A 115343-nucleotide genomic window follows, 5' to 3' on the forward strand; every position below is an offset into this window, starting at 1 on the left:
AGTCGCCCAGGACGGTCTCCGGAGCCGTCAGCTTGTGCGGGCCGTCGTCCGCGATGTCCGAGCCGCTGCCGCTCCCACCGAGCACGAAGTACGCGCCGACCGCGATCGCCGCGACGACCGCCACCGCGCCGATGATCAGGCCCGTCTTCTTCTTGCCGCCGCCCGGGGCCGGGGGCTGCGGGACGGCGCCGTAGGGCTGCTGGCCGTAGGGGGCCTGGCCGTACGGGGGCTGCTGCGGCGGCACGCCCTGCGGGGCCTGCTGCGGGTAGCCGTACGCCGGCTGCGGGGCCTGCGGCTGCTGGGGGTAGCCGTAGCCGGGCTGGGGCGCCTGCGGCTGCTGGCCGTAAGGACCCGGCTGACCGTACGGTCCGGGCTGCTGGGGCTGCCCGCCGTACGGGCCCGGCTGGTTGTGACTCATTACTGGGTTCCCCTCCACATGCTTATGCGTACCTGACATCCTGGCCCAGCCACCGGCCCCGCACCGCACCGGGGGTAGCGACCGTTACAGAACAAACGCGTTTCGGGACAGGGTCGTGACGCCTCTAAACTGACCCCCGTGACCGAGAACGCTCAGCAGCAGCCACCAGCGCCCACCACAGAACTGCCGACCCAGTACGCGCCGGCCGATGTAGAGGGGCCGCTGTACGAGCGCTGGGTAGAGCGCGGTTACTTCGAGGCGGACGCCAAGAGCGACAAGCCGCCGTACACCATCGTCATCCCGCCGCCGAACGTCACCGGCAGCCTGCACCTGGGCCACGCCTTCGAGCACACGCTCATCGACGCGCTGACCCGCCGCAAGCGCATGCAGGGCTACGAGACGCTGTGGCAGCCCGGCATGGACCACGCCGGCATCGCCACGCAGAACGTCGTCGAGCGGGAACTGGCCAAGGAGGGCAAGTCCCGCCACGACCTCGGCCGTGAGGCGTTCGTCGAGCGCGTCTGGCAGTGGAAGGCCGAGTCCGGCGGCCAGATCAGCGGCCAGATGCGCCGCCTCGGCGACGGCGTCGCCTGGTCGCGCGAGCGCTTCACCATGGACGAGGGCCTCTCCCAGGCCGTCCAGACCATCTTCAAGCGGCTCTACGACGACGAGCTGATCTACCGCGCCGAGCGCATCATCAACTGGTGCCCGCGCTGTCTGACCGCCATTTCCGACATCGAGGTCGAGTACCAGGACGACGACGGCGAGCTGGTCTCCATCCGCTACGGCGAGGGCGAGGACTCCATCGTCGTCGCCACCACCCGCGCCGAGACGATGCTCGGTGACACCGCCGTCGCCGTCCACCCCGACGACGAGCGCTACAAGCACCTCGTCGGCCGCGAGATCGAGCTGCCGCTCACCGGCCGCCGTATCCCCGTCGTCGCGGACGAGCACGTCGATCCCGAGTTCGGCACCGGCGCCGTCAAGGTCACCCCGGCCCACGACCCGAACGACTTCGAGATCGGCCAGCGCCACGACCTGCCGTCCCTGACGGTCATGGACGAGCACGCCGTCATCACCGCGCACGGCCCCTTCCAGGGCCTGGACCGCCTGGAGGCCCGCTCCGCCATCGTCGCCGCGCTGCGCGCCGACGGCCGGATCGTCGCCGAGAAGCGGCCCTACGTCCACTCCGTCGGCCACTGCTCGCGCTGCAAGACCACCATCGAGCCGCGCCTGTCCATGCAGTGGTGGGTCAAGGTCGGCCCGCTCGCCAAGGCCGCCGGCGACGCCGTCCGCGAGGGCAAGGTCAAGATCCATCCGCAGGAGATGGAGAAGCGCTACTTCGACTGGGTCGACAACCTCCACGACTGGTGCATCTCGCGCCAGCTGTGGTGGGGCCACCGCATCCCGGTCTGGTACGGCCCGAACGGCGAGATCGTCTGCGTCGGCCCCGACGAGGAGGCGCCGAGCGGCGAGGGCTGGCACCAGGACACCGACGTCCTCGACACCTGGTTCTCCTCCGGACTGTGGCCGTTCTCCACGCTCGGCTGGCCCGAACAGACCGAGTCGCTCGCGAAGTTCTACCCGAACTCCGTCCTGGTCACCGGCTACGACATCCTCTTCTTCTGGGTCGCCCGGATGATGATGTTCGGCCTGTACGCGATGGACGGCACCCCGCCGTTCCACACCATCGCCCTGCACGGCATGGTCCGCGACCAGTTCGGCAAGAAGATGTCGAAGTCCTTCGGCAACGCGGTCAACCCGCTGGACTGGATGGACAAGTACGGCTCCGACGCGCTGCGCTTCACCCTCGCGCGCGGCGCCAACCCCGGTGTCGACGTGCCGATCGGCGAGGACTGGGTCCAGGGCTCGCGGAACTTCGCCAACAAGATCTGGAACGCCACCCGCTTCGCGCTGATGAACGGTGCGACGGTGGACGGCCCGCTGCCGGACGCGTCGAAGATGTCCCCGACCGACCGCTGGATCCTCTCCCGCCTGAACTCGGTCGTCGCCGAAGTCGACGCGTACTACGACGACTTCCAGTTCGCCAAGCTCTCCGACGCCCTGTTCCACTTCGCGTGGGACGAGGTCTTCGACTGGTACGTCGAGCTGTCGAAGACCACCTTCCAGGCGGGCGGCGAGGCCGCCGAGGTCTCCAAGCGCGTCCTCGGCGAGGTCCTGGACGTCACCCTGAAGCTGCTGCACCCGGTGGTCCCGTTCGTCACGGAGACGCTGTGGACGACCCTGACCGGCGGCGAGTCGATCGTCATCGCCGAGTGGCCGGCCGACAGCGGCTTCCGCGACGCGGCGGCCGAACGCGAGATCGAGACGCTCCAGTCGGTCATCACCGAGGTCCGCCGCTTCCGCGCCGACCAGGGTCTCCAGCCGGGCCAGCGGGTCCCCGCCCGCCTGACGCTGGACGGCACGGCGCTCGCCCCGCACGAGGCCGCCATCCGCCAGCTGCTGCGCCTGCAGCCGGAGGGCGAGGACTTCACGGCCACCGCGACCCTGCCGGTCGCGGGCGCCGAGGTGGCCCTGGACCTCTCCGGCACCATCGACGTGGCCGCCGAGCGCAAGCGCCTCGCGAAGGACCTGGCCGCCGCCGAGAAGGAGAAGGCCCAGGCCACCGCCAAGCTCGGCAACGAGGCGTTCCTCGCCAAGGCCCCGGACAACGTCGTGGAGAAGATCCGCGGCCGCCTGGCCAAGGCGGAGGAGGACATCACCCGCATCCGGTCCCAGCTGGAGCGCCTGCCGCAGGCGTGAGCGTTCGTACGCGGATGAAGGCCCCCGGAGCTGTGGCAGCTCCGGGGGCCTTCGGCCGTGTCTGTCACCGCCGCTCCGTAGACTGGGCTCCGTGAGCGACATCCCCGGCAACGACCAGCCCGACCCCCTCGACTCCTTCGACGAGATCATCGAAGCGGAGACCACCCGCGACCCCGACCTCGCCGTCATCGAGGCCGGCAGCCGCACCCTGCGCACCCAGGGCGGCCCGCCCGAGGCCGACGTGCCCGGCCGCCCCGAGGACCCCGAGGTCGACAAGGCGCTGCGCGAGGTCGAGGCCGAGCTGGCCACCCGCTGGGGCGAGACCAAGCTGGAGCCCTCCGTCGCCCGGATCGCCGCGCTCATGGACGTCCTGGGCGAGCCGCAGCGGTCGTACCCGTCGATCCACATCACGGGCACGAACGGCAAGACGTCCACCGCCCGCATGATCGAGGCCCTCCTCGGCGCCTTCGAGCTGCGCACCGGGCGGTACACGAGCCCGCACGTGCAGTCGATCACCGAGCGGATCAGCCTGGACGGCGCGCCGGTCTCGGCGGAGCGGTTCATCGAGACGTACCGCGACATCCAGCCGTACGTGGAGATGGTCGACTCCGCGCAGGAGTACCGCCTGTCGTTCTTCGAGGTGCTCACCGGCATGGCGTACGCGGCGTTCGCCGACGCGCCCGTCGACGTGGCCGTCGTCGAGGTCGGCATGGGCGGCTCCTGGGACGCCACCAACGTCATCGACGGGGATGTCGCCGTGGTGACCCCCATCGACCTGGACCACACCGACCGGCTCGGGGACACGACCGCCGCGATCGCCGGCGAGAAGTCCGGGATCATCAAGCAGGACGCGACCGTCATCCTGGCGCAGCAGCCGGTGGACGCCGCCCAGGTGCTGCTGAAGAAGGCCGTCGAGGTCGACGCCACGGTGGCCCGCGAGGGCCTGGAGTTCGGTGTCGTCGCCCGGCAGGTCGCCGTCGGCGGGCAGATGCTCACGCTGCGCGGCCTCGGCGGCGAGTACACCGAGGTGTACCTGCCGCTGCACGGCGCCCACCAGGCGCACAACGCGGCCGTGGCACTCGCCGCCGTCGAGGCGTTCTTCGGCGTGGGCGCCCAGCGCGCCGAGCCCCTGGACATCGACACGGTCCGCAAGGCGTTCGCGGCCGTCTCCTCGCCGGGCCGTCTGGAGGTCGTACGCCGCTCGCCGACCGTCGTGCTGGACGCCGCGCACAACCCGGCGGGCGCGCGGGTGACGGCCGAGGCGATCGGGGAGGCGTTCCAGTTCAGCCGGCTCGTCGGCGTGGTGGGCGCGAGCGGCGACAAGAACGTGCGGGGTCTGCTGGAGGCCTTCGAGCCGGTCTTCGCCGAGGTCGTCGTCACACAGAACTCCAGCCACCGCGCGATGGACGCCGACGAGCTGGCCGCGATCGCCGTCGAGGTGTTCGGCGAGGACCGCGTCCAGGTCGAGCCGCGGCTGCCGGACGCGCTGGAGGCCGCGATCACCCTCGCGGAGGAGGAGGGCGAGTTCGCGGGCGGCGGCGTGCTCGTCACCGGCTCCGTCATCACGGTGGGCGAGGCCCGCCTGCTCCTCGGGAAGGGCTGAGGTCACCCGTGCGTACGCTCTGTTCCTCGACGCTGATCGGCGAGTTCTTCCTCATCGGGTTCGCCGCGCTGGTCGCGATGAAGGACCCCGACCTGTCCACGACCACGGTGTGGACGGTCAGCGGCATCGCGATGCTGCTGTGCCTGCTGCTGTGCGGCATGGTCACCCGGCCGGGCGGTGTCGCGCTCGGCTGGGCGCTGCAGATCGCGCTGGTCGCGTCCGGGTTCTTCGTGCCGCTGATGTTCTTCATGGGCGTGGTGTTCGCGGCGCTGTGGTGGGCGTCGGTGCACTTCGGGCGGAAGGTCGACGAGGCGAAGGCGAGATTCGCCGCGCAGAGCGCCGCCGCCCCGTCCGGCGGCGGCTCCTCTACACCTGACGCTGTGTGACAGCGGGCACGACACGCCCTGTAACCTCGTCCCACCGCACACCGGCAGTAAGAAGGAGTCCTCCCGTGAGCCAGCGCACCCTCGTCCTCCTCAAGCCCGACGCCGTCCGTCGCGGCCTGACCGGCGAGATCATCAGCCGTATCGAGCGCAAGGCCGGCTGGCAGATCACCGCGCTGGAGCTGCGCTCGCTGGACCAGGACACGCTGGAGCAGCACTACGGCGAGCACAAGGGCAAGCCCTTCTACGAGCCGCTGGTGCAGTTCATGTCGTCCGGCCCGGTCGTCGCGATGATCGTCGAGGGGGAGCGGGTCATCGAGGGCGTGCGCCAGCTGGCCGGCCCGACCGACCCGATCGCCGCCGCGCCCGGCTCGATCCGCGGGGACTACGGCGTGATCGTCCGCGAGAACCTGATCCACGCCTCCGACTCCGAGGAGTCCGCCGAGCGCGAGGTGAAGATCTTCTTCCCGGGCCGCGCCTGAGACGCCACGCGAAGGTTCCGGGAATTTTTCTGAGGCACCGTCACCTCGGCCCGGATCCGGGCACTGGGACGGCCGTACGTTTTCGGCCGTCCCATTGGCATATGCGGTGCCGATCGGGGGAACGCGTGCCCCCGATGGGTCGTCTCCACAAGCGAGGGGGCCCGCCATCTGCTGACAATGGCGGAGACCCTCGCGCCGTGTTCGCGCAGGCGCCACTACGATGGAAGCCTGCACGTCACAGCACCCACCTCGCCGACCTGAAAAGCTCTCAAAAGCTCGTGGGAAGGCCAGACGAATCCTGATGGGGAACTCAATGTCGTTCATCGGCCGTGACATGGCTGTCGACCTCGGGACCGCCAACACGCTGGTGTACGTCAGGGGTCGCGGGATCGTACTCAACGAGCCGTCCGTCGTCGCGATCAACACCAACACCGGTGGCATTCTCGCGGTGGGCGCCGAAGCGAAGAAGATGATCGGGCGCACGCCCGGCAACATCGTTGCCGTGCGTCCGCTGAAGGACGGCGTGATCGCCGACTTCGAGATCACCGAGCGGATGCTCCGCTACTTCATTCTGAAGATCCACAAGCGGCGGTATCTCGCCCGGCCGCGTGTCGTCGTGTGCGTGCCCTCCGGTATCACCGGGGTGGAGCGCCGTGCCGTCATCGAGGCGTCGACCCAGGCCGGCGCCCGCCAGGTGCACATCATCGAGGAGCCCATGGCCGCGGCCATCGGCTCCGGCCTGCCGGTCCACGAGGCCACGGGCAACATGGTGGTGGACATCGGCGGCGGCACCACGGAGGTCGCGGTCATCTCCCTCGGCGGCATCGTCACCGCCCAGTCCATCCGCGTCGCGGGCGACGAGCTGGACAACGCGATCATCCAGCACATCAAGAAGGAGTACTCGCTCCTGCTGGGTGAGCGGACGGCCGAACAGATCAAGATCACGATCGGTTCGGCGTACGACCTCGACACCGACGAGCACACCGAAATCCGCGGCCGGGACCTCGTCTCCGGGCTGCCCAAGACGGTCGTCATCTCCGCGGCGGAGGTCCGCAAGGCGATCGAGGAGCCCGTCAACGCCATCGTCGACGCCGTGAAGACGACGCTCGACAAGTGTCCGCCGGAGCTGTCCGGCGACATCATGGACCGCGGAATCGTTCTGACCGGCGGCGGTGCGCTGCTGCGCGGTCTGGACGAGCGGCTGCGGCGGGAGACCGGCATGCCGATCCACATCGCGGAGGACCCGCTGGACAGCGTGGCGCTCGGCTCCGGCAAGTGCGTCGAGGAGTTCGAGGCGCTCCAGCAGGTGCTGGACGCCGCGCCGCGCAGATGACGTAACTCTTCGGTTCCGCCGTACGAGATGATCTCCTCTCGTGCGGCGGATCGTTGATATAGAGGCATAAGCTCCCAAAGCGAGGCCCCTGGGGGATGTCCTGGGGCCGTCGCATTCCTTGACCCGAATTCCTATGAGGAAGGGCACGGCCGCCGCACGTGAGGGACACACGAGAGAGCCGGCTGCTCCTGGTGCTGCTGATCGCCATCGCGTTCGCGCTGATCACGGTGGACATCCGCGGCGGTGAGGACTCCCCGGTCGACGGTGCCCGGCAGGCCGCGGCAGCGGTCTTCGGTCCGATCGAGAACGGCGTGTCGTCGGCGGTGAACCCGGTCGGCAACGCCGTCGAGGCGGTCCGCGACTCCGGCGACCGGCACGACCGGCTCGCCCGGCTGGAGAAGGAGAACGCGGCCCTCAAGGCGAAGCTCGGCAGCGACGACCGCAACCGCAGCCGCCTCAAGCAGCTCGACAAGATGCTGAAGATCGCCGGTGAGGGTCAGTACGGCATCAAGGGCGCCGAGGTCATCGCCATAGGAGCGGCCCAGGGCTTCTCCTGGACGATCACCATCGACATCGGCGCGAACGACGGCATCACCCGCGACATGACCGTCCTCAACGGCGACGGGCTCGTCGGCCGCGTCACCACCGTCGGCCCGAACACCTCCACCGTGCTCCTGGCCAACGACCCCGACTTCACCGTCGGCACCCGGATGGAGGGCAGCGACGAGCTGGGCTTCGCCTCCGGGCAGGGCGACCGTCCGCTGCGCGTGGAACTGCTGAACGGCAAGGCCGACGTCAAGAAGGGCGACCGGCTGGTCACCTTCGGCTCGCAGGCCGACAAGCCGTTCGTGCCCGGCGTCCCGGTCGGTGTCGTCTCCCGCGTCGACCCCTCCGGCGGCGACCTCACCCGCACGCTCTACGTCACGCCGTACGTCGCCTTCACCAAGCTCGACCTCGTCGGTGTCGTCGTCGAGGCGCCGAAGAAGGACCCGCGCGACACCGTCCTCCCGCCCAAGCCCAGGCCGACCCCGACGCCCACGGTCACCGTCACGGTCACGCCGGGCGCGACCGCGCCGGCCGACGGACAGCAGCAGGGCGACCAGTCGGCGGACGGACAGCAGCAGGGGCAGAACGACCCGTCCGTCCAGGGCGTGCAGCCCGGTGCGACCCAGCCGCCCAGCGGCGGCGACCAGCAGCAAGACGGCCAGCAAGAGCTGCAGTAGGAGCTGACTTCTTCCATGCGTGTCAACCGGATCCTGCTCTCCACGGCCCTGGTCGTCGTCGCCCTGGTGGTCCAGGTGAGCGTCCTCGCCCGCCTCCATCTGCCCGGCGCCGTCCCCGACCTGCTGCTGCTCACCGTTCTCGGCCTGGCCATGGTCTACGGCCACGTCGGCGGCGCCCTCATCGGCTTCGGCGCCGGACTCCTCGCCGACCTGGCCCCGCCCGCCGACCACGCGGCCGGCCGCTACGCGCTCGTGCTGTGTGTCATCGGCTACCTCGCCGGGCTGATCAAGCCGGAGACCGGCCAGGTCAGGTCGGCCACCGGGCCCATGGTCACGGTGGTCGCCGCCGCGATCGGCTCCACCCTGCTGTACGCCGGGGTCGGCGCCCTCGTCGGCGACACCGCCGCCCGCCATGTCGGCCTGCCCAGCCTGCTGTTCACGGCCGCCCTGTACGACCTGCTGCTCGCGCCCTTCGTGGTCCCCGGGATCATGGCGCTGGCCCGGCGCGCGGACAACGACCCGCTGGCCGAGACGAACTCCTCCGCCAAGGCCGCGGACATCTCCTCCGGGTGGGTGTCGGGCGGCACCGGCCTGAAGATCGGCGGGCAGCGCGGCGGGCTGCGGGTGAAGGTGGCCCGCGCGCGCAGCGCCCGTGCCGGGCGCATCAAGGGGGTGAAGCGGCTGTGACAGCGGTCCTTCAAGTGGTGGTGGGCCCGCGGAAGTTCACCGGAACGGGTGAGCGGGCGCGGAACCGGGCCGCGCGGCCCGGACGTTCACGACTCGAACGCTCACGACACCGCCGCGCACCTGAGTCCGCACCGCCGTCCGCGCACTGAAAGGGGGAGGCAGCCGCAGTGACCAACATCCCGGAGACCGGCCGGACGCCACGCGTCCAGATCCGGCTCGTCGTCATCCAGATCCTCGTCCTCTCCCTCCTCGGTACCCTCGGCGGGCGCCTGTGGTACCTCCAGATCCGCGAGGGCGCGGAGTACGCCAAGGAGGCGTCCGGCAACCACGTCCAGCAGGTCGTCGAGCCCGCCGTGCGCGGCTCGATCCTGGACGCGCGGGGCGTACCCCTCGCGGACAACGAGACGCGGCTCGTGGTCTCCGCCTCCCGCACCGACCTGCTGAAGCAGAAGGACGACGGCAAGGCGGTCCTCACCAAGCTCGCGGGCGTCCTCGGCATGGACCCGAAGGAGGTCATGCTGAAGGTCCGCCTGTGCGACGCGGAGACCCCCCAGCCCTGCTGGAACGGCTCGCCGTACCAGCCGATCCCCATCACCGACGAGGCCACCCCCAAGCAGGCCCTGCAGATCCGCGAGCGCTCCGAGGACTTCCCCGGCATCACCGCCGAGCCGGAGGCCGTGCGCCGCTACGCGAGCCCGGGCAAGTCCAACACCGCCCAGGTTCTCGGCTACCTCTCCCCGGTCACCGACGAGGAGATCCAGCAGGCCAAGGACACCGACTCGCCCTACCTGCGCTCCGACCAGGTCGGCCGCTCCGGCCTGGAGCGGCAGTACGACAAGCAGCTGCGCGGCAAGGCCGGCGTCACCCGCTACGAGGTGGACAACCTCGGACGGGTCATCGGCCAGGCCGAGGCCGACCCGGCCCAGCCCGGCGCCAACCTCGTCACCAGCATCGACGCCCGCGTGCAGCGCGTCGCGGAGTACGAGCTGAACCAGGCCATGAAGAAGGCCCGCGAGCAGTTCGACAAGATCACCGGCACCAACTACAAGGCCGACTCCGGCGCGGTCGTGGTGATGGAGGCCAGGACCGGCCGCATCGTCGCGATGGCCTCCGCCCCGACCTACGACCCGAACGTGTGGGTGGGCGGCATCTCCGCCAAGGACTACGCCAAGCTGACCGGCAAGGATTCCGACTACCCGCTGCTCAACAGGGCCATACAGGGTCAGGCGGCGCCCGGTTCGACGTTCAAGGTGGTCTCCACGGCCGCCGCGGTGGAAGCCGGGTACGACTTCGACGGCCGGTACCCCTGCACCAGCTCCTACTCGGTCGGCGGCCAGGTCTTCAACAACTTCGAGGGCGAGAGCTTCGGCCCGATCCCGCTCGGCCGGGCCCTGGAGGTCTCCTGCGACACCGTCTTCTACGGCCTCGCGCACAACGAGTGGAAGAAGGACGGCGGCATCAACCCGAAGAAGGGCCAGCCCAAGGACTTCTTCTTCAAGGCGGCCCACCAGTTCGGCCTCGGCAGGGAGACCGGCGTCGACCTGCCCAACGAGGTCACCGGCCGGGTTCCCGACCGCCAGTGGAAGGAGGACTACTGGAAGGCGAACAAGGACGCCTGGTGCCGCACGGGCAAGAAGGACGGCGACTACGTCGAGAAGATCGCCTACGAGAACTGCCTCGAAGGCAACAAGATGCGCGCCGGTGACGAGATCAACTACTCCATCGGCCAGGGCGACACCCTCGTCACGCCGATCCAGGAGGCCGTGATCTACGGCGCCCTCGCCAACGGCGGCACGATGCACGCGCCGACCGTCGGCAAGGCGGTCATCAGCGCCGACGGCAAGCACATCACCGAGATCAAGCCGAAGGTCACCGGCAGGCTGCCGATCAGCCAGGCCACCCTCAAGGGCATGGACGAGGCCCTGGCCGGCGTGGTCACCCGCGGTACGGCGGCCTGGAAGTTCCAGGGCTGGCCGCAGGACCAGATCGAGCTGCATGCCAAGACCGGTACGGCGGAGGTCTACGGCAAGCAGACCACGTCCTGGCTCGCCACGTACTCCAAGGACTACACGGTGATCATGACGATCGCCCAGGCCGGTACGGGTTCCGGAGCCTCCGGTGAGGCCGTGCGCAACATCTACAGCGCGATGTACGGCGTGCAGCCCGACGGCTCCATCGACACCAGGAAGGCGCTGCTGCCCACGCCGCAGAAGGGCCTGCCCAAGGTCCGCCCGGACGGCACCGTCGCCTCCCCGAAGATCTCCAAGGACCCCGCGAAGGACCTGCTGGAGATGCAGAAGGCGGCCGAGGACGGCGCGACCGCGTCGCCCGACGGGACGCAGCCCGGCGCCACCACGCCCACGCCCACCGCGGGCAACCGCGACACCCGCAGGCGACCGCGCAGGCGGGGAAGCCGGAGGACGCCCCGATGACCGGTGTGAACAGCTTCTCCGTCTCCGGGTACGGACCCGAGCGGGCCGGCTGGACCAGGCTCTTCGCCCGTGACTCGCTCACCCGGCGGCTGGACTGGCCGATCCTGCTGGCCTCCCTGGCCCTGTCCCTGATGGGCTCGCTGCTGGTGTACTCGGCGACCCGCAACCGCACCGAGCTGAACCAGGGCGACCCGTACTTCTTCCTGCTGCGGCACCTGATGAACCTCGGCATCGGGGTCGCCCTGATGATCGGCACGCTCTGCCTCGGCCACCGCGCCCTGCGCAACATCGTGCCGGTTCTCTACGGGCTGTCCGTGCTGCTGGCGCTGGTGGTGCTCACACCGCTCGGCGCCACGATCAACGGCCAGCGCAACTGGCTCGTCATCGGCGGCTTCTCCATCCAGCCCGCCGAGTTCCTCAAGGTCACGATCATCCTGGGCATGGCCATGATGCTGGCCGCACGGGTGGACGCCGGTGACAAGCTCTACCCCGACCACCGGACCGTCGCCCAGTCCCTGGGCCTGGCCGCCGTGCCCTGCCTGATCCTGCTGCTCATGCCCGACCTCGGCTCCATGCTGGCCATGGTCGCCATCGTCCTCGGCGTGCTGCTCGCCTCCGGCGCCTCCAACCGCTGGGTCTTCGGTCTGCTGGTCGCCGGCGCGGTCGGCTGCCTCGCCATCTGGCAGCTGCACATCCTGGACGAGTACCAGCTCAACCGGTTCGCCGCGTTCGCCAACCCCGACCTGGACCCGGCGGGCGTCGGCTACAACACCAACCAGGCCCGTATCGCGATCGGCTCCGGCGGCCTGATGGGCGCGGGCCTGTTCCACGGCTCGCAGACCACGGGCCAGTTCGTGCCCGAGCAGCAGACGGACTTCGTCTTCACCGTCGCCGGCGAGGAACTGGGCTTCGTCGGCGCGGGGCTGATCATCTTCCTGCTCGGCGTGGTGCTGTGGCGCGCCTGCCGCATCGCCCGCGACTCCACCGAGCTGTACGGCACGATCGTCGCCGCGGGCATCGTCGCCTGGTTCGCGTTCCAGTCGTTCGAGAACATCGGGATGACCCTCGGCATCATGCCGGTCACCGGTCTGCCGCTGCCGTTCGTGTCCTACGGCGGCTCGTCGATGTTCGCGGTGTGGATGGCGGTGGGACTGCTGCAGTCGATCAGAGTGCAGCGGCCGATGTCCGCGTGACCCCGGGAATCCGACCTGAGGAGGCATCATGCCGGGGACTGCTACCGAGGTCGTGGAGGCGGCGTTCCGTGCCTACTGGGGGCAGGACCGCGATGCCGCCCTCCCCCTGTACGCCGACGACTTCACCTTCACCAGCCCGAACGACGACCACATCGGCAAGGCGGACTTCTTCGAGCGTTGCTTCCCGACCGCCGACCGGTTCGTTCAGCAGCGGCTGCTGCACGTCATGCCGGCCGACGACGAGCTGGTCCTGGTGCTGTACGAGTACGAACTGACGACGGGCGGCCGGTACCGCAACATGGAGGCGATCACCGTGCGGGACGGGCTCATCCGCGAGGTGCAGGTCTTCTTCGGCGGACGGGTCTGACCCCGCGCACGGAGCGCGATCCGTGCCGCTCGGCGGACTCCGGCGGACTCTCGGAGGACGGCCGGCGCTGCCGCGGCCGGGCCGCTGCCGTTAGATTCGGCGCATGGCGCACACGCAACGCGAGATCGAGCGCAAGTACGAGGCGGGCGACGGCGGGCTGCCCGACCTGACCGGTGCCGCCGGGATCGCGACCGTACGCGACGAGGGCATCTCCGACCTGGACGCCACCTACTACGACACCGTCGACCGACGCCTCGCCGAGGCCTCGATCACCCTGCGCTGCCGCACCGGCGGCTCGGACGCCGGCTGGCACCTGAAGTTCCCGGTCGCCCCCGGCGTACGCGACGAGATCCGGGCACCCCTGAGCGAGGGCGTCCCCGCCGACCTCGCCGCCCTCGTCCGCTCCCGGGTCCGGGGCGCCGAGCTGGTGCCCCTGGTCCGGCTGCGCTCCCGGCGCGCGGTGTGCCACCTGCTCGACGCGGACGGCGGGCTGCTCGCCGAGGCGAGCGTGGACGCCGTCCGAGCCGAACGGCTCACCGGCGAGGGCGGCCGCGCCGAGTGGAGCGAGATCGAGATCGAGCTGGCCGAAGGCGGCGACCCCGCCTTCCTGGACCGCGTGGAGAAGCGGCTGCGCAAGGCCGGCGTACGGCCCTCCGCGTCCGCGTCCAAGCTCGCCCGTGCGCTGCAGGAGACGGCGCCCGCGGCGGAGGCGGCGCCGGGGGAGAAGCACGGGCAGCGGTCGGCCGGGCCGCCGGTGACCGCCGGGGACCACGTGCTGGCGTACCTGCGCACCCAGCGGGACGCCGTCGTCGCCTTCGACCCGGCCGTACGGCGGGACCTGCCCGACGCCGTGCACGACCTGCGCGTCGCCACCCGACGCCTGCGCGGCGTCCTGCGCAGCAGTGCCAAGGTCCTCGACCGCACGGTCACCGACCCGCTCCGCGCGGAGCTGAAGTGGCTCGCGGGCGAGCTGGGCGCCGACCGCGACCGTGAGGTCCTCACCGAACGCCTCACCGCCGCGGTCGCCGACCTCCCCGACAGCCTGGTGGTCGGCCCCGTCGGCACCCGCCTGGACACCTGGGACCGCTCCGCCCGCGCCGGCACCCGCCACGGTGTCCTCGCCGCTCTGGACAGCGATCGGTACCTCGCCCTGCTCGACGCCCTGGACGCGCTGCTCGCCGACCCGCCCCTGCGGCCGGCCGCCGCCCGCAAACCCGGGAAGGTGATCGCCAAGGCCGTACGCAAGGACTTCAAGAAGCTGTCGGCTCTCGTCGGGCAGGCCCTCGACCTGCCGCCCGGCCAGGAGCGCGACGGCGTTCTGCACGAGGCCCGCAAGAAGGCCAAGCGCACCCGGTACGCGGCCGAGGCCGCCGCCCCCGCCGTGGGGAAGCGGGCCGAGTACCTGGCCCGTGCGCTGAAGTCCCTGCAAGGCCTGCTCGGCGACCACCAGGACAGCGTCATGGCCCGCGACACCCTGCGCGACCTGGCCGACCAGGCCCACGCGGCGGGCGAGAGCGCCTTCACCTACGGGCTGCTGTACGGCAGGGAGGAACGCCGGGCGGAACGGGCGGAGGACGCCCTGCCGAAGCTGTGGGCGTCGATCGCGCGCGCGACCGCCCTGTGAGAGCCGCGGGCGTCCGGCCGGACGTACGGGGCGGTGCTTCGACCGGGTTACGCTAGATGGTCACCCCTGTCAGCTCACGAAGGTTCGTCGAGATGCCTGCCGAAACGCCCGCGGCCGCCGAGTCTGTGTTTCCGCAGCTCGAAGCTCTGCTCCCGCACGTGCAGAAGCCGATCCAGTACGTCGGCGGAGAGCTCAACTCCACGGTCAAGCCGTGGGAGTCCTGCGACGTCCGCTGGGCGCTGATGTACCCGGACGCGTACGAGGTCGGTCTGCCCAACCAGGGCGTCATGATCCTCTACGAGGTGCTCAACGAGCAGGAGGGCGTCCTCGCCGAGCGCACCTACAGCGTGTGGCCGGACCTGGAGGCGCTGATGCGGGAGCACGGCGTCCCGCAGTTCACCGTCGACAGCCACCGCCCGGTGAAGGCCTTCGACGTGCTCGGCCTCAGCTTCTCCACCGAGCTGGGCTACACCAACATGCTCACCGCCCTGGACCTCGCCGGCATCCCGCTGGAGGCGAAGGACCGCGGCCTGGACGACCCGATCGTCCTGGCCGGCGGGCACGCCGCGTTCAACCCGGAGCCGATCGCCGACTTCATCGACGCGGCCGTCATCGGCGACGGCGAGCAGGCCGTCCTCGACATGACGAAGATCATCCGCGAGTGGAAGGCGGAGGGCCGCCCCGGCGGCCGCGAGGAGGTGCTGCTGCGCCTGGCGAAGACGGGCGGGGTGTACATCCCGCGCTTCTACGACGTGGAGTACCTGCCGGACGGCCGGATCAGCCGGGTCGTACCGAACCGTTCGGGCGTGCCGTGGCGGGTGTCCAAGCACACCGTCATGGACCTGGACGAGTGGCCCTACCCGAAGCAGCCCCTCGTCCCGCTCGCCGAGACCGTGCACGAGCGGATGTCGGTGGAGATCTTCCGCGGCTGCACCCGCGGCTGCCGCTTCTGCCAGGCCGGCATGATCACCCGCCCGGTGCGCGAGCGCTCCATCACCGGCATCGGCGACATGGTCGAGAAGGGCCTGAAGGCGACGGGCTTCGAGGAGGTCGGCCTCCTGTCCCTGTCCTCCGCGGACCACTCGGAGATCGGCGACATCGCCAAGGGCCTCGCCGACCGCTACGAGGAAGACAAGATCGGCCTGTCCCTGCCCTCCACCCGCGTGGACGCCTTCAACGTCGACCTGGCGAACGAGCTGACCCGCAACGGCCGCCGCTCCGGTCTGACCTTCGCCCCCGAGGGCGGCTCCGAGCGCATGCGCAAGGTCATCAACAAGATGGTCTCGGAGGAGGACCTGATCCGCACGGTCGCGACGGCCTACGGCAACGGCTGGCGCCAGGTGAAGCTGTACTTCATGTGCGGCCTGCCCACCGAGACCGACGAGGACGTCCTCCAGATCGCCGACATGGCGACCCGCGTGATCCAGAAGGGCCGCGAGGTCTCCGGCTCCAACGACATCCGCTGCACGGTCTCCATCGGCGGCTTCGTCCCCAAGCCGCACACGCCCTTCCAGTGGGCGCCGCAGCTCTCGGCCGAGGAGACGGACGAGCGCCTGGCGAAGCTCCGCGACAAGATCCGCGGCGACAAGAAGTACGGCCGCTCGATCGGCTTCCGCTACCACGACGGCAAGCCCGGCATCGTCGAGGGCCTGCTCTCCCGCGGCGACCGCCGCATCGGCGCCGTGATCCGCGCGGTCTACGAGGACGGCGGCCGCTTCGACGGCTGGCGCGAGCACTTCTCGTACGACCGCTGGATGAACTGCGCCGAGAAGGCGCTGGCGCCGTACGGCGTCGACGTCGACTGGTACACCACCCGCGAGCGCACCTACGAGGAGGTCCTGCCCTGGGACCACCTCGACTCCGGCCTCGACAAGGACTGGCTGTGGGAGGACTGGCAGGACGCCCTCGACGAGACGGAGGTCGAGGACTGCCGCTGGACCCCGTGCTTCGACTGTGGCGTGTGCCCGGCGATGGACACCCAGATCCAGATCGGCCCGACGGGCAAGAAGCTCCTGCCCCTGACGGTGAAGAACGCGGCCCCGACACCCGCGGCCCAGGGTCACAGCCACTGACGGGTACACCGGCCTGACGCACCGAGCCCCCTTTCCCCGCCGGGAAGGGGGGTTCGTCGTTCCCGCTGTCGTCTCCCGGATGGCCGCGAGCCGCCGGGCGATCTAGCGTCGAACCATGCGCTCGCTCCACGGCGAGCCGGCCGTGGACACGGTGCCCGGCCTGACCGCCGGGCCGGTGGCACTGGCCTGGCTGACCCAGTTCCTGGTGGGCACCGACCTGTTCGTCGTCGCTCCGCTCCTCCCGCACATCGCCGCCTCCTTCGGCATCTCCCCGGCCGGGACGGGCCTGCTGGTCACCGCGTTCTCGGTCGCGTACGTGGTGGCCTCGCCGTTCGCCGGCTGGATCTCCGACCGCAGGGACCGCGCGACGGTCCTGGTCGTGGCGCTCGTCCTGTTCTCCGCGGCCAACGCCGGCACCGCCCTGGCACCGGGGCTGGGACTCCTCGTGGTGGCCCGGGTGGTGGCGGGGGCCGCCGCCGCGGCGACGGGACCCACCGTGTACGCCCTGGTCAGCACGCGTGCCCGGCCCCGGGCCCGGGCGCAGACGCTGGCCGTGGTGGGGTCGGGCCTGCTGACCGCCCTGTGGGTGGGCGCGCCGGCCGGGTCGCTGCTCGGACGGTACGCGGGCTGGCAGACCGCCTTCGTCATCCTGGCGGCGGGGACGCTGCTGCTGGCGGTCCCGCACGCCGTCGTCTGGCGCCGCCTGCCGGTCCCGGCGACCGCCGCACCGCCCCGCGAGCCGCGGCCGGGCCGTCCGCCCGGGACGGGCGTCGCGGTCGCCGCGGTCACGGTGACGACCCTGTGGGCCTTCTCGGTGTACAGCCTCTACACCTTCCTGGCGGTGGCCCTGCACGCCGACGGCAGGGCCACCGCCGTGACCTGGCTGCTGGTCGTCTACGGCGTCGGCGCCGTCCTCGGCGGTCAACTGGGCGGCCGGTTCGCAGACCGGGGCGACCCCGTGCGCGTCACCCGGACGGCGCTTGCTCTCACCGCGGCACTGGAAGCCGTCGTGGCCCTGGTGTTCTCCGCCACCTGGGCTCTGGCCTGCGCCCTCGGACTGTTCGCGGTGGCCGCCTACGCGTTCTTCCCCGCCCAGCAGCGCCATCTCGTCGACCTGTTCCCCGGGCGGGCGACCGCCCTGCTGTCGTGGAACAACAGCGCGCTCTTCGTCGGCCTGTCCCTGGCCGGCGCGGCGGGCGGGCCCGTCGTGCACGCCCTCGGCTATCCGGCGCTGCTGTACCTCGGGGCCGCCGTGGCGGTACCGGCGTGCCTCGTCGCCCGCGGCCGACCGCCGCGCACCCCCGGCAAGGAGGAACCACCATGACGCAGGCATCGGCTTCCGGGACGGCCGACGGCCCTCCCGGCCGCTACGGACAGGCCCTCTTCGACCCCGGCCACGCGCGCGAGGGGCAGCGCATCGACGACGCCGCCGTGGTCTACGACCCCGTCACCACCCGCAGGCTGCGGGACCTGGGAGCCGGACCGGGCCTGCGCTGCCTGGAGGTCGGGGCCGGCACCGGAACCGTGGCGGCCTGGCTGCTGCGGGAGGCCGGCGTCGCCGAGGTGGTCGCGCTGGACCGGGACACGGGCGCGCTCGCCGGGCTCACGCACCCCCGGCTGCGCGTCGTCACCGCCGACCTCACGGACGACGACCTGGACCTCGGCGCGTTCGACCTGATCCACGCCCGGTTCGTGCTGATGCACCTGCCCGAGCGGCGCCGCCTCGTCACCCGGCTCGCCGGCCTGCTCAACCCCGGGGGCCGCCTGCTGCTCGGCGACGCCGTCGAACTGCCCGACGGCCTCGACGCCTCCTCCGCCTACCGCCGGACCATGGACGCCATGTGGGAGGCGCTGCGCACCACGATCGGCACCGATCTGTCGACCGTGCCGGCCTACCCGCACTTCCTGCGGGAGGAGGGCCTGGTGGACGTCGCCGCGGAGCTGCACTGCCCGCCCCTCGTGCCGGGCGGCTCACTGGCGCGTTTCTGGGCGGGGACCTGGCAGCGGATGCGGTCCGCGCTGGAGGCCACCGGCCGGGTGGACGCCGCTGTCGTCGAGGAGGCGCTGGCGTATCTGTCCTCGCCCCGGCTCGCCGAACTCGCTCCGGGCATGCTGCTGGCCTGGGGACGACGGCGTACCGCGGACACCGCCGTCGACAAGCCGTGACGGCATCGCAATCCGTGCGGTGAATCCGGCGCGGCGGCGCCCGCGTCCTGACAGGTATGGAACCGCGGAAGACCCTGCCCCCGGACCGGCGGCCGGAAGGCTGCCTCGTCGTCGCTCTTCGGCTGCCCGTGCGGATCGTGGTCCTCGTGCTCGTCGTTCCGGTGCGCATGGTGTGGGACGCGCTCGTCGTCGCCGGGCGGGTCGTGCGGGACACCGTGCTGCGGCCGGTCGGGCGGGGGCTGCTGTGGCTCGGGCGGGCGGTGTTCGTGTGGCCGTTCGTGGCGCTGTGGCGGTGGGTCGTGGTGCCGGTCGGCAAGGCGCTCGGGTGGCTCGGGTACGTGCTGCTCGTCGTGCCGGCGGTCTGGCTGTACCGGTACGTCCTCACGCCGCTCGGGCACGCGGCCGCCTGGGTGTGCCGGGGGATCGGGGCGTCCTTCGTGTGGCTGTACGCGCGCGTGCTGACGCCGGTCGGGCATGCCGTGCTGTGGGCGCTCAAGGGGATCGGGGCGGTGTTCGCCGTCCTCGGGGGCGGGGCGTGGGCCGCCGTCACCTGGCTTGTGCGGTATCTCGTCGTCGTCCCCGCGCGGTGGGTGTACACCTGGCTGCTGCTGCCCGTGGCACGAGGGGTGGCCTGGGCGGTCCGGATGCTGGTGACCGGGGTCGGCGCCGTTCTGTACTGGACGGCACGGGTGCTGTTCGTGCTGCCCGCGCTCGCCCTGTGGCGCTGGGTGCTCGTGCCCGTCGGGCGGGTGCTCGCCGTCGTCGCGCGCGAGGTCGGGGAGGCGCTCGGGCACGCCTGGCGCGTCGCCGGACGGATCTCGCGCGCCGTCGGCCGGTTCCTCGGCACCCTCTTCCGGTGGATCTTCGTCGAGCCGGTCCGGTGGGTGTACCGCAGCGTGCTCACCCCCGTCGGACACGCCCTGCGCGCCGCCGTCCTCAGGCCCGCCGCCCAGGCCGCGCGCAGCGTCGGACGGGCCGTGCGGCAGACCCTGGCCGCGGCCCGGGACACCGCCCGGCAGACCCGCGCGGAACTGCGGCGCGCGCTGTTCGGCGCGCCCCGTGAGGTGGAACCGGCGGCCCGGCGGGAACCCGTCGGCCGCGACACACGTACTCTTGGTAGCAGTACGACCGCTCTCACGAAGGACTAGGACACTGGGCAAGCGACAGCCCGAAGGCCCGCCGCCCGCACCCGCGGTGCAGCGCATCCGACTGCGCTACACCAAGCGCGGCCGCCTCCGGTTCACCAGCCACCGTGACTTCCAGCGCGCCTTCGAGCGCGCGCTGCGCCGCGCCGAGGTGCCCATGGCGTACTCGGCGGGGTTCACGCCGCACCCGAAGGTGTCGTACGCCAATGCCGCACCCACCGGCACGGGCAGCGAGGCGGAGTACCTGGAGATCGCCCTCACACAGCACCGCGACCCGGAGACGCTCCGGATCCTCCTCGACGAGTCGCTGCCCGCCGGGCTCGACATCGTCGAGGCGGTCGAGGCCCGCACCTCCGGGCTCGCCGACCGGCTCACCGCCTCCGTCTGGGAGCTGCGGCTGGACGGCGTCGAGCCGGCGGACGCCGAGCGCGCGGTGGCGGCCTTCAACGCGGCCGGGACCGTCGAGGTCCAGCGCCTGACCAAGAACGGCATGCGCACCTTCGACGCCCGCCCCGCGGTCGTGAGCCTCGCGACAACCGCATCACCGGAAACACAGAGTTCGCAGGCTGATAGGCCGAGCGACCAGCCCTGTGCGATACTGCGGCTGGTTGTTCGGCACGTGACGCCTGCCGTACGACCCGACGACGTCCTGTCCGGTCTCCGCGCCGTGGCCGACCTGGCGCCGCCGGTCCCCGTAGCGGTGACCAGGCTGGCGCAGGGGCTGTTCGATGAAGAGACCGGCACGGTGACCGACCCGCTCGCGCCCGACCGCGAGGCAGCGGAGGCCCTTACGACGGCCGCCCCGGCTGCCGCCGCGACGGCGCCGGTGCCGGAAGGTTCCGCGTAGGGACGGACGTCGTAGCGCCGCCCTCGTACTCGGGAGCCACCTGGGTCGGGCAGCGCACCGACCAGAAGACTTTCGCCAGGCCGTACCGACAAGGCGTACGGAACCGGCGAGACAGGACACAGAGAGCTCCCGTGCGGCGCCCGCGCCCCGGACGGCGGCACACGCGCACAGCGCGAGCCGCGGACGTCACCGGCGGTCGATCCTCAGGATCGACGCCGGACCAGGTGCGGCGCCCGGGAGCCTGACGGGAGAAACGCCCGCATGCTCGAGCCGACCGAACCCACAGAGTCCTCCACGGGCTCCGAACTCAACACCCCCAGCGACACGCTGCCGCCGCGCCGGCGGCGCCGTGCCGCTTCCCGCCCGGCCGGTCCTCCGGCCGTGAGCACCTCCGACGCCCCCGTCGAGACGGTCGAGCCGGCCATACCGGCCGCTGCCGCCGACGAGATCGCGGAAGCCGTCGAGACGGAGGAGGCGCAGGCGGCCGAGGCCGCAGCGGCCGCCGCCGAGGCCGCGCCCGCCGGCCGGCCGCGCCGCCGGGCCACGCGCCGCGCCTCCTCGCCTGCCGGATCCCCGGCGGGCGCCGAGCCCGCGGAGACCGTCGTACCGGCCGCCGCCCCCGCCGCCCCGGCGGAGGAGCAGGCCGCCGAGGACACCGCGGTCACGGAGGAGCCCGCTCCGCGCCGCACCCGCCGCCGCGCCACGCGCCGCGTCACCTCGCCCACCGAGGCGCCCGCCGCCGAGGTCGTCGAGACCGCCGGGAGCAGCGCCGGCACGCCGGCCGCCGAGCCCGCCGCGCAGCCGGCCGCCGAGGTCGCCGACACCGCCGCGCTGCCCGCCGAGGCCGCTCCGGCCGAGGAGGCCCCCGCTCGCCGTACCCGCCGCCGGGCCACGCGCCGCGTGTCCGCGCCGGCCGGGGCGCCCACCGGGGCCGAAGAGGCCGCGGAGACCGCGGAAGCCACGGAGACCCCCGAGGCCGAGACCGAGCCCGAGATCGTGACGCCGGCCGCCGCCGAGGCGACCCCCGCCGCCGAGCCGGAGGCCGCCGAGGCCGAGGCCGCCCCCCGCCGTCGCCGCCGCGTCGTGCGCCGGGCCGCCGCTGCCGCCGGGGCACCCGCCACCGCCGAGCAGGCCGAGACCACTGAAGCCGCCGAGGCCTCGCGTGCCGTCGAGGCCACCGCCACCCCGGTGACCGCCGAGACGCCCGTCTCCGCCGGCGTCGAGACCGAGACCGCCGCCGTCACCGGCATCGCCGCCCCCGCCGAGCAGGCCCCCGCCGCCGAGGAGGGCGGCCCGCGCCGCCGTCGCCGGGTCTCCCGCAAGGCCGCGACCGGCTTCGCCGAGCCCGCGCGGCCGGCCGCCGAGGAGGCCGACGCGCCGCGCAAGCCCGCGCGTCCCGCAGTGGCCGTGTTCCAGGCGCCGGTGTTCACCGAGCCGAAGTTCCAGACGCCGGAGCGTGCCGCCGCGGAGGCCGCGGCCGAGGCCGAGGCATCCGTGACCGAGGAGCTGCCGGAGGAGCAGGCCGGCGGCCGCCGGCGCCGTCGCCGCCGGGGCGCCGGGTTCGGCGAGGAGCCCGAGACCGCCGCCGCCCAGCAGACCACCGCAGCCCCCGAGACCCCGGAGGCGGCCGAGCCCGTCGAGAGCGAGGAGGCCGAGGAGGCCACCGGTCTCGCCGAGGGCGAGGACGCCGAGGACGGCGAGGAGACCGGCTCGCGCCGTCGCCGCCGCCGGGGCGGCCGTCGCCGTCGCCGCGGCGAGGCCGCCGACAGCGAGGGCGGGGACACCGACGCCGAGGAGCTCGCCGCCGAGCAGGCCGAGCAGGACGCCGAGGACACCGCCGAGCAGGTCGAGGAAGACGCCGAGGACGGCGCGGAGGACTCCGCCCACGACTCCGACGAGGGCCGTGACGACCGTGACGAGCAGGGCGCCGGCGGCTCCGCCAGCAGCCGCCGCCGTCGCCGGCGCCGTCGCCGCGCCGGGGACGGCGCGGCCGAGGCCGAGCCGTCCGCCGACGACCCCGAGCGCACGGTCGTCAAGGTCCGCGAGCCGCGCCCGAAGAGCGAGCCGTCCGACGAGGTGCAGTCCATCAAGGGCTCCACGCGTCTGGAGGCGAAGAAGCAGCGCCGCCGCGAGGGCCGTGAGCAGGGCCGCCGCCGCGTGCCGATCATCACCGAGGCCGAGTTCCTGGCCCGCCGCGAGGCCGTCGAGCGCGTGATGGTGGTCCGCCAGCACGGCGACCGCACGCAGATCGGCGTCCTGGAGGACGGGGTGCTCGTCGAGCACTACGTCAACAAGGAGCAGGCCGTCTCGTACGTCGGCAACGTGTACCTGGGCAAGGTGCAGAACGTGCTGCCGTCGATGGAGGCCGCCTTCATCGACATCGGCAAGGGCCGCAACGCCGTCCTGTACGCCGGCGAGGTCAACTTCGAGGCCCTCGGCATGGGCAACGGCCCGCGCCGCATCGAGTCCGCCCTGAAGTCCGGCCAGTCCGTGCTCGTCCAGGTCACCAAGGACCCGATCGGGCACAAGGGCGCGCGTCTGACCAGCCAGGTCTCCCTCCCGGGCCGCTACCTCGTGTACGTCCCCGAGGGCTCCATGACCGGCATCAGCCGCAAGCTGCCCGACACCGAGCGGGCCCGGCTGAAGACCATCCTCAAGAAGATCGTCCCCGAGGACGCGGGCGTCATCGTGCGCACCGCCGCCGAGGGCGCGAGCGAGGACGAGCTGCGCCGGGACGTCGAGCGTCTGCAGGGGCAGTGGGAGGAGATCCAGAAGAAGGCGAAGAACGGCAGCAACGCGCCGACGCTGCTGTACGGCGAGCCGGACATGACCGTCCGTGTCGTCCGCGACATCTTCAACGAGGACTTCTCCAAGGTCATCGTCAGCGGTGACGACGCCTGGCAGACGATCCACGGCTACGTCTCCCACGTGGCGCCCGACCTCGCCGACCGCCTGCAGCGGTGGACGAGCGACGTCGACGTCTTCGCCACGTACCGGATCGACGAGCAGCTCGCCAAGGCGCTGGACCGCAAGGTCTGGCTGCCCAGCGGCGGTTCGCTGGTGATCGACCGGACCGAGGCGATGGTCGTCATCGACGTCAACACCGGCAAGTTCACCGGCCAGGGCGGCAACCTCGAGGAGACCGTCACCAGGAACAACCTGGAGGCGGCCGAGGAGATCGTCCGCCAGCTGCGGCTGCGCGACCTCGGCGGCATCATCGTCATCGACTTCATCGACATGGTCCTGGAGTCCAACCGCGATCTGGTGCTGCGGCGCCTGCTGGAGTGCCTGGGCCGCGACCGTACGAAGCACCAGGTGGCCGAGGTGACCTCGCTGGGCCTCGTGCAGATGACCCGCAAGCGGGTCGGCCAGGGCCTGCTGGAGTCGTTCTCGGAGACCTGCGTCCACTGCAACGGCCGCGGTGTCATCGTCCACATGGACCAGCCCAGCGCCCAGGGCGGTGGCGGCAAGCGCAAGAAGCGCGCCCGTGCCGGTGCCGGCGAGCACGAGCACGAGCACGAGGCCGCCGCGGCCGTGGAGCCGGCCGAGACCGCCGAGCAGGAGGCGGAGACCGAGGCCGAGGTCGTCGCGGAGGTGGCCGAGCCGGTCGCCCTGCCCGCGCCCGACTTCGCCCCGGACGAGGAGCTGTACAGCAGCGTCGCCGAGGCGGAGGCGGCCGCCGGCCGCCGTGGCCGCCGCCGGGCGGGCCGCCGGGCCTCCGCGCCCGCCGGTGCCCCGCGGGCCGAGGCACCGACCGCGCAGCGGGTGACCGCGCGGGAGGAGGCCGAGCGTCCGGTGCGGCGGGAGAGCGCCGAGGAGGCGCTCGCCGAGCCGGCCGCCGTCGAGGACGCCGTGGTCGCCGCACCCGAGGCTCCGGCCGCCGAGGCCCCCGCTGCCGAGGAAGCCGCGCCGAAGGGCCGTACCCGCCGTCGCGCCACCCGCAAGGTGACCGCGCCGGCCGGTTCGCCCGCCGGGGCGGAGGCGGCCGTGGTGACCGTCGCGGAGACGGCTCCCGTCGCCGAGGCGCCCGCCGAGGCGGCTTCCGTGGAGCAGGCCGAACCCGAGGCCCAGGCCGTCGCCGAGCCCGCCGCTCCGGCCCGTCCGCGGCGCCGCGCGGTCCGCAAGGCCACCGCGCCGACCGCGCCGGAGGAGGCCGCCGTCGTGGTCCTCCCGGCCGAGCCGAAGGCCGAGGCCCAGGAGGCCTCGGTCGCGGAGCAGGCCGCCAAGGAGGCCGAGCAGGCCCTCGTGGAGGCCAAGGAGGCCGCCGCCGAGGAGGCTGCCGGGGCCGAGGGCGCCGAGGCCGAGGGCGCCGAGGCTCCGGCCAAGAAGACGGCCGCCCGCAAGACGGCCAAGAAGGCCACGGCGAAGAAGGCCGCCACCAAGAAGACGGCGGCCAAGAAGACCGTGGCGAAGAAGGCGACGGCCAAGAAGGCGGCGAAGACCGCCAAGACGGCCACGGCCAAGAAGACGGCGAAGAAGACCGTCCCGGCCTCCGCCGACGAGAGCTGAGCCGTCAGGCTCACGGCACGAGGTGCGGCCGGTCTCCCCGAGACCGGCCGCACACCGCGTCACCGCCCGCGGGGCCCGGTTTGACCGTCTCGGCCGGGGCCCCGTACCCTAGACCGTCGGCGTGTCCACTGCACACGCCGTGCATCCCCGTAAACCTCTTCCTCCCGGTCACAGGGTTGGCCGGGAGAGGTCGCCCGTGTGTCACGGGCGGCTGGCCTGCGGGGGTCCGGTTCCCGAGCGAGAGAGTGAGATCCGCGTGTACGCCATCGTGCGCAGCGGTGGTCGCCAGCACAAGGTTGCTGTCGGCGACATCGTTGAGGTTGACAAGATTTCCACTGCCAAGGTTGGCGACACGGTCGAGCTCTCGACCCTGCTCGTTGTCGACGGCGACGCTGTGACCAGCGACCCGTGGGTGCTGGCCGGCATCAAGGTCCAGGCCGAGGTCGTGGACCACCACAAGGGCCAGAAGATCGACATTCTGCGCTACAAGAACAAGACCGGCTACCGCCGTCGTCAGGGCCACCGCCAGCAGTACACGGCGATCAAGGTCACGGCGATCCCCACGGCTGCGAAGTAAGGACTGAGGAGAGATGGCACACAAGAAGGGCGCATCGTCCACCCGGAACGGTCGCGACTCCAACGCCCAGCGGCTCGGCGTGAAGCGCTTCGGCGGTCAGGTCGTGAACGCCGGTGAGATCCTGGTCCGTCAGCGCGGCACCCACTTCCACCCGGGTGCGGGCGTGGGCCGTGGCGGCGACGACACGCTGTTCGCCCTGCAGGCCGGCGCGGTGCAGTTCGGCACCCACCGTGGCCGCAAGGTCGTGAACATCGTCCCGGTCGCCTGATCGGACACTTTCGCGAGGCGGACCTCACTTCCCGGTCGGGAAGGCGGGTCCGCCTTTCGCGTGTTACGTAAGAGACATTCCCGTACGTTTCTGGAGGCACTGAACCATGACCACCTTCGTGGACCGCGTCGAACTGCATGTCGCCGCGGGTAACGGAGGTCACGGCTGTGCCTCCGTCCACCGTGAGAAGTTCAAGCCGCTCGGCGGCCCGGACGGTGGCAACGGCGGGCGCGGCGGTGACGTCATCCTCACCGTCGACCAGTCCGTGACCACGCTGCTCGACTACCACCACTCGCCGCACCGCAAGGCCACCAACGGCAAGCCCGGCGAGGGCGGCAACCGCTCCGGCAAGGACGGCCAGGACCTGGTCCTGCCGGTGCCGGACGGCACGGTCGTGCTCGACAAGGCGGGCAACGTCCTCGCCGACCTGGTCGGCCACGGCACCTCGTACATCGCCGCCCAGGGCGGCCGGGGCGGCCTCGGCAACGCGGCTCTCGCCTCCGCCCGCCGCAAGGCGCCCGGCTTCGCGCTGCTGGGCGAGCCGGGGGACGTGCAGGACATCGTCCTGGAGCTGAAGACCGTCGCCGACGTGGCGCTGGTCGGCTACCCGAGCGCGGGCAAGTCCTCCCTCATCTCGGTGCTCTCCGCGGCCCGCCCGAAGATCGCCGACTACCCGTTCACCACGCTCGTGCCCAACCTGGGCGTGGTCACCAGCGGCTCCACCGTCTACACCGTCGCCGACGTGCCCGGCCTCATCCCGGGCGCCAGCGAGGGCAGGGGCCTGGGCCTGGAGTTCCTGCGGCACGTGGAGCGCTGCAGCGTCCTCGTGCACGTGCTGGACACGGCCACCCTGGAGTCGGAGCGCGACCCGGTCACCGACCTCGACGTCATCGAGGAGGAGCTGCGGCAGTACGGCGGCCTCGACAACCGTCCGCGTATCGTCGTCCTCAACAAGATCGACGTACCCGACGGGCGGGACCTCGCCGAGATGGTGCGGCCGGACCTGGAGGCGCGCGGCTACCGCGTCTTCGAGGTGTCCGCGGTGGCGCACACCGGCCTGAAGGAGCTGACGTACGCCCTCGGTGAGCTGGTGGCGAAGGCGCGGGCCGCGAAGCCCAAGGAGGAGGCCACCCGGATCGTCATCCGGCCGAAGGCCGTGGACGACGCGGGCTTCACCGTTACCCGCGAGGACGTGGGCGGCGAGCCGCTGTTCCGGGTTCGCGGCGAGAAGCCCGAGCGCTGGGTGCGGCAGACCGACTTCAACAACGACGAGGCCGTCGGCTATCTCGCCGACCGGCTCAACCGCCTCGGTGTCGAGGACGAGTTGATGAAGGCGGGCGCCCGCTCCGGCGACGGCGTGGCGATCGGTCCCGAGGAGAACGCGGTCGTCTTCGACTGGGAGCCGTCGGTGACGGCCGGTGCGGAGATGCTGGGCCGTCGCGGTGAGGACCACCGGTTCGAGGCGCCGCGTCCTGCGGTGCAGCGCCGCCGGGACCGGCAGGCCGAACGGGACGAGCTTGAGCAGGAGTTCGACGGCTTCGAGCCGTTCTGACACCCACGCTGACATGAGTGAGGGCCGGCCCCCGACGGGGGACCGGCCCTCACTCACATCCGGGTGCTCAGCGCTCCAGGAACGCGAACAGTTCCTCCCAGCGGTCGGTGATCGCCTGCGGCGAGAAGCGCTGCACGTTCTCCCGGGCCAGGTCGCCCATGCGGTCGCGCAGTTCCGCGTCGTCCATCAACCGGCCGAGCTGGCGGGCCAGTTCGGTGGTGTTGCCGAGGCGGGCGAGCAGGCCGTCCTCCTCGTCGTTGATGATCTCGCGGACGCCGGGCGCGCAGTCGAACGCCGCGCACGGCACGCCGGTGGCCATCGCCTCCAGCAGCGCCAGCGGGAATCCCTCACCACGCGAGGACTGCACGAAGACCGACGCGCCGTGCAGGGCGCCCACCACGTCGTCGGTCTGGCCCATCCACTCCACGGAGCCGTCCAGGCCGAGGCGGGTGCACTGGGCCTTGAGCATGGCCTCGTCGGGGCCGCCGCCGTAGATCCGCAGCCGCCAGCCCGGGTGCTTCGGCGCGACCTCGGCCCAGGTGTCCAGGAGCATGTCGATGCCCTTCTGGTGGCCGAGGCGGCCGATGCTGGCGACGACCTTCTCCGTCCGCGGGGACGCGGTCTCGGGCATCATCGGCAGCGGGTTCGGCATGAAGCCGACGTTGTTCAGGCCGCGGCCCACCCACAGGTCGGCGTCCTCCTGCGTGAGCAGCAGCAGGCGGTCGACGTCCTTGTAGTACTTCTGGACGCGCCCGAAGCGGGAGGAGCCCTTGGAGTACTCGTACGACTCGTGGCTCATGCCGATGACCGGGTGGCCGGCCGTGTCGGCGACGGCCACCCACTCCATGGCCCACACCTGCGTCACGATGATCATCGCGCCGGGGCGGGCGGCCCGGAAGATCGTCGACAGGCGCTCGGCCGCGGCCTTCATGCCCTCCTCGCGGGCCGCCTCACGGCGGCGGGCGGCGAGGTTGGCGCGGTCGCGCAGGGAGCGCGGCTGCCAGCGGCCGGGCGGGCGCTCGTCGTAGAGCGTCACGGTGTCGAACGGCGGGTTCTCGCCCAGGTCCATCGGGACCTCCGGCGGCGCGATGCCCACGATGGTCACCCGGTGCCCGCGCTCCGCGAAGAGCTCGGCCATCAGGGCCTGCCAGCGAGCAACACCGCCCAGCTCGTTGACCTCGTTGGCCACGAAGATGATGTCGCGCTGTGTCATCGGGCTTCTCCCTGGTCGCCGAAGAAGCGGTCGACGATCCGGGCGGCGGCATCGCCCCGGTCGTACTCACCGTACTGGGTCATGAATTCCTTGAGCCGCCCCTCGTGACCGGTCGCGAGGGCGTTGAGGTCCGACAGGGCCTCGAACAGCTCCTCCGCCGTGTCGACGACCGGGCCCGGCGCCTGCTCGCGCAGGTCGAAGTAGGTGCCGCGGCTGTTGTTGACGTAGTCGTCCCAGTCGTAGGTGAAGAACACCATCGGACGCTGCAGGAGCGAGTAGTCGAACATCACCGACGAGTAGTCCGTGATCATCACGTCCGACAGCAGCAGCACCGGGGTGATGTCGGGCTCGTTGCTGACGTTGACGACCCGGCCGGCCACCGACGGCGGCAGGGTGACGCTGTTGAGGTAGTGGGTGCGGATCAACAGCGTGAACCGGTCGCCGAAGCGCTCCGCGAACTCCTCCACGTCGAAGGGGAACTCGAAGTTGCGCACGCCACCGCCGGTCTTCGCGCGGAACGTCGGCGCGTACAGCACCACCGGCTTGTCGCGGCGGATGCCGAGCCGCTCGGCCAGCTCCTCGGCCGCCGGGTCGAGCGTCGCCGACTCACGCGCCCGCACCAGGGCGTCGTTGCGCGGGTAGCCGGTGCGCAGCAGCTTCTCCTCGGGCAGGCGGTAGGCCCGCGCGAGGGTCTTCTCGTCGTGCTCGCCGCGCACCACGAAGTGGTCGAAGCGGTCGATGGCCTTCTGGTAGGCCTGCTGCTCGTGCTCGGGCATGACCCGGTAGAACGGCTCGTCGAAGCCCATGCGCTTGAGCGCGGACCCGTGCCAGGTCTGGATGTACGTCGTCTCCGGACGCTTGGCGAGCTTCAGCGGGAAGCCCTGGTTGTCGACCCAGAACTCGGCCTGTGCCAGCGCCCTGAGGTACGGCCACGACCAGCGGCGCACCAGCTCGACGTCCTTGGGGAAGCCGGTCGGCTTCGCCCCGGCGTACGACCAGATCGCCTTGACCGGGATGCCCCGGCGCTTGATCTCCTCGTAGATCGCGCGCGGGCTGTCGCTGTACTGCTTGCCGAGGTGGCTCTCGAAGACCACCGTGCCCTTGCGGACCGGCAGCAGCTTGATCATCCGGTGGTAGGCGTCGATCTTCGTCGGGCCGGAGTTGAGGTCCTTGCGGACCGCGACTGCCTTGCGCAGCATCTTCTTCGCCGCCTCGGCGGGCGCGCTGTGCATGTTGTTCTGCACGAGCGCCGAGGTGCGCTGGGCCAGCTTGCCGTGCTGGGTGAGCCGGAAGGCGAGGTGGCCGTTGGCGGTGGCGTGCGGCTGGATGCGGTCGGCCATCATGCGGCCGAGCCGCGGCCGGATGCGGATCTCGCCGGCGCCCTCCAGGTCGGTCTGCCCGACGGTGAGCTTGCTGATGGTGGTCTCGCCGTCGACCTTCAGGTGCAGACGGACGTCCCACACGTCGTCGATGATGCCGACGGGACGCAGCTTCTGCGCCAGCGGGGCGACCGTCTCCCAGGTGATGGACTCGCCCTCGTGCCGGATCACCCGCACGGGGAAGCGGAACGACTGCAGGCTCTTGCGGCGGGCCCGGAACTCCAGCTCGCCCTCCAGCCGGGCGTCCGGCGCGACCACCCCGAGCGGGTTGACCAGCGCGCCCGCGAGGGCGACACCGGCCGGGTTCTCCGCGTACCGGGTGACCGCGTTGCGCAGGCTGAGCTTGTGCACCGGGCGGTCGTGGTAGCCGAGGTCGGTGACGTCGAGCACGGCGCGGCCCAGCGGGTCGTCCAGGTGCTGCTCGCACCAGAAGATCCGGCCGTCCTTCTGCACCAGCGGGCTGGAGACCTTGTGCTTGTTGGTGAGCGTGTCGATCGCCGGCATCAGGTGCTCCCAGTCCTCCCGCAGGAGGAGGTAGGCGCACAGCCGGTGGATCGGGGTCAGCTCCTCGTAGGCCTCCTCCGGGAAGTCCGCGATGTAGCCGCGGGCCATCTCGGCGAAGCGGTGCCGGTAGTCGTCGTCGAGGAACGGCAGGTCACGCAGGTACAGCACGAGGTCGTGCTTGAGGAACTTGCGGTCCTTGTGCAGCTTGAGGGCGTCGTGGCCCTCCGCGGCGAGGATCCGGTCGATCCGGCGGTGGATCTCCAGCCGGTCGGCGAAGTTGCGGATCTCGTTGCGCCGGTTGCTGATCGACTTCTCGGCGGCCTTCTCCACCACGTTCCAGTGGTAGACCGTGTTCGGGATCAGCGTGATCTTCGACGCGGCCAGGTAGGCCTGCGCGGAGAACAGCAGGTCCTCGTAGTGGATGCCGCGCGGGAACGTCAGGTTGTTCTCGAGCAGGAACTCACGGCGGTAGCACTTGTTGGTCGACAGGGTGTCGAAGACCATCAGGTCGGGGATCTCCGCCACCGAGTCGAAGGTGCGGGTCTCCTTGTACAGCCAGTGGTACCACTTCTGGGTCTTGCCGGTCCGGCTGTCGATGTGGACGCGGACGCACAGGCCGGACACCAGGTCGGCGCCGGTGCGCTCGGCCGCCTCCAGCATGTTGCGGCAGGCGTTGGGCTCCAGCGTGTCGTCGCTGTCGAGGAACATCACGTACCGGCCGCGGGCGACCTGGATGCCCTGGTTGCGGGGTTCGCCGCAGCCGCCGCTGTTCTCCGGCAGCTGGATCGCCCGTACCCGGTCCGAGGCGGCGGCCAGCCGCTGTGCGACGTCGAAGGAGCCGTCGGTGGAGTGGTCGTCGGCGACGATGACCTCGACGTTGTGAAGAGTCTGGTCGAGGACCGACTGCACCGCCGTCGGAAGACGTTCGGCGTCGTTGTAGACGATGACGACGACGCTGATGTCGGGCGTACTGTCGTGGTGCTGGGACACTGCAGCGGCTACCTCTGGTCAGTGGACGGTTATCGGGTCGGGCGCGGCCGGTATCGGCCCCGGGGGAGGTGCGGGGGTCCGCTCCTCCAGCGGTATGACGGGAGGCAGGTCCTCGGGGCTTTCTCCGAGGAAGACGCGCCGGACCACCCTCTCGGCTGCGTGTCCGTCGTCGAAATCACAGAAACGCTTCCTGAAGGCGGCCCGTGCCGCGGCGGCCTTGTCGTCGCGCCACGCCCCGGAGCCGAGCAGGCCGATCAGCTCGTCCTGCGTCGTGGCGACGGCACCCGGCGCCTCCTTCAGGATGTCGAAGTACGTGCCGCGCACGACCGAGTAGGTCTCCCAGTCGTCCGCGAAGATCACGATCGGGCGGTCGAGGTTGGCGTAGTCGAACATCGCGGAGGAGTAGTCCGTGATGAGACCGTCCGCGGCGAGATACAGCTGTTCGACCTCCGGGTGCCCGGAGACGTCGACGATCCGGCCGGCGGACTGCATGTCCGCGAGGCGCGGGGAGCTCTTGTAGAAGTAGTGGCCACGCACCAGCAGCGTCACGTCCGGACCGAGCCGCTCGGCGACCTTCGCCAGGTCCAGGCGCGGCACGAAGCTGTGCTGGTACTCGCGGTGCGTCGGCAGGTAGAGGAAGGCCGTGGTGCCCTCGGCCAGACCGAGGTCGGCACGGGCGCGGCGGACGTCCTCGGCGGTCGCCCGCAGCAGGATGTCGTTGCGCGGGTAGCCCGTCTCCAGGCTGGTGTACGCACACGGGTACACCCGCTCCCAGACGGCGGTGGAGAACCGGTTGGAGCTGATGCTGTAGTCCCAGCGGTCGCAGCGGCGCAGCAGCTTGTCGAAGTCCATGTCGGTGGAGGCCGGGTACTTCTGCTGGTCCAGGCCCATCGACTTCAGCGGCGTGCCGTGGTGCGTCTGCACATGGATCTGGCCCTCGCGCTTGACCACCGCGTCGGCCCAGTTCACGTTGTTGACGAGGTACTTGGCGCGGGCGAGCGCCGCCCAGTACTCGCGCGAGCCCACCGTCACGTAGTCCACGCCGGCCGGGACCTTGTCCACCGCGTCCGCGCGCACCGCCCACACCCGGCGGATGTGCGGGGCGAGCCGGCCCACCTCGGCGGCGATGGCCGCCGGGTTGCAGGTGACGCTGCGGTTCCAGTAGGCCGCGAACAGGGCGAGGTTGTCGTCCAGGGGCAGCCGCAGCTGGGAGTGGTAGAAGACGCCGAGCGCGCCGCGCCGGGAGCGGCTGATCGCGGCGGCGGCGCGGGTGCGGACCTTGCGGCGGACCGCGTTGGCGCGCAGCGCGCTGGACATCGCCATGTACGAACCCCGGTGCAGCAGCGCGTACTTGTGGCCCCACGGGCCGGCGGGCCGCTGGAAGTCCCCGGACAGCCGCTTGCGGTAGTCGGCAGAGGCCCGTTCGTAGAACTCGGCGCGCGCGGAGGCCGGCAGGCGGTCGGGGCGCTCCAGCAGGGTCAGGTAGTGGTTGGCCATCTTGCGGAACAACGGCTCGTGCCACTGGGCGAATTCGGGGTGTTCGTCCACGAACGCGAAGACACGGTCGTACTGCTCGAAGATGTCGAAGTGCTTGCGGCTGGTGGTCCGGAGGATGTTGCCGCCCTCCCGCCGCTGGCGGTAGTGCACGACCACCCGGTCGAGCACGGCGATGCGCTCGGCGCTGATCAGCGTGGAGAACGTCCAGGGGGCGTCCTCGTAGTAGCCGGGCGGGAAGGTGAAGCCCCAGCGCTCGACGAACTCGCGGCGGTAGGCCTTGTTCCAGACGATCTGCAGCAGCTCCAGCAGCCGCGGGCGGTCGGCCAGCCGGAAGACGTCCGGGCCCTCCTGCTTGAGCAGCTCGGCGCGGTTGTTGGGCTGGACGCGGCCGTCCCAGTAGGTGCGCGCGTAGTCGTAGACGAGGACGTCGGGGTCCCCGGTGGCCTCCAGGCGGGCCGCGATCGCCGACAGCGCCCCCTCGCTCAGCGTGTCGTCGCTGTCGAGGAACAGGACGTAGTCCCCGCGTGCCTGTTCCAGACCCGCGTTGCGCGCCGGGCCCAGCCCCACGTTCTCCGTGAGGTGGATCACACGAACGCGGGAGTCCCTGCGTGCGTACTCGTCGAAGATGGCCCCGGAGCCGTCCGGCGAGCAGTCGTTCACCCCGATCAGCTCGAAGTCCGAGAAGTCCTGCCCGAGGACGGAGTCAAGACACTCGGCGAGGTAGCCCTGCACCTTGTACGCAGGGACGATGAGGGAGAGTCGAGGCATCCTTACAACCTGTTCCGGGGGCTGGCCACGGGAGCGCGTGCGGGGTCACGGTCGCCCGCCGGCGGCCTGAGGGGGGCGCCGCAGTCCTCAGCGTAAAGGATTCACGTGGTGTTTCCGTGGGCGAGGTGGCGGGCCGGCCCGACGGCCGTGCGACAGTGCGGTTCCCCTTGTGAACGCGCGGTTCCTGTTCCGGGACACGGAATTCCTGGCGCATTGTTGCTTTATGTTCGTATCGCCCGATTCGATTTTCGCGCGGTGAGCGACGAGTCTGCATGCGTCGACCCCTCACAAAGGAGGCAACAGGATGAGCTGGCTGGTCACGGGCGGGGCCGGATACATCGGCGCGCATGTGGTGCGCGCCATGGTCGAGGGCGGTCAGTCCGTCGTCGTCTACGACGACCTGTCGACCGGCAGCGCCGACCGCGTGCCCTCCGGTGTGCCGCTGGTCGTCGGCAGCGTGCTGGACGCGGAGCCGCTGGAGCGGGCGATCCGTGACCACGGTGTCACCGGGGTCGTGCACATCGCGGCCAAGAAGCAGGTGGGGGAGTCGGTGGAGCGGCCGCTCCACTACTACCGGGAGAACGTCACCGGCCTGCAGACCCTGCTGGAGGTCATGGCCGCCACCGGGGTCGACCGGCTCGTCTTCTCCTCCTCCGCCGCCGTCTACGGCATGCCCGACGTGGACCTCGTCACGGAGGAGACCCCCTGTCTCCCGATGAGCCCCTACGGCGAGACCAAGCTGGTCGGCGAGTGGCTGATCAACGCCGCCGCCCGGGCCCACGGCCTGCGCGCCGCCTCCCTGCGCTACTTCAACGTCGCCGGCGCGGCCGCCCCCGAGCTCGCCGACACCGGCGTCTTCAACCTCGTGCCCATGGTCTTCGAGCGGCTGGAGGCCGGCGAGGCGCCACGCATCTTCGGCGACGACTACGCCACCCCCGACGGCACCTGCGTCCGTGACTACATCCACGTCCAGGACATCGCCTCCGCGCACCTCGCGGCGGCCGTCCGCCTGACCGACGCCGAGCCCGGCACCGCGCTGACCCTCAACGTCGGCCGGGGCGAGGGCAGCTCGGTCCGCGAGATGGTCGACCGCATCCTCAAGGTCACCGGCCGCGAGGACCTCGCCCCGGCCGTCACCGACCGCCGTCCCGGCGACCCGGCCCGCGTCGTCGCCTCCGCGGACCGCATCCGCGAGGAACTGGGCTGGTCGGCCCGGTACGACCTGGACGCGATGATCGACTCCGCCTGGCAGGGGTGGCGGCTGCGGCACGGCTGAGTGCCGCGCGGGGCTGTGGTCCGCGTACATCCGAGTGCCGCGCGGGGCTGTGGTCCGCGTACATCCGAGTGCCGGGCAGGGCTGTGATCCGCGTACGCCTGTGATCCGCGTCGCCTGACGAGGGGCCGCTCCGCTCGCCGAGCGGCCCGCCGTCCGCCGATCGGACCGTTCGGCGTGGGGTGGGTGTCTTCGCGTAGATTTCGGGGCAGGGCAGCCGGACCGGAGTGAGGGGACACGACCAAGGTGGCAGGGGCAAGGCAGGCCGTACGCGAGGCCCGCAGGATCGTCGTCAAGGTGGGCTCCTCCTCACTGACCACCGCGTCGGGCGGACTGGACGCCGACCGAGTCGACGCGCTCGTCGACGTCCTGGCCAAGAGCCGCAGCGGCGGGGAACACGAGATCGTCCTGGTCTCCTCCGGCGCCATCGCCGCCGGCCTGGCCCCGCTGGGCCTGCGCCGCCGCCCCAAGGACCTCGCCCGCCAGCAGGCCGCCGCCAGTGTCGGCCAGGGCCTGCTCGTCGCCCGCTACACCGCCTCCTTCGCCCGCTACGGCGTCCGCGTCGGCCAGATCCTGCTGACCAGCGACGACATGAGCCGGCGGGCCCACCACCGCAACGCCCAGCGCACCCTCGACCAGCTGCTCACCATGGGCGCGCTGCCGATCGTCAACGAGAACGACACCGTCGCCACCGACGAGATCCGCTTCGGCGACAACGACCGTCTCGCCGCCCTCGTCGCCCACCTCGTCCGCGCCGACCTGCTCGTCCTCCTCTCCGACGTGGACGGCGTCTACGACGGCGACCCCAGCAGGCCCGGCACCTCCCGGATAGCGGAGGTGCGCGGCCCGGAGGACCTCGCGCACGTCGAGATCGGCAGCGCGGGCAAGGCCGGTGTCGGCACCGGCGGCATGGTCACCAAGGTCGAGGCCGCCTCCATCGCCGCCGCGGCCGGCATCCCCGTGGTGCTGACCAGCGCCGTCCACGCGGCCGAGGCCCTGTCCGGCGGCGATACCGGCACCTTCTTCCATCCCACCGGCAAGCGTTCCGCCGACCGCCTGCTCTGGCTCCAGCACGCCTCCACCCCGCAGGGCGCCCTCACCCTGGACGACGGCGCCGTCCGCGCGGTGGTCGAGCGGCGCAAGTCGCTGCTGCCCGCCGGCATCGCCGCCGTCGAGGGCGAGTTCAGCGCGGGCGACCCGGTGGAGCTGCGGGACACCACGGGGCGCGCGGTGGCCCGCGGGCTCGTCAACTTCGACGCCAAGGAGATCCCCCGGCTGATCGGCCGCTCGACGCACGAACTGGCACGCGAACTCGGCCCGGAGTACGAACGCGAGGTCGTACACAGGGACGACCTCGTCCTCCTCCACCCGTAAACGGTGTCGAAACCTCCGCTCCCGGTGGGGGACGTTCCGTAAAACCGCCCCGCGAACCGGTACGGCCTGCTCAACTGTGTTCCAGGGGATGTGTTTCAGGCACGCATCCCGTACGGGCACTGGGAGAAGGAGGCCGTCGTGGCCGTCGTGAGACGAGTACGCCCTGGGGCTGCGGCGTCCCGCGCCGGCACGAGCGGGGCGTCCGGCGGCGGCGCGGACCGGGGCGCGCAGGGCGCGCGGGGCGCCCGCGCGGACGGTGAGGAGCGCGTCCTGAGCAGCGTGCCCGCCCCCGACGCCGGGTCCGGCGGCCACGGCACCCCCGAGGACCTGCCGCGTCTGTGGCACGTCACCCTCAGCGTCTCCGGCCGGGAGGTCCCGCTGACGGAGGTGCGGCGCGGCCTGGAGCAGCTCGCGCACGACCACCCGTTCCTGCTGACCAGCCGCTACGCGGGCGACCACGCCGAGATCCGCTACTGGGAGGAGGCCCGCGACCTGCACGACGCCGCCGCCGTCGCGCTGCGCCTGTGGGGCGAGCACCGCCGCACCGCCGGCCTGCCGCCGTGGGAGATCGTCGGCCTGGAGGTCATCGACCGCGAGACCTACCACCAGCGGGTCGCGGAGGGCTACGGCCCGCCACCGGCGGCACCGGTGGGCATCCAGCCCTTCTAGGCCCCTCCTGGTTGTCACAGGTCCGTGCGCGGGTGCCGGGCTTGTCACCCTTTGGGCCGTCTGTCTCGGGGTGTGGGACGAGCGCTGGACGCTCCTGTCCGGCGCACTACCCTTCCCTCATGACCACGCTCTCGCCGTACGACGCCATGTCCCCGGTCACCCAGGCCGCCTACCGTGCCAAGGCCGCCGCCGCGACGCTCGCGCCGGTGCCGCGGGCCGAGAAGGACGACGCGCTGCTCGCCATCGCGGACGCGCTGGAGGTCCGCACGAGCGAGATCGTCGAGGCCAACGCCCTGGACCTGGCCAAGGCCCGCGAGGGCGGCATGAGCGACGGCATGATCGACCGCCTCACGCTCACCCCGGAGCGGGTCCGCGCCATCGCCTCCGACGTGCGCGACGTCGCCGCCCTGCCCGACCCGGTCGGCGCGGTCGTCCGCGGCTCGACCCTGCCCAACGGCATCGACCTGCGCCAGATCCGCGTCCCGCTCGGCGTCGTCGGCATCATCTACGAGGGCCGCCCCAACGTCACCGTCGACGCCGCCGCCCTCTGCCTGAAGTCCGGCAACGCCGTCCTGCTCCGCGGCTCCTCCTCCGCGTACCAGTCGAACACCGCCCTGGTGCGCGTCCTGCGGGACGCCGTCGGCGGCGCCGGGCTGCCCGCCGACGCCATCCAGCTCGTCCCCGGCGAGAGCCGGGACAGCGTCCGCGAGCTGATGCGCGCCCGCGGCCTGGTCGACGTGCTGATCCCGCGCGGCGGCGCCTCGCTGATCAACACCGTCGTCCAGGAGTCCACCGTCCCGGTCATCGAGACCGGCACCGGCAACTGCCACGTCTACGTCGACGCGCAGGCCGACCTCGACATGGCCGTCGACATCCTGATCAACTCCAAGGCCCAGCGGGTCGGCGTCTGCAACGCCGCCGAGACCCTCCTCGTCCACCAGGACATCGCCGCCGAGTTCCTGCCCCGTGCGCTCGACGCCCTCGCCGACGCCGGCGTCACCGTGCACGCCGACGAGCGGGTGATGGCGTACGCCAAGGACTCCCGGGCCACCGTGGTCGAGGCCACGCCCGAGGACTGGGAGACGGAGTACCTGTCGTACGACATCGCCGCCGCCGTCGTCGACTCCCTGGACAAGGCCGTCGAGCACATCCGGCTGTGGACCTCCGGCCACACCGAGGCCATCGTCACCACCTCGCAGCAGGCCGCCCGCCGCTTCACCCAGCTGGTCGACTCGACCACGGTCGCGGTGAACGCCTCCACCCGCTTCACCGACGGCGGCCAGTTCGGCTTCGGCGCGGAGATCGGCATCTCCACGCAGAAGCTGCACGCCCGCGGCCCCATGGGCCTGCCGGAGCTGACCAGCACGAAGTACATCGTCACGGGCGACGGGCACGTACGCCGCTGAAACCATCCGCCCTACCGGCCGGTAGGGCGGATGAATTTCCATACCGTCTGCCCAAATTGACCCCCCAGGTCTACTCTGGATCCGTGCCGGAGGACGTGGGGGGTACGCCGTTCCCTGACGGCTGGGAGCCCGACGACGACCACGACCGCGGGGTGTCGGACGAAGAGTTCGCCTCCGTGGTCTTCGACGAGGCCTTCGTACGCGCGGCCACGGTCCACGAGCCCACCGCCGTCGAACGCCTCCTGGCAGCCGCCCAGGCCAGAGCGGAGGCCTCCGAGGCAGAGGCGGCCCGCCGCACCCGCGCCCGCGGCGAGCGCTACGACGACGGCTACGGCCCCGGCGGTTTCGGCCCGGACCCCGGCTACGACGACTTCGACGACGAGGACGCCGACGACGGCTACCCCTTCGACCGCCGCCACGGCTTCCTGGGCGCGTACGGCCGGCAGACCCGCTGGCACCGGCCCGTCGCCTGGATGCTCGCCCTCGTGATGGGCGTCGGCATGGTCGCGCTCGCCTTCGCCGCCGTCTACCGGGGCGCCTCCGGCGGCAGCCGCGACCGCGTCCCGCCGCCCGCCTCGACCGGGCTGGAACAGGGCACCCCGGCGGCTCCCTCCGCCTCCGCCGACTACTCCCCGCCGGCGGTCTCAGCGGTCCCTCGCACCCCCTGACCCGCCCGCGCCCGGCTGGTGAGAACCTGTCAGAAGTTGTCGTGTACCACGGCGTTTACCGGGGCTCCCCGAGACCTACCCTGAAGGTATGGGCGCGCCTGGAGAGCCACCTGAGGGGACACCCGAGGGAGCCCCCGGTGGTGGTGAGGACGAATACCGATCCGTCGTCTTCGACGAGTCGTTCGTCCGTGCTGCCCGCCTCCAGGAGTACTCCGCCGTGGAGCGGATGGCCGAGCACGCCCCCGCCGTCCGCCGCCGCCCGCCCCTGCACCGGGGTCTGTCCCGGCAGGCACTGGTCCTGGTGCTGCTGATCGCCGTCGCCTTCGGCACCGCGATCTACATGGGCGTACGGCACCCGTACTCCTCGCCGGCGGCCCGGCAGCCCGTCGAGCCCCTGCGCATGACCGTCATCCCGCTCGCCCCCGAGGTCAGGGTGCCCGGCGCCGCCGACGCCGAGTACCTGTTCGCGCACAGTCCGGCCGCCCAGTTCCGCATCGGCGCCGAGGGCATTCCGCTGCCCGCCTCACGGCGCACCGCGCACTTCTCCGACAGCCAGGTCGTCACCGCCCTGACCACCGCCAAGGACTACCTCGTGCGCTCCTCGCTCTACCCCGAGGTGCTCACCGGACAGCAGGTCCGCCCCGTGCGCGTGCTGCTCGACCCGGACCAACTCGACCAGTTCGACGAGAGCTTCACCCACCCGGCCGCCGACGGCCGGCACGCCCCCACCGGCTGGCTGGTCCGCTTCGACCCCGCCCGGGCCGAGCTGGCCGACCGCAAGATCCGCGTCCAGGGCACCCTGCAGGCCGCCGAGACCGACTCCGCCACCCTCGAGGTCACCGCCGACCACACCTTCGTCTACGCCCTGCGCCCGGCCGGCTCCGACGGCACGGACCGCGTCTCCCTGTTCACCGTCCGCCGCGAGCTGCAGTTCCGCTTCGACCGGGAGGACCTGCGCCTGCACCAGGCCCAGCTGGTCGTCTCCTACGTCCAGGCCGGGCCGCTGTCCTGCGCCGAGGACGCCACCAACCACCTGCGCCCGCTGCTCGCCGGCCAGACCGCGAAGAACGGCGGCCCGGCCGGGACCGACCCCTACGCCACGGGCAGCGCGACGGCCCTGTGCGGCACCCTGGCGACGAGCGCGCAGCCGAGGGTGTGAGCGGCGGCGCCACCTGGGCCCGCGCCCGGTGAGCGAGGGCGGTGCCCGGACCGGCGCCCGGTGCCGTAGGTCCTCGTCGTGTCAGTCCTCGTCGCTCGGCCGGTCCGTCGGCGGCCGGTCCGCCGGGGGCTCGTCCGCAGGGCGGTCCTTCGTCGTCGTACCGCCCGAGCCCGCCTGCCCCGCGGACCCCGCGAACCCGGCGAAGCCGCGCCGGACGCGGCCGCCCAGGTCGCCGGCCCCGCCCGCCAGGTCGGTGACCAGCTTCATCAGCGGGTCCTTCGACGTCTTGACGTGGGTGGCGTAGTGCGAGGCCGACTCACGGAAGGAGTCGGAGACCGAGGTGTCCTTGTCCTCGCTGCGCCGCGGGTAGTGGCCGTCCATGATCCGCTGGTAGTCCCGCGACTCCGACCACTTCTTCAGCTCGGCCGCCCGCACCGTGGTGAAGGGGTGCGAGCGCGGCATCACGTTCAGGATCTTCAGCACCGAGTCGCGCAGGTCGCCGCCCGCCTCGTACTCCTCGGCCTGCGCCAGGAACGCGTCCACGTTCATCTCGTGCAGATGGTTGCCGCCCGCGATCTTCATCAGGCCGCGCATCGACGCCCGGAGGTCCTGGCCCACCAGCAGCCCCGCCCGGTCGGCGGACAGCTCAGACTTGCGGAACCACTCCCGCAGCGCCGTCACGATCGCCATGACCGCCAGATTGCCCAGCGGGATCCACGCCACCCGGATGGCGAGGTTCGTCAGGAACAGCAGAACCGTCCGGTACACCGAGTGGCCCGACAGGGCGTGGCCCACCTCGTGCCCGATGACCGCCCGCATCTCCTCCTCGTCGAGCAGCTCGACGAGCCCCGTGGTGACCACGATGATCGGCTCGTCCAGGCCGATGCACATCGCGTTCGGCTGCGGGTCCTGGTTGACGTACATCGGCGGGACCTTCTCCAGGTCCAGGATGTAACAGGCGTCCCGCAGCATGTCGTTGAGGTGCGCGAACTGCTGGTCCGACACCCGCACCGAGTCGGACAGGAACAGCAGCCTGAGGCTCCGCTCGGGCAGCAGCCCGCTCAGCGCCTTGAACACCGTGTCGAACCCGCTCAGCTTGCGCAGCGCCACCAGGGCCGAGCGGTCCGCCGGATGCTCGTACGCACGCGAGGAGATCCCCGGGAAGCGCCTGCGCTGCCTGCTCGGCACCTGCGCGTGCCCGTTGTGCTCGTGGCCGTCGTCGGACATGTGGTCCCCCATGTGCGTCGGTGTGGCCGTCCTGCGGCCCTGTGCGCCCCCGAAGCCGGTCCCAGCCTAGGCGGAGTTACCGTGGACGGGCACCACACCGAAGGAGTCCCGTGCCATGGAGTACAACCCCGCAGCCGCCTGGCTCACCGAGGCCGCGAGCGCTGCCCAGCAACAGGGGTCGGGGTATCTGCTCCGGGTCGTCCTGATCGTGATGGTCGTCGGGTGCGTCCTGACCGCGTGGGTCCTGCTGCGGGGCTACAAGCGGAAGGACGACTGAGCCCCCGGGAAGGTTCCCCGTTGGCGGAGTCGGCGTGATCGCCGACGAGGCGCCCGCTTACGATGGGCCGACGTCTTTATCCCGCCCACACCGGATAGGTCCTGCCGAAGATGAGCTTCCACAGCGCCGCAGCCCAGTTGGTCACCCTTGCCGCCGAGGGCGAGGAGCACGGCGGCAACCACGAGAGCCTCAGCCCCTACGTCACCGGCGGCAGCGCGTTCCTCATCCTGCTGCTCCTGCTGTGGATCACCACCCGCTTCAACCGGGACCGCTGAGCCCGCCCCGGCGGCCCGTCCCGGCCGGTGCCGGGGAACTGGCGGCGAAGGCCCCCAGGCCGGGCCGGTAGGGTCTGCACGCATGGGAGAGCAGGACATGCCTACCGGTCCGGCGCACGACACGGAACAGAGCCCGGCCGCCCCGCCGTACCGCACGGCCGGCGCGGCGGGCCCGCACCACGTCCGGCGGCCGGTGTACGGCCCGGGCAGCGGCCCGTCCGGCGCGGGCAAGCGCCGCCTCGGCGTCATGGGCGGCACCTTCGACCCGATCCACCACGGGCACCTGGTGGCGGCCAGTGAGGTCGCCGCCCAGTTCCACCTGGACGAGGTCGTCTTCGTGCCGACCGGCGAGCCGTGGCAGAAGAGCCACCGCACGGTGTCCCCGGCCGAGGACCGCTACCTGATGACGGTCATCGCGACCGCCGAGAACCCGCAGTTCTCCGTGAGCCGCATCGACATCGACCGCGGCGGCCCCACGTACACCGTCGACACCCTGCGCGACCTGCGCGCCCTCAACCCCGACACCGACCTGTTCTTCATCACCGGAGCCGACGCGCTCGGCCAGATCCTGACCTGGCGGGACACCGAGGAACTCTTCTCCCTCGCGCACTTCATCGGGGTCACCCGGCCCGGACACCACCTCGACGACCCCGGCCTCCCGGAGGGCGGCGTCTCCCTCGTCGAGGTCCCCGCGCTCGCCATCTCCTCCACCGACTGCCGAGCGCGAGTCGCCAAGGGCGACCCCATCTGGTATCTGGTGCCGGACGGAGTCGTGCGCTACATCGACAAGCGCGAGCTGTACCGCGGCGAGTGAGCCGAGAGGGGCTACCGGTGAACGACCGATACGACGCGGGGGCCGCGGGGTACGGGGCCGACCAGTACGAGCTCGTCGGCTACGACGAGTACGGGCAGCCGGTCTACCGGCAGATCCCGGCCCAGCAGGCGCCGCAGCAGCAGCCGTACGACCCTTACGCACAGCAGGGCTACGGCTACGACCCGTACGCGACCGGCCGGCAGCAGCCGGTGCCCCCCTACGACCCCTACGCCACCGGCCACCAGCAGCCCGCCGGCTACGACCCCTACGGCGCCGCCCCCCAGCAGACCGGGTACGACCCCTACGGGCAGGCCGCGACCAGCGGGCAGCAGCCCCGGGTCGCCGAGCAGACGGCCTACATCCCGCAGCAGGCCGGCCCGGCCGGGGAGGACACGTCCGCGGCGCCCGCCGGGGCGGACGAACCGGAGTACCACACCGAGCAGTTCGCCTTCGTCGAGGAGCCCGACCAGGACTCCGAGGACGTCATCGACTGGCTGAAGTTCACCGAGAACCGCACCGAGCGCCGCGAGGAGGCCCGCCGCCGCGCCCGCAGCCGGATCATCGCCCTGCTCGTCGTCCTGGCCCTGGTCGCCGTCGGCGGGGTCGGCTACCTCTGGTACGCCGGGAAGCTGCCGGGCCTGTCCGACTCCGGCACCGACTCCGGCGGCAAGGCCGCCGTCGGCGCCCAGAAACGCGACGTGGTCGTCGTCCACCTGCACGACACCAAGCAGGGCGGCACCTCCACCGCGCTGCTCGTCGACAACACCACCACCAAGCAGGGCACCACCGTCCTGCTGCCCAACGCCCTCGCCCTCACCTCCGACGACGGCACCACCACGACCCTCGCCAAGTCCGTCGAGGACGACGGCTCCGGCGGCACCCGGGACGCGCTGAACTCCGTCCTCGGCACCGACATCCAGGGCACCTGGCGGCTGGACACCCCGTTCCTGCAGAACCTCGTCGACCTCGTCGGCAACATCGAGATCGACACCGACGCCGACGTGCCCGACCCCGACGCCAAGAAGAAGGGCGCCGCCCCCCTCGTCCACAAGGGCGCCGACCAGACCCTCAGCGGCAAGATGGCCGTCGCCTACGCCACCTACCGCGCCTCCGGCGAGTCGCAGAACGCCCAGCTGGAGCGGTTCGGCCAGGTCATGCAGGGCGTGCTGCGCAAGCTGTCCTCCGACCCGCAGGGCGCGACGGTCACCGTGCAGACGCTCGGGCAGATCCTCGACCCGTCCCTGTCCGACAAGGACCTCGGCGCCTTCCTCGCCAAGCTCGCCGACCTCGCCAAGGGCGGCGACTACAAGACCGCCCTGCTGCCCGTGCAGAACGACGGCACCCTGACCGCGCAGGCCAGTGACAGTGTCGTCAAGGACGTCCTCGGCGGCACCGCCAAGAGCCCCGACCAGAGCAGCGCCGTACGCGTCTCCGTGCAGAACGCCAGCGGTGTGCGCGACAACACCGAGAAGGCCCGCGTCGTCCTCCTCAACGGCGGCTTCACCTTCCTGGAGGCAGGCACCGGCACCGCCCGAGGCAGCTCCGAGGTCGTCTACACGGACCCCGCCGACCAGGAGAACGCCACCGAGGTCGCCAAGACCCTGGGCCTGCCCGCCGGCGCCGTCAAGAAGGGCAAGGTCTCCGGGAACGCCGACGTCACCGTGGTCCTCGGCCAGGACTACAAGCCGTCCTCGTCCTAGCCGGGCCGCGTGATCCGTTTATCGCGTGGGGGGTGCACGGCGGTCCGTGAGACCCTGGAGGACAAACGACCGCCGACGGAAAGCCTTGCAGTGACCGCAACCGACCGTTCCCTCGAGCTGATCAACACCGCCGCCCAGGCGGCCGCCGACAAGCTCGCGCACGACATCATCGCCTACGACGTCAGCGACGTGCTGTCGATCACGGACGCCTTCCTGCTGGCCTCCGCACCCAACGACCGCCAGGTCAAGGCCATCGTCGACGAGATCGAGGAGCGCCTGCTGAAGGAGCGCGGCGCCAAGCCGGTGCGCCGCGAAGGCGACCGCGAGGCCCGCTGGGTGCTGCTCGACTACGTCGACATCGTCGTCCACGTCCAGCACAGCGAGGAGCGCGTCTTCTACGCCCTGGAGCGGCTGTGGAAGGACTGCCCCGAGCTGGACCTGCCCGAGGACGCCAAGGCCACCCGCGGCAAGGCCGAGGAGCACGCCAAGCTGCAGGCCGCCGAGGAGGCGGCGGACCTGGGCGGTGAGTGGCGGTGAGCGCCACCGGTGAGGTGAGCACCGGCAAGGCGGGCCGGGGCCGCCGGATCATCCTGTGGCGCCACGGCCAGACCTCCTGGAACGTGGAGCGCCGCTTCCAGGGCACGACCGACGTCGAGCTCACCGAGACGGGCCTCGCCCAGGCCCGGCGCGCCGCCCGGCTGCTCGCCTCGCTGGGGCCCGACGCGATCGTCTCCTCCGACCTGCAGCGGGCCGCGCGCACCGCCGCCGAGCTGGCCTCCCTCACCGGGCTGGACGTCGCCCACGACGAGGCGCTGCGCGAGACGTACGCGGGCGTGTGGCAGGGCCTCACCCACGAGGAGATCGTCGAGCGCTACGGCGAGGAGTACGCCGCCTGGAAGCGGGGCGAGCCGGTGCGCCGCGGCGGCGGCGAACTGGAGAGCGAGGTCGCCGACCGCGCCGCCCCCGTCGTGCTGCGGCACGCCGAGAAGCTGCCCGACGACGGCACCCTCGTCGTCGTCAGCCACGGCGGCACCATCCGCACGACCATCGGCCGTCTCCTCGGCCTGGAGGGCCGGCACTGGGAGAGCCTCGGCGGCCTCTCCAACTGCTGCTGGTCCGTCCTCGGCGAGGGCGCCCGTGGCTGGCGCCTGCTGGAGCACAACGCCGGCACCCTGCCGGAACCGGTGCTCGGCGACGACGACTGACCGTCCCGCGGGCGGCCCGGACCCCGGATTTCACTTTCCGGCAGGTCGCAGGCTAAAGTTCTTCTTGTTCGCCCCGCCGAGCGGGAAGAACGTAAGGGGCTATAGCTCAGTTGGTAGAGCGCCTGCATGGCATGCAGGAGGTCAGGAGTTCAATTCTCCTTAGCTCCACTGATCGACACTCTGTTGAGTTGTCAAAGATCGGTAGTCGATGATCCCGTCCCCTCAGGGGGCGGGATTTTTCGTTGCCCAGACGCTCTCCCTCCGCTCCCGCAGCAGCGCCGTCCGCCGGGCCGTCTCCTCGTCGTCCGGGGTGTAGACCACGATCCGGCACTCCGGCATGCCGTTGACCGACAGCGACAGCGACGTCATCCGCAGCTCCCCGACGTCGACATGCCGGAAGACCTTCACTCGGCGCCCCGGCTGCGCCACATCGCCGCTCGCCCACAGCCGCGCGAACAGCGGGCTGGCCGCCGACAGCCGGCGTATGAAGTCCTCCCAGGCCGGCTCACCGGCATGCAGGCCGTACGCCGCGCGCAGGGTAGCCACCATCACCGGCAGCTCCTGGTCCCGGAAGACCAGCGGGCAGTCCCGCTCGTCCACGGTGAACAGCGTCCACATCGCGTTGCGCGGCAGGCCGGCCGATGGCCGGTCCGGGTAGAACAGCTCCCGGTAGGCGCAGTTGGCGGCCAGGACGTCGTACCGCGAGTTGTAGACCACCGCCGGGCGCGGGTCGAGGGCGTCGATGACGCCCTGGATCTCCGGGCCCACGCTCTGCGCGAGAGCCTCCGGCGCCGGGGAGTAGGGCACCTCGGCCAGGTGGTAGAGATGCTCCCGCTCCGGCGCGTCCAGGCGCAGGGTGCGCGCGACCGCGTCCAGCACCTGCGGCGAGGCGTTGATCGGGCGGCCCTGCTCCAGCCACGTGTACCAGGTCACGCCGACCCCCGAGAGCTGCGCGACCTCCTCCCGGCGCAGGCCCGGTGTCCGGCGTCGCAGTCCGGGCGGCATCCCGACGTCGGCCGGTGTCACCCGGGCGCGCCTGCTGCGCAGAAAGGCGGCCAGCTCCGGTCGGCGCCGCTGGGCCGTCCCCCGTGTAGTCGTCCCCATCGTCACGTCCCCCATCGTCGATGCCCGACTTGTCCCGTGCCAGGTGCTGTCAGTACCAGCATCAGCGGGCACTCGGCACCTGTATCGCGGTGCCGCCAGGCTCGACGGCATGACGGCAACTCCTCAGGCGGAGCCGGGCCTTGCGGCACCCGCTCCCGGACCTGCATCCAGTAAAGACCCCAGCACTGACAATCGCGGCCGACGCCTGCTCGCGCTGGTCCTGGCGGCCCAGTTCATGGCGCTGCTCGACGTCTTCATCGTGAACGTGGCGGCCCCCACGATCGGTTCCGACCTGCACGCCTCCGGCGCCGACCTCCAGCTGGTGATCGCCGGGTACACGATCACCTACTCGGTCCTGATGATCACCGGAGCCCGGCTGGGCGACCGGCTCGGCCACGCCCGGGTCCACCTCGCCGGGCTCGCCCTGTTCACGGCCGCCTCGCTCGCCTGCGGCCTGGCGCAGGGCGCGGACGAACTCATCGTCTTCCGGCTGGTGCAGGGCGCCGGATCGGCGCTGATGATCCCGCAGGTGCTCAGCCTCATCCAGCGCACCTTCACCGGCGAGGGGCGTGCGCGGGCGCTCGGCGTGTACTCGGCGGTCCTCGCCGTGGGCGCCGCGGCCGGGCAGGTGCTCGGCGGGATCCTGGTCGACGCCGACCTGTTCGGCACCGGCTGGCGGCCGGTTTTCCTGGTCAACGTGCCGGTGGGCGTCGTACTGCTGCTGCTCGGGCCGCGGGTCCTGCCGCTCGGCGGCGCGGCGGAGCGCGAGCGGTCGCGCGGGCTCGACGTGCCCGGCCTGCTCCTGCTCGGCGGCGCCGTGTCGCTGCTGACCGTGCCGCTGGTGCTGGGGCAGGAGGAGGACTGGCCGCTGTGGTCCTGGCTGTCGCTGGCCTCGTCCGCCGTCGTCTTCGGGCTGTTCTGCGGCTACGAGTCCCGGCTGGCCCGCCGTGGCGGCGCCCCGCTGATCGCGCCCCGCGTGCTGCGCCACCCCGGCATGGGGCTGTCCGTGCTGCGGATCCTGGCGGCCATGGCCGTCAACGGCGGGTTCCTCTTCGCGCTCACCCTGCACGTCCAGGGCGGCCTCGGCTACAGCGCGCTGCGCGCCGGCCTCACCTTCGCGCCGACCGCGGTCGTCTTCGGCGTGGTCGGCCTGACCTGGCGCCGCTGGCCCGCCTCCTGGCAGCGGGCGCTGATCCCGGCCGGGTTCGTGGTGGCCGCGCTCGGCGTCACGGGCGTCGGGCTGTCCTTCCACGGCGGCGGCGAGGGCGGCGCCGGGCTGTACCTGGCGTTCGCCGGGGTGGGCGTCGGGCTCGCGCTCGGCTTCGGTCCGACGCTCACCCGGGCGCTCGCCACGGTGCGGCCCGAGGACGCGGCCGACGCCAGCGGACTGCTCGCCACGGTCACCCAGCTCGGCCAGCTGATCGGCGTCGCCGCCTTCGGCACACTCTTCCTGAACCGGCTTGAGTCACTCGGGTCCCCGCAGGCGTATACCTCTGCGGAAGCACTTCTCACGTGCACGCTCGCGCTCGCCGCGGCGGCCGCCGTGGGCGCTGTGTCCGGACTGGTACTGAGGCGTCGCTGACCGTATTGGTCCGGCCGTGGCAGAATCAAACGGCCGGAAGGGGGCCGCGACCCGACGGGAGGGAGCAGTGATGCCTGCGAGCATCCTCGAAGAGGTCGGTGACCTCTTCGACGCACGCTGGACACGGGACACGGTGACCCGGCTCAGCTGCCCTTCCTGCGGATCCGCGCATGTCGCCCAGGTCCTCGGTGACAACGGCGGTATCTCCTACGTGTGCACGGCCTGCGGCCACAGCTGGAGCTGAGCGATGGGTGCACACAGGCGGAAGTGCGACTGGTGCGGCAGCGGCACCCCGATCGTGCGGGACATGGAGCCGGTCAACCCCGACTACCAGTACTGGTGCGAGGAATGCGCGCGGGCGCTGATCATAAAGGGCGACCCGATCGAGACGTACCGGGAGCTGGAGGGGGAGCCGATCTACGGCCGGCTCCTGGAGGAGCACTGCACGCTCAAGCGGTTCTACTCGTTCGTGACGGCGTGACGCCCGCCACCGAGAACCGATTTGGTGTTCACCCCCCGGGACCGTGTAATGTTGTCGTCGTCGCCGGGGGAACCGGGCGAAACCGCCGGGGAAACCCGGTGGGGCACAACAAGGGGCTATAGCTCAGTTGGTAGAGCGCCTGCATGGCATGCAGGAGGTCAGGAGTTCAATTCTCCTTAGCTCCACAGAAGTCGAGGGCGGGTCATCCGGACAGGATGGCCCGCCTTCGGCGTTCAGGGATCGTGTACGGCCGGACGGCCCGCCCCGCGCTCGGGGCGGGCCGTCCGGCGTTCCCGCTCAGCGGCCCAGTGCGCGCCGGCCGCGGCCCTGGGAGAGCACCGGCAGGTTGTTGCGTGTCTCGCCCTGCGCGCGCGTGTCCTCCTCGATGCGCAGCGCGAGCGCGGGGCAGCGGCGCACCGCGCGCAGCGCCTTCGCCTCCGCGTACTGGGGCACCTGCGCCTGCGCGACGGTCGGGAAGCCGTCCGCGCCGAGCTGGAAGACCTCGGGAAGGATGTCCGCGCACAGGCCGTGGCCCCGGCACAGCGTCCAGTCGACGTAGATCTTCTGACGGCTGGGGCCGGTCTCCTCGGCCGCTCCGCCGCCCGGAATGCCCGTAGGGGCCCTTCCCCCCTCGAAGAGCGGCAGAACGCCCTCCACGGGCCGTCCGCAGCCGTTTCCGAGGACGTGGGCGGCCAGGTCGTCGGTGAACGCCTTGATGGTCGACTCCAGGAACATCGCGGAGCCGTCCGGGTGCGAGCACGCGCCGCGCCGCTTGACGTTCCTGGCGACCTGCTTGAGCGCCTCCAGCGCGGCCGGACCGCCGCCGTTGAGGATGTCCTCCATGCCGCGCGCGGCGGCCGGCAGACCGAGGTAGCAGGGGCCGCACTGGCCCGCGCTCTCCTCCGCCAGCCACTGCGCCACCCGCAGCGACTCGCCCAGCGGGCAGGTCTCCTGACTGATCGGCAGGATCGCGCCGGCGCCCAGCGAACCGCCCACCGCGTCCAGCGAGTTGCGGGAGACGATCGCCTCGTTCACCGTCGCCGCGTCGATCCACTTGCCGTGGTAGCCGCCGGTCAGCACGCCCTGCGGCACCGGCGGGGCGCCGGCCAGCTGGAGCACGTAGCGCAGCGGCACGCCCGTGGGGACCTCGATCACCATCGGGCGGGCCACCGCGCCGGAGACCGTGAGCATGACGGTGCCGGGTTCGTCGTACAGGCCGGTGTTGCCGTAGCGCTCCGGGCCGATGCGGGCGGCGATCGCCAGCTGGGCGAACGTCTCGGCGTTCGACAGCAGCGTGGGCGCGCCGCCGACGCCGGTGACGGAGGCGCTGATCTTGCGGCCGGGCGGGATGGCCGGGCCGCCGTCGATCGAGCGGATGAGGGAGGCGGCGGCACCGGTGACCATGCGCACCGGATTGCGCTGCACGCGCGCGCGGAGCGCCGATCTGCGTCCGTTGCTCAGGCCGCGTTCGGCGAGCGCGGCCTCCATGGAGCGCTGCGTGGACTCCCGGGTGACCCCCACCACGAGCGTGCGGGCCCCGAGCGCCTCGGCGCACAGCAGGGCGCCGTCCAGGATGAGGTGCGGGGCACGGTTGATGAGGACCGTGTCCTTGCGGCAGGCCGGTTCGTCCTCGCTGCCGTTGACGACGACGACCGGCCGTACGCCGCGGCGGATCGCCGACTCGGCGACCGACCGCAGCTTCTTGTGGAAGGGGAAGCCCGCGCCGCCGCGGCCCCTGAGATTGATGCGCTCGGCGAGCTGCGCGAGCTGCTCGCCGCCCATCGGTTCGAGCGGCCCGTGCACCTTCAGGTGCATGGGCAGATCGAGCCGTTCGACAAGGTCGAAGCCCGACGTGAGCTGGGGAAGGCCGACCACGCGGACTTCGGGGACGTCGGGCAGGGCCTCGTTCACCTATAGCCTCCGGAAGGCATGTTCCAAGGTTCGCCCGAACCCGGGGCGTCGAAGGACGTGCCGGGGAATGGTTCGGTTGCGGGACCGCTGTTGTACGTGTCGTTCTGGTTGTACGTGCCGTAGCCGGGATTCGTCTCACCGGTGTCGTACAGGTCACGTCCGCCGTAGCCGTCGGCGCCCGGATTGCCGTAGGCCGGGATGGTGTATCCCGTGTCGGTCAGCGGGTCGTACGCCGACGGGGGAGCCTCGCCGACCGGCGGCGGGGACGGGATCGGCCAGCTGCCGGAGGCGCCGGCGCCGCTGTCGACGCGCGGGATCGCCTCCGTGGGCTGAAGGTCCAGCGGCACGTCCATGCGCGTGGTGGCGTCGGCGGTGAACTGCTGACCGCCACGCGCGCGTGAGGACACCGCGCGGTATGCGGCGGCGAAACCGGGGGCGGCGGACTGCTCGGGGGCCGGGGTGTCGTACGACGGCGCGGGGGCCTCGGCGTAGGGCGCTGCCGCGAACGGCGCCCCGGGTGCCCCGGCGTAGGGGGCCTCGGTGGGCCGCGGCGGGCGGCGGCCCTCGTAGCCGGGCAGGGCGGAGGCGGTCTCCGCCGTGCGGGACCGGCTCGCGTCGAGGTCGTCGCGGCCCGGCTTCTCCTCGGTTCCGAGGACGGCCATGACCCGGTCGGCGACCCGGCGCTTGACCGGCCGGGGGGCCGCCCGCAGCGCGAGGGCCGCCATGACGCCGAGCAGGGACAGGCCGTACAGGAAGACGAAGATCGGCTTGGCGGCGCGACCCGCGTAGAGTCCGTGGATCAGCGCGGCACACCAGGCCGGGTAGGCCAGCATGTGCATCGCCCGCCAGCGGGCCGCGACGGGCGCCGGGGAGGCGAAGGCGCTGCGCAGCGCCCCGGTCACGCCAACGAAGATCATCAGCAGACCGGCCAGGGAGCCGAGGCCGATCAGCCCGGCGCTGCCGGTGACGCCCAGGGAGAACGGGATCACCGCGGCGATCAGCTGGGTGTGGTCCAGGGCGAGCTTGACGGTGATGTGCAGCAGCAGGAACGCGATGGAGGCGACCGCGGTCGTGCGGTGCACCGCCTGGCCGACGATCCGCTGGCGCGTGTTGAGCAGCAGCCGGTCCTGGGCGACCAGGCCCCAGATCACCGAGCAGCTCAGCGAGACCAGGGAGAGCACGCCCGCGCCGAAGTTCAGGAAGTCGCGGAAGCGGTCACCTCCGACCAGCACGATCACGGGTATGAGCAGCAGAACGACAGCCGACGCCACCCCGTAGGCCGAGCGGCCGGGCCGGGGGAGCGAGCTGGTACTACGACGAGGGTTCATGGGGGCAACTCCGAGCAGTTCGGGTAAGCGGTCCCGCGCCGCACTCTAGGTCGCGCCGTACCGATCAGTACGAGGTTTCAGTTATTGCGTTGTTATCAAAGGACTATGCGGCCGTTGTGTTGTCCCTTAGAGGGTGTTACGCGGAGTAATCCTTGAACTCGGTTCAGCGGTGCGGGTCTGGACGCGTGTGTCGACTAGGCGTACGGAAGTCCTTCGCGGCTTGCTCAAGCGGTGCGGTACTCTGACGCCATGCGTGCCGTACGCCTTCTGCTTAGCGAGCCGCGCTGATCAGTACCGACCACCGGTGAGATGTGGTCGGAATCGGCGCGGCGTCCCCTCCTGTGCGAGGGGATTTTTCGTTTCTTGAGTGAAGCGCAGGCAGAGACGATCGATGGAGCTTTGAGGATCATGAGCGAGACGAACCCCGCTGCCGCTTCGGAGGTGGCCGCGCCGCACCGCTACACGGCCGCCATGGCCGCCGAGATCGAGGCACGCTGGCAGGACTTCTGGGACGCCGAGGGCACCTATGCCGCGCCCAACCCCAAGGGTGACCTGGCGGGCGACGCCGAGCTGGTCGCCAAGCCCAAGAAGTTCATCATGGACATGTTCCCGTACCCCTCGGGCGCGGGCCTCCATGTCGGCCACCCCCTGGGCTACATCGCCACCGACGTCTTCGCCCGCTTCCAGCGGATGACCGGCCACAACGTCCTGCACACCCTGGGCTTCGACGCCTTCGGCCTGCCCGCCGAGCAGTACGCCGTGCAGACCGGCACGCACCCGCGCGTGTCCACCGAGGCCAACATCGAGAACATGAAGGCCCAGCTGCGCCGGCTGGGCCTGGGCCACGACAAGCGCCGGTCCTTCGCCACGATCGACCCGGACTACTACAAGTGGACCCAGTGGATCTTCCTGCAGATCTTCAACTCCTGGTACGACGACGAGGCCGGGAAGGCCCGCCCCATCGCCGAGCTGATCGCCCGGTTCGAGTCCGGTGAGCGCCCCGTCCCGGGCACCACGCGCGCGTGGAGCGAACTGAGCGCCGCCGAGCGCGCCGACGTCCTGGGCGAGTACCGCCTGGCCTACGCCTCCGACGCGCCGGTCAACTGGTGCCCCGGCCTGGGCACCGTGCTGGCCAACGAGGAGGTCACCGCCGACGGCCGCTCCGAGCGCGGCAACTACCCGGTCTTCAAGGCCAAGCTGCGCCAGTGGAACATGCGCATCACCGCCTACGCCGACCGGCTGCTGGAGGACCTGGAGGAGCTGGACTGGCCCGAGGCCATCAAGCTGCAGCAGCGCAACTGGATCGGCCGCTCCGAGGGCGCCCGCGTCGACTTCCCGATCGACGGCGAGAAGATCACCGTCTTCACCACCCGCCCCGACACCCTGTTCGGCGCGACCTACATGGTGCTGGCCCCCGAGCACCCGCTGGTCGACAAGTTCACCCCGGCCGCCTGGCCGGAGGGCACCCACGACGTGTGGACCGGCGGCCACGCCACCCCCGCCGAGGCCGTCGCCGCCTACCGCGCGCAGGCCGCCGCCAAGTCCGACGTCGAGCGGCAGGCCGAGGCCAAGGACAAGACCGGTGTCTTCACCGGCGCGTTCGCCACCAACCCGGTCAACGGCGAGCGCATCCCCGTCTTCATCGCCGACTACGTCCTGATGGGCTACGGCACCGGCGCGATCATGGCCGTCCCCGCCCACGACACCCGCGACTTCGCCTTCGCCCGCGCCTTCGAACTGCCGATCCGCTGCGTGGTCGAGCCGAACGACGACCGCGGCACCGACCCGTCCACCTGGGACGACGCGTTCGCCTCCTACGACGCCAAGATCATCAACTCGGCCGGCGACGGCGTCTCCCTGGACGGCCTGGGCGTCACCGAGGCCAAGGCGCGCATCACCGAGTGGCTGGAGTCCCACGGCATCGGCGAGGGCACCGTCAACTTCCGCCTGCGCGACTGGCTGTTCAGCCGCCAGCGCTACTGGGGCGAGCCCTTCCCCATCGTCTACGACGAGGACGGCATCGCCCACGCGCTGCCCGAGTCGATGCTGCCGCTGGAACTGCCCGAGGTCGAGGACTACAGCCCGCGCACCTTCGACCCGGACGACGCCGACACCCAGCCCGAGACGCCGCTGTCGCGCAACGAGGAGTGGGTCAACGTCACCCTGGACCTGGGCGACGGGCCGAAGAAGTACCGGCGTGAGACCAACACCATGCCCAACTGGGCCGGCTCCTGCTGGTACGAGTTCCGTTACCTGGACCCGCACAACGGCGAGCGGCTGGTCGACCCCGAGATCGAGCAGTACTGGATGGGCCCGCGCGAGGGCCGGCCGCACGGCGGTGTCGACCTGTACGTCGGCGGCGCCGAGCACGCCGTGCTGCACCTGCTGTACGCGCGCTTCTGGTCCAAGGTCCTGTACGACCTGGGGCACGTCTCCTCCGCGGAGCCGTTCCACAAGCTGTTCAACCAGGGCATGATCCAGGCCTACGTCTACCGCGACAGCCGCGGCATCGCCGTGCCCGCCGCCGAGGTCGAGGAGCGCGACGGCGCCTACTGGTACCAGGGCGAGAAGGTCACCCGCCTGCTGGGCAAGATGGGCAAGTCCCTGAAGAACGCGGTGACCCCGGACGAGATCTGCGCCGAGTACGGCGCCGACACGCTGCGCCTGTACGAGATGGCCATGGGCCCGCTGGACGTCTCCCGCCCCTGGGACACGCGCGCGGTGGTCGGCCAGTTCCGGCTGCTGCAGCGGCTGTGGCGCAACATCGTCGACGAGGCCACCGGCGAGGTCACCGTCACCGACGCCGAGCCCGACGAGGACACGCTGCGCGCCCTGCACAAGGCGATCGACGGCGTCCGCGGCGACCTGGAGGGCATGCGGTTCAACACCGCCATCGCCAAGGTCACCGAGCTGAACAACCACCTGACCAAGGCGGGCGGCCCGGTGCCGCGGCCGGTGGCCGAGGCGCTGGTGCTGATGGTCGCGCCGCTGGCCCCGCACATCGCCGAGGAACTGTGGCGCAAGCTGGGGCACACCGACTCCGTCGTCCACCAGGACTTCCCGGTCGCCGACCCGGCGTACGTCGTCGACGAGACCGTGACCTGCGTCGTGCAGATCAAGGGCAAGGTCAAGGCGCGTCTGGAGGTGCCGCCGGCCATCTCCGAGGAGGAGCTGGAGAAGGTGGCGCTGGCCGACGAGAAGGTCGTCGCGGCCCTGGGCGGCGCCGGCATCCGCAAGGTGATCGTGCGGGCGCCGAAGCTGGTCAACATCGTCCCGGCGTAAGGGCCGGCCCGGGCGGCCACGGCACGCGCCGTCCGCCTCCGGGTGATCCCCTACGGGCAGGTTCGGGGTTTTTCTGGAACTCCGGGCCTGCCCGTTGCGTTTACCGTGGAAGAGCGGCGCGGCGTGTGCCGCGGTCCGGAGGAGGAGAGCCGTGGAAGCAGTTGTCGCCGTCTTCGCCCTGCTCTTCGTCCTCTTCCTGGGCCTCGGCGCGTACGCCACGGTCAAGGCGATCGGCGCCGCCAAGCGCGGTGTGGACCGCACCCTGACCCAGGCCCGCCGCACCGTCGAGGACCACACGCTGCGCGCCAAGTCGTTCGCCCAGCCCGGCCCCGTGGGCGAGATCGCCCAGCTCCGGCTCAAGCTGCGCACCTCCATGCGCGCCACCCAGGACGCGCTGCACGCGGGCGTGGCCGGTGACGAGTCCCTGAAGGAGTCCCTGGGCCTGTTCGAGCGGCTCAGTGCGCACGGCCACGAACTCGACGACGAGCTCAAGCGCCTGGAGTCCGAGCCGGACCGCGCGGCGCTCGCCGAGCGGCTGCCCGAGCTGCGCGAGCGCACCGAACGCATCACGCACTCGGCGGACTCGCTGCGCTGGGCGGCCCGTGACCGGGCCCGCCGCTTCGCCGACGACGACCTGGAGGCCCTGAGCGCCCAGATCGACGTGGAGGCCGGCGCCCTGCGCCACTGGACCACGGCCGAGCAGCCACCTCCGTCGTGGCCCGAGGCACCGCCCGCCGACGCGGCCACGGGACACCGCACCAGCTCCGAGGCCACCCGGCCGCACACCGAGGAAACCGCGGGCCGGCCCGCCATCACCCCGCCGACACCGCGGCAGACCTATTCCTGGCAGAAGAAGCCCCGGCCCGAGAGCACGACATGATCGCGCCACAGCCGGCCCGGGTCAGCGGGGTCGGACTGCCGCACACGCGCTACGCCAGGTAACCTCCAGCTCATGTCCCGCCATGTCGCGATCGTCACCGATTCAACGGCCTACCTGCCGCCGCGGACGATGGAGCGCCACGGCATCACAGCGGTGCCCCTGACCGTGGTACTCGGCGACCGGGCACTCGAAGAGGGCACCGAGATCTCGACCCGCTCGCTGGCCCAGGCGCTGCAGAAGCGACGCCCCGTCACCACCTCGCGGCCCAGCCCGCAGCAGTTCGCGGACACCTACCGCAAGGTCGCCGAGTCCGGCGCCACCGGCATCGTCTCCCTGCATCTGTCGGCCGAGCTGTCCGGAACCTACGACGCCGCCGTCGCCGCCGCCCGCGAGGCTCCGGTGCCCGTGCGGGTGGTCGATACCGGGATGATCGCCATGGCCCTCGGCTTCTGCGCGCTCGCCGCCGCCGAGACCGCGGAGACCGGCGGCACGCTCGACGAGGCGGTCACCGCCGCGGAGAAGCGCGCCTCGGGCACCTTCGCCTACTTTTACGTCGACACCCTGGACTATCTGCGCCGCGGCGGCCGGATCGGGGCGGCGCAGGCACTGCTCGGCTCGGCACTCGCGGTGAAACCCCTGCTGCAACTCGAAGGCGGCCGGATCGGGCCGCTGGAGAAGGTCCGTACGGCATCCCGGGCGATCGCCCGCCTGGAGGAGCTGGTGGCCGAGCGGGCCGGCGGCGCCCCCGTCGACATCGCCGTCCACCACCTCGCCGCCCCGGAACGCGCCGCGGCCCTCGCGGACCGGCTGCGGGCGCGGGTGCCGGGGCTGGCCGACCTGCATGTGAGCGAGGTCGGTGCGGTGATCGGGGCGCACACGGGGCCCGGGCTGCTGGGAGTTGTCGTCTCGCCGCGGTGAGACGGTGGCCGGGAGTCGTCCTCTCGCCGCGGTGACACGGACGCCGGTTCACCCGTACGGGTGGCGAAGTTATCCACAACTGGGCGGCTGTCCCCGGGAATTGAGCAAGATCATCGCGGATTGACGAAGTGCCGGATCCTCGTGGCATGGCACTTCGATCACGTTCACGCACAGCAGCGGCCACCAGCGGGCCGGGCCGGTTCCCCGCCTCCGACAGCCGCGTACGCCACCGGCGCCCTCGCATCCGGGCCGGCGCCCGGCAGCGGCAGGCGTCGGCCGAGGAGCTGCGGCGACGCGCGGAGGTGCTCTTCGCGCCGGGGCCGCAGGAGGGCCAACGCAGCGAAAGGTGGCGGGAGTCGGGCGCGGGCCCGCCTCCCGTCGAGCCACGGCCGTCGAGCGAGCCAGGGGCGGAGCCCCAGGTCGGGGCTGCCGGGACGGCTCCGGCCGGCCGCGCGGAGGGTGCCTGGCGGGCACGGGTCGGCCTGGCCGTCCGGGAGCGCATGCCGCTGTGGCTGCAGACCCGGTGCGGGCTGGAGCGACGAAGCGTGGTCGCGCTGACCGTGCTGCTGGTCGTCGCCGTGGGCTTCGCGGTGCAGCACTTCTGGAGCGGACGGACGCAGTCGGTGCAGGCGCCCGATGTGGTGCGGGCGGCGGCGCCCTACGGGGAGGAGGAAGCTGAGGGGTCCGACGGTGCAGGTGGCGCTGGCGGGGCTGGTGGCTCGCGCACCGGCGACGAGGCCGGGGCGGGGGCGGTTGCCGTCGGTGCGGTCGGGGGTGCGGGCGCCCCAGGGGTCGCCGCTTCCGCCGGTGCGGAGATCGTCGTGGACGTCAGCGGCAAGGTACGGCACCCCGGAATCCACCGTCTGCCGGCGGGCTCCCGGGTGGCGGACGCGCTGGAGGCGGCCGGCGGGGTGAAGCCCGGTACGGATGTGACGAGCCTCAACCGGGCCCGCTTCCTGGTGGACGGCGAGCAGGTGGTCGTCGGGGTTCCGGCCGTCGGCGGCGGGGCGGGCGCGCCGGCGGGCGGGGCGATGGCGGGACCGGCGAGCGGTGGCGCGGCGGCCGGGCCCTCGGTGCCCGTGTCCCTCAACACGGCCACCGTGGAGCAGCTCGACACGCTGCCCGGTGTGGGACCGGTGCTGGCACAGCACATCGTCGACTACCGCACCGAGCACGGCGGCTTCCGCTCGGTGGACGAACTGCGCGAGGTCAACGGCATCGGCGACCGCCGCTTCGCCGACCTGCGCAACCTGGTGCGGCCGTGAGCCGGGCCGGGCCCGAGGGGCCGGACCCGGGGCGGGGGACCATGGCACCGCGAAAGGAGGAGGAGCCCTCAGACCTGCACCAGGCGCCGCCGCCTGCCGGGCCGCCTGCTGGGCGGCAGGCCGGGCCGCCTGCCGGGCGGCATGCTGTGCACGCCGCTTCCGGGAAGCGACTGGGCGCGGCGCATCCGCGGCAGGAAGGACCGGCGGACCTGAGGCTCGTGCCGCCAGCGCTCGCGGCCTGGGCGACGGCGGCGTGGGCGCTGGACGCGCCGCCGGGGGCGGTCACGGGCCTGGTGATCACATGCGTTGTAGTGGCAGCCGGGCTGACATTGGTCCGGCGGCGAGGAGCGGGCGACGGCCCGCGGGGGAGTCGGAACGAAAAGGGGTGGACGCGGGCGACGGTCACCGCCGTGCTGCTGTGCACCGCCACGGCAGCCGTCTCGGCCGGGCTGCACGGGGCGGATCTGCGGCAGGGACCCGTGCCGGAGCTGGCCCGGCGGTACGCCACCGTGACCGCTGACGTGCAGGTCACCGCGGATCCACGGCTCACCCGGCCCCGGGTCACGGGCGACCGCGCGGCACCGCAGTCTGTGGTGCTGGAGGCCGAGGTCAGAGCGGTCCAGTCGGCGGGTGGGCAGCGGGTGGCGGTACGGACGCCGGTACTGGTCGTCGTGACGGCCGGGCGGAACGGGCCGCCGGGAGCAGTCGAGGGGCCCGGGCGTTCGCCGTGGCTGGGGCTGCTGCCGTCGACGCGGCTGCGCGTGACCGGCCGGCTCGCGCCGCCCGCGGTGGGCGGCGACCGGATCGCGGCCGTGGTGCGGGTACGCGACCGCGCGGCACCACGGATCGTGGGGGAGCCGTCGGGGGTGCAGCGGTTCGCGGGGCGGCTGAGGGCCGGGCTGCGGGACGCGACCGACGGTCTGCCGGGGGACGCGCGGGCGTTGCTGCCCGGGCTGGTCGTCGGGGATACGGCTCGGATCACGCCGGAGCTGGACGAGGCCTTCAAGGAGACCGATCTGGCGCATGTCCTGGCGGTCTCCGGAAGCAACCTCACCATCATCCTCGCGCTGCTCCTGGGGCCGCCGGGGCTCGCCCAGCGGGCCGAACGCCGGGGTGTCGCGCCCCGCCTCGGTCTCACGCTGCGGACGACGGCCGTGCTGGGCGGGGTGCTCACGCTCGGGTTCGTGCTCGTGTGCCGGCCCGACCCGAGTGTCCTGCGGGCGGCGGCCTGCGGAGGCGTCGCGCTGCTCGCGCTGGCCACGGGTCGACGCAGGTCGCTGCTGCCGGCGCTGGCGACGGCGGTGCTGCTGCTGGTGCTGTACGACCCGTGGCTGGCCCGCAGTTACGGCTTCCTGCTGTCCGTGCTGGCCACGGGAGCGCTGCTCACGCTGGCGCCGCGGTGGAGCGCCGCGCTGCGGCGGCGCCGGGTGCCGGCCCGGCTGGCGGAGGCGCTGGCCGCGGCGGGTGCCGCGCAGGCGGTGTGCGCTCCGGTGGTGGCGGTGCTGTCGGCGCGGGTGAGCCTGGTGGCGGTGCCGTGCAACCTGCTCGCGGAGTTCGCGGTCGCGCCGGCCACGGTGCTCGGGTTCGCGGCGCTGGCCTCCGCGCCGCTGGTGATGCCGGTGGCGAAGGCGCTGGCCTGGTGCGCGAGTTGGCCCGCCGGGTGGGTCGCCGCCATCGCGCGGGCTGGGGCCGGGCTGCCCGGTGGCGGTGTGGACTGGCCGGGCGGCTGGTGGGGGGCGCTGCTGCTCGGCTGCGTCACCGTGGCGGTCGTGCCGGCCGGGCGGAGACTGCTCGGGCATCCGTGGCTGTGCGGTGCCTGCGGACTGCTGCTTCTGCTGGCGGTGGTGCAGCCGCCCCCGCTGACCAGGGTGATCACGGGCTGGCCGCCGCCGGGCTGGCGGATGGTGATGTGCGACGTGGGGCAGGGGGACGCGGTGGTGCTCGCGGCGGGGGCGGGCACGGGCGTGGTGGTGGACGCCGGACCCGAGCCGAGACGGGTCGACCGGTGCCTGCACCGGCTCGGCATCACCCGGATCCCGCTGGTCGTGCTGACCCACTTCCACGCCGACCATGTGGCGGGGCTGCCGGGGGTGCTGCGCGGGCGGCAGGTCGGCGCGATCGAGACCACGGGCTTCGAAGAGCCCCCGGACCAGGTGGAGTTCGTACGGAGGGAGGCCGCGCGACGGAACATCCCCCTTGCCCGGGCCGCGGCAGGGGAGCGGCGACGGGTCGGCGGGGTCGACTGGGAGGTGCTGTGGCCGCCGGGCGGCGCGGCGGCGGCGTTCGCACCGGCACCGGACGGGCCGAACGACGCCAGCGTCACGCTGCTCGTGCGGTCGGGCGGGCTGCGGATGCTGCTGCTCGGCGATCTGGAACCGCCGGCCCAGCGGGCGCTGCTGAGATCACCGGCGGTCGCGTCGCTGGCCGGGGTGGACGTGCTGAAGGTGGCGCATCACGGTTCCGCGTACCAGGAGGCCGACCTGATACGGGTGGTGGCACCCCGGCTCGCGCTGGTGTCCGTGGGCGCGGACAACCCCTACGGCCATCCCGCGCCCGCCACGGTGGCGGCGCTGCGGGCGGTGGGCGCGGCGGTGTTGCGGACGGACCGGGACGGCACGCTTGCGGTCACGGGGGCGGACGGGCGGGTGGGGGTGGCGGCAGACTGAGGCCATGGACTCGGTCATGGACTCCGAACAGGTCGACGCCTATCTCCGCCGCCTGGGGGTCGAACAGACCCCGGCCCGGCCCACCGACGAGGTGTTGCGCGCACTGCATCTGCGCCATCTGTGCACCGTGCCCTTCGAGAACCTCTCGGTCCACCTCGGCGAGGAGATCGTGCTGGACGAGAAGCTGCTGGTGGACAAGGTGGTGGGGGCGCGGAGGGGAGGGTTCTGCTACGAACTGAACGGGGCGTTCGGGGCGTTGCTGGCCGCGCTGGGCTTCGAGGTGTCGCCGCTGGCGGCGCGGGTGTACGGGGAGGGGGAGCGGCTCGGGGTGCCGTACGACCACATGGCGCTGCGGGTGCGGACGGCGGACGGCGGTGACTGGCTGGCCGACGTGGGGTTCGGGGCGCACAGCCACTACCCGCTGCGGTTCGCGGAACGGGGCGAGCAGGAGGATCCGGGTGGTGTGTTCCGGATCGCGGAGGCGGGGCCGGACGCGGCCGGAGCGGGTGGCGGGGGAAGGGGGGAGGGGAGAGAGGGGAGCGACCTGGATGTCCTTCGGGACGGCGGGCGGCAGTACCGGCTGGAGGTGCGGCCCCGGGTGCTCGGTGACTTCGTGACCGGGGCCTGGTGGCACAGCACCTCTCCGCACTCCCACTTCATGCGGTCCCTCGTGTGCTCGCGGGTCACGGAGGACGGGGGGAGGGTGACGCTGAGCGGGCGGCGGCTCACGGTGACGGATCCGGGCGGCGGCCGGGAGGAGCGTGAACTGGGCGGGGACGAGGAGGTGTTGGCGGCGTACCGGGAGCTGTTCGGTATCGAGCTGGAACGGGTGCCGGTCGTGCGGAGCCGGAGCGGTGACGGCTGAGGGCTGCGGACCGAGGGCTGATCCCGCCGGATCGGGCAGGCCGTCCCCCAGGGGCAGGGGGGTTCCGGGCTGCCTGAGAATGGGGGCGTGAGCGATGTGAGACATGTGCTGGTGCTGCCCGACCGCGATGCCGCGGAGGAGGTCGTGGAGGCGCTTGGGGAGCGGTTCGGGGTGCGGGAGGAGCCGCAGGTCGTCCGGGACGCGCTGGCCGGGGAGGACGACGCGGAGGACGCGCAGTGGCTGGTGGTGCTGCGGGACGAGGACGCACGGCTGGACCCGGCGGAGCTGGACGCGTTCGCGGGGGAGTGGGACGGGTGGCGTGAGGAGCCGTGAGTGTGCGGTGCGGGGCGTTGGTGCGGGCCGGGGGTGGGTCGCGCGGCCCGGCGCTTGCGGGGTGCCGCTGCGCCCACCCGTGCCGCCCCAGCGGCACGACTGCCCGCAGCTAAGTCGGTAAGGAGCCCCGCTGCCCGCAGCTAAGTCGGTAACGGGTCTCGACTGCCCTAGCCAAGGCCACCGCCACCCCGTTGTCAGTCCCCCGTGCCATGCTTGTCCCGATGGCCAGGAAGACTGCTAGTGACGACCCTCTTGCTCCCGTGACGTTGGCCGTGGGGCAGGAGGACCTGCTGCTCGATCGTGCCGTGCGGGACGTGGTGGCTGCCGCCCGGGCCGCCGACGCCGACACGGACGTGCGGGAGCTGACCCCCGACCAGTTGCAGCCGGGCACGCTCGCCGAGCTGACCAGTCCTTCGCTGTTCGCCGAGCGCAAGGTCGTCGTCGTGCGCAACGCGCAGGACCTGTCGGCCGACACGATCAAGGACGTGAAGGCGTATCTCTCGGCGCCCGCCGAGGAGATCACGCTGGTGCTGCTGCACGCCGGCGGCGCCAAGGGCAAGGGGCTGCTGGACGCCGCGCGCAAGGCGGGGGCGCGGGAGGTGGCCTGCCCGAAGATGACCAAGCCGGCGGACCGGCTGGCGTTCGTGCGGCAGGAGTTCCGGGCCACCGGCCGCTCCGCCACCCCTGAGGCCTGCCAGGCGCTCGTCGACGCCATCGGCAGCGATCTGCGGGAGCTGGCGTCCGCGGTGTCGCAGCTGGTCGCGGACGTCGAGGGGACCATCGACGAGGCGGTCGTGGGGCGGTACTACACCGGCCGCGCCGAGGCCTCCAGCTTCACCGTCGCCGACCGGGCGGTGGAGGGGCGGGCCGCCGAGGCGCTGGAGGCGCTCAGGTGGTCGCTGGCCACCGGCGTGGCGCCCGTCATGATCACCAGTGCGCTCGCGCAGGGCGTGCGGGCCATCGGGAAGCTGTCCTCCGCGCGCGGCGGCCGGCCGGCCGACCTCGCCCGTGAGCTGGGCATGCCGCCGTGGAAGATCGACCGGGTCCGGCAGCAGATGCGGGGCTGGACGCCGGACGGGGTGGCGGCGGCGCTGCGGGCGGTGGCGGAGGCCGACGCGGGCGTCAAGGGTGGCGGCGACGACCCCGAGTACGCGCTGGAGAAGGCCGTCGTGACCATCGCGCGGGCCGCCCGTTCCAGAGGCCGATAGCGGCGCTGCGGAGGACAATCGGAGGCGCAGCCGTACATCGCCGAGCGACGGAGAGGTGGCGATCGCGATGGCTGAGCATCCGCACGCAGCGCTCGTCCGCAGGGGCTACGAGGCGTTCCAGCGCGGGGACATGGAGACCCTGCGCTCTCTGATGACCGGGGACTGTACGCACCACGTGCCCGGCTCCCACCCGTTGTCGGGCGACCACAAGGGCATCGACTCGATCCTGGACGGCTACTACGGCCGGCTCTACTCGGAGACGGGCGGCTCGTTCCAGGTCGACCTGCGCAACATCCTCGTCGACGGCCGGGGGCACGCGGTGTCCGTGCACCATGTCACGGCCGACCGGGGCGGGAAGCACCTGGACGAGATGGGCGGCATCGTCTTCCGGATCGTCGGCGACAAGATCACGGACCTGGACGAGTGCGTCACCGACATCGACATGAGCAACGACTTCTGGACGTGACACGGGGAGGACGGGACGCGGGAGCCGACCGCGCGGAGGCATGCCCAGGCTCGCGGGGGCAGGCCCAAGGCCAGCGGGGGCAAGCCGAAGACAGCGTGGGCATGCCGAAGGCCCCGGCGACCCGCCCTGGGGAAGGGCAGGGCGCCGGGGCCCGCGGATGAAGCCGATGGAGCCGCGCCCGCGTGGCGAACGCAGGCCGCGCGCGGCTCCGGGGTTGCCGGTCGGGGGCGGATGAGAGAGGGCCCGCCCGGGGTCCTTCCGGCGGTCAGATCAGCAGGTGTCAGCCCTTGAGGGACGCGACCTTCACAGCCAGCGCCGACTTCTTGTTGGCGGCCTGGTTCTTGTGGATGACGCCCTTGGAGACGGCCTTGTCCAGCGCACGCGCGGCAGCGCGCTGCAGCTCGACGGCCTTCTCGACGTCACCGGCGGCAGCGGCCTCGCGAGCCTTGCGGATCGCGGTCTTCAGAGACGACTTGACGGCCTTGTTGCGCAGCCGGGCCTTCTCGTTGGTCTTGATCCGCTTGATCTGGGACTTGATGTTCGCCACGAATGAGCCTTTTCAGGTTCAGGCACGGTCCAGCGGGGTCCCAGGGGATCCCGAGTCCCGTGCCAGGTGATTTCTTGGGGTCGTGCCTCGCGCTGAGAGGGCATGAGACACAGCCACCTACACTACCAGCGGCCCTCCGAGTGGCCCAAACCGGTCGCCGCACCCCGCCCGTGGGACCATGGAGGCTACGTATCGATCCGACCCGAGGCATAAGGCGCCTCAAGAGACAGGACCCTGCGTGCCCGCGACCCCTAACCATGTGCCCGAGCCGAGCCGTACCGACCCGGCTCTGATCCGCAATTTCTGCATCATCGCGCACATCGACCACGGCAAGTCCACGCTCGCCGACCGGATGCTCCAGCTGACCGGCGTGGTCGAGCAGCGGCAGATGCGTGCTCAGTACCTCGACCGGATGGACATCGAGCGCGAGCGCGGCATCACGATCAAGTCCCAGGCCGTGCGCCTGCCCTGGGCTCCGACCCACGACCCGGGCAACACGCACATCCTCAACATGATCGACACCCCGGGGCACGTCGACTTCACCTACGAGGTCTCGCGGTCGCTCGCCGCCTGCGAGGGGACCATCCTCCTCGTCGACGCCGCCCAGGGCATCGAGGCGCAGACCCTCGCCAACCTCTACCTGGCGATGGAGAACGACCTCACGATCATCCCCGTACTGAACAAGATCGACCTGCCGGCCGCGCAGCCCGAGAAGTTCGCCGAGGAGCTGGCCAACCTGGTCGGGTGCGAGCCGGGCGACGTGCTGAAGGTCTCCGCCAAGACGGGCCTCGGCGTCGAGGCGCTGCTGGACAAGGTCGTCCGGGAGATCCCGGCCCCGGTCGGCGTCGCCGACGCCCCGGCGCGCGCCATGATCTTCGACTCGGTCTACGACTCCTACCGCGGTGTCGTGACGTACGTCCGTGTCATCGACGGCCAGCTCAACAAGCGCGAGCGCATCAGGATGATGTCGACGGGCGCCACGCACGAGCTGCTGGAGATCGGGACGAACTCCCCGGAGATGCTCCCGGCCGACGGCCTCGGCGTCGGCGAGGTGGGCTATCTGATCACGGGTGTGAAGGACGTCCGCCAGTCGAAGGTCGGTGACACCGTCACCAGCCAGCAGAAGGGGGCCACGGAGGCGCTCGGGGGGTACAAGGACCCCAAGCCGATGGTGTTCTCCGGGCTGTACCCGCTGGACGGCTCCGACTACCCGGAGCTGCGCGAGGCCCTGGACAAGCTGCAGCTCAACGACGCCGCGCTGGTCTACGAGCCGGAGACCTCCGCCGCGCTCGGCTTCGGTTTCCGCGTGGGCTTCCTCGGCCTGCTGCACCTGGACGTGATCCGGGAGCGGCTGGAGCGCGAGTTCGGCCTCGACCTGATCGCCACCGCGCCGAACGTGGTCTACCGCGTGATCATGGAGGACGGCAGCGAGGTCGTCGTCACCAACCCGAGCGAGTTCCCCGAGGGCAAGATCGCCGAGGTGTACGAGCCGGTGGTGCGGGCGACCATCCTCGCGCCGTCGGAGTTCATCGGCGCGATCATGGAGCTGTGCCAGACCCGGCGCGGCACCATGCTCGGCATGGACTACCTCTCCGAGGACCGCGTGGAGATCCGCTACACGCTGCCCCTCGCGGAGATCGTCTTCGACTTCTTCGACCAGCTGAAGTCCAAGACGCGTGGCTACGCGTCGCTCGACTACGAGCCCACGGGCGAGCAGTCCAGCTCCCTGGTCAAGGTCGACATCCTGCTGCACGGCGACAAGGTGGACGCCTTCTCGGCGATCACCCACCGGGACCAGGCCTACGCCTACGGCGTCCGGCTCGTCGCCAAGCTGAAGGAGCTGATCCCGCGGCAGAACTTCGAGGTGCCCGTCCAGGCGGCCATCGGCTCGCGGGTCATCGCCCGCGAGACCATCCGCGCCATCCGCAAGGACGTCCTCGCCAAGTGCTACGGCGGTGACATCTCCCGTAAGCGGAAGCTGCTGGAGAAGCAGAAGGAAGGCAAGAAGCGGATGAAGATGGTGGGTTCCGTGGAGGTTCCGCAGGAGGCCTTCATCGCCGTCCTCTCCAGCGATGACAGCGCGGGGCCGGCCAAGGGCAAGAAGTAACCGCCGGTTACAGCAGGCCGGCCCGGCAAACCGGGCGCAACGGGGGCCCGTCGTACGAAAGTGCGGCGGGCCCCTCCGCATCTCACATCGGTATCGCGGGGGAAGTGACCGGGCGCGGCCCCTTACGCAGCGGGTGCTTGGCCCTTACCCTGATCCCTGCTCGATAGTTACTCGCGAGTTAAACAAGCTCTCGCGGGTAGGAACCAGCTGCACTGAGCCAGCCGCACTGCCGCGGGCCCCGGAGGATGTCGTGACCGACGCACAGACACTGATCGAGAACCGTCCGCCGTCCGTTGCGGGCCTCTTCCTGGACCGCGTGGCGGCCACCCCGGACGCCGAGGCCTACCGGTATCCGGTGCCGCCCGCCTCCGGCGAGGGCCCCGACGAGTGGAAGTCCCTGAGCTGGGCACAGGCGGCCGAGCGGGTCTACGCGATCGCCGCCGGCCTGATCGAGCTGGGCGTCCAGCCGGAGCAGCGCGTCGCGCTCGCCTCCGCCACCCGTCTGGAGTGGATCCTCGCCGACCTCGGCATCATGTGCGCCGGCGCCGCCACCACCACGGTCTACCCGCAGACCAACGCCGACGAGTCGGCGTACATCCTCTCCGACTCCGAGAGCCGGGTGCTGATCGCGGAGAACGCCGCCCAGCTCGCCAAGGCCGTCGAGAAGCGCGGCGAGCTGCCCGACCTCACCCACGTCGTGGTCGTCGACGCGACCGGCGTCGAGACCGGCGACTGGGTCCTCTCCCTCGCCGAGCTGGAGGAGCGCGGCGCCGCCCGCCTCAAGGAGGACCCCGACCTGGTCCGGGAGCGCGTCGGCAAGATCACCAAGGACCAGCTGGCCACCCTGATCTACACCTCCGGCACCACCGGCCGCCCCAAGGGTGTGCGGCTGCCGCACGACAACTGGTCGTACATGGCGAAGGCGATCGCCGCGACCGGCCTGATCAGCGGCGACGACGTGCAGTACCTGTGGCTGCCGCTCGCGCACGTCTTCGGCAAGGTGCTCACCTCCGGCCAGATCGAGGTCGGCCACGTCACCGCCGTCGACGGCCGCGTCGACAAGATCATCGAGAACCTGCCGGTCGTCCAGCCGACCTACATGGCCGCCGTCCCGCGCATCTTCGAGAAGGTCTACAACGGCGTCGCCGCCAAGGCCAAGGCGGGCGGCGCCGCCAAGTTCAAGATCTTCCAGTGGGCCTCCGAGGTCGCCCGCGAGTACGCCAAGGTCACCCAGGACAACTTCAAGCGCACCGGCAACCGCACCGCGCCCTTCGGCCTCGCCGCCAAGCACAAGGTCGCCGACGCGCTCGTCTTCGCCAAGATCCGCGAGGCCTTCGGCGGCAACCTGCGCGCCTGCGTCTCCGGCTCCGCCGCGCTCGCCCCCGAGATCGGCTACTTCTTCGCCGGCGCCGGCATCCACATCCTGGAGGGCTACGGCCTCACCGAGTCCTCCGCGGCCTCCTTCGTCAACCCCGGCGAGGCCTACCGCACCGGCACCGTCGGCAAGCCGCTGCCCGGCACCGAGGTCCGCATCGCCGACGACGGCGAGATCCTGCTGCGCGGCCCCGGCATCATGGAGGGCTACCACAAGCTGCCCGAGAAGACCGCCGAGGTGCTGGAGAGCGACGGCTGGTTCCACACCGGCGACATCGGCGAGCTATCCCCCGACGGCTACCTGCGCATCACCGACCGCAAGAAGGACCTCATCAAGACGTCCGGCGGCAAGTACATCGCGCCCGCCGAGGTCGAGGGACAGTTCAAGGCGGTGTGCCCCTACGTCTCCAACATCCTCGTGCACGGCGCCGACCGGAACTTCTGCACCGCGCTCATCGCCCTCGACGAGGTCGCCATCCTCGACTGGGCGAAGGAGAACGGGCTGGAGGGCAGGCCGTACGCCGAGGTCGTCGCCGCGCCCGCGACGGTCGCCCTCGTCCAGGGGTACGTCGACCAGCTCAACGAGGGTCTCCAGCGCTGGCAGACCATCAAGAAGTTCCGGCTGCTGCCGCGCGACCTCGACGTCGAGCACGGTGAGATCACGCCCAGCCTGAAGCTGAAGCGGCCGGTCGTGGAGCGGGAGTACAAGCACCTGCTCGACGAGATGTACGCCGGCACGCGCGAGGCGTAGGGGCCGCCCCGGCGCCGCCACGTCGCTTTTCCCCTTGCCCCCGGGTGCTCGAATCGGGTTCGGTTTCTGACCGTCTTCGAGCACCCGTGGTGCACGGTTCACATCCAGGACTGCCCTATTCGGTAACTCCCCGCTTATGAGCCTGGTCGGTCTGTCACCCTGTCGGCAGAAACCGAGACTCATTCGACTGTTCGGGAGCTGCCGATGGGGGTCGTTCCGACGCAACGGGACTCCGCTGCCCGTGCGGGCGACGCGTCCGCGCCCGGCACACGCGAGGCGACCCGGACGTACGCCACCCTGCCCGGCGGCTCCCTCGCCCCCGGCACCGCCCGCGACCTGGTCCGCGGCGCGCTGCGCGAGTGGGCCGAGCTGGGGCCGCCCGGCGCCCGGCACCTGACCGACCGGCTCGTCGAGGACGCGATACTCGTCGTCAGCGAACTCGTCACCAACGCCGTCGTCCACGCCGGCACCGACGTCGGCCTGCTGTGCCGGCTGGAGCCCGCCGGGCACGTCGTCGTCGAGGTCTCCGACCAGCACCCCGCGCACGCCCCGCGCGACGACGAGCCCGCACGGGCCGCGCAGGCCGTCCCGGCGTACGACACCCCCGAGTACGGCCGCGGCCTGCGCCTCGTCGCCACGCTCGCCGAGTCCTGGGGCATCACCTACCGGCGCGGCGCCAAGACGGTGTGGGCCCGGCTGTCCGCCGACGAGACCCGCACCGCCGACGACACCGCCGACGCCGACGCGGCCGTCGACGCCTCCGTCGGCGCCGCCCTGCACGTCGCCCGGGGACTCGCCGCCGAGCCCGGCCCCGGCGGGCGGGACCGGGAGTGGCTGGGGCGCGCCGCGCTGTCCTTCCTCGCCGAGGCCTCCGACCTGCTCGCCGGGCAGCTCGACGAGGACCTGGTCGCCGCGCTGACCGGCCAGCTGATCGTGCCCCGGCTCGCCGACTGGTGCGCCGTGTGGCTGGAGGACGAGATCACCGGCCGCGGGCGCTGGGGCGACGGCACGGGCGGCCTCGGACCGCGGCCGGCCCGGGTCTGGCACACCGACGAACACCTGGTCGAGGACCTGCGGCGGGCCCTGGAGAAGGACCCGCCCGACCCACCGGACGTCCTCAGCCCGGGCCCGGTGCCCTACCCGTGGCCGACGGCGGCCTTCGGACCGGCACCGGGCGACGCGGAGACCTCCCGGACCGACCGCCGCGCCGCCGTGGGGTGGACTGCGGCCGAAGATGCCGACCGTCGCGCCGCAGCCGGGTGGCCGGTGGCAGAGGAAGCCGACCGCCGTGCCGCCCTCGTCTCTGCGGCAGAGGAAGCCGACCGCCGTGGCTCCCTCGTCTCTGCGGCAGAGGAAGCCGACCGCCGCGCCACCCTCGTCTCTGCGGCCGAGGAAGCCGACCGCCGTGGCTCCCTCGTCTCTGCGGCAGAGGAAGCCGACCGCCGTGCCTCCGTCGCCTCGGCGGCAGAGAAAGCCGACCGCCGTGCCCCCTTCGCCTCGGCGGCCGAGGAGGCCGACCGTCGCGCCGCCACCGTCTCCGCCGACGAGGAAGCCGACCCTCACGCCGCGGGACGGCCGGTGCCCGGGGAGCCCGACGAGGGCGGCCGGGGCGTGGCCCGCCATGCCGGTGCCGCCCTCGCGTACCGGCTCGTCGCCGGAGGGCGGCCGCTCGGGACGCTCGTCATCGGACGGGCCGGGGTGCCGGGGTTCCCCGACGAGGTGACCGGGCTGGTGGAGGACCTCAGCCGCCGGGTCGCCCTCGCCATCGGCGCCGCCCGCCAGTACGCCCGGCAGGCCACCATCAGCGCCGTGCTCCAGCGCGGCCTGCTGCCTGGCGCGCTCCCCGAGATCCCCGGGGTGCGCAGCGCCCTCGTCCACGAGCCGTGCGACGTCGGCGGGCCCAGCGGCGACTTCTACGACCTCTTCCCGGCCGGCGACGGCCGCTGGTGCTTCGCCGTCGGCGACGTGCAGGGCAAGGGCCCCGAGGCGGCCGTCGTCATCGGCCTCGCCCGGCCCTGGCTGCGGCTGCTGGCCCGCGAGGGCTACGGCGTCGCCGATGTCCTCGACCGCCTCAACCAGCTCCTCCTCGACGACGCCACCGAGGCCGCCGACGCCGCCGCCCGCGTCCTGGCCGGACCGGCCGTCCCCGGCGACGGCCCGCAGAACCGCTTCCTCTCCCTCCTCTACGGCGAACTCGTGCCCTTCGACGGAGGCGTCCGCTGCACCCTCGCCTCCGCCGGGCACCCGCTGCCGCTGATCCTCGGCCCCGACGGCGGCGTACGGACCGCCGCCCGCCCGCAGACCCTGCTCGGCGTCGTCGAGGACGAGACGTACACCAGCGAGACCGTGGAGCTGCGCTCCGGCGACACCCTGCTCTGCGTCACCGACGGCGTCACCGAGCGGCGCTGCGGCTCCCGCCAGTTCGACGACGCCGACGGACTCGCCGGAGCGCTCGCCGACTGCGCCGGCCTCAGCGCCGAGCTGATCGCGGCGCGCATCCGCCGGCTGGTGCACGAGTTCGGCGGACAGCCCCCCGAGGACGATCTCGCCCTGCTGGTGCTCCAGGCGGAGTGACCGGGCCGCCGCGCCGGTGCTGGACAATGGAAGGCATGCCTTCCGCTCTCCCCGACGGCGAGCCCGTCCCCGCCGACGGCGCGCTGCCCCCGCACGCGCTCGCCGGGGCCGCCGACCGCCCGCTCGGCTTCTACCTGCATGTCCCCTACTGCGCCACCCGCTGCGGCTACTGCGACTTCAACACCTACACCGCCACCGAGCTGCGCGGCACCGGCGGCGTGCTCGCCTCGCGCGACAACTACGCCGACACCCTCACCGACGAGATCCGACTCGCCCGCAAGGTCCTCGGCGACGACCCGCGCCCGGTCCGCACGGTCTTCGTCGGCGGCGGCACCCCCACCCTGCTCGCCGCCGACGACCTCGTCCGCATGCTGGCGGCGATCCGCGACGAGTTCGGGCTGGCCGACGACGCCGAGATCACCACGGAGGCCAACCCGGAGTCCGTCGACCCCGCCTACCTGGCCACCCTGCGCGCCGGCGGCTTCAACCGGATCTCCTTCGGCATGCAGAGCGCCCGGCAGCACGTGCTGCGGATCCTCGACCGCACCCACACCCCCGGCCGCCCCGAGGCGTGCGTCGCCGAGGCCCGCGCGGCCGGCTTCGAGCACGTCAACCTCGACCTGATCTACGGCACCCCGGGGGAGAGCGACGACGACTGGCGGGCCTCGCTGGACGCGGCCGTCGGGGCGGGCCCGGACCACGTCAGCGCGTACGCGCTCATCGTGGAGGAGGGCACGCAGCTGGCCCGCCGCATCCGCCGGGGCGAGATCCCGATGACCGACGACGACGTACACGCCGACCGCTACCTGATCGCCGAGGAGACGCTGTCGGCGGCGGGCTTCGACTGGTACGAGGTCTCCAACTGGGCCACCTCCGAGGCCGGCCGCTGCCTGCACAACGAGCTGTACTGGCGGGGCGCCGACTGGTGGGGCGCGGGACCCGGCGCCCACTCGCACGTGGGCGGCGTGCGCTGGTGGAACGTCAAGCACCCGGGGGCGTACGCGGCGGCGCTGGCGGAGGGCCGCTCACCGGGCGCCGGGCGCGAGGTCCTGACGGACGAGGACCGGCGCGTGGAGCGGATCCTGCTGGAGCTGCGGCTGCGGGAGGGCGTACCGCTGTCGCTGCTGAAGGAGGAGGGCCGCGCGGCCTCCCGCCGCGCCCTGGCGGACGGGCTCCTTCAGGAGGGCCCGTACGAGGAGGGGCGGGCCGTGCTGACCCTGCGGGGGCGGCTGCTGGCGGACGCGGTGGTGCGGGACCTGGTGGACTGACCGACGCGCGAACTGCTGGACCGAGCGGCCACTCCGATCACTCCGCCGGTGCGCCGCCGGTGACGAAATCGATCAGTTCCTCCACCCGGCCCAGCAGCTCCGGCTCCAGGTCCTTGTACGACCGCACCCGCTTCAGGATCGCCTGCCACACCGCGCCCGTGTTCTCCGAAGGCCAGCCCAGCGCCCGGCACACCCCCGTCTTCCAGTCCTGGCCGCGCGGCACCGACGGCCACGCCGGGATGCCCAGCGACGACGGCTTCACCGCCTCCCAGATGTCGATGTACGGGTGGCCGACGACCATCGCGTGCTCGCTCGTCACCGACTCGGCGATCCGCCACTCCTTCGAGCCCGGCACGAGATGGTCCACCAGGACGCCAAGCCGGGCGTCCGGGCCGGGGGCGAAGGACTCCACGATCGCCGGGAGGTCGTCCACGCCCTCCAGGTACTCCACCACCACGCCCTCGATGCGCAGGTCGTCGCCCCACACCTTCTCGACCAGCTCGGCGTCGTGCCGGCCCTCCACGTAGATCCGCCCGGCGCGGGCCACCCGGGCCCGGGCGCCGGGCACGGCCACCGAGCCGGAGGCCGTACGGGACGGCCGTACCGGAGCCGTCGGGGCCGGCCTGACCAGGGTCACCGGCCGGCCCTCCAGCAGGAAGCCGCGCGGCTCCAGGGGGAACACGCGGTGCTTGCCGAAGCGGTCCTCCAGCGTGACCGTGCCCGCCTCGCAGCGGATCACCGCGCCGCAGAAGCCGGTGCCGGCCTCCTCCACCACCAGGCCGGGCTCCGCCGGCACCTCGGCGACCGGCTTCGGCCTCTTCCAGGGCGGGGTCAGATCGGGGGAGTACTGCCGCATTCGCACGACGATAGGAGAAGTCCTCCGCCGTCCCGGTGAGGATCAGCGCGACACGCCGAAGCGGGCCGCCAGCTCGTCGCGCTGCCGGCGCACGAACGCCGCGTCCACCACCGCCCCGTGCCCCGGCACGTACAGCGCGTCCTCGCCGCCCAGCGCCAGCAGCCGGTCCAGCGCGTCCGGCCAGTGGGCCGGTACGGCGTCCGGGCCCGCCTGCGGGTCGCCCGACTCCTCGACCAGGTCGCCGCAGAACACCACCTCCGGGTCGCCCGGCACCAGCACGGCCAGGTCGTGGGCGGTGTGCCCCGGGCCCACGTTCGCCAGCAGCACCTGCCGGCCACCGCCCAGGTCGAGCGTCCACTCACCCGACACCCCGTGCCGTACCGGCGGCAGCGCGTCCGCCGCCTCCTCGGCCGCGCGGGCGTCCAGGCCGTTGCGGACGGCGTCCGCGCGCAGCTCCTCGCGGTCACGCGCGCGGGCCAGCACCGCGTCGACGCCCACCGCGCCGTACACCTCAGCGCCCGCGCACGCCGCCGCCCCGAAGACGTGGTCGAAGTGGGGGTGGGTCAGCGCGAGATGGGTCACACGCCCGCCGCTCAACCGTTCGGCCTGAGTGCGCAGCCGGGCCCCCTCCGCCAGGCTCGACCCCGCGTCGATCAGCAGCGCCGTCCCGCCGCCCGTCACCAGGCCCGCCGTGCAGTCCCACACCGGCAGCCGGCACCGGCCGACCCCCGCCGCCAGCCGCTCCCAGCCCAGCTCTTCCCAAGTCACGCTCATACCGGGACGCTAGCCCTACCCACCGCCGGTACGGGACCGACCTTGCCCGCGGTGTACCCCACCGCCGTACACTGGGCCGGGGAAGTCTGGCACTCGCACGCGCAGAGTGCCAGGCGGGACGCAAGGGGAACGACTTCTGGAGGTGTGCGCGCGATGCTGAGTGAACGCAGGCTTCAGGTACTGCGCGCCATCGTCCAGGACTACGTCGGCACCGAGGAGCCCGTCGGCTCCAAGGCGCTGACGGAGCGGCACAACCTCGGCGTCTCCCCGGCCACGGTCCGCAACGACATGGCGGCCCTGGAGGACGAGGGGTACATCGCCCAGCCGCACACCAGCGCCGGGCGCATCCCCACCGACAAGGGCTACCGGCTGTTCGTCGACAAGCTCGCCGGTGTGAAGCCGATGAGCCCGCCCGAGCGCCGCGCCATCCAGAACTTCCTGGAGGGCGCCGTCGACCTCGACGACGTCGTCGCGCGGACGGTGCGGCTGCTCGCGCAGCTCACGCGGCAGGTCGCCGTGGTGCAGTACCCGTCGCTGACCCGTTCGACGGTGCGGCACGTGGAGCTGCTGTCGCTCGCCCCCGCGCGGGTGATGCTGGTGCTGATCACCGACACCGGCCGGGTCGAGCAGCGGCTGGTGGACTGCCCGGCGCCGTTCGGCGAGGCGTCCCTGGCGGACCTGCGGGCCCGGCTCAACAGCCGTGTCGCGGGCCGTCGCTTCACGGACGTCCCCCAGCTGGTGGAGGACCTGCCCGAGGCCTTCGAGGTCGAGGACCGCGGTACGGTCTCGACGGTGCTCTCCACCCTCCTGGAGACGCTCGTCGAGGAGAACGAGGAGCGGCTGATGATCGGCGGTACCGCCAATCTGACCCGCTTCGGACATGACTTCCCCCTCACGATCCGGCCCGTGCTCGAGGCGCTGGAGGAGCAGGTCGTGCTCCTGAAGCTGCTCGGCGAGGCGAAGGATCCGGGCGTGACCGTCCGTATCGGTCACGAGAACGCCCACGAAGGACTCAACTCCACGTCCGTCGTGTCGGTCGGCTACGGTTCGGGCGGCGAGGCGGTTGCCAAGCTCGGCGTGGTCGGACCGACCCGCATGGACTACCCGGGAACGATGGGAGCGGTACGCGCAGTGGCACGGTACGTCGGACAGATCCTGGCGGAGTCGTAGGTGGCCACGGACTACTACGCCGTACTCGGCGTGCGCCGCGACGCGTCGCAGGAAGAGATCAAGAAGGCCTTCCGGCGGCTCGCGCGCGAGCTGCACCCGGACGTCAACCCCGATCCGAAGACCCAGGAGCGGTTCAAGGAGATCAACGCCGCTTACGAGGTGCTGTCGGACCCGCAGAAGAAGCAGGTCTACGACCTCGGCGGCGACCCGCTGTCGCAGTCCGGCGGCGCCGGCGCGGGCGGCTTCGGGGCCGGCGGCTTCGGCAACTTCTCCGACATCATGGACGCCTTCTTCGGTACGGCGTCGCAGCGCGGGCCGAGGTCGCGGACGCGACGCGGCCAGGACGCGATGATCCGGATCGAGGTCGAGCTGGACGAGGCGGCCTTCGGGACGACCAAGGACATCCAGGTCGACACCGCGATCGTCTGCTCGACCTGCAACGGGGAGGGCGCCGCGCCCGGCACCTCCGCGCAGACCTGTGACATGTGCCGCGGCCGCGGTGAGGTGTCGCAGGTGACGCGGTCCTTCCTGGGGCAGGTCATGACCTCGCGGCCGTGCCCGCAGTGCCAGGGCTTCGGCACCGTCGTGCCGACCCCCTGCCCCGAGTGCGCCGGTGACGGCCGGGTGCGCTCGCGGCGCACGCTGACCGTGAAGATCCCCGCCGGTGTCGACAACGGCACCCGGATCCAGCTCGCCGGTGAGGGCGAGGTGGGGCCGGGTGGCGGTCCCGCCGGTGACCTGTACGTCGAGATCCATGAACTGCCGCACTCCGTGTTCCAGCGGCGCGGCGACGACCTGCACTGCACGGTCACCATCCCGATGACCGCGGCGGCGCTCGGCACCAAGGTGCCGCTGGAGACGCTGGACGGGATGGAGGAGGTCGACATCCGGCCCGGCACCCAGTCCGGGCAGTCGATCCCGCTGCACAACCGCGGCGTCACGCATCTGCGCGGCGGCGGCCGGGGCGACCTCATCGTCCACGTCGAGGTGCAGACGCCGAACAAGCTCGACCCCGAGCAGGAGCGGCTGCTGCGGGAGCTGGCCAAGCTGCGGGGCGAGGAGCGCCCGCAGGGGCAGTTCCAGCCCGGGCAGCAGGGGTTGTTCTCGCGGTTGAAGGACGCGTTCAACGGGCGCTGAGGGGCTTCTGCTTCCTTGGTTCTCACCCGACTTTCCCTTGGCCTATGCCAAGGGGAAGGCCCGATTCGGACTTGTTCGGAGTCCGTGACAACATGCGGTCATGTCCACCGCACTGACCGATCTCTTCCCCCACCCGATCGTGCAGGCGCCCATGGCGGGCGGGGTCTCCGTCCCCCAGCTCGCCGCCGCCGTGTGCGAGGCGGGCGGGCTCGGTTTCCTCGCCGCCGGGTACAAGACCGCCGACGGGATGTACCAGGAGATCAAGCAGCTGCGGAGCCTGACCGCCCGCCCCTTCGGCGTGAACCTCTTCCTGCCGCAGCCCGAGCACGCCGAGTCCGGCGCCGTCGAGCTGTACGCCCAGCAACTGGCCGGCGAGGCCACCTGGTACGACACCGAGCTGGGCGACCCGGAGAGCGGCCGCGACGACGGCTACGACGCCAAGCTCGCCGTGCTGCTGGACAATCCGGTGCCGGTGGTCTCCTTCCACTTCGGCGTGCCGAGCGCAGAGGCGCTCGAGGCGCTGCGGCGGGTCGGCACGTACACCCTCGTCACCGCCACCACCGCGGAGGAGGCCCTCGCCGTGCAGCGCGCCGGGGCCGACGCGGTGATCGCGCAGGGCGTCGAGGCCGGCGGGCACCAGGGCACCCACCGCGACGACCCCGAGACGGACGGCGGCGGGACCGGCCTGCTGTCGCTCGTCGCGCAGGTCCGCGAGACCGTGAGCATTCCGGTCGTCGCCGCCGGCGGCATCATGCGCGGCAGCCAGATCGCCGCGGTGCTGGCGGCCGGGGCCAGTGCCGCGCAGCTCGGTACGGCCTTCCTCGCCACGCCCGAGTCCGGCGCGCACGCGGTGCACAAGCGGGCGCTGGTCGATCCGCTGTTCGCGCGGACGGAGCTGACGCGGGCGTTCTCCGGGCGGCCCGCCCGGGGACTCGTCAACCGCTTCATGCGCGAGCACGGGCCGTACGCGCCCGCCGCGTACCCGGAGGTCCACCACCTGACCTCGCCGCTGCGGAAGGCTGCCGCCAAGGCGGGGGATCCGCAGGGGATGGCCCTGTGGGCCGGGCAGGGGCACCGGATGGCGCGGGAGCTGCCCGCGGGGCGGCTGGTCGAGGTGCTGGTCGGGGAGTTGGAGGCGGCGCGGACAGCGTTGTCGGGTGGACCGGGGCTGGGGTCGGGTGGACCGGGGTTGGGTTCCGGTGGACCGGGGCTGGGTTCCGGTGGATCGGGTCTGGGGTCGGGTGGACCGGGACTGGGGTCGGGTGGGCCAGGGCTGGGTTCCGGTGGGTCGGGGCTGGGGTCGGGTGGACCAGGGCTGGGTTCCGGTGGGTCGGGGCTGGGGTCCGGGTCGGGTCAGGGAGGGGTGCGATGACCGCGCCGGTGTTCGTTGTCGAGGAGTTGCCCGACGGGGCCGGGCGCGGGTTCGTGCTCGACGGGCCCGAGGGGCGGCACGCCGTGTCCGTGAAGCGGCTGCGGGCCGGGGAGGACGTGGTCCTCACCGACGGGGCCGGGCGGTGGGCCGAGGGCGTGGTCGCCGGGGTCGAGGGCAAGGACCGGCTCGTGGTGGACCTGCACGGGGTGCGGGAGGAGCCCGAGGAGGCTCCCCGGATCACCGTCGTGCAGGCCCTGCCCAAGGGCGACCGGGGTGAACTCGCCGTCGAGACCATGACCGAGGTCGGTGTCGACGCGATCGTGCCGTGGGCCGCCTCGCGCTGCATCACCCAGTGGAAGGGCGAGCGCGGGCTGAAGGCGCTCGGCAAGTGGCGGGCCACCGCGCGGGAGGCCGGGAAGCAGTCCCGGCGGGTGCGGTTCCCTTCGGTCGCGGACGCGGCGAGCACGCGACAGGTTGCCTCGCTTCTCGCCAAGGCGGACTTCGCGGCGGTGCTGCACGAGAGCGGCGACCGTCCGCTGGCCGCGGCCGAGCTGCCGGCGGGGGGTGACATCGTGCTCGTCGTCGGACCCGAGGGCGGGGTGTCGCCGGAGGAGCTGGCGGTGTTCGAGGAGGCCGGTGCGGTGGCCTACCGGCTGGGTCGTACGGTGTTGCGTACGTCGACCGCCGGTACGGCCGCGGCTGCGCTGCTGCTGGGGCGTACCGGGCGCTGGTCCTAATCTCTTCCGGGGAGCGTGTGCTGTGGAACTCGCCCAAGTACGGCTGCTGGTCACCGACTTCGCCGCGTGTTACCGGTTCTACGGTGAGGTGCTCGGGCTGAAGCCGCAGTCCGGGGCGAGCGAGGGGCCGTACGAGAAGTTCAGCCCCGCGGTGGGGTCCGCGGGGATCGCTCTGCAGGACCGGGCGATGATGGCGTCGGTGCTGGGGGAGTTGGGGGCGGCGGCTACGGGGTACCGGTCGCTGGTGGTGCTGCGGGTCGACGATCTGGACGCGTACTGCGAGGAGATCGTGGGGCGGGGGGCCGTGCTGGTGCACGGGCCTGCGGCGATGACGGACCGGATGCGGGTGGCTCATCTGAAGGACCCCGAGGGGAACTTGGTCGAGTTGCAGGAGTGGTTGTTGCTGCGGGGGTGACGTCGTTGTCGGGTGCGGGTGGGTGGGTGGTTGCTCGCGCAGTTCCCCGCGGTGTGCCTGCGGCGGCCTGTGCGGGTGGGTGGGTGGTTGCTCGCGCAGTTCCCCGCGCCCCTGAATGCCTGCGGCGGCCCGTTTCTGTGGGTGGGTGGCTGGTGTAGCGCCTACGGCTGGGGGGGTGGGTCGGGGCCGCGCCGGGGGGTATCCGTCCTCGGTGCGCCGCTGGGTACGGTCAAATTCGTGCCGTCTGTTTCCGGCGCCCGCTGCGGGCGGACACCCCCCGACACGTCCCCTCCTCGCCGTACGCGTCTACCGCCCGCCGTGGCTGCGGCAGGCCGCCCCGCTGGGCCGGCGCCCACCCGGCAGCGGCGGGCCGCACGCCGACCTAGCTGCGGGCGGCCGCACACATGGACGCCCCTCCGACGTAGCTGCGGGCAGTCGTGCCGCTGGGGCGGCACGGGTGGGCGCAGCGGCACCCCGCAAGCGCCGGGCTGCGCCGCCGACCCCCGGCCCGCGGCAGCGCGGGGTCACCCGATCGTGCCGATGGCTGTATGCGGCCTAGCCGTGTCGGCGGGGTGGTGGCAGGCTGCCGTGCATGGGGGTATTGAGGCGGATTCGGCGTCGGCCGGGCATCGTGGGTGCGGTCGGGCTCGTTGTCGTGGCCGTCGGTGGGGTCGTGGGATGTGATCCCGCCGGGCTCAGTGCCGTGACCGTGGCGTACACGACCGATCAGACCGCCACCGCGGAGCTGCAGCGGCGGCATGTCGATGTGCAGTGGCTCAACTGCAGGGGGAGTTACGGGAGTCGGGGGGCCACGCCGTCCGCGGGTGAGAACACCGTCGCCACCGTCGACTGTGAGGGGAAGACCCGTGACGGGAAGGACATCACCGTCACCGGGAGGGTGACGAAGGCCGTGTCCGGGTCCTGTGTGCGTGGTGATCTCGTCGCCAAGGTCGGTGGGAAGCAGTGGTTCCGCGTCAGTGGGCTCGGGAAGTGTGACGGGACGCCCTCGCCGGTGAAGCCGCCGGCCGGCGACACGCGGCCCGGACAGCCGACGGTCACCGTGACCGTCACCCGGACCGTGTGGTGCGAGGCCGACCCGCACTGCCGGCCCGTCGAGGGCAAGTGATCCGTTTCGCTGTGCCGGGGCGCCCGCGCTGCATAGGGTGATCGTGTGACACAGTCGCCCGCGTCCTACCTCCGGTTTCCGCATCTGCACGGCGATTCGGTGGCCTTCACCGCCGAGGACGACGTCTGGCTCGCGCCGCTCGACGGCGGCCGGGCCTGGCGGGTCAGCGCCGACAACGTGGCCGTGACCCTGCCGCGCATCTCGCCCGACGGCACCACCCTCGCCTGGACCTCCACCCGGGACGGCGCCCCCGAGGTGCATATCGCTCCCGTGGACGGCGGGCCTGCCAAGAGGCTGACGTATTGGGGTAGTTGGCGTACCCAGGTGCGTGGGTGGACGCCCGACGGGCGGGTGCTGGCCCTGACGACGTACGGCCATGCCAGCCTGCGGCGTACCTGGGCGTACGCCGTGCCGCTCGACGGCGGGCCCGCCGAGCGGTTGCCGTACGGGCCCGTCGGGGATGTCGCGTTCGGTCCGCACACCGTGCTGCTGTCCGCCGGTGGTCGCGACGCTGCGCACTGGAAGCGGTACCGCGGAGGTACGGCGGGCAAGTTGTGGATCGACCGGGGCGGGGAGGGGGAGTTCGTCCGGCTGCACGAGGGGGTCGGGGGGAACATCGAGTACCCCTCGTGGGTGGGGGAGCGGATCGCCTTCCTGTCCGATCACGAGGGGACCGGGGCGCTCTACTCGTCCCTTGCCGACGGGTCCGATCTGCGCCGGCACACTCCGCTGGGGTCCTTCTACGCCCGGCAGGCCTCCTCCGACGGGCGGCGTGTGGTGTACATGGCCGGGGGTGAGGTGTGGGTACTCGACGATCTCGACGGGAGTGAGCCTCGGCGGCTCGATGTGCGGCTCGGTGGGCCCCGCGTCGATCAGCAGCCCTACCCCGTCAACGCCGCTCGGTGGTTCTCCTCCGCCTCGCCCGATCACACCGCCCGTGGCAGTGCCGTGTGCGTGCGGGGCAGTGTCCACTGGGTCACCCATCGGGCCGGGCCCGCCCGGGCGCTGGCCGCCGAGCCGGGGGTGCGGGCGCGCCGGCCGCGCGCCTTCCGCGTCGACGGTGAGGACTGGGTCGTCTGGGTGACCGACGCCGAGGGGGACGACGCGCTGGAGTTCGCCCCGGCCGGCGGCCTCGCGCCCGGCGCCACCCCGCGGCGGATCGCGGCCGGTCAGCTCGGCCGGGTGCTCGACCTGGCGGTGGCGCCCGACGGGAGCCGGGCCGCCGTCGCCAGTCATGACGGGCGGGTTCTGCTCGTGGAGCGGGAGAGCGGGGAGGTACGGGAAGTCGACCGCAGTGAGGACGGGGATGTCTCCGGGCTCACCTTCTCGCCCGACTCCGTGTGGCTCGCCTGGGCCCATCCCGGGCCGCGCCCGCTCAGCCAGCTGAAGCTCGCCAACACCACCGACCTGTCGGTCACCGAGGCGACGCCGCTGCGGTTCCAGGACTACGCCCCCGCCTTCACGCTCGACGGCAAGCACCTGGCCTTCCTGTCCTCGCGGTCCTTCGATCCGATCTACGACGAGCACGTCTTCGATCTCGCGTTCCTGGAGACCTCGCGGCCTTACCTGATCACCCTGGCCGCCACCACTCCCTCGCCCTTCGGGCCGCAGCGGCACGGGCGGCCCTTCGACGCGCCGGAGAAGGACGAGACCCCGGAGGGCGAGAGCGGTCCCGCCACGCGGATCGACCTGGACGGACTCGCCGACCGGATCGTGCCGTTCCCCGTCGAGGCCGCCCGCTACTCCAACCTGCGCGCCGCCAAGGACGGTGTGCTGTGGCTGCGCCACCCGGTGCGGGGCGTGCTCGGCGCGTCCCGGGCGACGCCGGACGATCCCGACCCCAAGACCGAGCTGGAGCGCTACGACCTCGCCCAGCAGCGCCTGGAGCACCTCGCCTCCGACGCCGACCACTTCGAGGTCAGCGGCGACGGCAAGCGGCTGCTGCTGTGGGCCGACGACCGGCTGAGGGTCGTCCCCAGCGACCGGCGCGCCTCCGGCGACGACGACAGCGACAGCAACATCGGCGTGGATCTGTCCCGGGTCCGTCATCTGCTCGACCCCGCCGCCGAGTGGCGGCAGATGTACGAGGAGACCGGGCGGATCATGCGGGACAACTTCTGGCGCGCCGACATGGGCGGCGTCGACTGGGACGCGGTCCTCGACCGGTACCGGCCCGTGCTGGAGCGGGTCGCCACCCACGACGACCTCGTCGACCTGCTGTGGGAGGTGCAGGGCGAGCTGGGCACCTCGCATGCCTATGTGATGCCGCGCGGCAGCGCCGGCCACGGGCCCCGGCAGGGGCTCCTCGGCGCCGACATCTCGCGGCACGAGGACGGCCTGTGGCGCGTCGACCGGATCCTGCCCGCCGAGACCTCCGACCCCGCCGCCCGCTCCCCGCTCGCCGCGCCCGGCGTCGCCGTGCGGGCGGGCGACGCGATCGTCGCCGTCGGCGGACGCCCCGTCGACCCGGTGACCGGGCCCGGACCGCTGCTGGTCGGCACGGCGGGCAAGCCGATCGAGCTGACCGTCTCGCCCTCCGGCGGCGGCGACGTCCGGCACGCCGTCGTCGTCCCGGTCGCCGACGAGGAGCCGCTGCGGTACCACGCCTGGGTCGCCGACCGGCGGGCGTACGTCCACGAGAAGTCCGGCGGCCGGCTCGGCTATCTGCACGTGCCCGACATGCAGGCCCCCGGCTGGGCGCAGATCCACCGCGACCTGCGGGTCGAGGTCGCCCGCGAGGGGCTCGTCGTGGACGTCCGGGAGAACCGGGGCGGGCACACCTCGCAGCTCGTCATCGAGAAGCTGGCCCGGCGGATCGTCGGCTGGGACGTGCCGCGCGGCATGCGGCCCTTCAGCTATCCGCAGGACGCGCCCCGCGGGCCCGTCGTCGCCGTCGCCAACGAGTTCTCCGGCTCCGACGGTGACATCGTCAACGCCGCGATCAAGGCGCTCGGGCTCGGGCCGGTCGTCGGCACGCGCACCTGGGGCGGGGTCATCGGCATCGACAGCCGCTACCGGCTGGTCGACGGCACGCTCGTCACGCAGCCTAAGTACGCCATCTGGCTGGAGGGCGTCGAGTGGAGCGTGGAGAACCACGGCGTCGACCCCGACGTGGAGGTCGTCCAGCGGCCCCAGGACCACGCCGCCGGACGCGACCCGCAGCTCGACGAGGCCGTGCGGATCGCCCTGGAGGCGCTGGCGGAGACCCCGGCGAAGACGCCGCCCGCCCTGCCCTGACCGTCCGGGGGGCGTCGTGGCGCTCGATACGATGCCCCCGTAAGAGATCACCCCTGCGTCAGGAGGCACCGATGGCCGGAGAGCCACAGGACGACTGCCTGTTCTGCAAGATCGTCGCGGGCAGCATCCCGGCGACGATCGTGCGCGAGACGGAGACCACGGTCGCCTTCCGGGACATCAACCCGCAGGCGCCCACCCATGTGCTGGTGATCCCCAAGGCGCACCACACGGACGCCGCGGCCCTCGCCGCCGCCGCTCCCGAGCTCGCCGCCGACGTGCTGCGCGAGACCCAGGCGGTCGCCGACGAGGAGAAGCTCGACAGCTACCGCGTCGTCTTCAACACCGGCAGCGGCGCCGGCCAGACCGTCTGGCACGCGCACGCCCACGTCCTCGGCGGCCGTGGGCTGAACTGGCCCCCCGGGTAGGCGTCGTGTCCGTCCGCGAACTCGTCGTCCTCGGCACCGCGAGCCAGGTCCCCACCCGGCACCGCAACCACAACGGCTACCTGCTGCGCTGGGACGGCGAGGGCATCCTGTTCGACCCCGGCGAGGGCACCCAGCGGCAGATGCTGCGCGCCGGGGTCGCCGCCCACGACATCAACCGGATCTGCGTCACCCACTTCCACGGGGACCACTCGCTGGGCCTCGCGGGCGTGATCCAGCGGATCAACCTGGACAAGGTGCCGCACCAGGTCACCGCCCACTACCCGCGTTCCGGGCAGCGCTTCTTCGACCGGCTGCGGTACGCCACCGCCTACCGCGAGACCGTGGAGATCACCGAGGCGCCGGTCGCCGTGGACGGGGTCCTCGCCGACACCGGCGCCTACACGCTGACCGCCCACCGGCTCTCCCACCCCGTCGAGTCCTACGGCTACCGGCTCACCGAGCCCGACGGCCGCCGCATGCTGCCCGACCGGCTCGCCGCGCACGGCATCAAGGGGCCGGACGTGGGCCGCCTCCAGCGCGAGGGCCGGCTGGACGGCGTGGCGCTGGAGGACGTCAGCGAGGTGCGGCGCGGCCAGCGGTTCGCGTTCGTCATGGACACCCGGCTGTGCGACGGCGTGCACGCGCTGGCCGAGGGCTGCGACATGCTCGTCATCGAGTCGACGTTCCTCGACGAGGACGTCGAACTCGCCGAGGAGTTCGGTCATCTGACGGCCGGCCAGGCGGCGGGTGTGGCGCGGGACGCCGGGGTGCGGCATCTGGTGCTGACCCACTTCAGTCAGCGGTACACCGAGCCGGACGAGTTCGAGCGGCAGGCGCGGGCCGCCGGGTTCGAGGGCGAGCTGACCGTGGCGCAGGATCTGCTGCGGGTGCCGGTTCCGAAACGGCGGTAGAACGGCCGTACGATGCTTTGATGTCCCTCCCGAAAGCTGAACTGCACCTGCACATCGAAGGCACCCTGGAGCCCGAGCTGGCGTTCGAGCTGGCCGCGCGCAACGGGGTGACCCTGCCGTACGCCGACACCGACGCGCTGCGCGAGGCGTACCGGTTCGAGGACCTGCAGTCCTTCCTCGACCTGTACTACGAACTCATGGCCGTCCTGCGCACCGAGCAGGACTTCGCCGACCTCGCCGACGCCTATCTCGCCCGCGCCGCCGCGCAGGGCGTCCGGCACGCCGAGATCTTCTTCGACCCGCAGGCCCACACCAAGCGCGGTCTGGAGATCGGCACCGTCGTCGAGGGGCTGTGGCGGGCGCTGGGGCGCAGCGAGCAGACGCACGGCGTCTCCACCCGGCTGATCATGTGCTTCCTGCGCGACGACTCCGCCGAGTCGGCCCTTCAGACCCTGCGCGCGGCCGAGCCGTACCTCGACCGGATCACCGGCGTCGGGCTGGACTCGGCCGAGGTCGGGCACCCGCCGGCGAAGTTCCGCGAGGTGTACGAGCGTGCCGCCGCGCTCGGGCTGCGCCGCGTCGCGCACGCCGGCGAGGAGGGGCCGCCGGAGTACATCACCGAGGCGCTGGACGTGCTGGGGGTGGAGCGGGTCGACCACGGGCTGCGCTGCCTGGAGGACCCGGCGCTGGTCGAGCGGCTGGTGCGCGAGCGGGTCCCGCTCACCCTGTGCCCGCTGTCCAACGTGCGCCTGCGCGCGGTCGACACCCTCGCCGGCCACCCGCTGCCCGCCATGCTCGACGCGGGCCTGCTGTGCACGGTCAACTCCGACGACCCCGCCTACTTCGGCGGCTACGCGGGCGACAACTTCGACGCCGTACGGGACACCCTGGGCCTCGGCGAGGACCGGCTGCGGGAACTCGCCCGCAACTCCTTCCTCGCCTCCTTCCTGGAGGACGACGAGGAGCGCCGGGCCAGGTACCTCGCGGAGGTCGACGCCTATGTCTTCGCTCGTTCGCGTGAAGAAGACGGGGAACGTCACCCGGGGAGGTGAGAGGGGGACAAGGCGGTGCCGAGCGGGGCATAGGGTGCCGCGGTGACCTCCCAAACCACGACCTCCGAAACTACCGAGACGCGTATCGCGCGCTCCGCTGACCTCGGCTCGATCGCCGTCATGTCCTGGGCCCGTGAGGCCCCCGAGGGGACTGTCCCGTTCCTGCTCGCCTGTCCCCTCGGGGACGGTGACAAGGGCCCGGGGGCCGGGTCGGCCGCGGTCGCGCAGATGCTCGACTCCCTCGACCTCCCCCGGGACGGGCAGCTCGTCGACGGCACCAGCCGGCCCAGCATGCCGGTGACCCTGCTCGTCGTGCCGGGCGGCAGCGCCGTGCTCACCATGCCGTACGTCAACGCGCAGATCACCCCGTCCGAGGCGTGGCAGGACGCGGTCGCCGAGCGCGGCTTCGCGTGCCTCATCTTCACCACGCGCCCGTGGACGGGCGAGGACACCGACGACCCCGAGGCGATCGCCGCCTTCGCCAACGCCGAGGAGACCCTCCAGTCCGCGGCGAAGGTCGTCCTGCCCGTGCGCAGCCTGCGCGGCCACTGACCCGCCGGCGGCCGCCGGGCACCGCCGCCCGGCGGCCGTCAGCGCGCCGACGCCTGGGGGAGCGGGGCCGCGGCGGCCGTGTCGTAGGCGCCCCGGGCGGGCAGCGCGGGCGTCTCCAGCGGGATCTCCACGACCGGGATCTCCACCACCGGCAGGACCACCCGGCCGGCCCGCCGGGCCACCACGGTCATCGGGACGGCGACGACCAGCAGCCCCACCGCGAGCACCGCGCCCATCACCGGGAAACCCGCCCACGCCGACAGCAGACTGCCGGCCAGCGGACCGGCCGCCGTGCCCAGCGACGAGGCCGAGCCGGCGAGCACCGCCCAGCGGCCCCGCGGGTCGAGGGAGGCGGCGAGGCCGATCAGATACGACAGCACGATCGGGTAGCAGAGGTTCCAGGCGATCTCACCGGTAGCGAAGACCGGCAGGTCCGCGGCCGACGCGCTGAGCGCGATGCAGCCCGCGATGAGTACCGTGCCCGCGCCGACCGGCACCGCCCGGCCCAGCCGGGGCCCGATCGCGCCCGCGCCGAGCACGCCCAGCAGCCCGGCGCCGAGCGCCACCGCGAAGACCACGCCGACCGTGGCCTCGCTGAGGTGCGCCTGCCGCAGCCCGATCCGGCCGCTGACGCCCCACAGCGCGTTCTGCGCCAGGGACCAGCAGGGCATGGCCGCGACGAGGATCAGCCCGAGGGTGCGGTGGGGGAGCGGCGGGCGGCCGCCCTCCTGCCGGTGGGCGGCGGGCCCGTCGGCCGTACGGGCCGGCAGACGGCCCGTCAGCGGCCATATGGCCAGCGCCGTGAGGGCGATCGCGGCGAGCGGCTGCCCGTGCCCCGGGCCGAGGTGCGGGACCGTCAGGTACACGGCCCCCGCGAGGGCCGACACCCCGAGCAGGCCCAGCGTGGACGTGCGGTGGGGATCCCTCTGCGCGGCGATGCCGGTCGCGGCGACCGCGGTCACCGTGCCGGAGCCGAAGCCGCCGACCAGTGCGCCGGCGACGACGGCCGGGACGGCGTGGGTGAGCGCGGCGCCGCCGTAGCCGAGGGCGGCGAGGAGGAGCCCGGCGCGGGCGAGGGGCCGGGCGCCGATCCGGTCCACACGGGAGGCCAGCAGGAACCCCGCCGTCGCCGACGCCAGCAGCAGCGCGCTGCCGACCGCGCCCGCCTGAGTGGCGGTCAGCGGCAGGGCGGCGTCCAGGCGGCCGACGGTCGTCGGCAGCAGGTACGGGGCGAGGTAGCCGGCCGTGAACAGGGCGACCAGGGGCCAGGGCAGGGGGGAGCGGGGGGCGGACACGGGCGTTCCCAGGGCATGCGAAAGGAAGGGGGGAGAAGAGAGGGGGCGCAGGCCGTCGACGGACAAGAACGCGCGAGGAATTTGTATCAAGCACGCAGTGTGAGAAAAAGCGGGGCGTGTGTGATCTGAGTCACCCATTGGTTTGGGGCGGGGGAGCCAGGGGTAGGCGCCTCGCTTTTCGCGGCTGTCAGCGCCACTGGACGGTGCCGCCGCCGACGGGCGCCGTCGCCTCGATCCGGGCGCGGATCTCCCGCATCACGGCCACGATCCGCGCCTCGTGCTCCGGCGTCAGCCGGGCCACCGGCACCGAGCAGGACACCGCGTCCCGGGCGGGACGGTCGTAGCGCAGCGCGAAGCCGAAGCCGACGATGCCGGGCACGCCCTCCTCGCGGTCGATCGCATAACCGCGGGCGCGGACCTCGGCCAGATCGGCGGCGAGGGACTCCCGGGTGGTGTGCGTGCGCGGGGTGAGCGCCTCATAGGGGCCCTCGGGCAGCTCGCCGTCGGGGCGTTCGGCGAGCAGCGCCTTGCCCAGGGCGCCGGCGTGCGCGGGCAGCCGGCGGCCGACCCGGCTGATCGTGCGCAGGTACTCGTGCGACTCCCGCGTCGCCAGGTACGCCACGCTCCGGCCGTCCAGCCGGGCCAGGTGGATCGTCTCGCCGAGCGCGTCCGAGGCCTCGTCGAGATACGGCCGCACCAGCCGGACCCGCGGGTCGGAGTCGAGGTAGCCGGTGCCGGTCAGCAGTGCGCGCAGGCCGATGCCGTACAGCGAGCCGGTGAGGTCGGTGCGGACCCAGCCGTGCGCGATCAGGGTCTGCAGCAGCGCGTACATCGAGCTGCGCGGCACATCGAGCGCGTCCGCCAGCTCCTGCAGCCGGGCCGGCCGGTCCCCGCGCTCGGCCAGCAGCTCCAGCAGCTCCACCGTCCGCGCCGCGGACTTCACCTCACGGACGCCCCCTGTCTCGGACATGAGCCGATCGTAGACGGGGGTCCGCTCGCCTCGGCGCCCGCGGGCCATTGACGGTCGCTGTCCGTGTATATAACCTCCGTCTTCATACGTAGATGGCGTCTGTCTGGGGAGATGAGTGGGCGTGAGCCTCGCATCCGGTACGGCCCTTCGGATCGCCGGTGTCCGGCTGACGCCGGTCCTCGTCGCCGATCCGCCGCTGCTGAACACGCAGGGCGTCCACCAGCCGTACACCCCGCGGCTCATCGTGGAGGTGGAGACCGCCGACGGGATCACCGGCGTCGGCGAGACCTACGGCGACACCAAGTACCTGGAACTCGCCCGGCCCCTCGCCGACCGGCTGACGGGACATCAGGTCAGCGACCTGAACGGCCTGTTCCGGCTCGCCGACCAGGTCGCCGTGGACCGGTCCCGGATCTCCGGGCAGGTCGACGTGGGCGGGCTGCGCGGCGTGCAGACCGCCGACAAGCTGCGGCTGTCCGTCGCCTCCGCCTTCGAGGTCGCCTGCCTCGACGCCCTCGGCAAGGCCCTCGGCCTGCCCGTGCACGCCCTGCTCGGCGGCAAGGTGCGCGACGCCGTCGAGTACAGCGCCTACCTGTTCTACAAGTGGGACGGCCACCCGGCGGGCGTCGCCGCCGAGAAGGACGACTGGGGTGCCGCGCTCGACCCGGCCGGCATCGTCGCGCAGGCGCGGACCTTCACCGAGCGGTACGGCTTCACCTCCTTCAAGCTCAAGGGCGGTGTCTTCCCGCCCGAGGAGGAGATCGCCGCGATCCGCGCCCTCGCCGAGGCCTTCCCCGGACATCCGCTGCGGCTCGACCCCAACGGCGCCTGGAGCGTGCCCACCTCGGTGCGGGTGGCGCGGGAACTCGGCGACGTCCTGGAGTACCTGGAGGACCCCGCCCTCGGCACGCCCGCCATGGCCGAGGTGGCCCGGCAGACCGGGGTGCCGCTCGCCACCAACATGTGCGTGACGACCTTCGCCGAGATCCCGGAGGCCTTCACGAAGGGTGCCGTCCAGGTCGTCCTGTCCGACCACCACTACTGGGGCGGCCTGCGCAACACCCAGCAGCTCGCCGCGATCTGCCGCACCTTCGGCGTCGGCGTGTCCATGCACTCCAACACCCATCTGGGCATCTCGCTGGCCGCCATGACCCACGTGGCGTCGACCGTCCCCGACCTCCACCACGCCTGCGACTCCCACTACCCCTGGCAGGCGGAGGACGTCCTCACCGAGCGCCTGGTCTTCGACGGCGGCCGGGTCGCCGTACCGGACGCGCCGGGCCTCGGCGTCGAGCTCGACCAGGACCGGCTGCGCTTCCTGCACCGGCGGTGGCTCGACGACGACGGACGCCTGCGCGACCGCGACGACGCGGCCGCGATGCGCGTCGTCGAGCCGGAGTGGGTGACGCCGGCCGTGCCGCGCTGGTAGGAGGCCGGGCCGCGGGGCGGGCGGGGCGGCGCGGGCGGACCGTTGTCAGTGATGTGGTGCACACTGGCTGGAACCGCACCATGTCAGGGAGCGCACCGTGATCGCGTCCGCCTCGCCCGCCGGAAAGGGACCGGCCGGGACCGGAAGGGCCCCCCTCGGCAAGGGGCCGTCGCCCATCACCGAGGGACCGCAGCAGCAGGCCCAGGTCGACCCGCTCGCCGCCGTGCGCGCGCCCGGCGACCCGCCCTGGGACGTCTACCTCACGGGCACCGTCTTCCTCGACATCATCTTCACCGGGCTCGACTCCGCGCCGGTGCGCGGGACGGAGTCCTGGGCGCGCGGCATGGGGTCCAGCCCGGGCGGCGTGGCCAACATGGCGACGGCGCTGGCCCGGCTCGGCCTGCGGACGTCGCTCGCGGCGGCGTTCGGCGACGACCACTACGGCGAGTACTGCTGGGACGCGCTGGAGCAGGGCGAGGGCATCGACCTGTCCCAGTCGCGCACGGTCCCCGGCTGGCACTCCCCGGTCACCGTCTCCATGGCGTACGAGGGGGAGCGCACGATGGTCTCCCACGGGCACGAGCCGCCCCCCGAGGAGACCGCCCCCGACTGCCCGCCCCACGCGCGGGCCGCGGTCGCCTCGCTGGTGCCGGGGGAGCGGGCGCCGTGGATCGCCCAGGCCGCGGCCAAGGGCACGCGGATCTTCGCGGACGTCGGGTGGGACGACACCGGGGCGTGGGATCTGGCGGGGCTCGCCGATCTGGAGCACTGCGAGGCGTTCCTGCCCAACGCGGCGGAGGCGATGCGGTACACCGGCGCGGACTGCCCGCGTGCGGCGGCGCGGGCGCTGACCGCGTATGTGCCGGTCGCGGTCGTCACCCTCGGGGCGGAGGGGGCGTACGCGGTGGACCGGCGGACGGGGGAGACGGCGGAGGTGCCGGCGATCGCGGTGGAGGCGCTGGATCCGACGGGTGCGGGGGATGTGTTCGTGGCCGGCTTCGTCACCGGTACGCTCGCGGGCTGGCCGCTGGCGGACCGGCTGGCGTTCGCCGGGCTGACGGCGGCGTTGTCCGTGCAGGAGTTCGGGGGGTCGCTGTCGGCGCCGGGGTGGTCGGAGATCGCGGCGTGGTGGGAGAAGGTGCGGTCGGTCGACGGGCAGGAACCGGCTGCGCTGCGGCGGTACGCGTTCCTGTCGGGACTGCTGCCTCGGGGGGCGGTGCGGCCTTGGCCGCGGAGGCGGGCGGTTCCTACGATCGGGTTCGGGCGGTCGGCTTGAGCGGTGCCCTGTGCTGCGGCTGACCCGGGTGCGTTGAGGTGCCGTTGGCTCAGGGGCGCCCGGCGCTGGTGCGGGCGGCGCCGCCGGTCGGCTTGCCGGGTGCCCGGCGCTGGTGCGGGGCGGGGGTGGGTCGCGCGGCCCGGCGCTTACGGGGTGCCGCTGCGCCCACCCGTGCCGCCCCTAGCGGCACGACTGCCCGCAGCTAAGTCGGCGGGCGGCCTGGCGCTGTTGGGTGGGGCAGGGCTCTGGGGCACGACTGCCCGCAGCTAAGTCGGCGTGCGGGCCGCCGCTGCTGGGTGGGCGCCGCCCCAGCCGCACGACTGCCCGCAGCTGGGTGAGAGGGGCGGTCTCGGCCGCCCCTACGTGACCCGGGTCAGAAGCCCAGCTTGCGGAGCTGCTTCGGGTCTCGTTGCCAGTCCTTCGCGACCTTTACGTGCAGGTCCAGGAAGACCGGTGTGCCCAGCAGGGCCTCGATCTGGCGGCGGGACTTGATGCCGACCTCCTTCAGGCGCTTGCCCTTGGGGCCGATGATGATGCCCTTCTGGCTGGGGCGCTCGATGTAGAGGTTGGCGTGGATGTCGAGGAGGGGCTTGTCCGCCGGGCGGTCCTCGCGGGGCAGCATCTCCTCCACCACCACGGCGATGGAGTGCGGCAGCTCGTCCCGCACGCCCTCCAGCGCCGCCTCACGGATCAGCTCCGCGATCATGACCTGCTCGGGCTCGTCGGTGAGGTCGCCCTCGGGGTAGAGGGCGGGGCCCTCGGGCAGCATCGGGATCAGCAGGTCCGCCAGCAGGTCGACCTGCTGGTTGGCGGTCGCGGACACGGGGACGATCTCCGCCCACTCGATGCCCAGCTCCTTGCCCAGCTGGTCGATGGCGATCAGCTGCTCGGCGAGCGCCTTGGAGTCCACGAGGTCCGTCTTGGTGACGATGGCGACCTTCGGGGACTTCTTGATCCCCGCCAGCTCCTTGGCGATGAAGCGGTCGCCGGGGCCGATCTTCTCGTTGGCCGGGAGGCAGAACCCGATGACGTCGACCTCGGCCCAGGTCGTACGGACCACGTCGTTCAGCCGTTCGCCCAGCAGGGTGCGCGGCTTGTGCAGGCCGGGGGTGTCCACCAGGATCAGCTGGGCCTCCGGCCGGTGCACGATGCCGCGCACGGTGTGCCGGGTGGTCTGCGGCTGGTTGGCGGTGATCGCCACCTTCTGCCCGACGAGAGCGTTCGTGAGAGTGGACTTGCCCGCGTTGGGGCGGCCGACGAAACAGGCGAAGCCGGCGCGGTGGGCGGTCTCGGCCGGCTGGTCGGATGACTGGGTGCGAACGCTCATGCCGTTCATTGTCCCTGATCCAACAGACCCCGCCGTACCGAGGACCGTCACACGCCCGCCCGGTGAGCTTCCGGAAACCCGCACGCAACGAAACCTCACGGAAACACACCCGTACGCGACCGGAAACGCGCGCCGGTGACCCTCTGACGAGCCCCCGCACCGTTGGAGACAACCGTGACCCTCGCCGCAGCGCACGCCGACACCGGTGACACCGCCTGGCTGCTCGCCGCCACCGCACTCGTCCTGCTGATGACCCCGGGCCTCGCCCTGTTCTACGGCGGCATGGTCCGCACGAAGAGCGTCCTCAACATGCTGATGATGAGCTTCGTGTCGATCGCCCTGGTCACGGTGGTGTGGCTGGCGGCCGGCTACTCCCTCGCCTTCGGCGACGACACGGCCGCCGGGCTGATCGGCGGCCTGGACCACCTCGGGATGGAGGGCCTCGGCCCGGACAGCGTCCAGGGCACCGTGCCCACCGTCCTGTTCGCCACCTTCCAGCTCACCTTCGCCATCATCACCGCCGCGCTGGTCAGCGGCGCGATCGCGGACCGGGCGAAGTTCAGCGCGTGGCTGGTGTTCGTACCGGTGTGGGCACTGCTCGTATACGTTCCCGTCACGCACTGGGTGTGGGGTCCCGGCGGCTGGATCCTCGACAAGCTGGGCGCGCTGGACTTCGCGGGCGGACTGCCCGTCGAGATCACCTCCGGTGCCTCGGGACTCGCGCTGTGCCTGGTCCTCGGCCCGCGGCTCGGCTTCAAGAAGGACGCGATGCGCCCGCACAACCTGCCGATGGTGGTGCTCGGCGCGGGCCTGCTGTGGTTCGGCTGGTTCGGCTTCAACGCGGGCTCCGCGCTCGGCGCCAACGGCCTGGCCGCCTCCGCGTTCCTCAACACACTCGCCGCGGGCTGCACCGGCCTGCTCGGCTGGCTCTTCGTCGAGCAGAAGCGTGACGGCCACCCCACCACCCTGGGCGCCGCCTCCGGCGCGGTCGCGGGCCTGGTCGCGATCACCCCGTCCTGCGGCTCGGTCTCCCTGCTCGGCGCGCTGGCCGTCGGCCTCGCCGCCGGCGTCGTCTGCTCCTACGCGGTCAGCTGGAAGTTCAAGCTGAACTACGACGACTCCCTGGACGTCGTCGGCGTCCACCTCGTCGGCGGGATCATCGGCACCCTGCTGATCGGCCTGTTCGCGGAGAAGGCCATGACGGGCGGCACCGAGGGGCTGCTCTACGGCGGCGGGCTCACCCAGCTCGGCAAGCAGCTCGTGGCGGTGGTCGCCGTCGCCCTGTACGCCTTCGCCGTCACCTACGGGCTCGGCAAGGTCATCGACAGGACGCTCGGCTTCCGGGCGAGCGAGGAGCAGGAGCACACCGGCCTGGACCTTACGGTGCACGCCGAGACGGCGTACGATCACGGCGTCCTGGGGCACGGTGCCCCGGTCAGCTCCTCCGTCGTCCCCACCGCCCAGAAGGTCAAGAGCCAGGCATGAAGCTCATCACCGCGATCGTCAAGCCGTACCGCCTCGACGAGGTGAAGAACGCGCTCCAGGAGCTGGGCATCCAGGGCCTGACCGTGAGCGAGGCCAGCGGCTACGGCCGGCAGCGCGGCCACACCGAGGTGTACCGGGGCGCCGAGTACCAGGTCGACCTGGTGCCCAAGGTGCGCATCGAGGTCGTGGTGGAGGACGCCACCGCCGACGACGTCATCGACGCCATCGTCAAGGCCGCGCACACCGGCAAGATCGGCGACGGCAAGGTGTGGGCGCTGCCCGTCGACACGGTCGTCCGGGTCCGCACCGGAGAGCGCGGCCCCGACGCGCTGTAGGGGGTGTTCCGGGGCCGCGCCAGGTCAGCCCGCGGTGAGGGTCTGCCGTACCTCGCCGTCCGGACCGGCCACCAGCACCGGCGTGCCCGCCCCGCCCAGGTCGCGTACGGCGGCCAGGTCGTCGGCGGGCAGCGACTCCGCCTCGCTCACCACGGCCGCCGCCTCCAGCGACTTCGCGCCGGAGGCCACCGCCATCGCGACGGCCGTGCGCAGCGCGCTCAGCCGCAGCGACTCCAGCGCCACGGTCCCGGCGACATAGGTGCGTCCGGTGTCGTCGCGTACGGCCGCCCCCTCGGGCACACCGTTGCGGGCGCGGGCCGAGCGGGCCAGGGTGACGATCTTGCGGTCCTCGGGGTCGAGCGCGTTGCTGTCGGTCATGATCCGAGCATACGGACGGCCCGCGGGCGCGAGGCTCAGGGGCGGTCCAGCCGCAGCCGCTCGGCGCGGGGCAGGCCCGCCACCACCAGGTCGTAGGAGTCCTCGACCAGTTCGCGGACGAGCCGGTCGGGCAGGCCGCCGTCGACGGTGACCGTGTTCCAGTGCCGCTTGTTCATGTGCCAGCCCGGCACGATCAGGCCCGCGTGCTCGGAGCGCAGCCGGATCGCGTCCTCCGGGTCGCACTTGAGGTTGACCGTCAGGGGCCGCGCGTCCAGGTTCGCCAGGGCGAACATCTTGCCCAGCACCTTGAAGACCGAGGTCTCCGGGTTGAACGGGAAGTCCTCCACGACCGCGTTGAAGGACAGGCACAGGGCGCGCAGCTCCTTCGGCGTCACTCCGCCTTCGCCTCCTCCTGCGGCTCCCAGGCCGGGCCGACCGGCTCCGCGAGCACCGTGACGATCTTGTTGCGGCGGCCGGCCGCGTCCTCCGCCGTCAGCCGCAGCTCCCGTCCGTCGGGCAGCTCCACCACGGACGACGCGCCCGCGATGGGCACCCGGCCGAGCGCCTTGGCGAGCAGTCCGCCGACGGTCTCCACGTCCTCGTCGTCGTAGGCCTCCAGGCCGTACAGCTCGCCCAGGTCGCCGATGTCGAGGCGGGCGGTGACCCGGTAGCGGTCCTCGCCGAGGTCCTCCACGGGCGGCAGCTCCCGGTCGTACTCGTCGGTGATCTCGCCGACGATCTCCTCCAGGATGTCCTCGATGGTGACGATGCCGGCCGTGCCGCCGTACTCGTCGATGACGACGGCGACGTGGTTGCGCGACTTCTGCATCTCGCGCAGCAGGTCGCCCGCGTTCTTGGTGTCGGGCACGAAGAACGCCGGCCGCATCGCGGTGGAGACCAGCTCCGCCTCGGCGTCCCGGCTGATGTGCGTCTTGCGGGCCAGGTCCTTCAGGTACACGACGCCGACGATGTCGTCCTCGCTCTCGCCGGAGACCGGGATCCGGGAGAAACCGGAGCGCAGAGCGAGGCTCAGGGCCTGCCGGATGGTCTTGAACCGCTCGATGACGACGAGGTCGGTGCGCGGCACCATCACCTCACGGACGAGGGTGTCGCCCAGCTCGAACACCGAGTGCACCATGCGGCGCTCCTCGGCCTCGATCAGCGACTCCTTCTCCGCCAGGTCCACCAGCGCGCGCAGCTCCGCCTCGGAGGCGAACGGGCCGCGCCGGAAGCCCTTGCCGGGGGTGAGCGCGTTGCCGATGAGGATCAGCAGCGACGGGATAGGGCCCATCACGCGGGCCAGCGGCAGCAGCACGTACGCCGCCACCGTCGCCGTGTTGATCGGGTGCTGGCGGCCGATGGTGCGCGGGGAGACCCCCACCGCGACGTACGACACCAGCACCATCACGCCGATGGCGACGAGCAGCGCCTCGGTGGTGCCGTCGAACTCCTGCAGGCAGGCATAGGTGACGAGGGCCGCGGCGGCCATCTCGCAGGCCACGCGGACCAGCAGCGCCACGTTGAGATAGCGGGTGGGGTCGGCGGCCACCTGGGCGAGCTTGTCGCTGCCGCGGCGGCCGGACCGCTGGGCCTCCTCGGCGCGGAAGCTGGAGACCCGCGCCAGGCCCGCCTCCGCGCAGGCGGCGAGCCAGGCGACGACGACCAGGGCGATCGCGCCGAGGACGATCTGCGCACTCATGACCGCTTACGAGACGGTCGGCGCCGGCGACGGACCGGTCAGGCCCCGCTCGGCCCGCCAGCCGTCGACGATGGCCGCCTGCAGGCCGAACATCTCGGCCTTCTCGTCCGGCTCCTCGTGGTCGTACCCCAGCAGGTGCAGCACACCGTGGACGGTGAGCAGCTGCAGCTCCTCGTCCATGGTGTGCTGCGTGGGTGCTTCCTCGCCCTGCTTCTTGGCGACCTCCGGGCACAGCACGATGTCGCCGAGCAGCCCCTGCGGCGGCTCGTCGTCGTCCTTGGACGGCGGACGCAGCTCGTCCATCGGGAAGGACATGACATCCGTCGGCCCGGGCAGGTCCATCCACTGGATGTGCAGCTGCTCCATGGCGTCGGCGTCCACGACGATCACCGACAGTTCGGAGAGCGGGTGGATGCGCATCCGTGCCAGCGCGTAGCGGGCGATGTCGAGGATCGCCTGCTCGTCGACCTCGGTGCCTGACTCGTTGTTGACGTCGATCGACATGGTGCTGTGTGTGTCTACTTCCCCTTGTGCCCGGCCTTGCCCCGGCCGCCCTTGTGCGCGCCGTTCTCCGTGCCGTGCTTGCTGTCGTACTTCTCGTACGCGTCGACGATACGGCCGACCAGCTTGTGCCGGACGACATCGTGGGACGACAGCCGGGAGAAGTGGACGTCCTCGACGCCCTCCAGGATCTCCTGCACCTGCCGCAGACCGGACTTCTGCCCGTCGGGCAGGTCGACCTGCGTCACGTCACCCGTGATCACGATCTTCGAGTCGAAGCCGAGGCGGGTGAGGAACATCTTCATCTGCTCCGGCGAGGTGTTCTGGGCCTCGTCGAGGATGATGAAGGCGTCGTTCAGCGTGCGGCCGCGCATGTACGCCAGCGGCGCGACCTCGATCGTGCCCGCCGCCATCAGCCGCGGGATCGAGTCCGGGTCGAGCATGTCGTGCAGCGCGTCGTACAGCGGGCGCAGGTAGGGGTCGATCTTCTCGTAGAGCGTGCCGGGCAGGAAGCCGAGGCGCTCGCCGGCCTCGACCGCCGGGCGGGTCAGGATGATGCGGTTGACCTGCTTGGACTGCAGCGCCTGCACGGCCTTCGCCATCGCCAGGTAGGTCTTGCCGGTACCGGCCGGGCCGATGCCGAAGACGATCGTGTGCTTGTCGATCGCGTCGACGTACCGCTTCTGGTTCAGGGTCTTGGGGCGGATCGTGCGTCCGCGCGAGGACAGGATGTTCTGCGTGAGCACCTCGGCCGGTGTCTCCGCGGGACCCTTCCCGCCTTCGCTCGCCTTGAGCATGGCGATCGAGCGTTCCACTGCGTCCTCCGTCATCGGCTGCCCGGTGCGGAGCACCAGCATCATCTCTTCGAACACACGCGAGATCAGGGCGACGTCCACCGGGTCGCCGACGACGCTGATCTCATTGCCCCGGACATGGATGTCGGCCCCCGGGAAGGCCTTCTCGATCACACGCAGGAGAGAGTCGCCGGACCCCAGCACGGTCACCATGGGGTGCTGGGCGGGGACGGTGAACTGCGCTCTCGCCTGCCCCTGCGCGGGGGTGTGAGCTGCGGGTGTCTGAGTCATGGGCCGGCGTCGTACGCCTGCGGATCCTCCTCGTCACGGCCGCATAGCTGAGAGCGGCCTCGCACTGTCCAGAGTACGACGGGCCACTGACAAGCCCGTAGGGCTTTTCGGCGCGCGCATGCCGAACGCGCGCGGGCGCCGGCTCACGCCTCGCCGCCCACCCCGCTCGGCGACAGGTCCTGCAGCCCCACCACCCGCAGCAGCTGGAGCCGCTCGTGGGCCTCGGTGCCCGGCCGGGCCGAGTGGATGACCAGCAGCTGGTGGTGCTCGTGGCTGAGCAGCACCTCGCAGTCCAGGTCGAGCAGGCCGACCATCGGGTGCCGGAAGCGCTTGGTGGCCCGGTACCGCTGGGACACCTCGTGCTCGTCCCACAGCGCGGCGAACTCCTCGCTGCGCTCGCGCAGTTCCGCGACCAGCGCGGCCGGCTCCGGGTCGTCGGGGCGGGCCGCGGTCACCGCGCGCAGGGCCGCCACGTGCCCGCGCGCGTGGAAGGGCCGGTCCTCCTCCGGGAACAGCTCGCGGGCGGCCGGGTCCAGGAAGAACAGGCGGGCCAGGTTGCGGTCGCGCGGCGGCCGGGACATCACGTCGCCGACCAGCGCCTTCGCCAGCGCGTTCTGCGCGAGGACCTCGCCGGCGTCGGTCACCACCTGCGCCGGGGTGTCGTACAGCCGGTCCAGCACCAGCAGCAGCCCGGGCCGCACATGCGCCGACGCCGTCTCCCGGCGCGGCGGCTCCTCCCCGGTGAGGTGGAACAGGTGGTCGCGCTCGTCCTGGGTGAGGCGCAGGGCACGGGCCAGCGCGGTGAGCATCTGCCGGGACGGGCGCGGGCCGCGCGACTGCTCCAGGCGCGTGTAGTAGTCCACCGACATCCCGGCCAGCGAGGCCACCTCCTCCCGGCGCAAGCCGGGGGTGCGGCGGCGGGCGCCCGCGGTCAGGCCCACGTCGGACGGCTCCAGACGGGCGCGGCTGCGGCGGAGGAAGTCGGCGAGTTCGGCTCGGTTCACCCCTTAAGCCTGGGGCAGCGCGCCCGGCTTATCCAGGGACTGCCGGTCCCCTGATCGACGGGTCTCTCCCGGTGGCCGCCGCGCCGGCCGAGGCTGGGGTCAGCCAACGGGAGACCGGGAGGAACAGACGATGCTGACTTTGGTGACGGGTACGACGGGACAGGTAGGCCGGCGTTTCGTGCCGCGGCTGCTGGCGCAGGCCGGGCCGGGGGAGCAGGTGCGGGTGCTGGTGCGGGACGCGGCCCGCGGGGAGCGTTTCGCGGAGCTGGGCGCCGAGGTCGTCGTCGGTGACCTGCGGGACGCCGAGGCGCTGGGCAAGGCGGTGGCCGGGGCGGACGCGGTGGTGAACGTGGCCGCGGCCTTCCGCGGGGTGCCCGACGAGGAGGCGTGGGCCGTCAACCGGGACGCCGCAGCGGAGCTGGGCCGGGCCGCGCAGGCCGCCGGCGCGCGGCGGTTCGTGCAGGTCAGCACAGGGCTCGTGTACGGCACCGGGCGGGGCCGCCCGCTGACCGAGGAGGACGAGAGCCGGCCCGGCGGCGCGATGTGGGGCGCGTACCCGGAGTCGAAGGCGGCCGCCGAGCGGGAGCTGCTGGCGCTGGACGGCCTGGACGTGCGCATCGCCCGGCTGCCGTTCGTGTACGGCGAGGGCGATCCGCACCTGGCGCAGTCGCTGATGTGGGCGGCGCACTGGGCGGCGGTCCAGCGGCTGCACATGGGCCACCACGCGGACGTCGCGCAGGGCCTGCTGCGGCTGCTGTACGCGCCGGCGGTCCGCGGGCCGGTCCACAACATCGCCGACGACGCCCCGGTCACCGCGGTCGACCTGCACCAGATCAACGGCGCCGAGGTGCCCGAGGAGCTGTACACGCGCACGGACCCGGACCCGTGGCTGGCGGTCATGTCCACCGACAAGATCCGCCGCGACCTGGGCTACCGCCCGATCTTCCCGACCGTGTGGGCCACCCGGGACGCCGGGGCGCTGTGAGCGGCCGTCACCGCTGCGCGCGCAGCAGCTCCCGCAGCCAGGCGTACGACGCCTTCGGGGTCCGCTCCAGCGTGCCGAAGTCGACGTGCACCAGCCCGAAGCGGCGCGCGTAGCCCTCCGCCCACTCGAAGTTGTCCAGCAGCGACCACACGAAGTAGCCGCGCACGTCCACGCCGGCGGTGATCGCCCGGTGCAGGGCCCTGAGGTGGCCGTCGAGGTAGGCGATGCGGTCCTGGTCGTCGAGCCCGTCGTAGGAGCAGCCGTTCTCGGTGATGACGACGGGCGGCAGCCGGTCGCCGTACCGTTCCCGGAAGCCGGTGAGCAGCTCGGTGAGCGCGTCGGGTACGACGGGCCAGCCGAAGTCGGTCAGCGGGTGGCCCTCGATCTGGCGGAGCGAGAAGGGCAGCCCGTCGGGGACCCGGACACCGCCGAAGTCGGTCGCGGTGCCCTGCGGGGCACCCACCCGGGTCGGGGCGTAGTAGTTCACGCCGTAGAAGTCGAGCGGTTCGCCGATCGCCTCCAGGTCGGCCTGGACGTCCCCCGGCATCAGCTCGCCGAGGCCCTCCGGATAGCTGCCCAGCAGGACCGGGTCGGCGAAGAGGCGGTTCAGCAGCAGGTCGTAGAAGCCGGCCGCCTCCACATCGGCCGGTTCCTCGGAGGCCGGCCAGGTCGGGCCGTGCGAGTTGGCGATGCCGACGTCCCGCGCACCGGCCGCGCGTAGCGCCCGTACGGCGAGACCGTGGGCGAGGAGCTGGTGGTGGGCGGCCGGCAGGGCGTCGAAGAGGAGCCGCCTGCCGGGGGCGTGGACGCCGAGGGCGTGCCCGAGCAGGGTGTGCTCGGCGGGCTCGTTGAGGGTGATCCAGCGGTCGACGCGGTCGCCGAGCCGCCCGGCGACCGTGGCCACGTGGTCGGCGAAGCGGGACGCGGTGTCCCGGTGCAGCCAGTCCAGCTCGGCGGGCAGGTCCCAGTGGAAGAGCGTCGGCACCGGGCGGACGCCGGCCGCGCACAGCTCGTCGACCAGCCGGTCGTAGAAGTCGAGGCCGCCCGGGGAGGCGACCCGCGGCCAGGACACGGAGAAGCGGTACGCGTCCACGCCCAGGCCGGCGAGCAGGGCCACGTCCTCGCGGTAGCGGTGGTAGTGGTCGCAGGCGACCGCGGCCGTGGAGCCGTCCTTGATCCGGCCGGGCTCGGCCGTGAAGAGATCCCACACGGAGGGGGCGCGTTCGTCCGCGGCCCCCTCGATCTGGTGGGCCGAGGTGGACACGCCCCACACGAAGCCGGGCGGGAACGGGGGCATCGGATCCGTCGCCATGCGCGGATCATCCGTACCGGCGGTAACGGAAGTCAACGCCCCCGCACACAAAGGCGAATTACGCGCCTTCCTTCAGCACCCGGGAGATCAGCTCGCGCTGCTCCCCGGTCAGGTGGGGGTCCGCGCAGTACACCGTCTCGTCGTCCACGGTGATCCGGTACGCGAAGCCGTCGGGCACCCCGGCCGGCGGCGCGCCCCGGCCCGCGGCGACCGCCTGCCGGGCCAGGGCCCGCCACTCCCCGTCGTCCGGGCGGCCGGCGGTGTCCACCTCGCCGTACCGCTCGATGCCCGCGAAACCGCCCGTGCGCCTTACCGAAATCCGCATGCCCCCTGTCTAGTACGTGACCTACAGGGTGCGCACCCCCACCTGCTCCCAGGCCTTGCGCACCGCCTCGTGCTCGTCGCCGCCGTCGCCGTAGCGCGCGCGGGCCGCCTTGACGGTGAGGCCGGCGAAGTCGGCGAACAGGGCCTGCGGGCGCAATTCGCCGCCGGTGAGCACGTCGTACCAGATCTGCCCGGCCCGCTCCCAGGCGTGGCCGCCGAGCTGGGTGGCGGCCAGGTAGAAGGCGTGGTTCGGGATGCCGGAGTTGATGTGGACGCCGCCGTTGTCGCGGCCGGTGCGGACGTAGTCGTCCATGGTCGCGGGCTGCGGGTCCTTGCCGAGGACGTCGTCGTCGTAGGCCGAGCCGGGCTCCTTCATCGAGCGCAGGGCGACCCCGGTGACGCGCTCGGCGAGCAGGCCCGCGCCGATCAGCCAGTCGGCCTCGGCGGCGGTCTGGCCGAGCGAGTACTGCTTGATCAGCGAGCCGAACACGTCCGACATGGACTCGTTGAGCGCGCCCGGCTGGCCGTAGTACGTGAGGTTGGCCGTGTACTGGGTGACGCCGTGCGTCAGCTCGTGGCCGATCACGTCGATCGGCAGGGTGAAGTCGAGGAAGATCTCGCCGTCACCGTCGCCGAAGACCATCTGCTCGCCGTTCCAGAAGGCGTTGTTGTAGTCCTCGTCGTAGTGGACCGTGGCGTCCAGCGGGAGGCCGTCGCCGTCGATGGAGTGGCGGCCGTAGGCCTTCAGGAAGAGGTCGAAGGTGGCGCCGAGCCCCGCGTAGGCGCGGTTCACGGTGGCGTCCCGGCCGGGCTCCCCGCCCTCGCGGCGGACCTCGGTGCCGGGCAACGCGGTGCCGTGCCCGGCGTCGTAGATCGTGCGCAGCGGCTGGTCGGAGGGTGCCTTCGCCGCCGGGGCGGGGGCGAGGGCGAACTCGGTCGTCACGCGGCGCCGGCCGCGCAGCTCGCTGTCGCGCACCAGGGTGCGGTGGGCGGGACCGGAGAGAGCGGGGTCGTCGTTGCGCGCCAGCCTGTCGAGGATGTGCGGCGGGACGACGGTGCAGAAGACGGGCTCGAAGCCCCCGTGGGTCGTCATGCCCGGCACCCTTGCACTGCGTGATGCGGCTGTCACTACCTGCCACCATGATTGGTGAAATAGCCGGACAGTCACCGCCACGCACGGTGATGCCGTGGTAGGGCCGTGTGATGCCGCGCACCTTTTGTCCCGTATGGGCGTCGGGTCCCGCATACTGATACGGCCCCCCGCGCCCGGGGACGGCTCGGCTAGCATGCGGAGCATCATGCGTTTCGGGCTGCTTCTCCTTAGCTGCCGCGGCGAGGGCCTGTAGTCGAGGCCGACTCCCTCCCCGCGGAGCTTGGCGTTGCGTCGTCGGCCGTCCACTCGGACACCCCATGAGGAGCCTTCGCACCATGGCCAACCGCCAGCAGCCCAGCCCCATGCCGATCCACAAGTACGGCCGCTACGAGCAGGTCGACATCCCCGACCGCAGCTGGCCGAACCAGCGGATCACCGCAGCCCCGCGCTGGCTGTCGACCGATCTGCGGGACGGCAACCAGGCCCTGATCGACCCCATGTCGCCCGAGCGCAAGCGCCGGATGTTCGACCAGCTGGTCAAGATGGGCTACAAGGAGATCGAGGTCGGCTTCCCCGCCTCCGGCCAGACCGACTTCGACTTCGTGCGCTCCATCATCGAGGAGGAGGGCGCGATCCCCGAGGACGTGACCATCTCCGTCCTCACCCAGGCCCGCGAGGACCTGATCGAGCGGACCGTCGAGTCCCTGAAGGGCGCCCGCCGCGCCACGGTCCACCTGTACAACGCCACCGCCCCGGTCTTCCGCCGGGTCGTCTTCCGCGGCTCCAAGGACGACATCAAGCAGATCGCCGTCGACGGCACCCGCCTGGTGATGGAGTACGCCGAGAAGCTGCTGGGCCCGGAGACCGACTTCGGCTACCAGTACAGCCCGGAGATCTTCACCGACACCGAGCTGGACTTCGCGCTGGAGGTCTGCGAGGCGGTCATGGACGTCTGGCAGCCCGGCCCCGGCCGCGAGATCATCCTGAACCTGCCGGCCACGGTCGAGCGCTCCACGCCCTCCACCCACGCCGACCGCTTCGAGTGGATGCACCGCAACCTCTCCCGCCGCGAGTACGTCTGCCTGTCGGTCCACCCGCACAACGACCGCGGCACCGCCGTCGCCGCCGCCGAGCTGGCCCTGATGGCCGGCGCCGACCGCGTCGAGGGCTGCCTGTTCGGGCAGGGCGAGCGCACCGGCAACGTCGACCTGGTCACCCTGGGCATGAACCTGTTCTCGCAGGGCGTCGACCCGCAGATCGACTTCTCCGACATCGACGAGATCCGTCGTACGTGGGAGTACTGCAACCAGATGGAGGTCCACCCCCGCCACCCGTACGTGGGCGACCTGGTCTACACGTCCTTCTCCGGCTCCCACCAGGACGCCATCAAGAAGGGCTTCGACGCCATGGAGGCCGAGGCCAAGGCCAAGGGCGTCACGGTGGACGACATCGAGTGGGCCGTGCCGTACCTGCCGATCGACCCGAAGGACGTCGGCCGCTCCTACGAGGCGGTCATCCGCGTCAACTCGCAGTCCGGCAAGGGCGGTATCTCCTACGTCCTGAAGAACGACCACAAGCTCGACCTGCCGCGCCGGATGCAGATCGAGTTCTCCCGGCTCATCCAGGCGAAGACGGACGCCGAGGGCGGCGAGATCACGCCGAAGGAGATCTGGGAGGTCTTCCAGGACGAGTACCTGCCGAACCCGGACAACCCGTGGGGCCGCATCCAGGTCCGCACCGGGCAGTCCACCACCGACACCGACGGCGTGGACACGCTGACGGTCGAGGCCACGGTCGACGGCCAGGACACCGTCCTGACCGGTTCGGGCAACGGTCCCATCTCGGCCTTCTTCGACGCGCTGGAGTCCATCGGCATCGACGTACGCCTGCTGGACTACCAGGAGCACACGATGAGCGAGGGCGCCTCCGCGCAGGCCGCCTCGTACATCGAGTGCGCCATCGGGGACAAGGTGCTGTGGGGCATCGGCATCGACGCCAACACGACCCGGGCCTCGCTGAAGGCCGTTGTGTCCGCCGTCAACCGGGCGGCCCGCTGACACCGTGGGACAAGCCCCGCCCGCCGGCCTTCCGGTGGGCGGGGCCCTCTGTTTCCGGCCATTCCACCCCCCAGGTCACGGAAAGGTCTCGTCCTGGGTGCTGACTCGGCCTCACCGATGTGGCTAACATCACGCAAGCGCGGCGATGTTGCCGCCACGTTTCGCGGGAGGTGCGACGTGCTGCCAGGACGGGAACGTAACGGCCGTGCCACCAGGCTTTCGCGCATCCTGGGCACCCGTACCGCCTGGACACCCCTGGGCGACGGCGAGTTCTTCTGCCCGAGCTGCGGCGGCGACCGCAACTACCAGCGGCTCAGCGGACGCCGGCGGTTCACCCTGCTGGGCGTACCCGTGCTGCCGCGCGGCGAGACCGGGCCCGTCGTCGAGTGCGCCTCCTGCTGCCGCCACTTCGGGCCCGACGCCCTCGACCACCCCACCACCACCCGCTTCTCCGCGATGCTCCGCGACGCCGTCCACACCGTCGCCCTCGCCGTCCTGGCCGCGGGCGGCACCTCGTCGCGTACGGCCCTGGAGACGGCCGCGAGCGCCGTGCGCGCCGCGGGCCTCGGGGACTGCACCGAGGACCAGCTGGCCGCGCTCGTCGAGGCGCTGGCCCAGGACACCGGGCGGGTCCTCGGCGGGCCCTGCGGGGCCGGGCTGGCCATAGAGCTGCACGAGGCCCTGGACCCGCTCGCCCCGCACCTCGCGCCCGTCGGACGCGAATCGATTCTCCTGCAGGGCGCCCGGATCGCCCTCGCCGACGGGCCGTACACACCGGCCGAACGGGAGGCCCTCGCCACCGTCGGCGCGGCCCTCACCATCGACACCGACGACGTCACCCGCCTGCTGGCCGCGGCACGCACGCCGTCGTAGCCCGCCCGGCGGCACACACCCGGTGGCGGTACTCCCCGGCGTTACTCCCCAGGGAGTAACGTCGTCCTCCGGCCGCCCGCCGCAGTAGCCCCGAACTCGCCCTTCCGCGCGACGAATCCGCCCCCTCCCGACGGGAGTCTGGAACCGCATCCAGACAACCGTGCCGGAGGGAGGGCCCACTCATGGGGGCCGGACAGAGAACAGGTGGGCGGCGCCGGGCCGTTCCGTGGGTGATGCTCGCGCTGTGGGTGGGGATCCTCGCGTGCGCGTCGCCGTTCGCCTCGAAACTCGCCGACGTGCAGCACGACCGGGTCACCGACTACCTGCCCGCGAGCGCCGACTCCACGCAGGCGGCGAAGCTCCAGGAGAAGCTGCCGGGCGGCCAGACCACCGAACTGGTGCTCGTCTACCACCGGGACGGCGGCCTCACCCCCGCCGACCGCGCCACCGCCGCACGCCAGGTCACCGAGATCGCCGGCGCCCACGCGCTGACCGGCGGCACCCCGCAGGGCATCCCGTCGAAGGACGGCACGACCCTGATGTACCCCGTCGCCAGCAACGAGCCCGGCACCGACGAGAAGAAGCGCGACGCCCTCGTCGACGACGTCCGCGACGTCGCCCGCAGCCAGGACGGGCTGACCGTCGAGGTCGGCGGGCCCGGCGCACTCGCCACCGACGCCTCCAAGATCTACCAGTCCCTCGGCGGCCCCCTGCTCTACACCACGGTCGGCGTCGTCGCCGTCCTGCTCATTCTCATCTACCGCAGCCCCGTGCTGTGGCTGGTGCCGCTGGTCGTCGCCGGGATCGCCGACTACCTGTCGACCGGCGTCGCCTACGGCCTGCACCAGGCGTTCGGCACCACCGTCTCCGGGCAGAGCAGCGGCATCATGACGATCCTCGTCTTCGGCGCCGGCACCGACTACGCCCTGCTGCTGGTCTCCCGCTACCGCGAGGAGCTACGGCGCCACGAACGGCCGTACGACGCCATGCGGGTGGCGCTGCGCGGCTGCGGGCCCGCCGTCCTCGCCTCCTCCGGCACCGTCGCCGCCGGACTGCTGTGCCTGCTCGCCGCCGACCTCAACTCCAACCGGGCGATGGGCCCGCTCGGCACCGTCGGAGTGCTGTGCGCGCTCGCCGCCATGCTCACCCTGCTGCCCGCCCTGCTCGTCCTGTTCGGCCGCCGCGTCTTCTGGCCGCTGGTACCGGCCTACGGCAGCACGCCCAAGGTCCGCCGCTCCCTGTTCGCGGCGATGGGCAGCTCCGCCGGGCGGCGCCCGCGCACCGTCCTGCTCGGCGGTGTCCTCCTCCTCGGCGCGCTCGCCCTGGGCGCGCTCAACCTGCCCGGCGCGGTCAAGCAGCAGGACACCTTCGTCGACAAGCCCGAGTCCGTCGCCGCGCTGGAGACACTCGCCCGCGCCTACCCGGAGCACTCCGCGCAGCCCATCGACGTCCTCACCCCGGCGGGCGGCGCCGACACCGCCCTCACCACGATCCGCGGCGTCGACGGCGTGGACGACGCCCGCATCACGCGCACCGGCGGCGGCTGGACCGAGATCTCCGTCACCGCCTCCGCGCCGCCGCAGACCCCGGCCGAGACCCGCACCATCGAGCGGCTGCGGGACGAGCTGAAGGACTCCTACGTCGGCGGGCCCAGCGCCCAGCAGATCGACCTGAAGGACACCAACGCCCGCGACCGGCTCATCGTCGTCCCCCTCGTGCTGCTGTCGGTGCTGCTCATCCTCGTCGCCCTGCTGCGCTCGCTCGTCGCCCCGCTGATCCTCACCTTCGCCGTGGTCGCCGTGTGGGGCGCGGCACTGGGCCTCGGCGGGCTGGTGTTCGGGCCGCTGTTCGGCTTCGAGGGCACCGATCCGGGACTCGGCCTGCTGTCCTTCGTCTTCCTCGTCGCCCTCGGCGTCGACTACGGCATCTTCCTCATGCACCGGATGCGGGAGGAGTCCCTGCGGGGCGCCGAACCGTCCGCCGCCGCGCTGACCGCGCTGCGCACGACCGGCGGGGTCATCGCCTCCGCCGGGCTGGTGCTCGCGGCCACCTTCGCGGTGCTGATGAACATGGGCCTGGTGCAGCTCGTGGAACTCGGGTTCGTGATCTCCGTCGGAGTGCTGCTGGACACCTTCCTGGTCCGCACCTACCTGGTGACCAGCGCCGCCGTGGCCCTGGGCCGCACGGTGTGGTGGCCGGGACGGCTCTCCCGGGCACCGGAGACCGAAACCCCGCGGGTGCCCGAGCCGGTCTGAGGCAGGATGAGGCGCGGAGAGAGGAAGGGAGGAGCCGTGACCACGGATGGCACCGTCGCCGAACGGGTCCTGCGCGTCGTCCACGGCACACCCGGCACCGGCCGGGCGCCGCGCCCCTCCTCCCTCCGCGCCGACGCCCTGCTCGCCGCGGCCGCCGCCCTCCTCGCCGTCGTCCTCGGACTGCTCATGCACGACGGACGCCGCGAGGACGCGCTCGGCTGGTCCCTGCTGCTCGCCGCCCACGTCCCGCTCGTGTGGCGGCGACGACGGCCGCTGGCCGTCCTCTTCGCGGTGGCCTGCTGCGCCACCCCGTACCACGCCCTCGAATACACCCACAGCGCCGCCACCCCGGCGACCGTGATCGCCCTCTACACGGTCGCGGTGAGCGGCAGCGCCCGCCGCTCCCTGTACACCGGCCTGACGGTCATCGGCCTCACCGTCGTCGTCAACGCCAGTGTGAACCCGCAGCGCATCGGCGAGATCCTGCGGATCTCCGGCTGGATCGCCGCCGTCCTGCTGTTCGGCAGCTACGTCCGCGTCCACCGCGAGTACGTGGCCGCCGCCCTCGAACGCGCCGCACGCGCGGAGCGCACCCGCGAGGAGGAGGCCCGCCGCCGTGTCGCCGAGGAACGCCTGCGCATCGCCCGCGACCTGCACGACCTGCTCGCCCACAGCATCACCCTGATCGGCGTGCAGACCTCGGTCGCCGCGCATGTGCTGAACGCCGACCCCGAGCGGCTGGACCGGGCCGCCGTCGCCAAGGCCCTCGACGAGATCGCCGAGACCTGCCGCAGCGCGCGCGGTGAGCTGCGGACGACGCTGGAGGTGCTGCGCGACCAGGGGACCGGCGAGGTCCGGGGCCCGCTGCCCGGCCTGCACGGGCTGGCCGACCTGGCCGAGGCGGCCCGGGTGGCGGGCGCCGGGGTCGAGCTGGCGGTGACGGCCGGCGAGGTGCCGCCCGCGGTGGGCGCCGCCGCCTACCGCATCGTGCAGGAGGCGCTCACCAACGCCGTACGGCACGGCGGGCGGGACGACCTGACGGTGCGGGTGCGGGTGCACCGCGACGGGGCCGCCCTGCGGGTGCGGGTGACCGACGACGGCGCCGGCACCGGCGCCGGCACCCCGGGCTTCGGCCTCGTCGGCATGCGGGAGCGGGCCCGCAGCGTCGGCGGCACGCTGGAGGCGGGCCCGCTGCCCGGCCGGGGCTTCGAAGTGACCGCCGTACTGCCGCTGGAGGGAGCCGCGTGACCGCCGTACCGCCGCCGCTGGAGGGAGCCGCGTGACCGTCCGTGTCCTGCTCGCCGACGACCAGACCCTGGTCCGGGCCGCGTTCGCCATGCTCGTCGAGTCCGCCCCCGACATGGAGGTGGTGGGGCAGGCGGCGACCGGGCGGGAGGCGGTCGAGCTGGCCCGCCGCGAGCGCGCCGACCTGATCGTGATGGACATCCGCATGCCCGATCTGGACGGCATCGAGGCGACGCGGGTCATCGCCGCGGACGAGGACCTGGCCGGGGTGAAGGTCCTCGTGCTGACGACGTACGACACCGACGAGCACATCGTCGACGCGCTGCGCGCGGGCGCGTCCGGCTTCCTGGTGAAGGACACCCGCCCGGCCGACCTGCTCGACGCGATCCGCACGGTCGCCGCGGGGGAGGCGCTGCTGTCGCCCGGCCCGACGGCCCGTCTGATCGCCCGTTTCCTGCGCAACCCCGCGCCCCTGCCGTCGGCCGGCGGTCCCGAGTGCCTGTCCGACCGCGAGCGCGAGGTGCTGACCCTCGTCGCCCGCGGCCTGAACAACACGGAGATCGCCGAGGCCCTCGGCCTGAGCCCGCTCACCGCGAAGACCCACGTCAGCCGCATCATGGGCAAGGTCGGCGCCCGGGACCGGGCCCAACTGGTCATCGTGGCCTACGAGTCGGGGCTGGTGTCGCCGGGGGCGGTGTGAGGCGGGGTGCTCCGGCCGGGCCCGCGGGCTACTTCGCGGGGCGCCGCAGGAACAGGGCGGCCGTGAGCGCGGTGACCAGGACCAGGGCCGTGTCGACGGCGACGGCGGCGCGGATGCCGTGCAGGATCCCGGTGACGGTGGTGCCGGTCATCGCGCCGGTCGCGACGGCACTCATGACGGGTGTGCCCATGGTGATGCCGATCTGCTGGCTCATGGTGGCCAGGCCGGTCGCCATGCCCTGTTCGTGGTCGGGCAGGCCGCTGGTGGCGGTCACCATGAACCCGACGATGAGGAGCATGTTGCCGACGCCGCCGACGAAGGTCGCGGGCAGCAGCAGGGCCAGGCTGTCACGGTCGGTGCCCAGCCCCAGCAGGGCGGCCGTGGCGGCGGCCTGCACCAGGGCGCCGGTGACCAGGGCGGCGCGGGTGCCGGTACGGGCGATGACCCTGGGGGCGAGGGTGCCGCCCAGGACGGTGCCCAGGCCCAGGACGCCGAAGGACAGCCCGGCCGCGAGCGCGGAGAAGCCCAGGACCTGCTGGAGGTAGAGGGTCAGCAGGAAGACCAGCGAGGTCTCGGTGACGAAGGCGAGGACGCCGGCGATGTTCCCCCAGGCGACGGTGCGCCGGGCCAGCACGGTGACCGGAACGAGGGGGGCGCTGCCGGCCCGCTCGACGAAGTAGAACACCACCAGCAGGACCACACCCGCGGCCAGCACGGTCAGCGCGGCCGGCTCGGACCAGCCGTGCTCGCCGGCCCGGCTGAAGCCGTACACCACCGCCAGCAGGCCCAGGGTGACCGACAGGGCGCCGGGCAGGTCCAGGCGGGGACGGACCCGGGGGCGGGACTCGGCCAGCACCATCGGTGCGACGACCAGGACGGCCGCGGCCACGGGCACGTTGATCAGGAACGACCACCGCCAGGACAGCAGGTCCGTCAGGACGCCGCCGAGGATCGCGCCGGTGGTGAAACCGGCCGACATCAGCGCCCCGTTGAGGCCCAGGGCCCGCTCCCGCAGGGGGCCCACGGGGAAGGACGTGGTCAGCAGGGACAGCCCGGCCGGGGTGACCGCGGCGGTGGCCAGTCCTTGCAGGACGCGGGCGGCGATCAGCACCTCCGGGCCGGTGGCCAGACCGCCCGCCAGGGACGCGGCGCCCAGGACGGCCAGGCCGCCCAGGAACAGCCGGCGGCGGCCGAACAGGTCCGCGACCCGGCCGAACAGCAGGGTGAACCCGGCCGCGCACAGCGCGAACGCGGTCGCGATCCACTGCAGGTCCGCCAGCGAGAAGCCCAGCCCCTCACCGATCACCGGCAACGCCACGTTCAGGATGGAGAAGTCCACCGCCAGCATGAACTGCGCGACCAGCAGCACCACCAGCGTCAGCCGCATCCGCGGCGTCAACCGGTGCGGTGCGGCCTCCTCCCGCGCACCGGCCGGCCCGGCGGCGACCGTTCCCTCCGACACACCGTCCACAACAGACATGAGATTCCCTTCCGAGTCCCGTCGAGAGGCTTCGACGGAAGGAATCCTGCGACCGCCGCGGCGACCTACCCAGTCCCCGAAACGCACCCTTCACCCGCTGACGGGGCGCCGCTTGGGTAGTCAGAACAGGACCACCCGGCGCGGGAAGCAGCGGCCCCCCTGCGCCCGTTGCACCGAAGGCACGGGTACATGTCACCGCAGCACGGGATCACCGGAAGGGCCGCCGCCATGCCTGACTTCTCCGAACTGAGCGACTTCCTGCGCAGCCGCCGGGCCGCCCTGACCCCCGAGGAGATCGGGCTGCCGCAGTTCGCGGAGCGACGCCGGGTGCCGGGGCTGCGCCGCGAGGAGGTGGCGCTGGCGGCAGGACTGAGCGTCACCCACTACACCCGGCTGGAACAGGGCCGGATCAACCACGTCTCCGACTCCGTCCTCGACGCGATCGCCCGCACCCTGCGCCTGACCCCCGACGAGTACGGCCACCTCATGGACCTCGCCCGGCCGGAGACGGTCACCGCCCGCCGGGCCCGGCTCCCGCGCGCCGAGAGCGCCGAGCCGGGGGTGCGCCAGCTCATCGACACGTTCACGGACACCCCCGCCCTGGTCCTGGACCGCCGCAACGACGTCCTCGCCTGGAACGCGATGGGCCATCTGCTGCTGGGCATGCACCTGGACGCCGACGCCCCCGACCACCCCGCGCGCCGCCCCAACCTGACCCGGATGCTCTTCCTGGACGAGCGCACCCGCGCCCTCTACCCGCACTGGCAGGAGGAGGCCACCCTCGCGGTCGCCTCGCTGCGGCTCGTCGCCGGCCGCTACCCGCACGACAAGCAGCTCGCCGAGCTGGTCGGCGAACTCATCATGAACAGCGAGGAGTTCGCCGAACGCTGGGCCCGGCACCCGGTGCGCACCTGTGTCGCCGGCGTCAAGGAGATCGAGCACCCCCTGGTCGGCTCCATGGAGCTGTCCTTCCAGAGCCTGCTGGTCCCCGGCGAGTCCGGCCAGCGCGTGATCGCCTACACCGCCAGGGTCGGCACGGAGTCGGAGGCGGCGTTGCGGCTGCTCGCCTCCACGATCCGCGTGCCGAACACCGACCTGCCCATGTCCGTCGACTGACACAGTCAGAGAGCTGCCGGTCGCGCGGCTTTCAGGTGCCGATCCCCCCGCCGCTCAGGGAAGGGTCTTCTCGTACTCCTTGTCCCGGTCGGAGTCGTAGACGAGCTTGCCCGCCGCGTCGTAGCCCTTGACGTGCGGTGCCTTCGTGACCTGCTGGTGCAGCGTGCCGGACGCCACGAACCAGCCGTGGTCCAGCACCGCCTCGGCACTGCTGTCGCCGTAGGAGACGGTCACCCGGGCCACCGACGGCTGTACCGTGCCGACGATCCCCCAGCGGAAAGGCAGCTTCCAGTTGCCCTTGTCGAGGAAGGACTGCTGGTAGAGCTTGCCGCTGTTGATGTCCGGGTACACCGGGTGGGCCGCGTCCCCGGCCGTGCCGCCGACGCTGGTGTTCAGGCCCGGCTGCCCGTCGCGGATCGTGCAGATCAACCGGGTCTGCTGCGGCCGCTCCTTGACGGCGACGACATGGATGCCGTCACCGGGGGCGTTGGTGTCGCCGGTGCTGCGCATCGCCAGGATGATCCGGTACTCCGAGGCCCGGCCCAGGCCGCCCGTGCTGCGCGAGGGACTGTTCTTCGGCAGCGACTTGATCCTGTCCGCGTCGAAGGCGAGGCACTGCTCCAGCCCCCGCGTGGCCTGCGCGAAGCTGATGCCGTCCAGCAACTGACCCGGTGTGGCGGGCCGTTCCGGTCCGGACGGCGACGGCGCCGCCGGGGAGCCGGTGGACGCCTGGCCGTGCGGTGCGGTCGCCGACGGCCGGGGCGCGGCCGTGTCCGAGCCGCCCCTTCCGTCACCGCCCAGCGCGTACGCCCCCACCGGCAGCGCCGCCAGCACCGCGACCACCGCGCCGGCCGCCGCCGCGCGCCGCCGCCGCTCCAGCACGCCCCGCCGCCGGATCGCCGGATACGGCGCCGGCGACGGCCGGATCGTGTACGCGTCCTCGGCGAGCAGCTCGCGCATGCGCTCCTCGAAGCCGCCCCGCGCGTCCTGCGTGCCGCGCTCGTCCCGTCCGTCCCGTCCGCTGTCGTTCACCTGCCGCCTCCCTGCCCGCCTGCCACGGCCCCGCCCGCCAGCTGGACGAGCCCCGGATACGTACGCAACTTCGCCAGCCCCTTCGAGGCCTGGCTCTTGACCGTCCCCGGCGAGCAGCCGAGCGTGTCGGCCACCTCCGCCTCCGACAGGTCCTCCCAGTACCGCAGCACCACCACCGCGCGCTGCCGCGGCGGCAGTCCCGCCAGCGCCGTCATCAGCGCGCCCCGCTCGTCCGCCCAGGACGCCGCCTCGTCCCGCCCCGCCACCTCCGGGGGCGCCGCGGTCAGCGCCTCCGTGACGCGCCGCTTGCGGAAGCGGTCGCTGTTGCAGCTGACCAGCATCCGGCGCACGTACGCCTCCGGGTTGTCGGCCCGCGCCACCCGCCGCCACGACCGGAACGCCTTCGCCAGCGCCGTCTGTGTCAGATCCTCGGCGTGGTGGGCGTCGCCCGTGAGCAGATAGGCGGTCCGCACCAGGTGCGACCAGCGCGCCCGGACGAATTCCTGGAACCGCTCCTCTAGTTCGGCCTGCATCAAGCACCCTCCTCGCCCTCCAGACCACCGCCCGGCCGGAATCGGTTGCCCGGGAGACGGCATCGGGTTCGAATGGCCGGATGAGTGACGGACTTCTGTGGCGAGAGGGGCAGACCGGCGTGGTGCGGCTGCCGTCCGGGCGCCTGGTGCGGGGGCGGGGCCTGCGCCGCCCGCCCGACCCGGCGGCGCCCGATCCGACGTACGGCGTGTATCTGCTCGGCGGGCACCCCCCGGCAACCTCCTGGGAGTCGCGCTGGATCCGCTGGCCCGACTTCCGGCTGCCCGCGGACCGGGAGGCGGCCCGCGCGATCCTCACCGAGGCGTGGGAGCGGGCCGGCGACGGCCGGGTGGAGATCGCCTGCGGCGGTGGCCGGGGCCGCACCGGGACGGCCCTGGCCTGCCTGGCCGTCCTGGACGGCGTACCGGCCGAGCGGGCGGTGGACTACGTCCGCGCCCACTACCACCGGCGCGCGGTGGAGACACCCTGGCAGCGGCGGTACGTGCGCCGGTTCCGGTGAACCGGTGCCGGGCGGACTGCCCGCTGCCGGCGGCCTCAGCGGCAGAACAGATCTCCGCCGGGCCGCTCCCCGGTGGCCAGGAAGCGGGAGACCGTCCGGTCACCGCAGGCGGTTCCGTTGCCGAGGTAGGCGTCGTGGCCCGTGGAGTCGTTGACCACCATGACGGCCCGGTCGCCGAGCGCGGCGCGCAGCTTGCGGGCGCCGGACAGCGGGGTGGCCACGTCACGGGCGTTCTGTATGAGCAGGATGTTCGACGGGCCGCGGTCGGTGACCCGGAGCGGCGCCTCCCGCGGCGGCCACGGCCACGCGGCGCACACCAT

At 72.5% G+C, this 115343-nt stretch carries 98 protein-coding genes and 2 tRNA genes (2 of these 100 only partly in view); 73 read left to right on the forward strand and 27 right to left on the reverse strand.

The annotated features are described in order from the left end of the window. Positions 1-418, reverse strand: partial view of a hypothetical protein gene (locus tag IE308_RS21265; RefSeq protein ID WP_190219145.1) — the 5' portion only. The gene continues 518 nt to the left of window position 1, outside the view; only the first 418 of its 936 coding nucleotides appear in the window; its start codon is at positions 416-418; its stop codon lies beyond the left edge, outside the window. Positions 419-556: 138 nt separating this feature from the next. On the opposite strand from IE308_RS21265, the gene IE308_RS21270 reads away from it, so the two are divergent. From IE308_RS21270 to obgE, 20 genes are all read left to right on the forward strand, one after another. Next, the gene (locus tag IE308_RS21270; RefSeq protein WP_190219146.1) at positions 557-3181 is read left to right on the forward strand and encodes a valine--tRNA ligase; all 2625 of its coding nucleotides are present in this window, start codon (positions 557-559) and stop codon (positions 3179-3181) included. Positions 3182-3272: 91 nt separating this feature from the next. Then, entirely contained in the window at positions 3273-4784 is a 1512-nt protein-coding gene (folC, locus tag IE308_RS21275; protein ID WP_190219147.1) for a bifunctional tetrahydrofolate synthase/dihydrofolate synthase, read from the forward strand. Positions 4785-4792: 8 nt separating this feature from the next. Beyond that, a complete protein-coding gene (locus IE308_RS21280) occupies positions 4793-5170 on the forward strand; it encodes a DUF4233 domain-containing protein (RefSeq protein WP_190219148.1) in 378 nt (125 codons plus the stop codon). 65 nt (positions 5171-5235) lie between these two features. Continuing rightward, positions 5236-5649 carry a nucleoside-diphosphate kinase gene (gene ndk / locus IE308_RS21285; RefSeq protein ID WP_110628157.1) on the forward strand — a complete coding sequence of 138 codons (414 nt, stop codon included), beginning with the start codon at positions 5236-5238 and terminating at the stop codon, positions 5647-5649. Positions 5650-5962: 313 nt separating this feature from the next. Beyond that, positions 5963-6982 (forward strand): rod shape-determining protein, encoded by a 1020-nt coding sequence (locus tag IE308_RS21290; RefSeq protein ID WP_110628156.1) that lies wholly within the window; start codon positions 5963-5965, stop codon positions 6980-6982. 158 nt (positions 6983-7140) lie between these two features. After that, positions 7141-8205, forward strand: coding sequence for a rod shape-determining protein MreC (gene mreC / locus IE308_RS21295; protein WP_190219149.1), 1065 nt, complete (start codon positions 7141-7143; stop codon positions 8203-8205). Between the two features lie 15 nt (positions 8206-8220). Next, complete coding sequence (mreD, locus tag IE308_RS21300) at positions 8221-8892, forward strand: rod shape-determining protein MreD (RefSeq protein WP_110628154.1); 672 nt, start codon at positions 8221-8223, stop codon at positions 8890-8892. A gap of 167 nt (positions 8893-9059) precedes the next feature. After that, positions 9060-11324, forward strand: coding sequence for a penicillin-binding protein 2 (mrdA, locus tag IE308_RS21305; protein ID WP_190219150.1), 2265 nt, complete (start codon positions 9060-9062; stop codon positions 11322-11324). After that, positions 11321-12517: a rod shape-determining protein RodA gene (rodA, locus tag IE308_RS21310; RefSeq protein WP_190219151.1), complete on the forward strand. Its 1197-nt coding sequence runs from the start codon at positions 11321-11323 to the stop codon at positions 12515-12517. The genes mrdA and rodA overlap by 4 nt, the downstream gene beginning before the upstream one ends. Positions 12518-12545: 28 nt before the next feature. Continuing rightward, on the forward strand, positions 12546-12884 hold the full coding sequence (locus IE308_RS21315) for a nuclear transport factor 2 family protein (RefSeq protein ID WP_190219152.1): 339 nt from the start codon (positions 12546-12548) through the stop codon (positions 12882-12884). A gap of 103 nt (positions 12885-12987) precedes the next feature. Continuing rightward, positions 12988-14508, forward strand: coding sequence for a CYTH and CHAD domain-containing protein (locus tag IE308_RS21320; protein WP_190219153.1), 1521 nt, complete (start codon positions 12988-12990; stop codon positions 14506-14508). Positions 14509-14600: 92 nt separating this feature from the next. Next, entirely contained in the window at positions 14601-16580 is a 1980-nt protein-coding gene (locus IE308_RS21325; RefSeq protein ID WP_110628149.1) for a TIGR03960 family B12-binding radical SAM protein, read from the forward strand. A 115-nt stretch (positions 16581-16695) separates the two neighbouring features. Beyond that, on the forward strand, positions 16696-17904 hold the full coding sequence (locus tag IE308_RS21330; RefSeq protein ID WP_190219154.1) for an MFS transporter: 1209 nt from the start codon (positions 16696-16698) through the stop codon (positions 17902-17904). Further along, positions 17901-18746, forward strand: coding sequence for a class I SAM-dependent methyltransferase (locus IE308_RS21335; protein WP_190219155.1), 846 nt, complete (start codon positions 17901-17903; stop codon positions 18744-18746). The genes IE308_RS21330 and IE308_RS21335 overlap by 4 nt, the downstream gene beginning before the upstream one ends. Before the next feature lie 56 nt (positions 18747-18802). Then, positions 18803-19894 carry a hypothetical protein gene (locus IE308_RS21340; protein ID WP_190219156.1) on the forward strand — a complete coding sequence of 364 codons (1092 nt, stop codon included), beginning with the start codon at positions 18803-18805 and terminating at the stop codon, positions 19892-19894. A gap of 46 nt (positions 19895-19940) precedes the next feature. Then, positions 19941-20738 carry a TIGR03936 family radical SAM-associated protein gene (locus IE308_RS21345; protein ID WP_190219157.1) on the forward strand — a complete coding sequence of 266 codons (798 nt, stop codon included), beginning with the start codon at positions 19941-19943 and terminating at the stop codon, positions 20736-20738. Positions 20739-20999: 261 nt separating this feature from the next. Further along, on the forward strand, positions 21000-25247 hold the full coding sequence (locus IE308_RS21350) for an Rne/Rng family ribonuclease (RefSeq protein ID WP_190219158.1): 4248 nt from the start codon (positions 21000-21002) through the stop codon (positions 25245-25247). Between the two features lie 256 nt (positions 25248-25503). Continuing rightward, the gene (rplU, locus tag IE308_RS21355; protein ID WP_071367434.1) at positions 25504-25824 is read left to right on the forward strand and encodes a 50S ribosomal protein L21; all 321 of its coding nucleotides are present in this window, start codon (positions 25504-25506) and stop codon (positions 25822-25824) included. Positions 25825-25837: 13 nt separating this feature from the next. Then, complete coding sequence (gene rpmA, locus IE308_RS21360) at positions 25838-26092, forward strand: 50S ribosomal protein L27 (RefSeq protein ID WP_110628143.1); 255 nt, start codon at positions 25838-25840, stop codon at positions 26090-26092. A 106-nt stretch (positions 26093-26198) separates the two neighbouring features. Continuing rightward, on the forward strand, positions 26199-27644 hold the full coding sequence (gene obgE, locus IE308_RS21365) for a GTPase ObgE (protein WP_190219159.1): 1446 nt from the start codon (positions 26199-26201) through the stop codon (positions 27642-27644). A 67-nt stretch (positions 27645-27711) separates the two neighbouring features. On the opposite strand, the gene IE308_RS21370 is transcribed toward obgE, so the two are convergent. The 3 genes from IE308_RS21370 to IE308_RS21380 are packed head-to-tail and all read right to left on the reverse strand — an operon-like array spanning position 27712 to position 33995. Then, entirely contained in the window at positions 27712-28857 is a 1146-nt protein-coding gene (locus IE308_RS21370; RefSeq protein ID WP_190219160.1) for a glycosyltransferase family 4 protein, read from the reverse strand. Further along, entirely contained in the window at positions 28854-31730 is a 2877-nt protein-coding gene (locus IE308_RS21375; protein WP_190219161.1) for a bifunctional glycosyltransferase/CDP-glycerol:glycerophosphate glycerophosphotransferase, read from the reverse strand. Before IE308_RS21375 ends, IE308_RS21370 begins: the two co-directional genes overlap by 4 nt. A gap of 18 nt (positions 31731-31748) precedes the next feature. Next, the gene (locus IE308_RS21380) at positions 31749-33995 is read right to left on the reverse strand and encodes a bifunctional glycosyltransferase/CDP-glycerol:glycerophosphate glycerophosphotransferase (RefSeq protein ID WP_190219162.1); all 2247 of its coding nucleotides are present in this window, start codon (positions 33993-33995) and stop codon (positions 31749-31751) included. A gap of 304 nt (positions 33996-34299) precedes the next feature. Between IE308_RS21380 and galE the strand changes: the two genes are divergently transcribed. The 6 genes from galE (at position 34300) to IE308_RS21410 (ending at position 40544) form a co-directional block, all read left to right on the forward strand. Next, complete coding sequence (gene galE / locus IE308_RS21385) at positions 34300-35271, forward strand: UDP-glucose 4-epimerase GalE (protein WP_190219163.1); 972 nt, start codon at positions 34300-34302, stop codon at positions 35269-35271. A 243-nt stretch (positions 35272-35514) separates the two neighbouring features. After that, on the forward strand, positions 35515-36642 hold the full coding sequence (gene proB, locus IE308_RS21390; RefSeq protein WP_190219164.1) for a glutamate 5-kinase: 1128 nt from the start codon (positions 35515-35517) through the stop codon (positions 36640-36642). 147 nt (positions 36643-36789) lie between these two features. Beyond that, positions 36790-37311: a DUF8830 family protein gene (locus IE308_RS21395; protein WP_110636450.1), complete on the forward strand. Its 522-nt coding sequence runs from the start codon at positions 36790-36792 to the stop codon at positions 37309-37311. Positions 37312-37430: 119 nt separating this feature from the next. Continuing rightward, on the forward strand, positions 37431-38717 hold the full coding sequence (locus IE308_RS21400) for a glutamate-5-semialdehyde dehydrogenase (RefSeq protein ID WP_190219165.1): 1287 nt from the start codon (positions 37431-37433) through the stop codon (positions 38715-38717). An 83-nt stretch (positions 38718-38800) separates the two neighbouring features. Continuing rightward, a complete protein-coding gene (locus IE308_RS21405; protein ID WP_162655508.1) occupies positions 38801-39385 on the forward strand; it encodes an SCO2584 family spore wall biosynthesis protein in 585 nt (194 codons plus the stop codon). A gap of 88 nt (positions 39386-39473) precedes the next feature. Further along, a complete protein-coding gene (locus tag IE308_RS21410) occupies positions 39474-40544 on the forward strand; it encodes an SCO2583 family membrane protein (RefSeq protein ID WP_190219166.1) in 1071 nt (356 codons plus the stop codon). A gap of 81 nt (positions 40545-40625) precedes the next feature. Here the strand turns inward: IE308_RS21410 and IE308_RS21415 are convergent, their stop codons facing one another. Then, on the reverse strand, positions 40626-41771 hold the full coding sequence (locus IE308_RS21415) for a M48 family metallopeptidase (protein WP_190219167.1): 1146 nt from the start codon (positions 41769-41771) through the stop codon (positions 40626-40628). Positions 41772-41886: 115 nt separating this feature from the next. Between IE308_RS21415 and IE308_RS21420 the strand changes: the two genes are divergently transcribed. The 7 genes from IE308_RS21420 (at position 41887) to IE308_RS21450 (ending at position 46210) form a co-directional block, all read left to right on the forward strand. Further along, positions 41887-42048, forward strand: a complete 162-nt coding sequence (locus IE308_RS21420) for a hypothetical protein (RefSeq protein WP_110628133.1) — start codon at positions 41887-41889, stop codon at positions 42046-42048. 110 nt (positions 42049-42158) lie between these two features. After that, positions 42159-42323, forward strand: coding sequence for a hypothetical protein (locus IE308_RS21425; protein ID WP_110628132.1), 165 nt, complete (start codon positions 42159-42161; stop codon positions 42321-42323). Between the two features lie 82 nt (positions 42324-42405). Next, a complete protein-coding gene (gene nadD, locus IE308_RS21430; protein ID WP_110628131.1) occupies positions 42406-43137 on the forward strand; it encodes a nicotinate-nucleotide adenylyltransferase in 732 nt (243 codons plus the stop codon). 17 nt (positions 43138-43154) lie between these two features. Continuing rightward, on the forward strand, positions 43155-44837 hold the full coding sequence (locus IE308_RS21435) for an LCP family protein (protein ID WP_190219168.1): 1683 nt from the start codon (positions 43155-43157) through the stop codon (positions 44835-44837). A gap of 90 nt (positions 44838-44927) precedes the next feature. Beyond that, complete coding sequence (gene rsfS / locus IE308_RS21440; RefSeq protein WP_110628129.1) at positions 44928-45374, forward strand: ribosome silencing factor; 447 nt, start codon at positions 44928-44930, stop codon at positions 45372-45374. After that, positions 45365-46042, forward strand: a complete 678-nt coding sequence (locus IE308_RS21445; protein WP_110628128.1) for a histidine phosphatase family protein — start codon at positions 45365-45367, stop codon at positions 46040-46042. Before rsfS ends, IE308_RS21445 begins: the two co-directional genes overlap by 10 nt. A gap of 95 nt (positions 46043-46137) precedes the next feature. Next, positions 46138-46210 (forward strand) — tRNA-Ala (locus IE308_RS21450). 54 nt (positions 46211-46264) lie between these two features. Here the strand turns inward: IE308_RS21450 and IE308_RS21455 are convergent. Further along, positions 46265-47146 carry a helix-turn-helix transcriptional regulator gene (locus tag IE308_RS21455; protein WP_229908983.1) on the reverse strand — a complete coding sequence of 294 codons (882 nt, stop codon included), beginning with the start codon at positions 47144-47146 and terminating at the stop codon, positions 46265-46267. Between the two features lie 109 nt (positions 47147-47255). Between IE308_RS21455 and IE308_RS21460 the strand changes: the two genes are divergently transcribed. The 4 genes from IE308_RS21460 (at position 47256) to IE308_RS21475 (ending at position 49394) form a co-directional block, all read left to right on the forward strand. Beyond that, positions 47256-48728, forward strand: a complete 1473-nt coding sequence (locus tag IE308_RS21460) for an MFS transporter (protein WP_190219169.1) — start codon at positions 47256-47258, stop codon at positions 48726-48728. 70 nt (positions 48729-48798) lie between these two features. Continuing rightward, on the forward strand, positions 48799-48972 hold the full coding sequence (locus IE308_RS21465) for a hypothetical protein (protein ID WP_110628126.1): 174 nt from the start codon (positions 48799-48801) through the stop codon (positions 48970-48972). Between the two features lie 3 nt (positions 48973-48975). Then, a complete protein-coding gene (locus IE308_RS21470; protein ID WP_003976229.1) occupies positions 48976-49209 on the forward strand; it encodes a hypothetical protein in 234 nt (77 codons plus the stop codon). 112 nt (positions 49210-49321) lie between these two features. Continuing rightward, positions 49322-49394, forward strand: a tRNA-Ala gene (locus IE308_RS21475). Between the two features lie 112 nt (positions 49395-49506). Here IE308_RS21475 and IE308_RS21480 read toward each other — a convergent pair. Both IE308_RS21480 and IE308_RS21485 read right to left on the reverse strand, forming a co-directional pair. Further along, the gene (locus IE308_RS21480; protein ID WP_190219170.1) at positions 49507-51120 is read right to left on the reverse strand and encodes an NADH-quinone oxidoreductase subunit NuoF family protein; all 1614 of its coding nucleotides are present in this window, start codon (positions 51118-51120) and stop codon (positions 49507-49509) included. Beyond that, complete coding sequence (locus tag IE308_RS21485; protein WP_190219171.1) at positions 51117-52448, reverse strand: ferric reductase-like transmembrane domain-containing protein; 1332 nt, start codon at positions 52446-52448, stop codon at positions 51117-51119. The genes IE308_RS21480 and IE308_RS21485 overlap by 4 nt, the downstream gene beginning before the upstream one ends. 408 nt (positions 52449-52856) lie before the next feature. Between IE308_RS21485 and leuS the strand changes: the two genes are divergently transcribed. The 9 genes from leuS (at position 52857) to IE308_RS21530 (ending at position 64331) form a co-directional block, all read left to right on the forward strand. After that, positions 52857-55730 carry a leucine--tRNA ligase gene (leuS, locus tag IE308_RS21490; RefSeq protein ID WP_190219172.1) on the forward strand — a complete coding sequence of 958 codons (2874 nt, stop codon included), beginning with the start codon at positions 52857-52859 and terminating at the stop codon, positions 55728-55730. A 151-nt stretch (positions 55731-55881) separates the two neighbouring features. Next, on the forward strand, positions 55882-56610 hold the full coding sequence (locus tag IE308_RS21495; RefSeq protein WP_190219173.1) for a hypothetical protein: 729 nt from the start codon (positions 55882-55884) through the stop codon (positions 56608-56610). A 72-nt stretch (positions 56611-56682) separates the two neighbouring features. After that, positions 56683-57528 carry a DegV family protein gene (locus tag IE308_RS21500; protein WP_110628121.1) on the forward strand — a complete coding sequence of 282 codons (846 nt, stop codon included), beginning with the start codon at positions 56683-56685 and terminating at the stop codon, positions 57526-57528. Between the two features lie 146 nt (positions 57529-57674). Continuing rightward, the gene (locus IE308_RS21505; protein ID WP_190219174.1) at positions 57675-58793 is read left to right on the forward strand and encodes a ComEA family DNA-binding protein; all 1119 of its coding nucleotides are present in this window, start codon (positions 57675-57677) and stop codon (positions 58791-58793) included. A gap of 146 nt (positions 58794-58939) precedes the next feature. Continuing rightward, positions 58940-61459, forward strand: a complete 2520-nt coding sequence (locus IE308_RS21510) for a ComEC/Rec2 family competence protein (RefSeq protein WP_229908984.1) — start codon at positions 58940-58942, stop codon at positions 61457-61459. Between the two features lie 16 nt (positions 61460-61475). Continuing rightward, on the forward strand, positions 61476-62324 hold the full coding sequence (locus tag IE308_RS21515) for an arylamine N-acetyltransferase family protein (protein WP_190219394.1): 849 nt from the start codon (positions 61476-61478) through the stop codon (positions 62322-62324). Between the two features lie 87 nt (positions 62325-62411). Beyond that, the gene (locus IE308_RS21520) at positions 62412-62657 is read left to right on the forward strand and encodes a hypothetical protein (RefSeq protein ID WP_110628101.1); all 246 of its coding nucleotides are present in this window, start codon (positions 62412-62414) and stop codon (positions 62655-62657) included. Positions 62658-62878: 221 nt separating this feature from the next. Further along, positions 62879-63865 carry a DNA polymerase III subunit delta gene (gene holA / locus IE308_RS21525; RefSeq protein WP_190219176.1) on the forward strand — a complete coding sequence of 329 codons (987 nt, stop codon included), beginning with the start codon at positions 62879-62881 and terminating at the stop codon, positions 63863-63865. 67 nt (positions 63866-63932) lie between these two features. Next, a complete protein-coding gene (locus tag IE308_RS21530; RefSeq protein WP_190219177.1) occupies positions 63933-64331 on the forward strand; it encodes a nuclear transport factor 2 family protein in 399 nt (132 codons plus the stop codon). Between the two features lie 280 nt (positions 64332-64611). On the opposite strand, the gene rpsT is transcribed toward IE308_RS21530, so the two are convergent. After that, positions 64612-64878, reverse strand: a complete 267-nt coding sequence (gene rpsT, locus IE308_RS21535; RefSeq protein ID WP_110628098.1) for a 30S ribosomal protein S20 — start codon at positions 64876-64878, stop codon at positions 64612-64614. Between the two features lie 238 nt (positions 64879-65116). On the opposite strand from rpsT, the gene lepA reads away from it, so the two are divergent. From lepA to hemW, 4 genes are all read left to right on the forward strand, one after another. Continuing rightward, entirely contained in the window at positions 65117-66985 is a 1869-nt protein-coding gene (gene lepA / locus IE308_RS21540) for a translation elongation factor 4 (protein ID WP_110628097.1), read from the forward strand. Between the two features lie 250 nt (positions 66986-67235). After that, a complete protein-coding gene (locus IE308_RS21545; protein WP_190219178.1) occupies positions 67236-69110 on the forward strand; it encodes an AMP-dependent synthetase/ligase in 1875 nt (624 codons plus the stop codon). 204 nt (positions 69111-69314) lie between these two features. Continuing rightward, positions 69315-71684 carry a SpoIIE family protein phosphatase gene (locus IE308_RS21550; protein ID WP_190219179.1) on the forward strand — a complete coding sequence of 790 codons (2370 nt, stop codon included), beginning with the start codon at positions 69315-69317 and terminating at the stop codon, positions 71682-71684. Between the two features lie 35 nt (positions 71685-71719). Beyond that, the gene (gene hemW, locus IE308_RS21555) at positions 71720-72952 is read left to right on the forward strand and encodes a radical SAM family heme chaperone HemW (RefSeq protein ID WP_190219180.1); all 1233 of its coding nucleotides are present in this window, start codon (positions 71720-71722) and stop codon (positions 72950-72952) included. Between the two features lie 37 nt (positions 72953-72989). On the opposite strand, the gene IE308_RS21560 is transcribed toward hemW, so the two are convergent. Both IE308_RS21560 and IE308_RS21565 read right to left on the reverse strand, forming a co-directional pair. Continuing rightward, positions 72990-73808 (reverse strand): DUF3097 domain-containing protein, encoded by an 819-nt coding sequence (locus IE308_RS21560; RefSeq protein ID WP_190219181.1) that lies wholly within the window; start codon positions 73806-73808, stop codon positions 72990-72992. A gap of 42 nt (positions 73809-73850) precedes the next feature. After that, positions 73851-74582, reverse strand: a complete 732-nt coding sequence (locus IE308_RS21565) for an MBL fold metallo-hydrolase (RefSeq protein ID WP_190219182.1) — start codon at positions 74580-74582, stop codon at positions 73851-73853. A gap of 153 nt (positions 74583-74735) precedes the next feature. Here IE308_RS21565 and hrcA point away from each other — a divergent pair, with 153 nt between their 5' ends. The 11 genes from hrcA (at position 74736) to IE308_RS21620 (ending at position 86716) form a co-directional block, all read left to right on the forward strand. After that, positions 74736-75752, forward strand: coding sequence for a heat-inducible transcriptional repressor HrcA (gene hrcA / locus IE308_RS21570; RefSeq protein ID WP_110628091.1), 1017 nt, complete (start codon positions 74736-74738; stop codon positions 75750-75752). Then, complete coding sequence (gene dnaJ / locus IE308_RS21575) at positions 75753-76889, forward strand: molecular chaperone DnaJ (protein ID WP_110628090.1); 1137 nt, start codon at positions 75753-75755, stop codon at positions 76887-76889. It abuts the gene before it with no gap. A 100-nt stretch (positions 76890-76989) separates the two neighbouring features. Further along, positions 76990-78261 carry a nitronate monooxygenase gene (locus IE308_RS21580; protein ID WP_190219183.1) on the forward strand — a complete coding sequence of 424 codons (1272 nt, stop codon included), beginning with the start codon at positions 76990-76992 and terminating at the stop codon, positions 78259-78261. Beyond that, complete coding sequence (locus IE308_RS21585; protein WP_110628088.1) at positions 78258-78998, forward strand: 16S rRNA (uracil(1498)-N(3))-methyltransferase; 741 nt, start codon at positions 78258-78260, stop codon at positions 78996-78998. The genes IE308_RS21580 and IE308_RS21585 overlap by 4 nt, the downstream gene beginning before the upstream one ends. Positions 78999-79020: 22 nt before the next feature. After that, positions 79021-79413, forward strand: coding sequence for a VOC family protein (locus tag IE308_RS21590; protein ID WP_190219184.1), 393 nt, complete (start codon positions 79021-79023; stop codon positions 79411-79413). A 592-nt stretch (positions 79414-80005) separates the two neighbouring features. After that, positions 80006-80539 (forward strand): hypothetical protein, encoded by a 534-nt coding sequence (locus IE308_RS21595; RefSeq protein ID WP_190219185.1) that lies wholly within the window; start codon positions 80006-80008, stop codon positions 80537-80539. Positions 80540-80584: 45 nt separating this feature from the next. Then, positions 80585-83776, forward strand: a complete 3192-nt coding sequence (locus tag IE308_RS21600) for a S41 family peptidase (RefSeq protein ID WP_190219186.1) — start codon at positions 80585-80587, stop codon at positions 83774-83776. A 71-nt stretch (positions 83777-83847) separates the two neighbouring features. Beyond that, positions 83848-84201: a histidine triad nucleotide-binding protein gene (locus IE308_RS21605; RefSeq protein WP_110628083.1), complete on the forward strand. Its 354-nt coding sequence runs from the start codon at positions 83848-83850 to the stop codon at positions 84199-84201. A gap of 5 nt (positions 84202-84206) precedes the next feature. Further along, on the forward strand, positions 84207-85112 hold the full coding sequence (locus tag IE308_RS21610) for a ribonuclease Z (protein WP_110628082.1): 906 nt from the start codon (positions 84207-84209) through the stop codon (positions 85110-85112). Positions 85113-85132: 20 nt separating this feature from the next. After that, positions 85133-86164 carry an adenosine deaminase gene (locus IE308_RS21615; RefSeq protein WP_190219187.1) on the forward strand — a complete coding sequence of 344 codons (1032 nt, stop codon included), beginning with the start codon at positions 85133-85135 and terminating at the stop codon, positions 86162-86164. A gap of 42 nt (positions 86165-86206) precedes the next feature. Further along, positions 86207-86716, forward strand: coding sequence for a DUF5949 family protein (locus IE308_RS21620; protein ID WP_110628080.1), 510 nt, complete (start codon positions 86207-86209; stop codon positions 86714-86716). A gap of 38 nt (positions 86717-86754) precedes the next feature. Here the strand turns inward: IE308_RS21620 and IE308_RS21625 are convergent, their stop codons facing one another. Continuing rightward, positions 86755-88011, reverse strand: a complete 1257-nt coding sequence (locus IE308_RS21625) for an MFS transporter (RefSeq protein ID WP_190219188.1) — start codon at positions 88009-88011, stop codon at positions 86755-86757. 187 nt (positions 88012-88198) lie between these two features. After that, positions 88199-88981: an IclR family transcriptional regulator gene (locus tag IE308_RS21630; protein ID WP_190219189.1), complete on the reverse strand. Its 783-nt coding sequence runs from the start codon at positions 88979-88981 to the stop codon at positions 88199-88201. 121 nt (positions 88982-89102) lie between these two features. Between IE308_RS21630 and IE308_RS21635 the strand changes: the two genes are divergently transcribed. Both IE308_RS21635 and IE308_RS21640 read left to right on the forward strand, forming a co-directional pair. Next, positions 89103-90410: a glucarate dehydratase family protein gene (locus IE308_RS21635; protein ID WP_373314548.1), complete on the forward strand. Its 1308-nt coding sequence runs from the start codon at positions 89103-89105 to the stop codon at positions 90408-90410. A gap of 97 nt (positions 90411-90507) precedes the next feature. Beyond that, on the forward strand, positions 90508-91686 hold the full coding sequence (locus IE308_RS21640) for a carbohydrate kinase family protein (RefSeq protein ID WP_110628077.1): 1179 nt from the start codon (positions 90508-90510) through the stop codon (positions 91684-91686). A 373-nt stretch (positions 91687-92059) separates the two neighbouring features. Here IE308_RS21640 and era read toward each other — a convergent pair whose 3' ends face one another. Beyond that, positions 92060-93013, reverse strand: a complete 954-nt coding sequence (era, locus tag IE308_RS21645) for a GTPase Era (RefSeq protein ID WP_110628076.1) — start codon at positions 93011-93013, stop codon at positions 92060-92062. A 174-nt stretch (positions 93014-93187) separates the two neighbouring features. On the opposite strand from era, the gene IE308_RS21650 reads away from it, so the two are divergent. Beyond that, complete coding sequence (locus tag IE308_RS21650) at positions 93188-94498, forward strand: ammonium transporter (protein ID WP_190219190.1); 1311 nt, start codon at positions 93188-93190, stop codon at positions 94496-94498. Continuing rightward, on the forward strand, positions 94495-94833 hold the full coding sequence (locus IE308_RS21655) for a P-II family nitrogen regulator (RefSeq protein ID WP_110628074.1): 339 nt from the start codon (positions 94495-94497) through the stop codon (positions 94831-94833). The genes IE308_RS21650 and IE308_RS21655 overlap by 4 nt, the downstream gene beginning before the upstream one ends. A 24-nt stretch (positions 94834-94857) precedes the next feature. Here IE308_RS21655 and IE308_RS21660 read toward each other — a convergent pair whose 3' ends face one another. The 6 genes from IE308_RS21660 to IE308_RS21685 form a co-directional block, all read right to left on the reverse strand. After that, complete coding sequence (locus IE308_RS21660; RefSeq protein WP_190219191.1) at positions 94858-95211, reverse strand: cytidine deaminase-like protein; 354 nt, start codon at positions 95209-95211, stop codon at positions 94858-94860. Between the two features lie 35 nt (positions 95212-95246). Continuing rightward, on the reverse strand, positions 95247-95606 hold the full coding sequence (locus IE308_RS21665; RefSeq protein ID WP_190219192.1) for an MmcQ/YjbR family DNA-binding protein: 360 nt from the start codon (positions 95604-95606) through the stop codon (positions 95247-95249). Continuing rightward, positions 95603-96910 carry a hemolysin family protein gene (locus IE308_RS21670; protein WP_190219193.1) on the reverse strand — a complete coding sequence of 436 codons (1308 nt, stop codon included), beginning with the start codon at positions 96908-96910 and terminating at the stop codon, positions 95603-95605. Before IE308_RS21670 ends, IE308_RS21665 begins: the two co-directional genes overlap by 4 nt. Positions 96911-96916: 6 nt before the next feature. Then, on the reverse strand, positions 96917-97414 hold the full coding sequence (ybeY, locus tag IE308_RS21675) for an rRNA maturation RNase YbeY (protein ID WP_110628070.1): 498 nt from the start codon (positions 97412-97414) through the stop codon (positions 96917-96919). A gap of 14 nt (positions 97415-97428) precedes the next feature. Continuing rightward, entirely contained in the window at positions 97429-98496 is a 1068-nt protein-coding gene (locus IE308_RS21680) for a PhoH family protein (RefSeq protein ID WP_190219194.1), read from the reverse strand. Positions 98497-98639: 143 nt separating this feature from the next. After that, on the reverse strand, positions 98640-99500 hold the full coding sequence (locus IE308_RS21685; protein WP_190219195.1) for a helix-turn-helix transcriptional regulator: 861 nt from the start codon (positions 99498-99500) through the stop codon (positions 98640-98642). A 130-nt stretch (positions 99501-99630) separates the two neighbouring features. On the opposite strand from IE308_RS21685, the gene IE308_RS21690 reads away from it, so the two are divergent. Further along, positions 99631-100485 (forward strand): NAD-dependent epimerase/dehydratase family protein, encoded by an 855-nt coding sequence (locus IE308_RS21690; protein ID WP_190219196.1) that lies wholly within the window; start codon positions 99631-99633, stop codon positions 100483-100485. A 7-nt stretch (positions 100486-100492) separates the two neighbouring features. Here the strand turns inward: IE308_RS21690 and IE308_RS21695 are convergent, their stop codons facing one another. The 3 genes from IE308_RS21695 to IE308_RS21705 are packed head-to-tail and all read right to left on the reverse strand — an operon-like array spanning position 100493 to position 103214. Further along, positions 100493-101797, reverse strand: coding sequence for a GH1 family beta-glucosidase (locus IE308_RS21695; protein ID WP_190219197.1), 1305 nt, complete (start codon positions 101795-101797; stop codon positions 100493-100495). 58 nt (positions 101798-101855) lie between these two features. Continuing rightward, positions 101856-102122 carry a protealysin inhibitor emfourin gene (locus IE308_RS21700; protein ID WP_110628065.1) on the reverse strand — a complete coding sequence of 89 codons (267 nt, stop codon included), beginning with the start codon at positions 102120-102122 and terminating at the stop codon, positions 101856-101858. A gap of 21 nt (positions 102123-102143) precedes the next feature. Beyond that, entirely contained in the window at positions 102144-103214 is a 1071-nt protein-coding gene (locus IE308_RS21705) for a M4 family metallopeptidase (protein ID WP_190219198.1), read from the reverse strand. A gap of 335 nt (positions 103215-103549) precedes the next feature. Here IE308_RS21705 and leuA point away from each other — a divergent pair, with 335 nt between their 5' ends. The 5 genes from leuA to IE308_RS21730 all read left to right on the forward strand — a co-directional run bounded on the left by leuA (position 103550) and on the right by IE308_RS21730 (position 110344). Then, a complete protein-coding gene (gene leuA / locus IE308_RS21710) occupies positions 103550-105271 on the forward strand; it encodes a 2-isopropylmalate synthase (RefSeq protein ID WP_110628063.1) in 1722 nt (573 codons plus the stop codon). 177 nt (positions 105272-105448) lie between these two features. Continuing rightward, a complete protein-coding gene (locus IE308_RS21715; RefSeq protein WP_110628062.1) occupies positions 105449-106144 on the forward strand; it encodes a tellurite resistance TerB family protein in 696 nt (231 codons plus the stop codon). Positions 106145-106326: 182 nt separating this feature from the next. Further along, entirely contained in the window at positions 106327-108399 is a 2073-nt protein-coding gene (locus IE308_RS21720; RefSeq protein ID WP_190219199.1) for an MMPL family transporter, read from the forward strand. 6 nt (positions 108400-108405) lie between these two features. Further along, entirely contained in the window at positions 108406-109647 is a 1242-nt protein-coding gene (locus tag IE308_RS21725) for a sensor histidine kinase (protein ID WP_190219200.1), read from the forward strand. A gap of 31 nt (positions 109648-109678) precedes the next feature. After that, positions 109679-110344 carry a response regulator gene (locus IE308_RS21730; protein ID WP_110628059.1) on the forward strand — a complete coding sequence of 222 codons (666 nt, stop codon included), beginning with the start codon at positions 109679-109681 and terminating at the stop codon, positions 110342-110344. A 28-nt stretch (positions 110345-110372) separates the two neighbouring features. Here IE308_RS21730 and IE308_RS21735 read toward each other — a convergent pair whose 3' ends face one another. Continuing rightward, positions 110373-111824, reverse strand: coding sequence for an MFS transporter (locus IE308_RS21735; RefSeq protein ID WP_190219201.1), 1452 nt, complete (start codon positions 111822-111824; stop codon positions 110373-110375). A gap of 228 nt (positions 111825-112052) precedes the next feature. Here IE308_RS21735 and IE308_RS21740 point away from each other — a divergent pair, with 228 nt between their 5' ends. After that, positions 112053-112940, forward strand: coding sequence for a helix-turn-helix domain-containing protein (locus tag IE308_RS21740; RefSeq protein WP_190219202.1), 888 nt, complete (start codon positions 112053-112055; stop codon positions 112938-112940). A gap of 54 nt (positions 112941-112994) precedes the next feature. On the opposite strand, the gene IE308_RS21745 is transcribed toward IE308_RS21740, so the two are convergent. Continuing rightward, complete coding sequence (locus IE308_RS21745) at positions 112995-113972, reverse strand: hypothetical protein (RefSeq protein ID WP_308440120.1); 978 nt, start codon at positions 113970-113972, stop codon at positions 112995-112997. Next, entirely contained in the window at positions 113969-114505 is a 537-nt protein-coding gene (locus tag IE308_RS21750) for a SigE family RNA polymerase sigma factor (RefSeq protein WP_110628056.1), read from the reverse strand. The genes IE308_RS21745 and IE308_RS21750 overlap by 4 nt, the downstream gene beginning before the upstream one ends. An 80-nt stretch (positions 114506-114585) precedes the next feature. Between IE308_RS21750 and IE308_RS21755 the strand changes: the two genes are divergently transcribed. Further along, entirely contained in the window at positions 114586-115023 is a 438-nt protein-coding gene (locus tag IE308_RS21755) for a protein-tyrosine phosphatase family protein (RefSeq protein WP_190219203.1), read from the forward strand. A 35-nt stretch (positions 115024-115058) separates the two neighbouring features. Here IE308_RS21755 and IE308_RS21760 read toward each other — a convergent pair whose 3' ends face one another. Continuing rightward, positions 115059-115343: the end of an alpha/beta hydrolase gene (locus IE308_RS21760; RefSeq protein ID WP_373314565.1), read on the reverse strand. The gene runs 1191 nt beyond the window's last position; 285 of the gene's 1476 nt are visible here — the last part of the coding sequence; the start codon falls outside the window, past its right edge — the gene reads right to left on this strand; its stop codon occupies positions 115059-115061.

It is taken from the genome of Streptomyces griseosporeus, from assembly GCF_014656055.1.
GTDB lineage: Bacteria > Actinomycetota > Actinomycetes > Streptomycetales > Streptomycetaceae > Streptomyces > Streptomyces griseosporeus.

Excerpts from the sequence above, each read along its gene's own strand:
- IE308_RS21290 (WP_110628156.1), top strand. The coding sequence starts at position 5,963 with ATGTCGTTCATCGGCCGTGACATGGCTGTCGACCTCGGGACCGCCAAC.
- mreD (WP_110628154.1), top strand. The coding sequence starts at position 8,221 with ATGCGTGTCAACCGGATCCTGCTCTCCACGGCCCTGGTCGTCGTCGCC.
- rodA (WP_190219151.1), top strand. The coding sequence starts at position 11,321 with ATGACCGGTGTGAACAGCTTCTCCGTCTCCGGGTACGGACCCGAGCGG.
- IE308_RS21315 (WP_190219152.1), top strand. The coding sequence starts at position 12,546 with ATGCCGGGGACTGCTACCGAGGTCGTGGAGGCGGCGTTCCGTGCCTAC.
- IE308_RS21320 (WP_190219153.1), top strand. The coding sequence starts at position 12,988 with ATGGCGCACACGCAACGCGAGATCGAGCGCAAGTACGAGGCGGGCGAC.
- IE308_RS21325 (WP_110628149.1), top strand. The coding sequence starts at position 14,601 with ATGCCTGCCGAAACGCCCGCGGCCGCCGAGTCTGTGTTTCCGCAGCTC.
- IE308_RS21330 (WP_190219154.1), top strand. The coding sequence starts at position 16,696 with ATGCGCTCGCTCCACGGCGAGCCGGCCGTGGACACGGTGCCCGGCCTG.
- IE308_RS21335 (WP_190219155.1), top strand. The coding sequence starts at position 17,901 with ATGACGCAGGCATCGGCTTCCGGGACGGCCGACGGCCCTCCCGGCCGC.
- IE308_RS21340 (WP_190219156.1), top strand. The coding sequence starts at position 18,803 with ATGGAACCGCGGAAGACCCTGCCCCCGGACCGGCGGCCGGAAGGCTGC.
- IE308_RS21350 (WP_190219158.1), top strand. The coding sequence starts at position 21,000 with ATGCTCGAGCCGACCGAACCCACAGAGTCCTCCACGGGCTCCGAACTC.
- rpmA (WP_110628143.1), top strand. The coding sequence starts at position 25,838 with ATGGCACACAAGAAGGGCGCATCGTCCACCCGGAACGGTCGCGACTCC.
- obgE (WP_190219159.1), top strand. The coding sequence starts at position 26,199 with ATGACCACCTTCGTGGACCGCGTCGAACTGCATGTCGCCGCGGGTAAC.
- IE308_RS21370 (WP_190219160.1), bottom strand. The coding sequence starts at position 28,857 with ATGACACAGCGCGACATCATCTTCGTGGCCAACGAGGTCAACGAGCTG.
- IE308_RS21380 (WP_190219162.1), bottom strand. The coding sequence starts at position 33,995 with ATGCCTCGACTCTCCCTCATCGTCCCTGCGTACAAGGTGCAGGGCTAC.
- galE (WP_190219163.1), top strand. The coding sequence starts at position 34,300 with ATGAGCTGGCTGGTCACGGGCGGGGCCGGATACATCGGCGCGCATGTG.
- IE308_RS21400 (WP_190219165.1), top strand. The coding sequence starts at position 37,431 with ATGACCACGCTCTCGCCGTACGACGCCATGTCCCCGGTCACCCAGGCC.
- IE308_RS21410 (WP_190219166.1), top strand. The coding sequence starts at position 39,474 with ATGGGCGCGCCTGGAGAGCCACCTGAGGGGACACCCGAGGGAGCCCCC.
- IE308_RS21415 (WP_190219167.1), bottom strand. The coding sequence starts at position 41,771 with ATGTCCGACGACGGCCACGAGCACAACGGGCACGCGCAGGTGCCGAGC.
- IE308_RS21420 (WP_110628133.1), top strand. The coding sequence starts at position 41,887 with ATGGAGTACAACCCCGCAGCCGCCTGGCTCACCGAGGCCGCGAGCGCT.
- IE308_RS21425 (WP_110628132.1), top strand. The coding sequence starts at position 42,159 with ATGAGCTTCCACAGCGCCGCAGCCCAGTTGGTCACCCTTGCCGCCGAG.
- nadD (WP_110628131.1), top strand. The coding sequence starts at position 42,406 with ATGGGAGAGCAGGACATGCCTACCGGTCCGGCGCACGACACGGAACAG.
- IE308_RS21455 (WP_229908983.1), bottom strand. The coding sequence starts at position 47,146 with ATGGGGACGACTACACGGGGGACGGCCCAGCGGCGCCGACCGGAGCTG.
- IE308_RS21460 (WP_190219169.1), top strand. The coding sequence starts at position 47,256 with ATGACGGCAACTCCTCAGGCGGAGCCGGGCCTTGCGGCACCCGCTCCC.
- IE308_RS21465 (WP_110628126.1), top strand. The coding sequence starts at position 48,799 with ATGCCTGCGAGCATCCTCGAAGAGGTCGGTGACCTCTTCGACGCACGC.
- IE308_RS21470 (WP_003976229.1), top strand. The coding sequence starts at position 48,976 with ATGGGTGCACACAGGCGGAAGTGCGACTGGTGCGGCAGCGGCACCCCG.
- IE308_RS21485 (WP_190219171.1), bottom strand. The coding sequence starts at position 52,448 with ATGAACCCTCGTCGTAGTACCAGCTCGCTCCCCCGGCCCGGCCGCTCG.
- leuS (WP_190219172.1), top strand. The coding sequence starts at position 52,857 with ATGAGCGAGACGAACCCCGCTGCCGCTTCGGAGGTGGCCGCGCCGCAC.
- IE308_RS21500 (WP_110628121.1), top strand. The coding sequence starts at position 56,683 with ATGTCCCGCCATGTCGCGATCGTCACCGATTCAACGGCCTACCTGCCG.
- IE308_RS21505 (WP_190219174.1), top strand. The coding sequence starts at position 57,675 with ATGGCACTTCGATCACGTTCACGCACAGCAGCGGCCACCAGCGGGCCG.
- IE308_RS21515 (WP_190219394.1), top strand. The coding sequence starts at position 61,476 with ATGGACTCCGAACAGGTCGACGCCTATCTCCGCCGCCTGGGGGTCGAA.
- holA (WP_190219176.1), top strand. The coding sequence starts at position 62,879 with ATGGCCAGGAAGACTGCTAGTGACGACCCTCTTGCTCCCGTGACGTTG.
- IE308_RS21530 (WP_190219177.1), top strand. The coding sequence starts at position 63,933 with ATGGCTGAGCATCCGCACGCAGCGCTCGTCCGCAGGGGCTACGAGGCG.
- IE308_RS21550 (WP_190219179.1), top strand. The coding sequence starts at position 69,315 with ATGGGGGTCGTTCCGACGCAACGGGACTCCGCTGCCCGTGCGGGCGAC.
- hemW (WP_190219180.1), top strand. The coding sequence starts at position 71,720 with ATGCCTTCCGCTCTCCCCGACGGCGAGCCCGTCCCCGCCGACGGCGCG.
- IE308_RS21560 (WP_190219181.1), bottom strand. The coding sequence starts at position 73,808 with ATGCGGCAGTACTCCCCCGATCTGACCCCGCCCTGGAAGAGGCCGAAG.
- IE308_RS21565 (WP_190219182.1), bottom strand. The coding sequence starts at position 74,582 with ATGAGCGTGACTTGGGAAGAGCTGGGCTGGGAGCGGCTGGCGGCGGGG.
- hrcA (WP_110628091.1), top strand. The coding sequence starts at position 74,736 with ATGCTGAGTGAACGCAGGCTTCAGGTACTGCGCGCCATCGTCCAGGAC.
- IE308_RS21580 (WP_190219183.1), top strand. The coding sequence starts at position 76,990 with ATGTCCACCGCACTGACCGATCTCTTCCCCCACCCGATCGTGCAGGCG.
- IE308_RS21585 (WP_110628088.1), top strand. The coding sequence starts at position 78,258 with ATGACCGCGCCGGTGTTCGTTGTCGAGGAGTTGCCCGACGGGGCCGGG.
- IE308_RS21595 (WP_190219185.1), top strand. The coding sequence starts at position 80,006 with ATGGGGGTATTGAGGCGGATTCGGCGTCGGCCGGGCATCGTGGGTGCG.
- IE308_RS21605 (WP_110628083.1), top strand. The coding sequence starts at position 83,848 with ATGGCCGGAGAGCCACAGGACGACTGCCTGTTCTGCAAGATCGTCGCG.
- IE308_RS21615 (WP_190219187.1), top strand. The coding sequence starts at position 85,133 with ATGTCCCTCCCGAAAGCTGAACTGCACCTGCACATCGAAGGCACCCTG.
- IE308_RS21630 (WP_190219189.1), bottom strand. The coding sequence starts at position 88,981 with ATGTCCGAGACAGGGGGCGTCCGTGAGGTGAAGTCCGCGGCGCGGACG.
- era (WP_110628076.1), bottom strand. The coding sequence starts at position 93,013 with ATGAGCGTTCGCACCCAGTCATCCGACCAGCCGGCCGAGACCGCCCAC.
- IE308_RS21655 (WP_110628074.1), top strand. The coding sequence starts at position 94,495 with ATGAAGCTCATCACCGCGATCGTCAAGCCGTACCGCCTCGACGAGGTG.
- IE308_RS21660 (WP_190219191.1), bottom strand. The coding sequence starts at position 95,211 with ATGACCGACAGCAACGCGCTCGACCCCGAGGACCGCAAGATCGTCACC.
- IE308_RS21670 (WP_190219193.1), bottom strand. The coding sequence starts at position 96,910 with ATGAGTGCGCAGATCGTCCTCGGCGCGATCGCCCTGGTCGTCGTCGCC.
- ybeY (WP_110628070.1), bottom strand. The coding sequence starts at position 97,414 with ATGTCGATCGACGTCAACAACGAGTCAGGCACCGAGGTCGACGAGCAG.
- IE308_RS21680 (WP_190219194.1), bottom strand. The coding sequence starts at position 98,496 with ATGACTCAGACACCCGCAGCTCACACCCCCGCGCAGGGGCAGGCGAGA.
- IE308_RS21690 (WP_190219196.1), top strand. The coding sequence starts at position 99,631 with ATGCTGACTTTGGTGACGGGTACGACGGGACAGGTAGGCCGGCGTTTC.
- IE308_RS21695 (WP_190219197.1), bottom strand. The coding sequence starts at position 101,797 with ATGGCGACGGATCCGATGCCCCCGTTCCCGCCCGGCTTCGTGTGGGGC.
- IE308_RS21700 (WP_110628065.1), bottom strand. The coding sequence starts at position 102,122 with ATGCGGATTTCGGTAAGGCGCACGGGCGGTTTCGCGGGCATCGAGCGG.
- IE308_RS21705 (WP_190219198.1), bottom strand. The coding sequence starts at position 103,214 with ATGACGACCCACGGGGGCTTCGAGCCCGTCTTCTGCACCGTCGTCCCG.
- leuA (WP_110628063.1), top strand. The coding sequence starts at position 103,550 with ATGGCCAACCGCCAGCAGCCCAGCCCCATGCCGATCCACAAGTACGGC.
- IE308_RS21720 (WP_190219199.1), top strand. The coding sequence starts at position 106,327 with ATGGGGGCCGGACAGAGAACAGGTGGGCGGCGCCGGGCCGTTCCGTGG.
- IE308_RS21725 (WP_190219200.1), top strand. The coding sequence starts at position 108,406 with ATGAGGCGCGGAGAGAGGAAGGGAGGAGCCGTGACCACGGATGGCACC.
- IE308_RS21735 (WP_190219201.1), bottom strand. The coding sequence starts at position 111,824 with ATGTCTGTTGTGGACGGTGTGTCGGAGGGAACGGTCGCCGCCGGGCCG.
- IE308_RS21740 (WP_190219202.1), top strand. The coding sequence starts at position 112,053 with ATGCCTGACTTCTCCGAACTGAGCGACTTCCTGCGCAGCCGCCGGGCC.
- IE308_RS21750 (WP_110628056.1), bottom strand. The coding sequence starts at position 114,505 with ATGCAGGCCGAACTAGAGGAGCGGTTCCAGGAATTCGTCCGGGCGCGC.
- IE308_RS21755 (WP_190219203.1), top strand. The coding sequence starts at position 114,586 with ATGAGTGACGGACTTCTGTGGCGAGAGGGGCAGACCGGCGTGGTGCGG.